Annotated in this window: 99 protein-coding genes and 1 pseudogene (2 of these 100 running past the window's edge); 27 read left to right on the forward strand and 73 right to left on the reverse strand. The window is 65.4% G+C overall.

Annotation, left to right across the window (positions count from 1 at the left end; all coding sequences use genetic code 11):
* The 10 genes from nadC to queE all read right to left on the reverse strand — a co-directional run.
* Positions 1–820: the 5' portion of a carboxylating nicotinate-nucleotide diphosphorylase gene (gene nadC, locus ACN9M3_RS17210; protein ID WP_426318060.1), read on the reverse strand. Its footprint begins 47 nt before the window's first position; the window shows 820 of its 867 coding nt (coding positions 1–820); it begins with the start codon at positions 818–820; its stop codon lies off the left edge, out of view.
* Positions 817–1950, reverse strand: coding sequence for a quinolinate synthase NadA (gene nadA / locus ACN9M3_RS17215; RefSeq protein WP_426318062.1), 1134 nt, complete (start codon positions 1948–1950; stop codon positions 817–819). Before nadA ends, nadC begins: the two co-directional genes overlap by 4 nt.
* Complete coding sequence (locus tag ACN9M3_RS17220; protein ID WP_426161696.1) at positions 1950–3551, reverse strand: ABC-F family ATPase; 1602 nt, start codon at positions 3549–3551, stop codon at positions 1950–1952. The genes nadA and ACN9M3_RS17220 overlap by 1 nt, the downstream gene beginning before the upstream one ends.
* A gap of 197 nt (positions 3552–3748) precedes the next feature.
* The gene (locus tag ACN9M3_RS17225) at positions 3749–4216 is read right to left on the reverse strand and encodes a hypothetical protein (protein WP_426318063.1); all 468 of its coding nucleotides are present in this window, start codon (positions 4214–4216) and stop codon (positions 3749–3751) included.
* A 128-nt stretch (positions 4217–4344) separates the two neighbouring features.
* Positions 4345–5616: an NAD(P)/FAD-dependent oxidoreductase gene (locus tag ACN9M3_RS17230; protein WP_426318064.1), complete on the reverse strand. Its 1272-nt coding sequence runs from the start codon at positions 5614–5616 to the stop codon at positions 4345–4347.
* Positions 5613–6518 (reverse strand): muramoyltetrapeptide carboxypeptidase, encoded by a 906-nt coding sequence (ldcA, locus tag ACN9M3_RS17235; protein ID WP_426161699.1) that lies wholly within the window; start codon positions 6516–6518, stop codon positions 5613–5615. Before ldcA ends, ACN9M3_RS17230 begins: the two co-directional genes overlap by 4 nt.
* Positions 6515–7411 (reverse strand): alpha/beta fold hydrolase, encoded by an 897-nt coding sequence (locus ACN9M3_RS17240; protein ID WP_426318065.1) that lies wholly within the window; start codon positions 7409–7411, stop codon positions 6515–6517. Before ACN9M3_RS17240 ends, ldcA begins: the two co-directional genes overlap by 4 nt.
* Positions 7412–7451: 40 nt before the next feature.
* Positions 7452–7949 (reverse strand): tRNA adenosine(34) deaminase TadA, encoded by a 498-nt coding sequence (gene tadA / locus ACN9M3_RS17245; protein WP_426318066.1) that lies wholly within the window; start codon positions 7947–7949, stop codon positions 7452–7454.
* Positions 7912–8355 (reverse strand): 6-carboxytetrahydropterin synthase QueD, encoded by a 444-nt coding sequence (gene queD / locus ACN9M3_RS17250; protein WP_130312395.1) that lies wholly within the window; start codon positions 8353–8355, stop codon positions 7912–7914. The genes tadA and queD overlap by 38 nt, the downstream gene beginning before the upstream one ends.
* A 3-nt stretch (positions 8356–8358) precedes the next feature.
* Positions 8359–8991 carry a 7-carboxy-7-deazaguanine synthase gene (gene queE, locus ACN9M3_RS17255; RefSeq protein ID WP_426318068.1) on the reverse strand — a complete coding sequence of 211 codons (633 nt, stop codon included), beginning with the start codon at positions 8989–8991 and terminating at the stop codon, positions 8359–8361.
* A 143-nt stretch (positions 8992–9134) separates the two neighbouring features.
* Here queE and ACN9M3_RS17260 point away from each other — a divergent pair, with 143 nt between their 5' ends.
* Complete coding sequence (locus ACN9M3_RS17260; RefSeq protein ID WP_426318069.1) at positions 9135–10124, forward strand: diguanylate cyclase; 990 nt, start codon at positions 9135–9137, stop codon at positions 10122–10124.
* Here the strand turns inward: ACN9M3_RS17260 and ACN9M3_RS17265 are convergent.
* The 3 genes from ACN9M3_RS17265 to ACN9M3_RS17275 all read right to left on the reverse strand — a co-directional run bounded on the left by ACN9M3_RS17265 (position 10105) and on the right by ACN9M3_RS17275 (position 15392).
* Positions 10105–11028, reverse strand: coding sequence for a diguanylate cyclase domain-containing protein (locus ACN9M3_RS17265; protein WP_426161704.1), 924 nt, complete (start codon positions 11026–11028; stop codon positions 10105–10107). The two genes, ACN9M3_RS17260 and ACN9M3_RS17265, sit on opposite strands and share 20 nt — an antisense overlap.
* Positions 11010–15125 (reverse strand): ATP-binding protein, encoded by a 4116-nt coding sequence (locus ACN9M3_RS17270; protein WP_426318070.1) that lies wholly within the window; start codon positions 15123–15125, stop codon positions 11010–11012. Before ACN9M3_RS17270 ends, ACN9M3_RS17265 begins: the two co-directional genes overlap by 19 nt.
* An 84-nt stretch (positions 15126–15209) precedes the next feature.
* Positions 15210–15392 (reverse strand): hypothetical protein, encoded by a 183-nt coding sequence (locus tag ACN9M3_RS17275; RefSeq protein ID WP_426161706.1) that lies wholly within the window; start codon positions 15390–15392, stop codon positions 15210–15212.
* 688 nt (positions 15393–16080) lie between these two features.
* Between ACN9M3_RS17275 and ACN9M3_RS17280 the strand changes: the two are divergent.
* Positions 16081–16578: pseudogene (locus ACN9M3_RS17280) on the forward strand (methyl-accepting chemotaxis protein); the annotation flags it as partial.
* On the opposite strand, the gene ACN9M3_RS17285 reads toward ACN9M3_RS17280, so the two are convergent.
* From ACN9M3_RS17285 to ACN9M3_RS17300, 4 genes are read right to left on the reverse strand one after another with little or no spacing between them, the layout of a single operon-like run.
* Positions 16579–17571, reverse strand: coding sequence for a response regulator (locus tag ACN9M3_RS17285; protein ID WP_426161708.1), 993 nt, complete (start codon positions 17569–17571; stop codon positions 16579–16581).
* Entirely contained in the window at positions 17568–18695 is a 1128-nt protein-coding gene (locus ACN9M3_RS17290; RefSeq protein WP_426318072.1) for a hybrid sensor histidine kinase/response regulator, read from the reverse strand. The genes ACN9M3_RS17285 and ACN9M3_RS17290 overlap by 4 nt, the downstream gene beginning before the upstream one ends.
* On the reverse strand, positions 18692–20053 hold the full coding sequence (locus ACN9M3_RS17295) for a sensor histidine kinase (RefSeq protein WP_426161710.1): 1362 nt from the start codon (positions 20051–20053) through the stop codon (positions 18692–18694). Before ACN9M3_RS17295 ends, ACN9M3_RS17290 begins: the two co-directional genes overlap by 4 nt.
* Entirely contained in the window at positions 20050–21438 is a 1389-nt protein-coding gene (locus tag ACN9M3_RS17300; protein WP_426318073.1) for a class I SAM-dependent methyltransferase, read from the reverse strand. Before ACN9M3_RS17300 ends, ACN9M3_RS17295 begins: the two co-directional genes overlap by 4 nt.
* A gap of 191 nt (positions 21439–21629) precedes the next feature.
* On the opposite strand from ACN9M3_RS17300, the gene ACN9M3_RS17305 reads away from it, so the two are divergent.
* Positions 21630–21818 (forward strand): hypothetical protein, encoded by a 189-nt coding sequence (locus ACN9M3_RS17305; protein WP_426161713.1) that lies wholly within the window; start codon positions 21630–21632, stop codon positions 21816–21818.
* On the opposite strand, the gene ACN9M3_RS17310 is transcribed toward ACN9M3_RS17305, so the two are convergent.
* Complete coding sequence (locus tag ACN9M3_RS17310; protein ID WP_426161714.1) at positions 21815–23008, reverse strand: hypothetical protein; 1194 nt, start codon at positions 23006–23008, stop codon at positions 21815–21817. The genes ACN9M3_RS17305 and ACN9M3_RS17310 overlap by 4 nt on opposite strands.
* Positions 23009–23115: 107 nt before the next feature.
* On the opposite strand from ACN9M3_RS17310, the gene ACN9M3_RS17315 reads away from it, so the two are divergent.
* Positions 23116–25491, forward strand: coding sequence for a diguanylate cyclase domain-containing protein (locus ACN9M3_RS17315; RefSeq protein ID WP_426318074.1), 2376 nt, complete (start codon positions 23116–23118; stop codon positions 25489–25491).
* Here the strand turns inward: ACN9M3_RS17315 and ACN9M3_RS17320 are convergent.
* Entirely contained in the window at positions 25488–26378 is an 891-nt protein-coding gene (locus ACN9M3_RS17320; protein ID WP_426318076.1) for a LysR family transcriptional regulator, read from the reverse strand. The two genes, ACN9M3_RS17315 and ACN9M3_RS17320, sit on opposite strands and share 4 nt — an antisense overlap.
* 120 nt (positions 26379–26498) lie before the next feature.
* Between ACN9M3_RS17320 and ACN9M3_RS17325 the strand changes: the two genes are divergently transcribed.
* Positions 26499–27632, forward strand: a complete 1134-nt coding sequence (locus ACN9M3_RS17325) for a hypothetical protein (RefSeq protein ID WP_426318078.1) — start codon at positions 26499–26501, stop codon at positions 27630–27632.
* Here the strand turns inward: ACN9M3_RS17325 and ACN9M3_RS17330 are convergent.
* A complete protein-coding gene (locus ACN9M3_RS17330; protein WP_426318079.1) occupies positions 27629–28642 on the reverse strand; it encodes an AraC family transcriptional regulator ligand-binding domain-containing protein in 1014 nt (337 codons plus the stop codon). The genes ACN9M3_RS17325 and ACN9M3_RS17330 overlap by 4 nt on opposite strands.
* Positions 28642–29538, reverse strand: a complete 897-nt coding sequence (locus ACN9M3_RS17335) for a GGDEF domain-containing protein (RefSeq protein ID WP_426318081.1) — start codon at positions 29536–29538, stop codon at positions 28642–28644. Before ACN9M3_RS17335 ends, ACN9M3_RS17330 begins: the two co-directional genes overlap by 1 nt.
* A gap of 133 nt (positions 29539–29671) precedes the next feature.
* Here ACN9M3_RS17335 and ACN9M3_RS17340 point away from each other — a divergent pair, with 133 nt between their 5' ends.
* Genes ACN9M3_RS17340 through ACN9M3_RS17350 form a run of 3 tightly spaced genes read left to right on the forward strand, consistent with a single transcriptional unit; the run spans position 29672 to position 35166 of the window.
* A complete protein-coding gene (locus ACN9M3_RS17340) occupies positions 29672–32164 on the forward strand; it encodes a TonB-dependent receptor (RefSeq protein WP_426318082.1) in 2493 nt (830 codons plus the stop codon).
* Positions 32164–33828, forward strand: a complete 1665-nt coding sequence (locus ACN9M3_RS17345; RefSeq protein ID WP_426318083.1) for a phytase — start codon at positions 32164–32166, stop codon at positions 33826–33828. The genes ACN9M3_RS17340 and ACN9M3_RS17345 overlap by 1 nt, the downstream gene beginning before the upstream one ends.
* 39 nt (positions 33829–33867) lie before the next feature.
* The gene (locus ACN9M3_RS17350; protein WP_426318084.1) at positions 33868–35166 is read left to right on the forward strand and encodes an NCS2 family permease; all 1299 of its coding nucleotides are present in this window, start codon (positions 33868–33870) and stop codon (positions 35164–35166) included.
* Here the strand turns inward: ACN9M3_RS17350 and ACN9M3_RS17355 are convergent.
* Positions 35151–35414, reverse strand: a complete 264-nt coding sequence (locus tag ACN9M3_RS17355) for a hypothetical protein (protein WP_156401456.1) — start codon at positions 35412–35414, stop codon at positions 35151–35153. The genes ACN9M3_RS17350 and ACN9M3_RS17355 overlap by 16 nt on opposite strands.
* A 96-nt stretch (positions 35415–35510) precedes the next feature.
* Here ACN9M3_RS17355 and ACN9M3_RS17360 point away from each other — a divergent pair, with 96 nt between their 5' ends.
* Together ACN9M3_RS17360 and ACN9M3_RS17365 are read left to right on the forward strand one after the other, a co-directional pair.
* Positions 35511–35972 (forward strand): Lrp/AsnC family transcriptional regulator, encoded by a 462-nt coding sequence (locus ACN9M3_RS17360; RefSeq protein WP_426161724.1) that lies wholly within the window; start codon positions 35511–35513, stop codon positions 35970–35972.
* Positions 35973–35984: 12 nt separating this feature from the next.
* Positions 35985–36734: a DUF481 domain-containing protein gene (locus tag ACN9M3_RS17365; RefSeq protein WP_426318086.1), complete on the forward strand. Its 750-nt coding sequence runs from the start codon at positions 35985–35987 to the stop codon at positions 36732–36734.
* On the opposite strand, the gene ACN9M3_RS17370 is transcribed toward ACN9M3_RS17365, so the two are convergent.
* From ACN9M3_RS17370 to ACN9M3_RS17380, 3 genes are read right to left on the reverse strand one after another with little or no spacing between them, the layout of a single operon-like run.
* Positions 36731–39202, reverse strand: coding sequence for a cbb3-type cytochrome c oxidase subunit I (locus ACN9M3_RS17370; protein WP_426318088.1), 2472 nt, complete (start codon positions 39200–39202; stop codon positions 36731–36733). The two genes, ACN9M3_RS17365 and ACN9M3_RS17370, sit on opposite strands and share 4 nt — an antisense overlap.
* Positions 39199–40152 carry a cytochrome c oxidase subunit II gene (locus tag ACN9M3_RS17375; protein ID WP_426161727.1) on the reverse strand — a complete coding sequence of 318 codons (954 nt, stop codon included), beginning with the start codon at positions 40150–40152 and terminating at the stop codon, positions 39199–39201. The genes ACN9M3_RS17370 and ACN9M3_RS17375 overlap by 4 nt, the downstream gene beginning before the upstream one ends.
* A complete protein-coding gene (locus ACN9M3_RS17380) occupies positions 40149–40502 on the reverse strand; it encodes a c-type cytochrome (RefSeq protein WP_426318089.1) in 354 nt (117 codons plus the stop codon). Before ACN9M3_RS17380 ends, ACN9M3_RS17375 begins: the two co-directional genes overlap by 4 nt.
* Before the next feature lie 150 nt (positions 40503–40652).
* Here ACN9M3_RS17380 and ACN9M3_RS17385 point away from each other — a divergent pair, with 150 nt between their 5' ends.
* A complete protein-coding gene (locus tag ACN9M3_RS17385) occupies positions 40653–41468 on the forward strand; it encodes a c-type cytochrome (RefSeq protein WP_426318091.1) in 816 nt (271 codons plus the stop codon).
* On the opposite strand, the gene msbA is transcribed toward ACN9M3_RS17385, so the two are convergent.
* Entirely contained in the window at positions 41469–43289 is a 1821-nt protein-coding gene (msbA, locus tag ACN9M3_RS17390; RefSeq protein WP_426318093.1) for a lipid A export permease/ATP-binding protein MsbA, read from the reverse strand.
* A 99-nt stretch (positions 43290–43388) separates the two neighbouring features.
* Here msbA and ACN9M3_RS17395 point away from each other — a divergent pair, with 99 nt between their 5' ends.
* On the forward strand, positions 43389–44186 hold the full coding sequence (locus ACN9M3_RS17395; RefSeq protein WP_426318095.1) for an isocitrate lyase/PEP mutase family protein: 798 nt from the start codon (positions 43389–43391) through the stop codon (positions 44184–44186).
* On the opposite strand, the gene ACN9M3_RS17400 is transcribed toward ACN9M3_RS17395, so the two are convergent.
* Positions 44173–44580, reverse strand: coding sequence for a carboxypeptidase regulatory-like domain-containing protein (locus tag ACN9M3_RS17400; RefSeq protein ID WP_426161732.1), 408 nt, complete (start codon positions 44578–44580; stop codon positions 44173–44175). The genes ACN9M3_RS17395 and ACN9M3_RS17400 overlap by 14 nt on opposite strands.
* A gap of 211 nt (positions 44581–44791) precedes the next feature.
* Between ACN9M3_RS17400 and ACN9M3_RS17405 the strand changes: the two genes are divergently transcribed.
* Genes ACN9M3_RS17405 through ACN9M3_RS17430 form a run of 6 tightly spaced genes read left to right on the forward strand, consistent with a single transcriptional unit; the run spans position 44792 to position 53831 of the window.
* On the forward strand, positions 44792–47029 hold the full coding sequence (locus tag ACN9M3_RS17405; RefSeq protein WP_426318098.1) for a TonB-dependent receptor: 2238 nt from the start codon (positions 44792–44794) through the stop codon (positions 47027–47029).
* An 11-nt stretch (positions 47030–47040) separates the two neighbouring features.
* A complete protein-coding gene (locus ACN9M3_RS17410) occupies positions 47041–47841 on the forward strand; it encodes a carotenoid biosynthesis protein (protein WP_426318099.1) in 801 nt (266 codons plus the stop codon).
* Positions 47838–49202: an oxygenase MpaB family protein gene (locus ACN9M3_RS17415; RefSeq protein ID WP_426318101.1), complete on the forward strand. Its 1365-nt coding sequence runs from the start codon at positions 47838–47840 to the stop codon at positions 49200–49202. The genes ACN9M3_RS17410 and ACN9M3_RS17415 overlap by 4 nt, the downstream gene beginning before the upstream one ends.
* Positions 49196–52660 carry a response regulator gene (locus ACN9M3_RS17420; protein WP_426318102.1) on the forward strand — a complete coding sequence of 1155 codons (3465 nt, stop codon included), beginning with the start codon at positions 49196–49198 and terminating at the stop codon, positions 52658–52660. Before ACN9M3_RS17415 ends, ACN9M3_RS17420 begins: the two co-directional genes overlap by 7 nt.
* Entirely contained in the window at positions 52657–53553 is an 897-nt protein-coding gene (locus ACN9M3_RS17425) for a diguanylate cyclase (RefSeq protein WP_426318104.1), read from the forward strand. The genes ACN9M3_RS17420 and ACN9M3_RS17425 overlap by 4 nt, the downstream gene beginning before the upstream one ends.
* Entirely contained in the window at positions 53553–53831 is a 279-nt protein-coding gene (locus ACN9M3_RS17430) for an acylphosphatase (RefSeq protein WP_426318106.1), read from the forward strand. The genes ACN9M3_RS17425 and ACN9M3_RS17430 overlap by 1 nt, the downstream gene beginning before the upstream one ends.
* A 6-nt stretch (positions 53832–53837) precedes the next feature.
* Here the strand turns inward: ACN9M3_RS17430 and lnt are convergent, their stop codons facing one another.
* The 3 genes from lnt to ACN9M3_RS17445 are packed head-to-tail and all read right to left on the reverse strand — an operon-like array spanning position 53838 to position 57951.
* Positions 53838–56249, reverse strand: coding sequence for an apolipoprotein N-acyltransferase (gene lnt, locus ACN9M3_RS17435; RefSeq protein ID WP_426318108.1), 2412 nt, complete (start codon positions 56247–56249; stop codon positions 53838–53840).
* Complete coding sequence (locus tag ACN9M3_RS17440) at positions 56246–56875, reverse strand: hypothetical protein (protein WP_426161740.1); 630 nt, start codon at positions 56873–56875, stop codon at positions 56246–56248. Before ACN9M3_RS17440 ends, lnt begins: the two co-directional genes overlap by 4 nt.
* Entirely contained in the window at positions 56872–57951 is a 1080-nt protein-coding gene (locus ACN9M3_RS17445) for an SGNH/GDSL hydrolase family protein (protein WP_426318110.1), read from the reverse strand. The genes ACN9M3_RS17440 and ACN9M3_RS17445 overlap by 4 nt, the downstream gene beginning before the upstream one ends.
* Positions 57952–58125: 174 nt before the next feature.
* Here ACN9M3_RS17445 and ACN9M3_RS17450 point away from each other — a divergent pair, with 174 nt between their 5' ends.
* The 3 genes from ACN9M3_RS17450 to ACN9M3_RS17460 are packed head-to-tail and all read left to right on the forward strand — an operon-like array spanning position 58126 to position 60121.
* On the forward strand, positions 58126–59094 hold the full coding sequence (locus tag ACN9M3_RS17450) for a ribonuclease Z (protein WP_426318112.1): 969 nt from the start codon (positions 58126–58128) through the stop codon (positions 59092–59094).
* Between the two features lie 7 nt (positions 59095–59101).
* The gene (locus ACN9M3_RS17455) at positions 59102–59476 is read left to right on the forward strand and encodes a cupin domain-containing protein (protein ID WP_426161743.1); all 375 of its coding nucleotides are present in this window, start codon (positions 59102–59104) and stop codon (positions 59474–59476) included.
* Between the two features lie 45 nt (positions 59477–59521).
* Entirely contained in the window at positions 59522–60121 is a 600-nt protein-coding gene (locus ACN9M3_RS17460; RefSeq protein ID WP_426161744.1) for a DUF3617 family protein, read from the forward strand.
* Here ACN9M3_RS17460 and ACN9M3_RS17465 read toward each other — a convergent pair.
* Positions 60118–60840, reverse strand: coding sequence for a class I SAM-dependent methyltransferase (locus ACN9M3_RS17465; RefSeq protein WP_426318115.1), 723 nt, complete (start codon positions 60838–60840; stop codon positions 60118–60120). The genes ACN9M3_RS17460 and ACN9M3_RS17465 overlap by 4 nt on opposite strands.
* A gap of 96 nt (positions 60841–60936) precedes the next feature.
* On the opposite strand from ACN9M3_RS17465, the gene ACN9M3_RS17470 reads away from it, so the two are divergent.
* Entirely contained in the window at positions 60937–61791 is an 855-nt protein-coding gene (locus tag ACN9M3_RS17470; protein ID WP_426318117.1) for a polysaccharide deacetylase family protein, read from the forward strand.
* On the opposite strand, the gene ACN9M3_RS17475 is transcribed toward ACN9M3_RS17470, so the two are convergent.
* Genes ACN9M3_RS17475 through ACN9M3_RS17565 form a run of 19 tightly spaced genes read right to left on the reverse strand, consistent with a single transcriptional unit; the run spans position 61792 to position 77963 of the window.
* On the reverse strand, positions 61792–62412 hold the full coding sequence (locus ACN9M3_RS17475; RefSeq protein WP_426318119.1) for a 4'-phosphopantetheinyl transferase family protein: 621 nt from the start codon (positions 62410–62412) through the stop codon (positions 61792–61794). It lies immediately after the preceding gene.
* 13 nt (positions 62413–62425) lie between these two features.
* Positions 62426–62869, reverse strand: coding sequence for an excinuclease ATPase subunit (locus ACN9M3_RS17480; protein ID WP_426161748.1), 444 nt, complete (start codon positions 62867–62869; stop codon positions 62426–62428).
* Positions 62870–62881: 12 nt separating this feature from the next.
* Positions 62882–64114 (reverse strand): beta-ketoacyl-ACP synthase, encoded by a 1233-nt coding sequence (locus ACN9M3_RS17485; protein ID WP_426161749.1) that lies wholly within the window; start codon positions 64112–64114, stop codon positions 62882–62884.
* A complete protein-coding gene (gene fabG / locus ACN9M3_RS17490; RefSeq protein WP_426318122.1) occupies positions 64111–64848 on the reverse strand; it encodes a 3-oxoacyl-ACP reductase FabG in 738 nt (245 codons plus the stop codon). The genes ACN9M3_RS17485 and fabG overlap by 4 nt, the downstream gene beginning before the upstream one ends.
* A complete protein-coding gene (locus ACN9M3_RS17495; protein WP_426318124.1) occupies positions 64845–65306 on the reverse strand; it encodes a 3-hydroxylacyl-ACP dehydratase in 462 nt (153 codons plus the stop codon). Before ACN9M3_RS17495 ends, fabG begins: the two co-directional genes overlap by 4 nt.
* Positions 65303–66496, reverse strand: a complete 1194-nt coding sequence (locus ACN9M3_RS17500; RefSeq protein WP_426318126.1) for a beta-ketoacyl-ACP synthase — start codon at positions 66494–66496, stop codon at positions 65303–65305. Before ACN9M3_RS17500 ends, ACN9M3_RS17495 begins: the two co-directional genes overlap by 4 nt.
* Before the next feature lie 15 nt (positions 66497–66511).
* Positions 66512–67072 (reverse strand): DUF3261 domain-containing protein, encoded by a 561-nt coding sequence (locus ACN9M3_RS17505; RefSeq protein ID WP_426161754.1) that lies wholly within the window; start codon positions 67070–67072, stop codon positions 66512–66514.
* The gene (locus ACN9M3_RS17510; RefSeq protein ID WP_426161756.1) at positions 67065–69416 is read right to left on the reverse strand and encodes an MMPL family transporter; all 2352 of its coding nucleotides are present in this window, start codon (positions 69414–69416) and stop codon (positions 67065–67067) included. The genes ACN9M3_RS17505 and ACN9M3_RS17510 overlap by 8 nt, the downstream gene beginning before the upstream one ends.
* Positions 69413–70015 carry an outer membrane lipoprotein carrier protein LolA gene (locus tag ACN9M3_RS17515; protein ID WP_426318127.1) on the reverse strand — a complete coding sequence of 201 codons (603 nt, stop codon included), beginning with the start codon at positions 70013–70015 and terminating at the stop codon, positions 69413–69415. Before ACN9M3_RS17515 ends, ACN9M3_RS17510 begins: the two co-directional genes overlap by 4 nt.
* Positions 70012–70443 carry an acyl-CoA thioesterase gene (locus ACN9M3_RS17520; protein WP_426318128.1) on the reverse strand — a complete coding sequence of 144 codons (432 nt, stop codon included), beginning with the start codon at positions 70441–70443 and terminating at the stop codon, positions 70012–70014. Before ACN9M3_RS17520 ends, ACN9M3_RS17515 begins: the two co-directional genes overlap by 4 nt.
* Positions 70436–72001 carry an HAL/PAL/TAL family ammonia-lyase gene (locus tag ACN9M3_RS17525; RefSeq protein ID WP_426161759.1) on the reverse strand — a complete coding sequence of 522 codons (1566 nt, stop codon included), beginning with the start codon at positions 71999–72001 and terminating at the stop codon, positions 70436–70438. The genes ACN9M3_RS17520 and ACN9M3_RS17525 overlap by 8 nt, the downstream gene beginning before the upstream one ends.
* A complete protein-coding gene (locus ACN9M3_RS17530) occupies positions 71988–72941 on the reverse strand; it encodes an acyltransferase (protein ID WP_426318129.1) in 954 nt (317 codons plus the stop codon). Before ACN9M3_RS17530 ends, ACN9M3_RS17525 begins: the two co-directional genes overlap by 14 nt.
* The gene (locus tag ACN9M3_RS17535; protein WP_426318130.1) at positions 72926–73675 is read right to left on the reverse strand and encodes a glycosyltransferase family 2 protein; all 750 of its coding nucleotides are present in this window, start codon (positions 73673–73675) and stop codon (positions 72926–72928) included. Before ACN9M3_RS17535 ends, ACN9M3_RS17530 begins: the two co-directional genes overlap by 16 nt.
* Positions 73668–75398: an AMP-binding protein gene (locus ACN9M3_RS17540; RefSeq protein ID WP_426318131.1), complete on the reverse strand. Its 1731-nt coding sequence runs from the start codon at positions 75396–75398 to the stop codon at positions 73668–73670. Before ACN9M3_RS17540 ends, ACN9M3_RS17535 begins: the two co-directional genes overlap by 8 nt.
* A complete protein-coding gene (locus ACN9M3_RS17545) occupies positions 75391–75936 on the reverse strand; it encodes a hypothetical protein (protein ID WP_426318132.1) in 546 nt (181 codons plus the stop codon). Before ACN9M3_RS17545 ends, ACN9M3_RS17540 begins: the two co-directional genes overlap by 8 nt.
* Before the next feature lie 5 nt (positions 75937–75941).
* Complete coding sequence (locus ACN9M3_RS17550; protein ID WP_426161764.1) at positions 75942–76193, reverse strand: acyl carrier protein; 252 nt, start codon at positions 76191–76193, stop codon at positions 75942–75944.
* A 37-nt stretch (positions 76194–76230) separates the two neighbouring features.
* Entirely contained in the window at positions 76231–76485 is a 255-nt protein-coding gene (locus ACN9M3_RS17555) for a phosphopantetheine-binding protein (protein ID WP_057263891.1), read from the reverse strand.
* Positions 76478–77239: a lysophospholipid acyltransferase family protein gene (locus ACN9M3_RS17560; protein ID WP_426161765.1), complete on the reverse strand. Its 762-nt coding sequence runs from the start codon at positions 77237–77239 to the stop codon at positions 76478–76480. Before ACN9M3_RS17560 ends, ACN9M3_RS17555 begins: the two co-directional genes overlap by 8 nt.
* Entirely contained in the window at positions 77232–77963 is a 732-nt protein-coding gene (locus tag ACN9M3_RS17565) for a beta-ketoacyl synthase chain length factor (protein ID WP_426161766.1), read from the reverse strand. Before ACN9M3_RS17565 ends, ACN9M3_RS17560 begins: the two co-directional genes overlap by 8 nt.
* A 221-nt stretch (positions 77964–78184) precedes the next feature.
* Here ACN9M3_RS17565 and ACN9M3_RS17570 point away from each other — a divergent pair, with 221 nt between their 5' ends.
* Positions 78185–80662 carry a DNA translocase FtsK gene (locus tag ACN9M3_RS17570; RefSeq protein ID WP_426318133.1) on the forward strand — a complete coding sequence of 826 codons (2478 nt, stop codon included), beginning with the start codon at positions 78185–78187 and terminating at the stop codon, positions 80660–80662.
* Positions 80663–80744: 82 nt separating this feature from the next.
* Positions 80745–81050: a hypothetical protein gene (locus tag ACN9M3_RS17575; protein WP_426161767.1), complete on the forward strand. Its 306-nt coding sequence runs from the start codon at positions 80745–80747 to the stop codon at positions 81048–81050.
* A 15-nt stretch (positions 81051–81065) separates the two neighbouring features.
* Here the strand turns inward: ACN9M3_RS17575 and tssA are convergent, their stop codons facing one another.
* The 21 genes from tssA to tssB form a co-directional block, all read right to left on the reverse strand.
* The gene (tssA, locus tag ACN9M3_RS17580) at positions 81066–82163 is read right to left on the reverse strand and encodes a type VI secretion system protein TssA (protein ID WP_426318134.1); all 1098 of its coding nucleotides are present in this window, start codon (positions 82161–82163) and stop codon (positions 81066–81068) included.
* A 2-nt stretch (positions 82164–82165) separates the two neighbouring features.
* Positions 82166–82816 carry a formyltransferase family protein gene (locus ACN9M3_RS17585; protein WP_426161769.1) on the reverse strand — a complete coding sequence of 217 codons (651 nt, stop codon included), beginning with the start codon at positions 82814–82816 and terminating at the stop codon, positions 82166–82168.
* Positions 82817–82823: 7 nt separating this feature from the next.
* On the reverse strand, positions 82824–86936 hold the full coding sequence (locus ACN9M3_RS17590; protein WP_426318135.1) for a type VI secretion protein IcmF/TssM N-terminal domain-containing protein: 4113 nt from the start codon (positions 86934–86936) through the stop codon (positions 82824–82826).
* Entirely contained in the window at positions 86858–87634 is a 777-nt protein-coding gene (locus ACN9M3_RS17595; protein ID WP_426161771.1) for a DotU family type IV/VI secretion system protein, read from the reverse strand. Before ACN9M3_RS17595 ends, ACN9M3_RS17590 begins: the two co-directional genes overlap by 79 nt.
* A gap of 2 nt (positions 87635–87636) precedes the next feature.
* Positions 87637–88962: a type VI secretion system baseplate subunit TssK gene (gene tssK, locus ACN9M3_RS17600; RefSeq protein WP_426318136.1), complete on the reverse strand. Its 1326-nt coding sequence runs from the start codon at positions 88960–88962 to the stop codon at positions 87637–87639.
* Between the two features lie 14 nt (positions 88963–88976).
* Complete coding sequence (locus ACN9M3_RS17605; protein ID WP_426161773.1) at positions 88977–89480, reverse strand: hypothetical protein; 504 nt, start codon at positions 89478–89480, stop codon at positions 88977–88979.
* Positions 89481–89488: 8 nt separating this feature from the next.
* Positions 89489–90895: a cation:dicarboxylate symporter family transporter gene (locus ACN9M3_RS17610; RefSeq protein WP_426318137.1), complete on the reverse strand. Its 1407-nt coding sequence runs from the start codon at positions 90893–90895 to the stop codon at positions 89489–89491.
* A 10-nt stretch (positions 90896–90905) separates the two neighbouring features.
* Positions 90906–92219 (reverse strand): dicarboxylate/amino acid:cation symporter, encoded by a 1314-nt coding sequence (locus ACN9M3_RS17615; protein WP_426318138.1) that lies wholly within the window; start codon positions 92217–92219, stop codon positions 90906–90908.
* Positions 92216–93085, reverse strand: a complete 870-nt coding sequence (locus ACN9M3_RS17620) for a substrate-binding periplasmic protein (protein ID WP_426318139.1) — start codon at positions 93083–93085, stop codon at positions 92216–92218. Before ACN9M3_RS17620 ends, ACN9M3_RS17615 begins: the two co-directional genes overlap by 4 nt.
* Entirely contained in the window at positions 93082–93285 is a 204-nt protein-coding gene (locus tag ACN9M3_RS17625) for a hypothetical protein (protein ID WP_426161777.1), read from the reverse strand. Before ACN9M3_RS17625 ends, ACN9M3_RS17620 begins: the two co-directional genes overlap by 4 nt.
* 40 nt (positions 93286–93325) lie before the next feature.
* Positions 93326–93712, reverse strand: coding sequence for a DUF4280 domain-containing protein (locus tag ACN9M3_RS17630; protein ID WP_426161778.1), 387 nt, complete (start codon positions 93710–93712; stop codon positions 93326–93328).
* Complete coding sequence (locus ACN9M3_RS17635; RefSeq protein ID WP_426161779.1) at positions 93712–94425, reverse strand: toxin-antitoxin system YwqK family antitoxin; 714 nt, start codon at positions 94423–94425, stop codon at positions 93712–93714. The genes ACN9M3_RS17630 and ACN9M3_RS17635 overlap by 1 nt, the downstream gene beginning before the upstream one ends.
* A complete protein-coding gene (locus ACN9M3_RS17640) occupies positions 94426–96411 on the reverse strand; it encodes a type VI secretion system Vgr family protein (RefSeq protein WP_426318140.1) in 1986 nt (661 codons plus the stop codon). It lies immediately after the preceding gene.
* A complete protein-coding gene (gene tssH, locus ACN9M3_RS17645; protein WP_426318141.1) occupies positions 96408–99041 on the reverse strand; it encodes a type VI secretion system ATPase TssH in 2634 nt (877 codons plus the stop codon). Before tssH ends, ACN9M3_RS17640 begins: the two co-directional genes overlap by 4 nt.
* A gap of 3 nt (positions 99042–99044) precedes the next feature.
* Positions 99045–100070 carry a type VI secretion system baseplate subunit TssG gene (gene tssG, locus ACN9M3_RS17650; protein ID WP_426318142.1) on the reverse strand — a complete coding sequence of 342 codons (1026 nt, stop codon included), beginning with the start codon at positions 100068–100070 and terminating at the stop codon, positions 99045–99047.
* Entirely contained in the window at positions 100058–101812 is a 1755-nt protein-coding gene (gene tssF / locus ACN9M3_RS17655; protein ID WP_426323779.1) for a type VI secretion system baseplate subunit TssF, read from the reverse strand. The genes tssG and tssF overlap by 13 nt, the downstream gene beginning before the upstream one ends.
* A gap of 20 nt (positions 101813–101832) precedes the next feature.
* Positions 101833–102291, reverse strand: coding sequence for a type VI secretion system baseplate subunit TssE (tssE, locus tag ACN9M3_RS17660; RefSeq protein ID WP_426318143.1), 459 nt, complete (start codon positions 102289–102291; stop codon positions 101833–101835).
* Between the two features lie 484 nt (positions 102292–102775).
* Entirely contained in the window at positions 102776–104704 is a 1929-nt protein-coding gene (locus ACN9M3_RS17665; protein WP_426318144.1) for a GNAT family N-acetyltransferase, read from the reverse strand.
* Between the two features lie 9 nt (positions 104705–104713).
* Complete coding sequence (locus ACN9M3_RS17670) at positions 104714–105205, reverse strand: Hcp family type VI secretion system effector (protein WP_426161786.1); 492 nt, start codon at positions 105203–105205, stop codon at positions 104714–104716.
* An 80-nt stretch (positions 105206–105285) separates the two neighbouring features.
* Positions 105286–106776 (reverse strand): type VI secretion system contractile sheath large subunit, encoded by a 1491-nt coding sequence (gene tssC / locus ACN9M3_RS17675; protein WP_426318145.1) that lies wholly within the window; start codon positions 106774–106776, stop codon positions 105286–105288.
* A 45-nt stretch (positions 106777–106821) separates the two neighbouring features.
* Positions 106822–107361 carry a type VI secretion system contractile sheath small subunit gene (gene tssB / locus ACN9M3_RS17680; RefSeq protein ID WP_426318146.1) on the reverse strand — a complete coding sequence of 180 codons (540 nt, stop codon included), beginning with the start codon at positions 107359–107361 and terminating at the stop codon, positions 106822–106824.
* Between the two features lie 212 nt (positions 107362–107573).
* On the opposite strand from tssB, the gene ACN9M3_RS17685 reads away from it, so the two are divergent.
* Both ACN9M3_RS17685 and ACN9M3_RS17690 read left to right on the forward strand, forming a co-directional pair.
* A complete protein-coding gene (locus tag ACN9M3_RS17685; protein WP_426318147.1) occupies positions 107574–110849 on the forward strand; it encodes a winged helix-turn-helix domain-containing protein in 3276 nt (1091 codons plus the stop codon).
* A gap of 11 nt (positions 110850–110860) precedes the next feature.
* Positions 110861–111268: a hypothetical protein gene (locus tag ACN9M3_RS17690; RefSeq protein WP_426161790.1), complete on the forward strand. Its 408-nt coding sequence runs from the start codon at positions 110861–110863 to the stop codon at positions 111266–111268.
* Here ACN9M3_RS17690 and ACN9M3_RS17695 read toward each other — a convergent pair.
* Positions 111238–112005: a hypothetical protein gene (locus ACN9M3_RS17695; protein ID WP_426318148.1), complete on the reverse strand. Its 768-nt coding sequence runs from the start codon at positions 112003–112005 to the stop codon at positions 111238–111240. The genes ACN9M3_RS17690 and ACN9M3_RS17695 overlap by 31 nt on opposite strands.
* A 272-nt stretch (positions 112006–112277) precedes the next feature.
* Here ACN9M3_RS17695 and ACN9M3_RS17700 point away from each other — a divergent pair, with 272 nt between their 5' ends.
* Positions 112278–113375, forward strand: a complete 1098-nt coding sequence (locus ACN9M3_RS17700; protein ID WP_426318149.1) for a hypothetical protein — start codon at positions 112278–112280, stop codon at positions 113373–113375.
* A gap of 1 nt (position 113376) precedes the next feature.
* Here the strand turns inward: ACN9M3_RS17700 and ACN9M3_RS17705 are convergent, their stop codons facing one another.
* Positions 113377–113815: the end of a family 43 glycosylhydrolase gene (locus tag ACN9M3_RS17705; RefSeq protein ID WP_426318150.1), read on the reverse strand. 1901 nt of this gene lie beyond the right edge of the window; 439 of the gene's 2340 nt are visible here — the last part of the coding sequence; its start codon lies beyond the right edge, outside the window; its stop codon occupies positions 113377–113379.

Raw genomic sequence — 113815 nt, forward strand, 5'->3', positions numbered from 1 at the left:
TCAAGGCGCCGATGGAAATGCGGTGCACGCCGGTTTCGGCGATGGCGCGCACCGTGTCGAAATTAACACCGCCGGAAGCTTCCAGCAGCGCCCGCCCGCCGTTCAGTTGCACGGCTGCGCGCATCATGTCGAGGTTGAAGTTGTCGAGCAAGATGGAGGCCGCGCCGGCAGACAGGGCTTCTTCCAGTTGCTCCAGCGTTTCCACTTCAACCTGGATGCTGACTTTCGCGTCCAGGCGCTTGGCCGCCGCCAGTGCAGCCGTGATGCCGCCTGCCGCCGCGATATGGTTCTCCTTGATCAGGATGCCGTCGTACAACGCCAGGCGCTGGTTCTGGCCGCCGCCCACGCGCACCGCGTATTTCTGCGCCAGGCGCATGCCCGGAATCGTCTTGCGGGTATCGAGGATGGCCGCGGTGGTGCCTGCGATCACGTCGACATAGCGACGGGTCGCAGTGGCAACGCCGGACATCAGCTGCATGAAATTCAGCGCCGAGCGCTCGGCAGTCAGGATGGCGCGGGCCGGGCCGACGATGGTGCAGACAGGCGTGTCAGCGGCCATCAGGTCGCCTTCAGCGTAATGCCAGTCGATGCCGATGGACGGATCCAGCGCTTCCATCACGCCTTCGAACCAGGGTGCGCCGCACAGGACCGCCTCTTCGCGCACGATCACGCGCGCGGTAGCACGGCCATCTTCCGGCACCAGCTTGCCGGTCAGGTCGCCAGTGCCGATATCTTCCATCAGGGCCGCCAGCAGGTTGCGCTCGTACGCGCCCGCCAAGGCATCGTCAAACGGTGCGAATGTATTTTTCAGGGTACTCATGCCGGACCGATACCTTGGAACAGTTGCGCTTCTTTCGCCAGGTCGGCGCCTGGCGCGACCTTGGCTTTCCTGGCCGCCGCGAAATCGAGCATGCGGTTGATCGAACGCTGGGCCAGCTTGCCGACTTCGGGATCGACGTGGATCTCGTTATTCATGTTCTCCAGCACGTCGGCCAGGTTGCGCAAGCCGTTCATCGCCATCCATGGGCAGTGCGCACAGCTCTTGCAGGTCGCGCTGTTGCCGGCGGTAGGCGCTTCGATGAAGGTCTTGCCCGGGGCCGCCATGCGCATCTTGTGCAGGATACCGTTGTCGGTCGCGACGATGAATTCGGTGTTCGGCAGGCTGACAGCAGCGGCGATCAGCTGCGAAGTCGAGCCCACCACGTCGGCTTGCTCAACCACGCCGGCCGGCGACTCCGGGTGCACCAGCACTTTGGCGTTCGGGTGCTCGGCCTTCAGCAGGTCCAGCTCCGCGCCTTTGAATTCGTCGTGCACCAGGCAGGAGCCCTGCCACAGCAACATGTCGGCGCCAGTCTGCTTCTGGATGTAGGAACCAAGGTGCTTGTCCGGTGCCCACAGGATCTTCTTGCCCTGCTCGTGCAGGTGCTTGACGATGTCCAGGCCGATCGAGGACGTGACCATCCAGTCTGCGCGCGCCTTCACCGCGGCACTGGTGTTGGCGTACACCACCACGGTGCGGTCCGGATGCTGGTCGCAGAAGGCGATGAAGTCTTCCGGCGGGCAGCCCAGGTCCAGCGAACAGGTGGCGTCCAGGTCCGGCATCAGCACGGTTTTCTCCGGACTCAGGATCTTGGAGGTCTCGCCCATGAACTTGACGCCGGCCACCACCAGGGTCTTGGCCGGATGGTCGCGCCCGAAGCGCGCCATTTCCAGCGAATCGGAGACGCAGCCGCCGGTTTCCTCGGCCAGGTCCTGCAGGTCGGCGTCCACGTAGTAGTGGGCCACCAGCACGGCGTTGCGCTCGCGCAGCAGGGTCTTGATGCGTTCCTTCAGCAGGATCTTTTCATTGGCCGGCACGGGTGCCGGGGTGCGGGCCCACGCGTGGGCCACGCAGCTGCCGCCTTCGACCGGCTTCTCGAATTCGACAGTCTTGATCGGAGTTTCAATCATTACTCGATGCCTTGGCTCTTCAGATATTCCTCATAGCCGCCGCGGAAGTCCACGACTTCGTTTTCCTTGATCTCGATGATGCGGGTGGCCAGCGAGGAAACGAACTCGCGGTCATGCGACACGAAGATCAGGGTGCCGGCGTACTTTTCCAGGGCGATGTTGAGCGACTCAATCGATTCCATGTCCATGTGGTTGGTCGGCTCGTCCAGCAGCAGGACATTGTGACGGCCCAGCATCAGCTTGCCATACATCATACGACCTTTTTCGCCACCCGACAGGACCTTGACCGATTTCTTGACTTCGTCGCCGCCAAACAGCAGGCGGCCCAGCGAGGAGCGCACCGCCTGGTCGTCGTCGCCTTCCTTGGTCCACTGGCCCATCCAGTCGGTCAGGTTGATGTCCGCAGCGAATTCCTCGGTCGGATCCTGCGGCATGTAGCCGACGTTGGCGTTTTCCGCCCACTTCACAAGGCCGGTATCGCTGTCCAGGCCCGTGATGTCCTTGCCGCCGATGCAGCGCAGCATGGTGGTCTTGCCGGCGCCGTTGGCGCCAATGATGGCAATGCGCTCGCCCGCTTCGATCATCAGGTCGACGTTCTTGAACAGGGTGCGGTCGTAGGTCTTCGAGATGCCCTGGGTTTCCACGGCCAGGCGGTGCAGCTTTTTCTCGCCGTCGAAGCGCACGAACGGATAGGCACGCGACGATGGCTTGATGTCCTCGATCTTGATCTTGTCGATCATCTTGGCGCGCGAAGTAGCCTGGCGGGCCTTGGACTTGTTGGCCGAGAAGCGGCGAACGAAGTCCTGCAGTTCGGCGACCTTCTCTTTCGCCTTGGCGTTGTTGGCCAGCTGCTGGTTGCGGGCCTGGGTCGAGGCCAGCATGTATTCGTCGTAGTTGCCCGGATAGATCTTCAGGGTGCCGTAGTCCATGTCGGCGACGTGGGTGCAGACCTGGTTCAGGAAGTGACGATCGTGGGAAATGATGATCATCGTCGAATCGCGCTGGTTCAGGGTGTCTTCCAGCCAGCGGATGGTGTTGATGTCCAGGTTGTTGGTCGGTTCGTCCAGCAGCAGGATGTGCGGATTGGAGAACAGGGCCTGCGCGAGCAGCACGCGCAGCTTCCAGCCCGGCGCCACGGCGCTCATCGGGCCCTGGTGCAGGCTGATGTCGATGCCGGCGCCCATCAGCAGCTCGCCGGCGCGCGCTTCGGCGGTGTAGCCGTCATATTCGGCGACCTTGCCTTCCAGTTCGGCCGCTTCCATGTAGTCGTCGTCGGTGGCTTCCGGGTTGGCGTAGATGGCGTCGCGCTTGGTCATCGCTTCCCACATCTCGGTGTGGCCCATCATGACCACGTCCAGCACGCGCATTTCTTCGTAGGCAAACTGGTCCTGGCGCAGCTTACCGAGGCGCTCGTTGGCGTCCAGGCTGACGTTGCCGGCAGACGGTTCCAGGTCGCCGCCCAGGATTTTCATGAAGGTCGACTTGCCGCAGCCGTTCGCTCCGATCAGGCCGTAGCGGTTACCGTCGCCAAACTTGACGGAGATGTTCTCGAACAGCGGCTTGGCGCCGAACTGCATGGTGATGTTTGCGGTAGAAAGCATGCTGGGAAAATGGTGAGAAAAAGCGAATCGGGCATTATACCCCGTCGACCACAGGGGCGCATAGGAGCGGCCATGATTGAATGCATCAGAAAGTTGCCTTATTGATCACAGATCATGACGCTTTTACGGCAGAGCGCCGTCAACCAACAGCAGCAATACGAGGCCGTTGTCGATTTCGGGAAAAGTCCTGTGCGGTCCTAAACGGTCTTTTTTGGTCTGGCGCGGTCTGGTTTGGTCTGGAATTCCATCATTTTATTGCGTAGCGCCATTGCGGGTTGCCATTCGTCTTCATTGGGAAAACGTAACCACAGGATACGCCAGGCATTGCGCTCGCACCTGGCGACCTGATTCACAAACTGACCAGGTGAGACGCCTTGGCCTTCGTACAGCACCTCGCTGCCCTCCACATGAGCCAGGTAGTTCGTGCGCTTATAGACGGTACGCAACGTCGTGCAACTTGGCAAAAACAAGCATTTCCATTGGTACCCATCAAGGGTTGATGCTGAACGCCGGTGTTGCTGGTCCTGGAATTTCGCCATCCATTCATTGATCGCGATATCGACCAACTCAAACATTTCCTGTTTGATTCCGTGGTTGTACATAAAATTCCCCAGGCCCTGGTACGTTTCCAAAGACGCGGGCAGGCTGAACAAGATCGGATGCATGGCATTCTCCAGTTTTTTGAAAAGGACATGCCGATTTCGACCCAAACCAGACCAAAAAAGTTCAATCCAGACCAAAAAAGCTCGATCCAGATCATTCCAGACTTTTCCTGAAAATCGCGAACACCCCTCTATTGCCGCATCCAGTCCCGCAGTTCGTAGTACCAATACGTCAACTGTGCAGCGAGCAGGCCGGCCGGACCGCCAGTAGTCGGCAGCCCCCATGCCGCAAACTGTTCGACCTTGCTGAGTTCGCCCATCAAGGCGGCCGACAGCACGTCGCCGGCCAGCGAAGTCGGGCCGACGCCATGGCCACCGAACCCCATGCCATACCAGACCCCATTGGGCAGTTTGCCAAGCTGCGGCATTTTGTGGCGGCCATAGCTCATCAATCCGCTCCAGGCGTAATCGACCCTGGTACCTTCCAGTTGCGGATAGACCTTCAGCATGTCGGCATACAGCAAGCGCGCCACATCTTCCGAACTCCGCGAGCGCACCGAGATCCGTCCGCCCCACAGCATGCGGCTGTCCTGCAGTGGGCGGTAATAATCGAAGGCAAAACGCGTATCGTAGATGGCAGCATCGGTGGCAAGCACTTGCAGCATGCGCGCGCCAAGCGGCTCGGTCACCATGACGTAAGTAGCAATTGGCAGGATCGCGCCGGCCAACGCCGGATAAAGACGTTCGATATAACCACCGCAACAGACAACCACTTCATCTGCCAGCACTTCACCGGCATCGGTGGCGACGCGCCAGCCACCGTTGCTGCGTGCTTCAATTGCGGCGGCGCGGCTGCCTTCATGCAGCCGAACACCGCCAGCATGCAGCGCCCTTGCCAGGCCCTGTGCATACTTCAAAGGATGGAAATGGAAGGCATTTTCTTCGTACAGGGCGCCGAAATAGCGCTCGCTGCGGGCGCGTTCGGAAAATTCGTTGCGCGAGATGCGCTGCCATTCCACGCCAAGTTGTTCCTGCATGAAGCGCTGGCGTTCGTCCAGCACGCGCGGGTCGTCAAACCAGTTTGCAAGGTAAATGCCGCCGTGCGTGGCATCGCAATCGATACCGTATTGCAAGATGCGGCGGCGGATCTGGTCGACCGCGCCCAACGTCAACTGGTACAGCCGCCTGCCCTGCTCCGCGCCGACCGTCGCTAGCAAGGCTTGCTCGTCGAGCGAATAGCCGCCAAAAACAAACCCGCCATTGCGGCCCGATGCGCCATGGCCGACACTTTCCGCTTCGAGCAGCACGACATCCCGCTCGCCGTGCTCCATCAGCGACATTGCGGTGGCCAGGCCGGCGAAACCTGCGCCGATGATGCAGATGCGCGCGCGTTGGCTGCCTGACAGAGATGCGTAGCGTTCTCCCCGCGTGGTGGCGCGGTAGTAGCTCTCCGCACCGTTCATGGCAGGGTGGGATATCCGCTTACAGTCAGGTCGAAGCCTTCGATATCGCTTACAAGGCGAGCTTGCGCACCAAACGGCAAGGTGCAGCGCTCCTTCACATGACCAAACGGCAGCCCGGTCAGCACCGGTATCGGCAGCAGGCCACGAATGAAGGCCAGCATCGCTTCGAAATCATAGCCATTATCGTGTGCGCCCAACTTGTACCCGGAAAAGTCGCCCAGCACGATCGCCTTCTGGCGCTCCAGCACGCCCGCGTAATGCAACTGCAGCAGCATGCGCTCTACGCGATACGGATGTTCGGCGATATCTTCCAGGAACAGGATGCCGCCCTCGATCTGCGGCCAGAATGGCGTGCCGACCAGATGGTTGACCATGGCCAGGTTGCCGCCCCACAGCGTGCCCTGCACGTCGACCTGTGGATTGCCGGCTGCCGTGCCGCGCACCTGGTGGGTCGGCCCCCGCAGGCAGTCCCAGAACTGCCGCAGCGTGTATTCGACAGGCTCTTCGCGGATGAAGTCATCGCACATCATCGGCCCGGCAAAACTGATCCGGCCGGTGGCCTGGTACAAACCCATATGGAAGGCCGTGAGATCGCTGTAGCCGCTAAACAGCTTGCCACAGTCGGCCATCTTGCGGAAATCGATGCGCGGCAAGATGCGGCTGATGCCGTATTGGCCGCGCAGCATGATCACGACCTGGCAATCCGGATCCGCCGCAGCGGCATTGAGCTGCGCCAGGCGGCCGTCGTCGGTGCCGGCAAAACGCTGGAATTTGCGCTCGGCGTCGTAATAGTTGTGGACGATGCAGCCCTGCGCTTCAAGGCGGGCGATGCCGCGTGCCAGCGCGGCGTCATCGAGGGCGTAGCCGCCGGGTGCGGCGATGGCAATTCCGATATTTTTCACCCGGCCATATTACTCCGCAGGTGTTGATCGAGCAAGGTTAGCAGCCTGCCAACCAGGGCGGGCGGCATGTCGTGCCCCATGCCTTCGATCAGTTCCAGCCGCGCGCCCGGAATCTGGCGCGCCGTGTCGATGCCGCAGGCGCACGGCACCAGCGGATCGGCGTCGCCGTGGATCACCAGCGCCGGGCAGCGGATCTTGCGCAGCAGCGCGCTGCGGTCGCCGGAGGCGGCAATCGCCACCAGTTGCCGCGCCACCCCGTCGCCGCTCACATTGCGCGCCACCGCCTCGCCGGCCATCTGGCGCAGCAGGCCCTCCGGCATGGGAAACGCCGGACTGCCGATGGTGCGGAAGGTATCGACCATCTGCTCCACCACGCGCGCCCGGTGGTGGGCGCTTGGCGTGCGCCGCAGCAGGATGCGCCGGGCCGCCGGCGTCGGGCCCGGCAAGCCGGGGCGGCCGCTGCTCGACATGATGGAGGTCAGGCTCAGCGTGCGCGCCGGATAGCGCGCCGCCATGATCTGCGACACCATGCCGCCCATCGACACCCCAACAACATGCGCGGCCGCGACGCCCAGTGCATCGAGCAGCCCCACCGCATCGCCGGCCATGTCGTTCAGGGTATAGGGTGCGCGTTGGCGCCAGCCGAACAGGTGGCGCAGGTAGGCCAGCCAGAGGTTGGGCGCGCCCAAATGGTCAAAGTGGGAAGACAGGCCGGCATCGCGGTTGTCGTAGCGGATCACGTGGAAGCCGCGCTGCACCAGCCCATCGACAAATTCACCGGGCCAGGAAATCAGTTGCAGCGCGAGCCCCATGTTCAACAGCACAGCCGGCCCGGCCGGGTCGCCGCTCGACTCGTAGGTAATCGTAATACCGTTTATATCAACGCAGGCCATGGCTCAGCATAGCACCGCAGCAGCGGCGCGTGGCGCGCGCTCAGGCGACGTTGTTTTTGCGCACGGCGCGCCGTTCGACGAAGAAATCTTTCAGCACCTGGCCACAATCCTCGGCCAGCATGCCGCCCTCCACCTCGGCATGGTGATTCAGCTGGTCGCTCTCGAAAACATTGACAACCGAGCCACAGGCGCCGGTCTTGGGATCGGCGGCGCCATAGACAATGCGCGACAGGCGCGCATGCATCATGGCGCCGGAGCACATCACGCAAGGCTCCAGCGTCACATACAGTTCACAGCCGGGCAGCCGATAGTTGCCCAGCGCGTCGGCAGCCGCGCGCATCGCCATGATTTCTGCATGGGCAGTCGGATCGTGGCGGCCGATCGGCTGGTTATAGCCGCGCCCGATCACCACCCCATCCTTGACCACGACAGCGCCTACCGGCACCTCGCCTTCCGCCCAGGCGCGACGCGCTTCCAGCAGCGCCTCGCGCATGTACAGCTCATTCGACAATTTCAGCCCAGCAGTTAGGGGTTTCATGCAGCACCAGCTTGTGCAGGTGCAGGCCGGTGCCGTAGCGGTCCTTGAAGGCGGCCTTCAGGATGTCCCAGGCCACCGCAGCCAGGTTTTCCACCGTCGGGATACGGTCGATCACCACGGTCTTGTGGTTGGGCAGCGAGGACAGGAAATCCTTCACCGCGGCATCCTTCTCGTACACCAGGAAGGCGTGGTCCCACACATCGACCAGGTGTTCCTTGGCGATGGTCTTGACGTCGGAGAAGTCCATGATCATGCCGTTGTCGGAATTGCCCTCGGCGTCGATCACCTTGCCGGTCAGGGTGATTTCCAGGGTATAGCGGTGGCCGTGCAGGTTGCGGCACTGGCTCTTGTGGTCCGGGATGCGATGGCCAGCATCGAATTCCAGCTTGCGGGTGATAGTCAGCATTGCTTAAGGGATGTTCAACAGTTTATGGGTTTGCAGGCTCAGCTTCCACTTCGGGTTGCGCTTGCAGGTCTCGATCGCCAGCGTGGTATTGAAGGCCGCCAGCGGGCCGTCCATCGGCTGCACGAAGAAATTCTCGAAATCCAGGCCTTCATAGGCGGCCAGGTCCTGGTCCTTCTGCGGGATCACGACCTTGATTTCATTGCCTTTGCTAACCACCAGCTTCGAGCCCATTTTCGGGCTGACGCAGATCCAGTCCACGCCGGCCGGCACTTCGACGGTGCCGTTGGTCTCGATGGCGATGGTAAAGCCCGCCGCGTGCATCGCATCGATCAGCGGCGCATCCAGCTGCAGCAACGGTTCGCCGCCAGTAAACACCACGTACTTGTGCCCATGGCCGGGCGGCCACAGGCTGTCGATTTCCTGCGCCAGCGCCTGCGGCGTGGCAAATTTGCCACCGCGCTCGCCATCAGTGCCCACGAAGTCGGTATCGCAGAACTGGCAAACGGCGCTGGCGCGGTCCTGCTCGCGGCCCGTCCACAGGTTGCAGCCGGAAAAACGGCAGAATACGGCGGGCCGCCCGGCATGGGCGCCTTCGCCCTGCAGGGTGTAGAAAATTTCCTTGATGCTATATGTCACGGGTGAATCCAGTGGTCGGCAACCCTACATTATAGCGCGTTTCACGAAACGAAACGGCTTTGCGCTTCGTCAACGTTTACCCCTTGCGGCAGCGGCACAATCAAATTCCCGACGCAGTGAACAACAAACAGGGCCGCCGCCAAATGAATAGTCTCCTCAAGATCTCCCATCTGATGGAAGCACCCTCCCCCGACCAGCCGCAGGGCTTTGCGCTGAAGCTGATGGAACTGCTGGTCATTCCCACTTTCGTGCTCGACGCCCAGGGCCGGGTCGTCATCTGGAACCGGGCCTGCGAACGCCTGACCGGCGTGCCGGCGCACGAGCTGCTCGGCACCAGCGGGCACTGGTGCGCCTTTTACGCCCATCAGCGCCCGACACTGGCCGACCTGGTGATCGCCGGCCGCACCGGCGAGATCCTGGACCTGTACGACGGCCAGTCGCGCGGGCCGGCCGGCGCCAAGGACAACCTGTGCGCCGAAAACTGGTGTGAAATGCCGCGCACCGCCGGCCGCCGCTACCTGGCCGCCGACGCCAGTCCGATCTACGACAGCGACGGCCAACTGGTGGCCGTGGTGGAAACCCTGCGCGACCTGACCGAGGAAAAACAGGCCCAGATCGCGCTGGAGCAGCTGGCAACGCGCGACGGCCTGACCGGGCTAGCCAACCGGCGCTGCTTCGACCACACCCTGCTGGCCGAATGGCAGCGCGCCTTGCGCCAGGCGCAACCGCTGTCGTTGCTGATGGTCGACGTCGACAACTTCAAGCAGTACAACGACGCCTACGGCCACGTCGGCGGCGACGACTGCCTGAAGCGCATCGCCGCCGCCGTGGCGAGCGAAATGCGCGCCAACGACCTGGTGGCGCGCTACGGCGGCGAGGAATTTTCCGTGATCCTGCCCAACCAGTCGCTCAAAGGCGCTGCCATCGTGGCGGAACGGATACGCTGCCGCGTCGAAGCGCTGCGCCTGCCGAATATCGGCGCTGCCCAGCACTATGTCACGGTCAGCATCGGCGCGGCCACCGCGATTGCCTCCCACGAGCACCAGCCGGCGCAGCTGGTGGCGACGGCCGATGCGGCGCTGTACCGCGCCAAGCACATGGGGCGCAACCGTATCAGCTTGCCCGGCACTTAGCGCTTGCCGCGCCGTCCAGCACGGCGCGGTTGCGGCCGGCCCGCTTGGCTTCATACAAGGCCTTGTCGGCCGCTTCCAGCACGCTGGCCGGCGTGTCGTCGACATCGGGCGACAGTGAGCACAGGCCGGCGCTGATGGTGACATGCGGCGCCACCGGCGAGGCGGCATGCGGCATGCGCAGCCCGGCCACATGCTCGCAGATCCATGCGCCGTAGCGCTGCACCTCGTCTTCGCAGCTGTTTGGCAGCAGCACCACGAACTCCTCGCCGCCGTAGCGGGCCACCAGTTCGCCAGGCCGGCGCGTGCACTGCGCCAGCGCTTGCGCCACGGCGCGCAGGCATTCGTCGCCCGTCTGGTGGCCGTAGTGGTCGTTATACAGCTTGAAGTGATCGACATCGACCAGCGCCACCCCCAGGGCCGCGTCCTGGCGCCGGTGCCGCGCCAGTTCCACCGCGAACTGCTCGTCGAAATAGCGCCGGTTGTGCAGCCCGGTCAGGCCATCCTTGTGGGCCAGTGTGTCGAGGCTGGCCAGCGCCGCCTGCAGGCGCAGGTGGGTGCGCACCCGCGCCTGCACGACCGGTCCGCTCAGCGGCTTGGTGATGAAATCGACGGCGCCGGCATCGAGGCAGGCAATCTCGCTCTCCACGCCGCTGCTGGCCGTGACGAATATCACCGGGCAATGGCGCAGGTCGGGGTCGGCCATGATGCGCTCGCAAACGGCAAAGCCGTCCATGCTCTTCATCTGCAGGTCAAGCAGGATCAGTTGCGGGCGCTGGGCGCGCGCAATCTCCAGGCCCGCCAGGCCATTGGTGGCAAACAGCACCCTTGCCTGCTCGCGCAACATGGCGCTCATGAGGCGGATGGTGTCGGGGTTGTCATCGATGATCAGGATGGTGCTTTCCATGCTTCCTCACTCAGGACGTCGAGCGCGGTACCGAAGTCCAACGCTTCTATTGCTGTTTCCAGTTGGGCCGCCGCATCGTCGCCGCGCTGGCTGGCCAGTTGCGGCCGCAGCTGGCGAAACTGTTCGAGCGCATCCAGGTCCTGGCGGCGCAGCATGTCGACCAGTGTCTGCATCGCGCCCTGCAAATCCTGCTGCACCCTGGCGGCGGGCGCCGGCTGCTCCAACTGCAGCCAGCGCGCGCCGGCCTGCAGCGTTGCCGACAGTGCCTCCTGCACCAGCGCGAACTGGCGGCCGATGGCTGCCGCGTCGCCTTCGCGCAAGGCCTGCTCGGCCGCCACCGTGGCTTCCGAAAAATTGCGCGCCCCCAGGCTGCCGACGCCGCCACGCAAGGCGTGCAGCGCGGCGGCCGCGCCGGATGCGTCGCCCGCTTGCCAGCGCGCCTGCGCGGCGTCGAATTCGGCTTGCGACTGGCGCACCACGCGCTCTACCAGCGCAACGATATTCTGCCGCTGCGGCCCATGGCCGATCACGGACAGCAGCTTGCGGATGGCGAATACGCCGGGCTGCTGGTCGGCGTCGGCGCCGGCCGCCGGCTCCGCGGTCGCCGTGGCCGCCGTTGGCGCCGGCGCCGGCCGCTGCGCCGCGCCGCCCAGGTGGGCCGCGATGGTGGCCAGCATCTGGGTGTAATCGACAGGCTTGGGAATGAAGCCGTCCATGCCGCACTCGAGGCACTTGGCTTGCTCGGTATCGAGCACGCCCGCGCTCATCGCCAGGATCGGCAGCCGCAAGCCCATTTGGCCGCGCAGGATGCGGGTCGCTTCGAAACCATCCATCACCGGCATCTGCACGTCCATCAGCACCAGGTCGAAGGCCGCCGCGTCGTCGCGCAGCAAGTCCACGGCCTGCTGCCCATGCTCGGCCACCGTCAGCTGCGCGCCGGCCGGCTCGAGCACGCCGCGCGCCACCACCTGGTTGGTCGGGTTGTCCTCCACCAGCAGAATGCGCGCGCCGCGCAGCACGCTGGCATAGGCAGCCTGCGCGGCTTCCTGCGCCGCTTGCGGCGCGCCGCCCTGCTGGCGCAACCCCTGCAACAGCAGGCGCAGGGCGGCAGGCAGCACCGGCTTGGCCAGCGCCGCCGCCTCGCCCGGCAAGGAATTGCGGTCCAGGCTGCGGTTCAGCGCCACCAGGCACATGTCCTCGAACGCTGCCGTGCCATGCGCGTCAAGCAGCACCGAGTCGACCAGGGCCACGTCCCAGCTTCCTGTGCCGGCAGCCGGCGCCGCCGCATGCGCTTCCACCACGCAGCCCCATTGCCGCAGCTGGCCTTCCAGGTAATGCAGGGTCGGCACATGGTCGTCCACCAGCAGCACGCGCAGGCCGGCCAGCGAGCTGCCGGCCGGATCGCCGGCGCGCTGGCGCCGCGCCACCTGCAGCGGCAGGGACACCACGAACTCGCTGCCGCGTCCCGCTTCGCTGCTGACCGTGATGGTGCCGCCCATGAGCTGGACCAGCTGCTGCGAAATCGACAGGCCCAGCCCGGTGCCGCCGAAACGGCGCGCGGTCGATGTGTCGGCCTGCTCGAAGGGATTGAACAGCCGCCCCAATTGTTCGCCGCTCATGCCGATCCCGCTATCGCTGACCACCAGTTGCAGGATCTCCATCGAGCTGCCGGGCGCACTGCTGCCGATGTGTACCCGCACCTCGCCTTCGGCCGTGAACTTGATCGCGTTGCCGACCAGGTTGAGCGCCACCTGGCGCAGGCGCTGCAAGTCGCCCACCAGGCTTTGCGGCATGTCCTGGTCGAGCGTGAGCAGCAGGTCGAGCCGCTTGCCGACGCTGGCCGACTGCATCGCCGCCGCCACCGCCTCGGCCAGCTCGTCGACCTGGAATGGCGCCGCCGCCACGGCCAGCTTGCCGGCCTCGATCTTCGACAGGTCGAGAATGTCGTTGACCAGGGCCAGCAGCGCGCTGCCGGAGGCGCGGATCAGGCGCACATATTCCTTCTGCTCGGCGCTCAGGGGCGTGCGCTCCAGCAACTGGCCGATGCCGAGCACGGCGTTCATCGGCGTGCGGATTTCATGGCTCATATTGGCCAGGAACGCGCTCTTGGCGCGGCTCGCCTCCAGTTGCTGCAATTCGGCTTTCTTGCGCGCCGTGATGTCCAGCGCCACGATGTGGAAGCCGCACACTTCGCCCTGCACGTCGGTGTCGGGAATGTAGTCGGTCATGAAATGGCGCTGCCAGCCGGCGCGCTCGGTGTCGGTCTCGAAGTGCACCCGCTCGCCGCGCAGCGCCGCCGCCGCGTGCGGCTCGATTTGCCGGTACAGGGCCTCGCCCAGCACTTCCTTCATGCTGCGCCCGATCATCGAGGCCGGGTCGATGCCGAGCAAGGTCTGGTAGCTGCGGTTGGCAAAGCGGAACACCTCGTCCTGGTCGACATAGCCGATGGCGGCCGGGTTGTGGTCGGCCACCGTGCGCAGGAAGCGCTCCTTGTCCGCCAGTTCCAGCTGGGCGCTGGCCAGGGCCGATAGCTGCTCGGCCGCCGCCTCTTCGCTGCGCCGGCCCTGCGTGGCGTCGGTGACGAATACCGCATAGGCCTGCGCCCCATCGGCCGCGTGGCGCCGCAGCGTCAGCTCGGCGTCGAAGCGCGCGCCGTCGCGGCGCCAGCCGGTCAGCGCCACCGGCTGCCCGACGCTGCCGTCGCCCAGGCGCGCCAGCAGGCCGGCGCCGGCCTGCAGGAACTGGTCGACCGGCTTGCCCAGCACCTCGCCGCGCTGCCAGCCGAAGATTTCGCTGGCGCGCCCGTTCCAGTCCGTGACGTTGCCGTTTTCGCTCAGGCCGATAAAGGCTTCCTGGGTCGCATCGAGCATGGCGCACATGCGCGCTGCCAGGGCCCGGCCCTCGCCTTGCGCGCGCGCCAGGTCCGCCACGGCTTGTTCGAGTTGCTGTTGCAGTCCCGTCTTGTCGTGCGCCAGTTGCCGCGCCTCGCCGCCCTGGCGCTGCAGCACGGCGTTGCAGGCCGTGCGCAAGGCCTCGAGTTCGCTGAAGCTGCCCGCCAAGGGCGGCACCTCGCTGGCGCCGCCCTGCTCCACCCGGCGCAGCGCCGCCTGCGCCTGCTGCATCGGCTGCAGCACTGCGCGTCCGGTGCGCCAGCCGATCAAGGCGAACAATACCGCCAGCGCCATCCCGCCCAGTACCACGCCTGCCTGCAGCCGGCGTACCGGCGCCAGGGCGCTGTCGACGTCCTGCCGCACCAGCACGGTCCAGCCCAGGCCGGGATAGCCGTCGTAGCCGCGCGTGCGTCCGTAGCCGACCAGGTAGTTGCGCCCATCGGCCCAGCGCCCTTCCACGTAACCGGCGTGCTGCAGCCGCGCCTGCGCCAGGGCGCCGCCTTGCAAAGGCTGTCCGAGCAAGGCGTCCGGGCCTGCCAGCACCTTGCCGGCGCGCGAGACCACCATCACGCTTTCGCCCAGCAGTTCGCGGGCCCAGTTCCAGTGCAGGTGCACGCCCAGCACGCCGGCAGGGCGGCTGGCGCCGTCGTAGTACGGGAAAGCCAGGTCCAGCACGCGCAGCGCGCGCCCGGCGCTGGACGGCAGCAACTGCCCAAGCTGCGGGTCGGCGTGCACGTCGTGCACGTACACCCCGCTTGGCGCATCGGCCCACCACGGCTGTTGCGACACGTCGGCGCCCTCCAGCACGGCGCCGGTGGCCACCGTGACCTTGCCGGCCGCGTTGGCCAGTCCGATCCAGGCATACAGGGGATAAGTGCGCTGCAGGTCTTCCAGCAGGTGGCGCCGCTGCGCCACACCCAGCTCGCCCGCCGCGGCGCCGGCGCGCCGCGCCAGCAGTTGCACTTCGCGATAGCGTTCGAACATGGCGGCATCGAGCTGGTCGGCGCTATCGCCGGCGCGCTGCGCCAGGCCATTGCCGATGCTGCGTTTGAGTTCGTCGGCAGTGCGCCAGCCCAGCAATGCTGCGCACAGCAAGGTCAGCAACAGCACCGCGATCGCCAGCAATCCGGCCAGCACCGTCCCCAGGCCCGCCGGGCCAATCCTGTGTCGCAGGGAAGGACGTTCGGGCAAGGCTTCGTCTGGCATGGCGGACTCCGGTGATCCGAAGTCCCGAGTATAACCGACTCTCCAGCGAAAAGTTGCCAGAAAGTCTTGCCCCAAGCGCCTTCCCTAATGCACTTTACGTCCCGAGCGCGCTTTCTGCGCCTTGGTCTCGCCGTGTTCGCGGCGCTGCTTGTTGACGATGCGCGCCGCCACTTCCTCTTCGCGCCCGGGGTAGCGGTGTTCCTGCTTGAACTCCTGTTTGAGCTCCTTGTATTCGCGCTCCCGTTTCTGGCTGGCTCCTCTTGGCATGATAGGCCTCCGTGTTTCAGATGCTGCCCCCATGCTAGCCAAGCTTTGGCAGGCACAGCGCACGTAATGGCTGGTCACTTTCACTATTTTATCGACACGCAACTGTTTGACTGGGGAGACACCGATGCAAGACCATTACGCCAAGGCCCACAAGCTGTTCATCCCGACCCTGTGGCTGCTGCTGGCGCTTTCGCTTGGCCAGGCGCCGTGGTACGGCACCTGGCAGCCCGCGTTGCTGGCGGGCCTGCCGGCGGCCTTGCTGCCAAGCCTGCTCGCCTGGAAGGCGCCGCAGGCGCTGGCCAGCCGCATGGCTGTCGGCATCGCGTGCATGGGGTTCTGCGCCCTGCACATCCACCAGGCCATGGGCATGATCGAACTGCACTTCGGCATCTTCGTCTTGCTGACCCTGCTGGTCGTCTACCAGGACTGGCGCGTGATCGTGGCCGCGGCAGCCTTTGTCGCGGTGCACCACCTGCTGTTCAATTTCCTGCAGCAAGCCGGCTTCGGCACCATGTGCCTGAGCCGCCCTTCGCTGCCCGTCATCATCGTGCACGCGCTGTACGTGGTGGTGGAAACCGCGGCGCTTTGCCATTTCGCGCTCAGCTTCGCGCGCCAGCGCCGGCAGACCGAGGCCGACCGCCGCAGCCTGCAGGCCGGCTTCAACCGCATGCACCGCACCGTGACCGACATCATCGGCGTGATCGACGGCATCGCCTTCCAGACCAATATCCTGGCGCTCAATGCGGCAGTGGAAGCGGCGCGCGCCGGCGAGCAGGGGCGCGGCTTTGCCGTGGTGGCGGGCGAGGTGCGCAGCCTGGCCCAGCGCAGCGCCGCGGCCTCGCAGGAAATCCGCCAGCTGATCGGCGACTCGGTCGGCAAGGCCGAACAGGCCAACCAGTTGGCCGGTGCTAGCGGGCAGGTGATGGAAAAACTGGTGGGATCGGTCCAGCAGGTGGCAGCACTGATGCAGGGCATTACCGCCGGCAGCCGCGCCCAGTCGGACGGCATCGAACAGCTCAGCGGCGCCGTCAGCGGCATGGACCGGGTCACGCAGCAAAACGCCGCGCTGGTGCAGCAGGCAGCCAGCGCCTCGGCCAGCATGCTGGAACATGCGCGCCGCCTGGTTCAGCTCATGGGCAGCCAGGACGACGGCGCGCCGCAGCAGCGCGCACCGGCGCTGCGCTGATCAGAACTGCTCGACCCAGGCCGCCAGCTGCGACGGGGTCAGGGCGGCGTCGGCCTGCACCAGCCGGCATTCCACGCCTTGCGCGCCGCTGGCCATTTGCAGCGAAGCGCCGCGCTTGCCCATCCACAGCAGGCAGGCCAGCCAGAACGCGTGCTGCGACGAGACCGGCGCGCTGGTCGGCGTTTCCAGGAATTCGGTGAGCTGGGACGCCTGCAGGAACAGGGCGTGGCCGGCATCCACCGCGCGGAACGTCGGGCCGAACGCTTCCGCCAGCAGCGCAAAAGCGTGCGCCGGGTCGGCATCGGCATAGCGCTGCTCCAGGTCCTGCAGGTGGTCGCGCACGGCGCAGCCGAAAGCGGCGCTGCGGAAGGCTTCCGAACTGATCAGATCGGAGTGGTCCAGCATCAGCCAGTCCGGTTCCGGCGGCGTCATGCCGGCGCTGAGAGCGCCCGCCAGGTAGCTCTCCACTGGCACGAAGGACGGGCCGGCCGACAGGCTGGCTGCCAGGGTGTACAGGGTGCCGATGCGGGTGGCCACGGCCTGCTTCTGGCGCACCAGCAGCTTTTCGCGCAGCAGTTGCGAATGTTCCTTTTGCAGCTTGGCCAGGGCCAGGGCCTGCTTCAGTTCCATGCGCAGCGCCGCGATGTCCCACGGCTTCTGGATGTAGCGGTGGATCTGGCCCTGGTTGACCGCGTCGACCGTGTGCTCCAGTTCCGAATAGGCGGTGGTCAGGATGCGCACGATGTGCGGGTAGCGGTCCCACGCATAGAACAGCAACTCGTTGCCGTAGGCGCCGGGCATGCGCTGGTCGGACACCAGCACTGCGATTTCGTCGGCGTGCTCGTCGAGCATGCGCTTGCCCTCCTCCACCGACTCGGCCACGTACACTGGCGCCAGCGAACCCAGGGCGCGCTGGAAATATTTGAGGGCGGTCGCCTCGTCGTCGACGTAGAGGATCGCCGGCGCTTGTCTGGTCGGTTGTTGTTCGTTCATGCTCGTTCCTTCTCTAACTCCGGGAAATTCATGGTGACGGTGGTGGAGCAACCCTGTTCCGACTGCACCCGCAGGTGGCCGCCGAACGATTGCATCACGCGGTTGCAGAAGATCAGTCCCCAGCCGCTGCCGCCTTCGTCGCCGTGCATGGACACCGGGTCCAGCAGCAGGCGGTTCAGCAGCGCCGGCGCGATGCCCGGGCCGTTGTCTTCCACGACGATATAGGGGCGCTCTGCCACGCCCACGGTGATCCTGATCCGGGGACCAGGCAGTCCTTGCAGCGCGCGCAGCGCATTGCTCAGCAACGAGGACAGCACCAGCGCCACGCAGTTGGGCGAGGCCCGCACAGTGAAGTCGGCTTGCACGTCCACTTCGATGATGTCGCGCTGGCCTGGCGCCAGCGGGTACATGCCCAGCAAGGCCGCGACCATCTGCTGCGCGCTGCCGCTGGCCAGGCGCGCCGCCGGCACGACGCTGGCGCGCTTGGCCGATTCGACAAACGTGGCCAGCACCGACAGGCAGTAGCGCGCATTGTCGTGCATGTGCGCCGCAGCGTTGCCGATGTCGGCCCGCGGCGGCAAGCCGCTCTCTTCCTGCTGGGCGTTGTGGGCGTTGACGCGGCGCTGGATATTGCGCGCGAAATTGGCGATCGTGGCCAGCGGCGTGTTCAATTCGTGCGCCAGGAAAGCGACGGTTTCTTCGATTGCGAGCAGGCTCTGGCGGCGCAGCGCGCGTTCGCGCGCGTTCTCGCTGGCCAGGCGCAGCGCATCGCGCACGGTATGGGCATCGAGCGGCTTTTCCAGGATGCGGAAGATATCGCCGCCGTTGATGGTCTCGAGCAGCACTTCCTTGTCGGCGTAGGCCGTGACCAGGATGCGCACCAGGTGCGGGTAATCGCGCTCGACCTGGCGCAGCAGCTCGCCGCCGACGCGGCCCGGCATGCGGTAGTCGGTCACCAGCACGTCGACATCGCTGTCGGGCTTGGCCAGGATCTCCAGCGCTTCGTCCACGCCGGGCGCGGTCAGGACCGTGAAGTCGTTTTCCACCGCGCGGGCGAAGTACTTGCGCGCCAGTTCCTCATCGTCCACGTACAGCACGGTCGCCGGCTGGCTGCGATCGCTCATTTCTCGCCTCCGGTCACGCGCGGCAAGTCAAAGGTGAACCTGGTCCATTCGCCCGGCATGCTCTCGGCGGCCAGCAGGCCGCCGTGGCGCTGGATCACGCTGTAGCAGATCGACAGCCCAAGGCCCAGGCCCTGCCCGACTTCGCGCGTGGTGAAGAAAGGTTCGAACACGCGGCCGATATTCTCCGGCGCGATGCCCGGGCCGTTGTCGCGCACCGTGATCTTCAGCCGTTCGCCGCGCGCTTCGGCATACACGTCGATGGCCGGCGCCTGGGTGGCGCCCTTGCGCATGGCCAGCGCCGCATTGCTCAACAGGTTGATCAATACGCCGATGATGGCCGCTTCATCGCCGCGCACCAGGGTGTCCGGCTGCAGGTGGCGATTGACCTTGATGCCCTTGATCTCGTGGCCCACCAGGCGCACCGACGATTCCAGCGCGCGCTCGAACAGGAATTGCGCACTTTCGTGGTCGGTGCCGGACTTGCGGTACGCGAAGGTCTTCAGGTCGGACACGATGTACTGCACGCGCTGCATGCCCGACTTGGCATCGGTCAGGCATTCCAGCAGCACTTCGCTGCCCTTGGCAGCCGGCTCCTCCATCGCGATGTCGATCGCCATCATGCAGAAATTGACCGGATTGTTCACCTCGTGCAGCAGGCCTGCCGCCAGGGTGCCCAGGGCCGCCATTTTCTCCTGCTGCAGCATCTGGCCCTTGATCTCGGCCAGGCTGCGGTTGTTCGCCTCGAGCTGGGCGTTCTTGTCGGCCAGCTCCGCCTTGAGCTGGAACAGGTTGAAGCGCGCCTGCTCGTTGTAATAGGTGCAGACCGCACTGGCCACGGCGCTGAACGCCAGCAGCAGCGAATTGACGGCAAACGCGCCGCCCACCGGCGGCTGGCCGTCATGCACCCAGCAGGCGGCCGCGTACAGCAGGTAGGTCAACAGGCCAAGCGTCAGGTTCTGCCACATGCGGAAGGCAAACGCGATGGCCGAGGCAAACACGCCCAGGTTCAAGCCTGCGTAATAAATCGACGAGGCGCCTTCGGTGACGGCAATCATCCAGGCGATCATGATCTGCGGCAGCATCAGCCAGGTGAAGCTCATCGCCTCCACATTGCGCGCTCCCCATGGCTGGCGCATCACGCCGATGATGGCGAGGATGGCCAGCGACACCAGCACGCGCGCCAGGGTAAATGCGCCGAGGTGGTCCGGATAGAGGCTGAAATCGAGCCCGATCCCCAGCAGCACCAGGCCGATCGCGGTCCACGCGCCGCCGCGGCTGAAGCGCAGGCGGTAGGCGCGCAGGTCCGACTCATAGGCCGAATGCAGGTGCGGGCTCACGTAGGGTGCCGGTCCAGTCATGGCAGCGACGCTTCGGCAAACACATTGACGCCGGTCGCATCGACATAGGTGAGGCGCTCGCGCGCCTGCGGCGGCAGGAGCTGCTCCATCTTGGCCTCGTCACGATAGATCAGGTACCACTCCAGCAGGTGCTCCATGCCAGGGCGCTCCGGATTGCTGCTGTGGACGTTGGTCACCAGCAGGCGCCCGCCGCGCTTCATGCAGGAGGCGAAGTAGCTCAGCAGGCGGCTGCACACCTTGTCCGACAGGTAGTCGAACAGGCCGGCGCAGTACACCACGTCGAAATCAGCGCCCACTTGCGGCCCGTCCACGCGGCGTTTCAGCAGGTTGTGCACGGAATCCTGCACGAAGCGGATGTCCGGCTGGCGCGCCAGGCCGGCGCTGATGCCGCCCAGCTGGCCGCGCGTCCAGGCCAGCGTCTCTTCGCTGAAGTCGACCAGTTCAAACGAGAGCCAGTGCGGCTCATCGTACTCGCGCAGGAAGCGCTGGATCTCCTGCGCTGGCCCGCAGCCCACGTTCAGCACGCGGTACGGGCGCCCCACGCGCCGCGCCGCGTCGGCCTGGCGCTTCAGGAACTCGACCAGGATATCGATGCGGTTGCGGTGCGCCACGGCGACCGCGGTCTGCAGGAAGGCCGCATTGACGATCTGGAAGTAAGTGCTCGGTCCCTGGCGCGGGTCGCCCAGGATCTGGTTCACCATTTCATAGTCGCCGGCATAGCCGAGCGGCTTGCTGAAGGTGCGGAAGACGAACGGCGCGCGCAGGATCAGCGGGTGCAGCGCCGCCTGCGCAAAAGCGCGGTGGGCGGCGGCAGCATCGGCCTCGACCATTCCCGCTTCCTTGTTCAAGTCGTCGAAGTAGCGGCGCACGCGCATGATCAGCGGCTCGGCCAGTTCGGCAAACACGTCGGCGCGCAGGCGCCCGCCTTCCTTGGGCAGCGAATCGGACAGGTCGACCTGCTCGACCCAGCGCGCCACCTCGGCCAGGTAGGCCCGCGATTCGTTGACGGCAATCTGGTAGTCGCGCCGGATGCGGAAGCGCTCATCCCAGTCCAGCACGAACTTGCTCGCTTCGCGGCCCACCGCACCCGGCAGCATCACCACCTCGCTCAGTTCGCGCCATTCGTCGATCAGGGTCACCGACACCACGGCGGTCAGGCCGGTGTTGACCATGCTGATCACCACGGCCTTGCCGATGTAGGCGCTGGCCGTGCCCATGCGCACCGTCAGCTCGCTGAGCACCTCGCTGACCTGCACGATGGAATACGGGTTATACACTTCCATGACCAGCGACTTGCGCTGGAGTGTCACGATGGTGCCGCGCACTGCCTCACCCTGCGTGTTCAGGAAACTGACGACCGGATCGATTTGGGCCTGTGAATACACTTTTTGTCGGAACTAAATGGTTGCCGTGAATTAAATCGAGTGTACTGACTTGTGGCGCAAATCGCAACGTTTCCCCAAGAAGAATTGCCAGGAAGATAGTAGGGCTTATTCAAATAACAAGCGCGGCCGGATGTCAAAGTTCGCTGCCGCACAGACGCGACCATTGCCTGATGCCAAACTGGACGCAAGTCATGGAGATCACGATGGAGCAGTTACGCAAACAGAGCGCCGCTGAACTGGAGCGGGCAGAATTCCACGAACGGTTTGCCCGCAGTTTTACCGATGCCCGCTTCGACGGCCTGCGCGACGCCGTTGCAGCCCTGGAAGAACTGGCCTGGCGCCAGTATTGCGAACAGCGCCGGCCGCCTACAAGCCATTAGCCGTTCGTTGCCAGCAACTCCAGGCGGGCAGCGAGGCGGTCGGCCATCTGCGCCGGCGTAAAGCCGGCGTAGCGGTTGGCCACGCCGCGCGCCGCCATCAGGGTACGCCCATCCATCAGCAAGCTGCGCACCACGCCGCGCCAGTCTACCGTGCCCGGCAAGCGCCCACCATTGACCGCCACCCCGGCCTGCTCCAGGCGCGCCGCCAGCAGGTAGCGTTCGAGCTGGGTCGGCAGCAGCAGCATGGGCACCGCCGCCAGCACGGAATGGGCAATGGTGCCCTCGCCTGCCTGGCTGACGCAGATGCGCGCCTCGGCCAGCGCTGCCGCCAGGTCGACCGGCCCGCGCGCATACGCCAGGCTGGTGGCATGCACTGGCGGCACCGCGCCGGCAGCGACTTCCGGCTGGTAGCACAGCACCCGGCAACCTTCCATGACCAGCGCGTGCAGCACGGCGGCGTGGGCCGGATGTTCCTGGCGCAGGTAGACGAACACCTTGTGCCCGTGGCCGGGCGGCCACTGCGGCGCTTCGCCGCTGGGCGCCACGAAGGCCGGACCGTACCATTGCTCGCGCTCCGCCGGGCGGCCGTAGTGGTCCAGCTCGGGCCAGGCGCACAGGAAATGCTGGCGCCCCAGCAGCGCGTCGGCCGCCTGCACATAAGGCACGCCGCCGTGGTGCACCAGCACGGTGTTCATGATCTTGAGGGTATGCAGTTCGGCCGCGGCCAGGCGCTGCAAGTCCATCGCTTCCCATGGGCGAAAGTTGGGCAAGGGCTGGCCGGGCGGCGGCAGGGTAAAGCCGGCGCCGATCGCGGCCGACGGAATATCCAGCGTGCGCGCCGCCAGCAAGGCGGTGGGGGCGAATTCCGCCACCACCACGTCCGGCTTCAGCAACTGCAGTGCGGAGCGCCAGCCGCGCACCAGTGCGTCGAGCGACTGCGCCTCGCGATAGCCGGAAGCGAGCATGATTTCAGCCAGGCTGGCCGCATGCTGCCCGGCGCCGTGCAGCCACAGGGGCGCCTGCAGCATCGTCACGTTGAGCGCACCCAGCAGGCGGCGCGCCTGGCCCAGGTCGCGTACCGACAGGCTGACGGCATGGCCGCGTGCCAGCAGGGCTTGCGCAATGACCCGCAAGCGTCCCGCATGGGCGGGATCCCCGCCTAATTCCCAAGCCAGGTGGAAGTGAGCCATTCTCAGTTCACCCAGCCAAGTGTCATTGTATTTTTCACATTATTTCCAATCAAGGCCGTGCCTTGGATTTTAGAACACACTCGCAAACAGGTGTGCAATACTAAGCCATGGCCCTCCACCGACTGCTACCACAGAGCTTGCGCGCGCGCATGACCTGCGTGGTCATCTTGTTCGTGCTTGCGGCGACGACCATCGTGACCTGGCTGGCCCTGTCGCTGTCGGAACGGGACATGAAAAGCGTGATCGGCCAGCAACAGTTCAGCCTCCTGTCGGTGGCCGCCGCGCACATCGACGAACAACTGACCACCAAGCGCTTGCTGCTGGCCTCGATTGCCGACGCCATCCCGGCCGCCCAGCGCACGCCGGCCGCCATCCAAGCCGCGATCGAACGCCACGCAGCGGCCTCGGCCGAATTTGCCAACGTGGCTGCCTTCGACAGCAGCGGCCGGTTCCTGACCAGCCTGCGGGCGCCGCAGCAAGACAATCCCAATGTTGCCGACCGCTCCTACTTCACCCAGACCCTGGCGCAAAAGCGGGCCATCATATCACCGCCCCTGCGCGGACGCGTGTCCAGCTTGCCAGTGGTCGTGCTGACCCATCCCATCGTCGATAGCGGCGGCGACGTGCAGGTGGTCCTGGTGGGCAGCATCGACTTGCTGAACTCCGACTTCTTCCATCATTTCAATGCCATGAAGCCGGGCAAGACCGGCTTCATGTTCATCATGACCACCGAAGGGCTGCTGGTCAACCATCCCAACAAGGCGCGCCTGCTCGAGCATATCAATGCACGGCCCGGCCTCAACCTTGGCACCCAGCGCGCCCTCGACGGCTTCGAAGGCTGGATGGAAGCGACCAACAAGGACGGCGTCGACGGCATCTATTCGTACAAGCGCCTGAACTCTACCAACTGGATCGTGGCGGCGCGCTATCCGACTGCCGAAGCGTTCGCCCCCATGATCAGCATGCGGCAACAGGCCGCGCTGGCGGCAAGCGCCTTTGCCGCCGTGGCCGGGGTCCTGAGCTGGCTGATGATCAAGGGACTGCTGTCGCCGCTGCAAAGGCTGCGCGCCAACCTGCATGCCATCCGCCACCGCGGCGGCGATATCAGCCTGCTGCGCAGCGGCGGCAAGGATGAGATCGGGGAGCTCAGCGAAGCGCTGTATGAATTGACGGCCGAACGCCAGGCGGCGCAGGAGCGGCTGGCTGAAAGCGAAAAGCGCGCGCGCGTGATCGCCGACAATATCCCGGCCCTGGTGGCCTACATCGATCGCGAGCTGCGCTTCCGCTTCACCAACGAACATTATCAGTTCCTGCTCGGTATCGATCCGCGCGCCATGGTCGGCAAGCGTTTCGACGAAGTATTCGGGGCCGAACCCTTCGAGCGCTGGAAGGACTGCTTCGAGATCGTGCTGGCCGGCCGCCGCATCCACGTCGAGCGCCCCGGCGAGGAACTGGAACGCCACCTGCACCTGATGACCGAGCTGGTGCCGGACCTGGCGCCCGATGGCAGCGTGCCCGGCTTCTATATGATGTGCACCGACATTACGGAACGCAAGACTGCCGAACTGGCGCAGGCCGCCAGCGAAAAGCGCCTGCGCCTGATCGCCGACCACTTGCCGGTGATGATCAGCGCCATCGACCGCGAGCATGTCCTGCAATTCGGCAACGCCACTTATCGGCGCTGGCTGGACACCGATCCCGATACCCTGCCCGGCCGCCCCATGTCCAGCGTGAGCGGCGAAGCGGCTTATCAGCAAGCCCGTCCCTGGCTGGACCGCGCCTTCGGCGGCGAAGTGACGGAATACGAATCGACTGCCCGCCTGCACGGCGAACCGCGCGTGCTGGAAACCACTTTCGTGCCCGATGTGCGCAAGGATGGCAGCGTGCCCTTCGTCTACGCCCTGACCACCGACGTCACCCGCAGCCGCGAGGTCGAAGCGGAACTGCTGCGCCAGGCGCGGCGCGACCCGCTGACCGGCATTCCCAACCGGCGCCAGTTCGAAGACGTGCTGGACCAGGCCATCGAACGCGTGCGCCGCCAGGACAGCCAGATGGCGCTGGCCTATCTCGACATCGACAATTTCAAGCACATCAACGACAGCCTGGGGCATGCCGGCGGCGACGAAGTGTTGAAGGAGTTCGCGCTGCGCCTGTCGGGCAGCGTGCGCACCACCGATACCGCCGCCCGCCTGGCGGGCGACGAATTCGTGATCGTATTCGAAAATATCCGCCATGCGGACGAAGTGCGGCTGCTGGCCGAGAAAGTCATGGCGGCAGTGGCGCCCGACTTCACCGTGCTGGGCGCCCCGTTGCGCGTAACCACCAGCATCGGCATCGCGCTGTATGCCGGCGGCACCGAAACCGCGGGTGGCCTGATCGGGCGAGCCGACATGGCCCTGTACGACACCAAGCGGCGCGGCCGCAACGGCTTCACCATCGACAACGGCCGCGGGCTGCCCGAAGCCGCAGTTTCCCCGCCTTAGGCTTCGCGCAGCAGCGCGATGAAGCGGCGCCCCGCCGGACCTGGCGGCGCATCCTTGCGCCAGCACGCATACATCGAAAAGGCATGGCCCAGCACCGGGCTCGCTTCCAGCGACAATTCGACCAGCGCGCCGCTGGCCAGCTCGTCTTCCACCATATGGCGCGGCATGCCGCCCCAGCCCAGGCCCGCGCGCAGGAAGGCATGCTTGGCGCCGAGGTCGGCCAGGCGCCAACCCTGCGGGTTGACAACGCCGAACTGGCGCCCCGCGGTCAGCGCCGAGCGGTCGCTCAGGATCAATTGCACATGGCGCGCCGCCTCGCTGCGCGCAACCGGCGCCGGCAAGGCGGCCAGCGGATGGCCGGCCGCGGCCACTACCACCACCGGCACCTCGAACAGGAAATCCGTGTCGCACTCCGGCGGCACGTCGGGATAGGAACCGACGACTGCCAGCCGGCAGCGCCGCTCGAGCAGGGGCTGCACCACGGCACCCAGCGCTTCGACGTCCAGCCGCAGCGGCGTGCCCGGGAATTCCCGGTGAAAGCGCCCTACCGCCGCGGTCAGGCGCGCGATCGGAAACATCACGTCGACCGCGACCGACAGCTCCGCCTCCAGTCCCTCGGCCAGCGTGCGCGCCTTGGCCTTGAAGCCATCCATGCTGCTGGCGGCGGCGCGCGCCGCATCCAGCAAGGCACGGCCCTGCTCCGTCAAGCGCGGATAGCGGCCGCTGCGGTCGAACAGGGCAAAGCCCACTTGCAATTCGAGATTGGCGAGGGTCTGGCTGACCACCGATTGCGCCCGTCGCAGCTTGCGTCCTGCCGCGGAAAAACTCCCCTCTTCGGCCGCGGCGATGAATGTGCGCAGCTGGTCCATCGACATTGCGTCAAGCATGTGCGATCCTGTGTTTTGCCAATGGCGGCCGATTGTACACGACGGTGTAAGACTGGTCCGACATGGCGGCGCGCTTCTCTCTGCTAGGAAACACTGCCTTGCACTTGGATACTGGTTGACATGATGACCACACTTCCACTCAGCCGTAGCCCCCAGGCCGCAACGAGCGGTCCCTCGCAGCAGCTGTACCTGCTGCTGCGCGAAGCGCCCGACCGTGCCGCTGCGACGGCCTACCTGCAGCGCCGCCTGGCGGAGGCAGCGGCCCTGCCGCCCGCCTGGAGCGGCGGCCTGCAAGAGCTGGAAGAGTGGCTGGAGCTGCGCAGCCGCAACCGCGCGGAAGAATTCCGGCAGTACCAGCAAGGACGGCAGCAAGGCGGCCCGCGCCGCCATTTCGCCACGCTGGCCCAGGCGCGCCGGTTCCTGTGCGTGCAGGCGCCCGGCTTGCTGGTCGAAGGCGCCTGGCTGCATGGTGTGCTCGACCATTGGCGCCAGCCGGCCTATATGCCGCTGGTCAAGCTCTACCTCGATTACCTTGGCAAAGGCGTGCCGGCCGCCAACCATGTTGCGCAGGTGCGACAAGTGCTCGCAGTGCAGGCCTGCAGCACCTGGCAGGACCTGGAGGACAGTGGCTTTGTGCAAGGCGCCATCCGCCTGGCCCTCGCCAGTGCCGGCGAGCGCTGTCTTCCCGAGGTGCTGGGCTACCAGCTGGCGGTCGCCGACCAGCCCGCCGCCCAGCCGTCGATCCTGCAGGAGCTGGCAGAACTGGGCATCGCCCTGCCGTCGCCGCCGCCTTCCGACACGCTCGTCCTGAACGTGTTGCGCGCCATGCTGGGCCAGGCGCCGGAGACCGCGCCGCAATTCCTCCAGCAGGTGGAGCTGGGCTACGCCCTGGGGCGCATCGGCCTGCAAACCCTGCCTGCCACGCCCGAAGACGGCGCGCCGCAAGACCCGCCTGTGGCCAACAGCAGCGCCGCCATCTTTGCCGCGCCGGCCGCTAACGCTGGGCAAGCGGCCGAAGCGGCGCCAGCGCCAGATGAAGCACGCCCCATCCTGCGCCACCGTTTCGATGGCGATGAACACGCATGGGAAACCATCACCAGCGACCTGGGCCTGCTGGAAGCACAGATCGCAGCCTGCAGCGGGAAAGGCGAGGCAATGAACCTGCTGGCCCGCCATATGGGGCCCGCCGTCCACCACCAGCCATTGGGCCTGATGGCGGCCCGCATCTATTCCCAGCTGTTCGCACTGGCCTAGGACGCCAGCGAAGCCCGCAGCAAGGCCGGCGTCAGTCCGGTCCAGCGCTTGAACGAGCGCCGGAAATTCGCCGCATCGTGGAAGCCGAGGTAGTCCGCCACCGCTTCATTGCCGGCGTGCCGCGACTGGAACAGGTACAGCGCCACATGGGTGCGCACCTGGTCCAGCTCCGCAACGAAATGGGTTCCGTAGCGCGCAAGGTGGCGCTTCAGGGTGGCCGGGCTGACGCCGAAGGCCGCGCTGGCCCCCTCCAGCGTCGGGTTGCGGCGAATCTCTGCCAGCAGGTAATCGTACAGGGCATCGGTCAGGCTGGGTGTGGCGTCCAGCGCGCTAGCAGCGGCCAGCGAGGCGGCACAGGCACCGGGGTCCGCCTCCGGCCAAGCCTGCGCCAGCGAGGCAGCATCCAGCAGCATCGCATCCAGCTGGCAATCGAAACGCAGTTCGCCGCCAAGGTGCACCTCATGCTGCTCGACGTGGCGTGGACGGGCGCGGTTGAAACAAAACCGCCACGGCAGGCGGCGTCCGCCCAGCCAGCGCGCCAGCGAGACCACGGCCGTCATGTGCATTTCCACCAGGGCCGCGCGCAGGCCCGGTGCGCCCTGGCTGTCAACCCAGTACAGCACCATCTGGCCGCCGGCGACGTGCAGGCGTGGACGCAACAAGGGCAACAGGCGCGACGGCCACTGGCACAGGATGTCCAGCGCCTGCTGCAGCGACGCCGCGCGCCGCAAAGCGCCCGATAGCGCGGGCTCTGTACCCGGCAGCAAATGCTGGCCGAGCATGAAGCTGGTATCCGCGCTATCCAGCGCGCGCAGTACATTCGCGAGCAGTTGCAGGCATTGCTGCGGGCTGACCAGCGCTCCCGGCAAGGGCGGGCCGCCGTCTCCAGGCATTCCCGTACCGCGTGCAATCGCAGCCGGCTGTACCTCCTGTTGCAGGGCGTAGTCGAGAAAATGCCAGGGCAAGCCGCGCGCGGGAATGGTCGCCTCCCCTGGCAGCGAGTAGCGCATCACAGCGCAGGCATCGCTTGCGGCAAGGTCCGGCCAGGGCCGTCGATCGCAGCCGACAGGCGCGCCAGCAAAGCATCCGCCTCGCCCTGCGCCGGTTCGCTGGCAAAACGCAGGCTGACCTGCAGCGGGCCTTGCGGCCCATGATGGCGCATCATCGCCACCATGCCGCACAAGTGCCGCGCCACGTCTCGCGCCTCGGCATCGCCGGTGCCCGGCAACAGCAGCGCAAAGCGATCGCCTGCATAGCGGCACAACAGGTCTTCATTGCGCAGGTTAAGCAGCAGCATATGCCCGACCGCTTGCAGCACACGGTCGCCTTCGCGCGGCCCGTGTTCGCGGTTGATGCGGTGGAAGCCGTCGATATCCAGCAGGACCAGTGCGCACTGGCCGGACGGATCGCGCTCTTGTTCGAGCCGGATCTGCTGCCTCAAATAGGCCGCATCCGCCAGTTGCGTCACCCGGTCGAAGGCGCGGTGCTGGCGGAACAGGCGCTCGCGCTTGGCCAGGTGGTCGTTCAGCATGAACTGCTCGTGGCGCCAGTAGTAGATGCCAGCCGTCAGCACCAGCATGCCGAATGGCACCAGGGCTTCGAGCCAGTTATCCCAGGCCGCAGCCTTGTTGATGCGAAAGAATTCGTCAAGGCAGTCGGCCCAGGAGCCCAGCATGATCGCCGCGAGCCCGCCGGCCAGCAGGCGCGTGACCAGGCCGCCCGGCCTGCTGCTCAAGGTCATCACGAACCAGAGTCCTGCCATGGCCGCCATGCCGCCTTCGGCAATGATGTCCATCCAGCGCCAGGCGCTGAAAGGCTTGGTCTGGCCCGCGCTGGCATACAGCAGCAGGCATGCGATCACGGCCATTGCCGCGGCCAGCAGGGAATGTCGATGGAGTTTCAGCATAACCGCGCAGCTTAGCCACGCCTTGTGACAGGCGCATGACAAGCGCAGGGTCATTTCAGCTCACTGCCGCGTAACCAGCTTGTCATCCGCCCTTCACATAATCCGCTGCATTCTCCACTCCGACTGAATGCACATGAAAACCCGATTGACCGCCCTCGCCGCCGGCGTGCTTGCCCTGTCCAATGCCACCGCCTCCGATGGCGCGGACGCTTCCCTGGCCGGCGCCAGCGTTGTCATTACCGGCCAGCGCGACGTATTGGCTAAATCCATCGCCGAGCAAGACAAGGCCGACAATATCATCAACGTTTTGAGCAGCGACGACATCGGCAACCTTCCCGACAAGAACGCCGCCGAGGCACTGGCACGCCTGCCCGGCGTTTCGGTGCAGCGCGACCAGGGCGAAGGCCGCTACATCACCGTGCGCGGCCTGGGGCCGGACCTGAATGCCGTCGCCATCAACGGCGCCCTGGTGCCTTCCCCGGAAGCCGGCCGCCGTGCCGTAGCGCTCGACGTGCTGCCGTCGGGGCTTATCCGCTCACTGGAAGTCAGCAAGACCCTGACGCCCGAGCAGGACGCCAGCTCGCTTGGCGGCGCCGTCGAAGTGAGGACGCTGTCCGCCTTCGACCTGCCTGGCTCGCTCCTGACGGTGAACGCGGCATCCTCCCACGACCAGAACACCGGCAAGAACAGCCCGAGTGCCGGCATGCTGTGGGCCAGCCGCTTTGGCGATGGCAGGTTCGGCGTGGCGGTGGGCTTGAGCGGCGAAAAGCGCAAGTTCGGTTCCGACAACCTGGAAACGGGCGGCGCATGGGATGGCGAGCGCCTGTCGGGCTTCGAACTGCGCGATTACCTGCCGGTGCGCGAGCGCCGTGCCGCCGCGCTGAACCTGGACTTCCGCCCGGCGGCGGGCAACAGCTGGTTCCTGCGCAGCTTCCTGAGCCGCTTCAGCGACGACGAAGTACGCGACCGTCTCACGATCAGCAACGTCAGCGGCGGCGCCCTGACTGAAGGCGTACCTGCCAGTGCCCGGCTTGAGCGCCGCATCCGCCAGCGCAAATATACCCAGGAAATCCAGTCGGCCGTCTTCGGCACCCAGCAAAAATTCGGCGCCTGGCAGCTTGACGTGCAGGCCGGCCGCAGCACAGCCGACGAAGACACGCCGGAAGCGCTGAACGATGGCCGCTTCCGCGGCACCGCCAATTTCAAGGACATCAGCTTTACCAACAGCGAGCGCCCAACGCTGAAGGCCCCGGCAACGGCTTTCGATCCCGCCAGCTATAGCCTGAACGCGATCACCTTGCAACAACGCTACTCGAAAGACGCGGAGCATCATGTCAAGTTCGACCTCGGCCACGAATTTGCGCTGGGCGAGATGCGCTCCGCCATGAAGTTCGGCGCCAAGGCCAGCCGCCGCGAAAAAACCAACGACACGAACCAGTGGAGCTACGGCAGCAAGGCGGTACCCGGCACCCTTTCCATGGCGTCGTTCGTCCAGGACCACCAGCTTGATTATCAGTTTGGCCAGGTTGGCGCGGCGCTAAACCCGGCCGCCATCCGCGCCCGCGTCGCGGGGCTGGACCGCAACGCAGCGCGCCTCGCCACCGAGTCAGCCATCAACGACTTCACCCTGAATGAAGACATTGATTCCGCCTACTTCCAGGACACCCTGTCGCAAGGCGACTGGCGCCTGCTGGCCGGCGTGCGCGCAGAACGCACGGCCTTCGACGCCGCTGGCGTACGCACCAGCGGAAGCAGCATCACGCCACTGCAACGCAGCCGCTCCTACACCAACTGGCTGCCATCGCTGCAACTGCGCCATGACCTCGACCGCGAAACCAGCTTGCGCGCCGCCTGGACCAATTCCGTGGTCCGGGCCAACTTCAGCCAATTGGCCCCAGGGATTGCGCTGGCCAGCGCCACCGAAGCCACCATCGGCAATCCCGACCTGAATCCGCTCAAATCGCACAATCTCGACCTTGGAGTTGAACGCGTGATCGGCAACGACGGTGCGGTGTCCGCCTACCTGTTCCACAAGGACATCAAGGACTTCACTTACACGACCAATCTTGCCGGGAGCGGGCCGTGGACGGGCTACACCAGCGCCACCACCTATGCCAACGGCGACACGGCCAAGGTAAAGGGCATCGAATTGTCCTGGCAGCAGCCGCTGCGCATGCTGCCGGCGCCCTTCAACGGCTTGCTGGTCGGCGTCAACGGCGCCTTGACCGATTCACGCGCCCATATCGCACGTTTTGACCCCAAGGCCAGCGGCATGGCCGGCCGCCGCATCCCCATGCCGGGCCAGTCCGATCGCGTCATGAACCTGATGCTCGGCTACGAGGCCGGACCAGTCAGTACCCGCATCGCCTTGAACTACAAGTCGCCCTACCTGCTGGAACTGGGCTCGGATATCCTTAACAGCAGCCAGGACCGCATTGTCGATACGCAGAAGCAGGTCGACTTTTCCCTGTCCTGGCAGTTGTCCAAAGGCGTCCAGCTGAGCTTTGACATCGCCAACCTGAACAACGAGAAGTACTACGTCTACCAGGGGGTGAAGGCACATAACGCGCAATTCGAGCAATATGGCCGTACCTATAAACTGGGCCTGAAAGCGAGCGTGTTCTGATGCGCCGCCTGTCCTTGATCCCTTTCCTGCTGGCCTGCGCCTTGCCGGCAACGGCAGCCGAAACGGTCGCACTGCCCGGCGGAGCTGCACTCGCGCTCGACAAACAAGGCCTGCACCTGCGCGCCGCGGACGGCGCCGAACGTGCCACGATCGCGCTGCGCGGCCGCCATCTGGACTATCGCAACGGCACCGCCCTGGTCGTCGACGCCAACACCGAACGCGCCATGGCGGTATCAGTCGATACGGCCGCGGGGACCCTGACCACTGCCGCCATCCTCGACGGCGCCGCGATCGCGCCGGAAGCAGCCTGCCTCTACCGCGATGCCCAAGGCCTGCTCTACGCCTTCCTCGCCGGCAAGGACGGCCAGGCGGAGCAATGGCTGCTGCACGGCCGTCCACAGCTGGTGCGCAAGCTCGCGCTGCCGCCGCACAGCGAGCAATGCCTGGTTCACGACGCCAGCGCCAGCCTGGTAGTCGCCGAGAAAGGCCTCGGCGCCTGGTCCTACAACGCCGACGCCGAAGCCCCGCCAGGCCGCCGCGCGCTCGCCATCGACATACCGCCAGGCGACAGCACGCGCAACGCTGCCAAGGCCACCGAGCCTGCGACATATCGTCTGGCCGCATCCCCTGGAGGCATCACCCTCCTCGACCGAAACGGCAAGCCCCGCCGCACAATCGCGCTGCAGGGCGGCATGCCACCAGCCCTTATCGTGCAACCGCAGGTGGAGACAGAAAGCATGCCGCGCCTTGGCGACGCCGCCGACGACCCGGCAATCTGGATCAACCACCAGCATCCGGGCATCGTCCGCGTGCTGGGCACGAACAAGAAGCAGGGCCTGCACGTCTACGACCTTCACGGCCGCCAGTTGCAGCTGCTCGAATCGGGCCGCCTGAACAACGTCGACCTGCGCCAGGACGTCACGCTCGACGGTCAACGCTACGATCTCGCCGCCGCCACGCAGCGCGATGAAAACGCGCTGGTCCTGTACACCATCGACAGCGCCGGCACGGTGGCGGAAGCGGCCCGCTTCCCGACGCCGCTGGAGCGCATTTACGGCATCTGCCTGTATCAGCCGGCAAGCGGCGGCCTGGAAGCGTTCGTCAACGACAAAGACGGCAGCTACCTGCAATACCGTATCGGGCGGCGAGGCGGCGCGTTTTCAGCCACTGAGATGCGCCGATTCAAACTGCTTACCCAGCCGGAAGGCTGCGTGGCCGACGACCGCAATGGCCGCCTGTTTGCAGGCGAAGAGAAACGGGGCGTGTGGTCCATCGACGCCCGCGCCGATGCCAGGGCCGAACCCAGGCTGATCCTGCCTGTTGGCGGTCCGCTGCGCGCCGACGTCGAAGGCATGGCCATCTATCACGGGGCCAACGCCAGCTACCTGGTGGTTTCCAGCCAGGGCAGCAACAGCTATGTGGTGGCCGATGCCGCCGCTCCGCACCGCATCCGCGGCAGCTTCCGCATCGGCATCAACCCCGAAGCCGGCATTGACGGGGCTTCCGAGACGGACGGCCTGGACGTCACCTCCGCCAACCTGGGCGGCCGCTTTACGCGCGGCATGCTGGTGGTACAGGACGGTTACAAGCGCCTGCCGGACGGTGCCCAGAACTTCAAGTATGTTGCATGGGACGATATCGCCCGCGCGCTGGACTTGCCGTAGTGGTATGCTCCCCGATAGTCAAAACCGGGGAGCAGCGTTGTGTCGATCGTAGAAAAACTATTCAAACTCAAGGAAGCCGGCAGCGATGTGCGAACGGAAGTGGTGGCAGGGATCACCACCTTCCTGACCATGGCGTACATCATCTTCGTCAACCCCGCCATCCTCGGCGACGCCGGCCTGCCGAAAGAAGCAGTCTTCGTCGCCACCTGCCTCGCCGCAGCCCTGGGCACGGCGATCATGGCCTTGTACGCCAACTACCCGATCGGCATGGCGCCCGGCATGGGCCTGAACGCCTACTTCGCCTACGCCGTGGTGCTGGGCATGGGCATCAAATGGCCGGTCGCATTGGGCGCAGTCTTCATTTCCGGCTGCCTGTTCCTGATTGTCAGCCTGCTTGGGCTGCGGGAAGCCATTGTCAACGGCATTCCCCGCTCGCTGCGCATTGCGATCACCGTGGGCCTGGGCCTGTTCCTCGGCCTGATCGCGCTGAAGAGCGCCGGCATCGTCATGGCCAACCCTAACACGATGGTTACGGTGGGTGACCTGCACAAACCGCCAGCACTGCTGGCCGTCGTCGGCTTCCTGCTGATCGTCACGCTGGACCGGCTGAAAGTCAAAGGGGCAATCCTGATCGGCATCATGACCGTCACCGTGTTGAGCTTCTTCTTTGCCGGGAACCAGTTCCATGGCGTTTTCTCGGCGCCGCCATCGCTGGACGCGACTTTCCTCAAGCTGGACGTTCCCGGCGCGCTGGGCGTGGGCGTGTTGAACGTGGTCCTGGTGTTCTTCCTGGTCGAACTGTTCGATGCCACCGGCACCCTGATGGGTGTCGCCAGCCGCGCCGGCCTGCTGGTCAGCGGCAAGATGGAGCGCCTGAACAAGGCCCTGCTGGCCGACAGCACCGCCATTGTGGCGGGCTCCATGCTCGGCACTTCCAGCACCACCGCCTACCTGGAAAGCGCCTCTGGCGTGCAGGCGGGCGGCCGCACGGGGCTGACTGCGCTGGTGGTCGCGCTGCTGTTCCTGGCAGCGTTGTTCATTGCCCCGCTGGCTGGCGTGGTGCCGCCTTATGCAACCGCGCCCGCGCTGCTGTTCGTTGCCTGCCTGATGCTGCGCGACCTCGGCGACTTCGACTGGAACGAAACCACCGAGTGCATACCGGCAGCGATTACCGCCTTGCTGATCCCCTTCACTTATTCGATCGCGCACGGCATCGCCTTCGGCTTCATCACCTATGCAGCCCTCAAGCTGCTGACCGGCCGCTTCCGCGAAGTGAAGCCGATCGTGTGGGTGATCGCCATCGTCTTCAGTTTCAAGTACGCCTATATCGGGGCGTAAGCGCGCGACTGCACGCGAATCTTCAACACGCCGATCAGGTTACACAGGCGCATCCGGGCCAGCACGAGGGCATCTTCGCCCTCGGCTGCCACATCCAGGTCAAGGTTCATGCCGTGCACGCCCGGCGCCATGCGCATTGCATGGAGCTGGACGCCGCCGCGGCGCAGGGTCGCCAGCACCGCCTCCGCAGCATCCATGGCGGAGCAACGGTCGAGGCGCAAGCGGAAAGTTCTCTGTTCAGTATTCATGTGGAAGATTATCCGGCTGGCTCGCCGGAATAGGCATCTGAAGTTTGCCTCGTTTTCCATGTAAAATAGAAGAATCTTCTTCATTTCAACAAATTCATGGAACACCTTGACGAGATGGACCGAAAAATCCTGCGAGAACTTCGGCGGGATGGACGTCTAAGCAATACCAGGCTGGCCGAAACCGTGGGCCTGTCCACCACGCCTTGCTGGAACCGGGTCAAGGCGATGGAAGAGCGCGGCGTCATTGAAGGGTATACTGCGCTGCTCAACCAGCAGGCACTCGGCCTGCCGGACACCGTCATCATCGAGGTCACCCTGGACCGCCATGACGACGACATGCTGCACAAATTCGGCCTGGCGCTGGCCGACCTACCGGAAGTGATGGAAGCCTACCTGCTGACGGGCGAATACGACTACCTGATCAAGGTCGCGGTGGCCGGCACGGCGGGCTACGAAGAATTCCTGCGCCGGAAATTGTATAAACTGCCCGGCATCCGCCACAGCCGCTCGACTTTCGTGTTGCGCTGCCTGAAGCGGGCACATTCCGTAGAGCCCTGATAGAATTCAGTCATGAAATACCTGATACCCCTGATTTTCGCCTCCGGCATGGCCGCAGGCAACGCACTGGCAGAAGATAACGAAGTTGACCACACTGGCAATATCATGCTGTCCGCCGAAATCGGCGCCATCAGCACCAGTGGCAATACCGCCGGTACTTCCGTCACCGGCAGGTTCGAAATCCTGCAAGACACCCTCCGCTGGAGCAACGAGTACACCGGGAACGGCTACTTCAAGGAGGACCGCGCCCGCGTCAACGGCGAAGAAACCAAGCAACGCTCGGCTGAACGCTACCAGTTCGGCGCCAAGGCCGGCTACAAGCTGCTGGAAGAAAATTCCACCCTGTTTGTGCTGGCAGGCTTCTCGGAAGACCGGTTCGGCGCCTATACCCGCAGCGCCAGCGTCGGCGTCGGTCACGGATTCCGTGTTTACCAGAGCGATGACAAGACCCTCGACATGGAAGCCGGTCCGGGCTTCTTCAGGGCTACGCGCGCGAATGGCGAAGAGGATCGCGGCCTCGTTCTGCGCGGCCGCGCCGCCTTCCGCTGGAAACTCAGCGACAATGCCACGTTCGCGCAAATGCTGACGGTGGAACGCGCTTCGTGGAACACTCACTCCACTTCCGAGACTTCGCTCAGCGCCCGCATCAACGGGTCGATGCACATGAAAGCCGCCTTCAGTGCCATCAACGACTCCACCGTGCCGATCGACAAGCAGAACACCGACACCCAGACTTCGGTCACGCTGGTCTACTCGTTCTAAACCAGCCGAAGCAGAACCAGGCCCGCCAGCGCCTGCAACACGGCGCAGTGCCACAGCAGGACAGTGTTGTCCAGCGTGGCACGGCTGGCTGCCCGCAGTTTTCCCCTCGCCGCAACGTAGAGCGCCGCCGGCGCCAGCACGGCAACGTGCAGGCCCTGGTAAGCCAGAAGCGCGGCAACCGCTGCACTCCACGCATCGCGCGACGGGGCAAGTCCCGCATGCCGGTGCGCATCCAGATCGTATGCAAACGCCGCGACCAGGCATGCGCCTGCCGCCAACATCGGCCAACCTTGGGCCGGGCGGCGTGAACTCCACCAGGCCAGGAGGGAACTGGCCGCCAGGAAGGCAGCCTGCAGCCACGGCCAGGGCGCAGCCGGCAAGTGCGCGCCAGGCGGCGGGCAAACCTCCAGGCGCATCGACAAGTGCAAGAAAGTAAAGGCCAGCGAGGCGAAAATTGCCGCATCCACGACCACCAACACCCAGGTAGCCCACCAGGAATGCGATGCCCGTCCTTCGGCGCCGATCGGCAACTCGACCCCTTCCGCGACAGTGGCCTGCGGTGGCAGCGGCCGGTCTGCCTGCCACAACCAGGCCACCAGCGCGACAATGGCCAGTGCGCCGAACAGCCACGCAGCGATGGCTTGCTGCACCGTCATCAAGAGGAAGAAGCCCGCCGTCCCAAGCGCACAAAGGAATGGCAGCCAGCTGTCGCCCGGCAGCACCAGCAAATACCGGGGCCGCGCGTCGCGCCAGCCGGTCACCAGCGTCTCGCGCATGCCGGTCACGCTGCCGGGTAGCCAATGCATGCCCGTTTCCACTTCCTGCACGAGCAGCGGCTGCCGCCACAACGGCTCCGCCGAGCGAACGTCCGGCTGGCTGCGGGTCGCATATTCGTCCTGTGGCAGCCACTCCAGCGAGCTCGCTCGCCAGGGATCTCCGTGCGCCCGTTGAGGTCGGCGCAGCGTCCGGATCAGATCGATGGTGAACAGCGCGACGCCGCAGGCCAGCAGCAAGGCGCCGACCGTGCTGGCCATGTTCAAGTCTGCCCAGCCCGTTTCCGAACCATAGGTGTAAACCCGGCGCGGCATGCCAAGCAAACCCGATACGTGCATCGGGAAGAACGCCACATTGGTTCCCGCGAACACCAGGCCAAACACCCAGCGTGCCCAGGCCTCTGACATGCGGTGCCCGTTGAACAAGGGAACCCAGAAATACGCGCCTGCCAACATCGGGAATACCAGTCCGCCTACCAGCACGTAATGAAGGTGGGCGACAATGAAGTAACTGTCATGCGCCTGCCAGTCGAATGGCACGGCGGCCACCATCACGCCTGTCAGGCCGCCCAGTACAAAGACCAGCAGGAAACCAAGGACGAATAGCGTCGGCGCGTTCAACTGCACCCTGCCCCGCCAGAGGGTTGCGATCCAGGCGAACACCTGCACCGCCGTAGGGACTGCGATGGCCATGCTCGCGGCCGACACCAGCGTGGTCTCCAGCTGCCCAAGGCCGGCGGTGAACATATGGTGCATCCACAAGGCGAAACTCAGCGCTCCCACGGCCGCCAGCGAGAAAATCACCGCCCGGCGCCCCACCAGCGGGGTTTGCACCAGCGCCGGCAACATGGACGACACCATACCCGCAGCAGGAAGGAAAATGATGTACACCTCCGGATGCCCGAAGAACCAGAACAGGTGCTGCCACAAGACCGGGTCGCCGCCGCGCGCAGGGATGAAGAATGGCCAGTCGTAGGCCCGTTCCAGTTCCAGCAGGGCCGTTCCCGCAATCAACGGAGGAAAGGCGAAGACCACCATCGCAGCCACCACCAGCATCGACCAGGCAAACACGGGGATGCGCGCCAGCGTCATGCCGGGCGTGCGGGTGAACAGGATGCCGATAATGAGCTCGATGGCGCCGGCGATCGCCGAAATTTCGATGAATCCGATGCCGAGCAGCCAGAAGTCAGCGTTCAGTCCGGGCGAATATTCCTTGCCGGTCAGGGGCGGATACATGAACCAGCCGCCATCGGGAGCGAGCCCGAAGGCCAGCGTCACGATAAAGCCTGCGCCGCCGAAAGCATACGCCCAATAGGCGTAGGCGGACAGGCGCGGGAACGGCAGGTCCCGGGCCCCCAGCATGCCTGGCAGCAGGAAGACGGCAATGGCTTCCACCATGGGAATGGCGAACAGGAACATCATTACCGTGCCGTGCATGGTGAAGAACTGGTTATAGGTCCCCGGCTGCAGCAAGTCATTGCCTGGGACTGCCAGTTGCAGCCGCATTGCCAGCGCAAGGACGCCTGCGAACAGGAACAAGGCAAACGCGGTCGCCAGGTACAGGCGGCCAATGCGTGTGTTGTTGACGGCGGTCAGGGCGCGCCAGCCACCCGGTTTGCGCCATGCGCGCTCCAGCGCTTCGTACTCGCCCGGCGGGCGCGGCAGGCTGTTGGGGGGACGTCGAGGAGCGCTCATTCCAGCGTCTCCAGCCAGCTTGCCAGGGCTTGCAGGTCGTCGGGTGACAGGCTGCTGGGCGGCATGCGGGCACCGGGTTTGGCAGACTGGGGGTTGACGATCCATCCAAGCAGCCCGGCACGGCTCATTGGCAGCGCCCCGGCTGCAAGATGGCGGCGGCCAGCGAGGTGCGTCAAGTCCGGGCCCGACTTTCCACCTTCCGCGATGCCTCGCACCGTATGGCACGCGTTGCAGCGCGCGGCCAGGAACACCTCGCGCCCGCGGTGTGCGATTTCGCCCTCGCCCGCCTGCATCGTTGCCGCACGCGGCGAGCTGGCCGCTGGCGCGGCCTGGTGCGCCAGCCAGGCTTCGAATTGCTGCGGCGTGACTGCCACCACATCCAGCGCCATGGCTGCGTGCTGGGTGCCGCAATACTCAGCGCACTGGCCCCGGTAGCGGCCAACTGTCCCGGCACGCAGTGTGAGGCCATGGACGCGGCCCGGCACCATATCCACCTTGCCCGCCAGCGCCGGCACCCAGAACGCATGCAGTACATCCGCCGACGCCAGCGCGAGGTAAACCCGCTCGCCCACCGGAAGCCGCAGCTCGTTCGCCAGCACCGCCTCCCTCCCGCTCACCGTGTCGCGATAGCGCACTTCCCACCACCACATATGCGCCGTGACGGTGACCTGGATACGGGTCCCCGAAAAGGGCCACGCCAGGAGCGAAGCTTGCCACCCCGACCACCCCATGAGCGCAACCAGCAAGGGTACCGGCAAGAGCAATCCCCCGCCCACCACCAGCCTGCTCGACCAGGACTTTCCGCGCTTGCGTGCAACACTGGCGAGAACGAGGGCCGCGACCAACAGGAATATCACGGCCCCCGAGCCGAACAACAGCCAGCTGAATCGGCTAAGCAGCGCCGCATCCGGCCCCGCAGGCGACAGGACCGATTGCAGCGCCGGCGTCATTGGAGCGAATAAAGATAAGCCGCCATGTGGCGTGCATCTTCGGGGGAAACACCCATGTCCGGCATCAGGGTCGCGGGGTCCATGCTGCGCGGGGCCGAAATCCAGCGCACCAGGTCGGCCTGCCGGTTCGGCCAGCGCCCTGCAATATAGCTGCGCAGCCCGAACTCCGCGAGCGACGGCGCCGCCTTGCCGCGTGCAGATTCCACGCCTGGAATGTGATGGCAGCTGCCGCACTGGAATTGCGCCAGCAGCGCCTTGCCGCGCCGGGCGTCGCCGCCCTCGCCGGCCGGTGGAGTGGGCTTGCGCGGCTGGCAAGCGCACAAAGCTAGCGGCAAGAGCAAGGCTGCCACGCATGCGCGATGCGTGCTCCCATTTTTCCGCAAACGCACAGTGATTGCTTGCACGAATCGTCCCTGCCTTCCCGCTGCCGATCCCTATAATTTGCTCAAGACATCATCGCCCTTTTCCCGATTGTGCGTCGCCTTATTGCTACCGCCGCTATGAGCTTGTGCCTGGCCGGACTGGCCGGAATACTGGCGGCTACCGTGGTGCTGCAGGCGGGCTGGTATGACGCTTCCGCGCTGCGCCCGCATTTCCAGTTAGTGCACACGCTGATCGAGCGCGGCATGCAGCAATCGGTACGCTTTCACGCGCGCGAAATCGCGCCCCCTTCGGCGACGGCGGGCGCCTCGACGCGCGGCGGCGTCCTGTTTCGCCAGCACTGCGAACAATGCCATGGCGGACCGGGCGTGCCGATGGGCGTGATCGGCTTGAGCATGCAACCGGTCCCCGGCCCGCTGGCCGACGCGGCACGGCGCTGGAAAGCGCGTGAAATGTACTGGATAACCGCAAACGGGATCAAGATGAGCGGGATGCCCGCATGGCGCTTCCACCTGAGCGAGCGCGAAATCTGGGATCTCGTTGCCTTCCTCGGCGCGCTGCCTGCAATGACGCCCGCGGACTATGCCGCTATTGAAAGGCCGCCTGCGCTGCCCCCGCTGGACGCCCAGGTCGAGCGCGCGGTGGGCCACGTACCCGACCGCGAGCGCGGCAGGCTGGCGCTGACCCAGTTTGCCTGCCAATCCTGCCACCATGTCCCGGGCGTGACCGGCCCGCTGACCTTCGTTGGACCCAATCTGGACGGACTGGCACAACGCGGCTTCATCGCCGGCAAGCTGCCGACAAGCGAAGAAAACCTGGTGAAATGGATTCGCGCACCGCAGCAGGTCAAACCCGGTACCGCCATGCCGCAGCTCGGCGTGCCGGAGCGCGATGCGCGCGACATGGCAGCCTACTTGCTGCAGGCCACCCGCTGATTATTGGTCCAGCTGCTTCTGCGTCTGGTACAGGCGGGCGTAAATGCCGCCCTTCGCCAACAGCGCTTCGTGGCTGCCCTGCTCCGCAATCGATCCCGCCGACATGACCACAATGCGGTCGGCGTTTTCGATGGTGGACAGGCGGTGTGCGATGACGACCGTGGTGCGGCCTTCCATCAGCTTTTCCAACGCCGCCTGCACCTGGCGTTCGGACTCTGTGTCCAGGGCACTGGTTGCCTCGTCCAGGATCAGGATAGGCGCATCCTTGTACAAGGCGCGCGCGATGGCCAGCCGCTGGCGTTGGCCGCCCGACAGTCGCATGCCGTTTTCGCCGACCTCGGTCTGGTAGCCCTGAGGCTGGCGCATGATGAAGTCATGCGCATAGGCCGCACGCGATGCCGCTTCGACCCGTGCCATATCCGGCGCCGGATCGCCGTACGCGATATTGGCAGCCAGCGTATCGTTGAACAGGACCACGTCCTGGCTCACCAGGGCGATCTTGCTGCGCAGTTCAGGCAGGCGGTATTCGCGCAAGTCCACGCCATCCAGCAGGATCCGGCCGCTGCTGACGTCATAGAAGCGCGGCAGCAGGCTGGCCAGCGTGGTCTTGCCGCTGCCCGAGCCGCCCACCAGCGCCACCGTCTCGCCGGCCGCGATGTCGAGCGACAGCGAGCGCAAGGCCGGCGCCGCTTCCGGGTCGTCCGCGTTGTAGCGGAAGCCGACATCCACCAATTCGATGCGGCCTTTCACATTATCCGCCGGGCGCGTACCGGTATCGGCTTCCATCGGCGCATCGATCAGGCCGAACACCGATTCCGCGGCAGCCAGGCCGCGCTGCAGGGGTTCATTCAGCTTGGTCAGGTTCTTGATCGGGCCTTGCAGCGACATCAGGCAGGTGATGAAGGCGACGAAAGCACCGGGCGTCAATGCGCCCGCCTGCGCGCGCAGCAAGGCGTAATAGATCACGGCCGACAAGGTGGCGCCGACCATCAACATGATCAGGCCGGAATTCATCGCAGCAGTCGAAGCGTGCTTGACGGCCAGTTGGCGATTCAGCTTCACCACTTCGTCGAAGCGCTTTTGCTCATAGGCCTGGCCGCCGAAAATCTTCACTACCCGCTGGCCGCCGATGCTCTCGTCCAGCACGCGGGTCAGCTCGCCCATAGCATGCTGGGCGCTGGAACTGAGGCGGCGCATGCGGCGGGCCGCGATGGTCACGACCAGCGCCACCAGCGGCAGCAGCACGAGGCAGAACAGGGCCAGCTTCCAGTCGATATCGAACAGCGAACCAAGGAAACCGATCACCGCCACCGTGTCGCGCACGGCGATGGTGAGCACGCTGAGGCCGGCCTGGGTCACCTGCGTGGCATCGAAGGCAATGCGCGACAACGTGGTGCCGGTCGAAGACTGGTCGAAATAGCGGTTCGGAAGACGCAGCACGCGGGCAAACATCTGCTCCCGCACATTGGCCTGGACGCGCTGGGTCAGCCATGCGGAGCCGTAGTCGCCGGTAAATGTGCTGACCATGCGCAGCAGCGCCAGGGCCATGATCAGGGCCGGGATCGCCCACAGTGCAGCGGCGCCGGGATCGGTAGGCAGGATGCTGTCGAGCCAGGCGTGCACCGTCGCCAGGGCCCCGCTCTGCGGCGCCGCGCCGGCGACCGCGTTCGGCTGCACCGCATCGACCACATTCTGCAGCTGGCGTATCAGCAGCACGTCGGTCATCGACGCCACGCCCACGCCGGCCAGGGTCACCAGGGCGGCCCACTTATAGGGGAGGAATTCCTTGATCAGGCGGACGTAGAGTTGGCGGCTTTGCACTATGGTTGGGGATTGATTGGCAACCCCGAATTGTACCAAAGCAGGAATGTGGGAACCGTGGCAGAATGGCCAGCTCCTCAATGTTAAGGAAAAAACCACATGCGCAATGACACCCAATTCCATGCCCTGCACCAGGATGGCATCCTGCTGCTGGCCAATTGCTGGGACGGTGGTACCGCCCGCATCGCCGCCCTGGCTGGCGCCAAGGCACTCGCCACCAGCAGCGCGGCAGTCGCCTGGGGCCACGGCTACGCCGACGGTTCGCAGCTGCCGACCGCCCTGTTACTGGAAACAGTGCGCGACATCGTGCGCGCCAGCGCCTTGCCGCTGACGGTCGATATCGAGGACGGCTATTCTTCCGATCCGGAAGTCGTTGGCCAGTTTGTCGGGCAACTGGTCCAGGCCGGCGTGGTCGGCATCAATATTGAAGATGGCGGTGCGCCGCCGGAGCTGCTGGCGCGCAAGATCGGCGCAGCGCGCGCTGCGGCCGCTGCGGCCGGCATCGACCTGTATATCAACGCCCGTTGCGACGTCTACCTGCGCGGCCTGGCCGAGCCGGGCGCCCGCGTGGCGGAAACCCTGCGCCGTGCGGCGCTGTACCAGGAGGCTGGAGCCAGCGGCCTGTTTGCACCGGGCGTCACGGACGAGGGCGAAATTGCCGAGCTTGCAAAAGGCACAACAATGCCGCTCAATGTGTTGGCCCGTCCCAACCTGGCCGCGCCATCACGCCTGGCCCAGCTGGGCGTGCGCCGCCTGAGCGCAGGATCGTCGCCGGCAGAGGTAATGATGGGCCGGCTGAGGGTGTATATGGAACGCTTCCACCAGACCGGCGCCATCGACGATGAGCAGACCTTCCACTACGGTCCGCTCAACCAACTGATGTCTACTGCACGATAGTGGCAGGTTCGCTCCAGTAGAAGTACAGGTCCTTTGTCCGTCCAGGCTGCACTTGCACCTCGCGGCGTTGGACCTGGCCATCGGCCGCCGTAGCGGTCACGCGGTAGCGGCCAGGCTCCAGGTTAACGAACATCAATGGCCCGGCATCGCGCGCGTTGACGTTGGTATGGCCTTTCGCATCAGAGATCTCGACCTGGACGTCCGAGCGGTACTCGCCGGTGCCGCGGGTCGCGAAGGTCATGCGCACGTTGTAATCCGGCTTGCTGGCGAGCATTTGGCCACGCTCTTCAAGGCCGACGCCGCCGGTCACGAATTGCGGCTCATCGGCCGCCACTGCTGCGCCGATGGCGCTGCAAGCCAGGGTGAAGGCGAAAGTAATGTTTCGTACAAACATGATGCACTCCTTTCCTTTTTCAGGCTTGCCGCCAGTATTCTCCCCTCGCGCCCGGCACGCTATCAGCCATCGTGTCGTTTCTATGTCGGGGAAAGCCTACATACCCCCTATTTCCTACGTTGCCAAACTGTTAGACTCTTGAACTTTGCTAGCAACACTTTTAAGTAACGTTGCAAAAATAATCATATAAAGCAAGGCACTAGGGGTAATCATGTCGAATTGCGGGGCGCATCTGCGCCCGACCATGTTGGCGGCCGCGGTCTCCAGCATTCTTTGCGCGCCTGTCATCGCGCAAGGTCAAACTGAAGAGCAAATTCCGGAAGTCCTCGTGACGGCCCAGCGCATCGCTGCGCCCGAATCGCGGACACCGGTCGCCATGTCGGTCCTCACTGCCGAGCAACTGGACAAACTCGGCATCGACAACGCGGCAGCCATCGGCAAGCGCCTGCCCAATGTGCACCTGGACGGCGCCCCGGACGGGCTGCGCATCACGATCCGCGGCGTGTCCAATTCGGACGTGACGGAAAAGGGAGATCCTTCCGCCGCGTTCATGATGGACGGGATCTATATCGCCCGCCCCCAAGCCCAGACCCTGGGCTTCCTGGACGTGGACCGCATCGAAGTGCTGCGCGGTCCGCAAGGCACCTTGTATGGCCGCAATACCACGGCCGGCGTGGTGAACGTCATCAGCAACACGCCAATCCAGCGCTGGGAAGGCGCCGCCAGCCTTGCGCTGGGCAATTTCCATTCGCGCGTAGCGAACGGCATGCTCAACCTGCCGGTCAATGACATGCTCGCCCTGCGCGCTGCAGTAGCGCTCAGCAAGCATGACAGCACCCTGCGCAATGGCCAGGGCACCGGCTATGAACTGGGCCAGGACCGCGACGACCGCGCTGCGCGCCTGTCCGCCAAACTGGCCCTGGGGAAATCGGCCTCGCTGCTGCTGCGCTACGAACACGCTACGCAGAACGGCAATATCGACAACATCGTCCCGGACACCAATTTCTACAAGGGTGTCGAGACAGGCAGGCCCACCTGGTATGACGCCGGCACCAATGAGCGCCTGACCAACAATTTCAAGCCATTCAATACAAAGCTCGAGCAAGGCTACAACCACAAATCGACCGACAGCCTGGGCGCCGAACTCTCGTGGAACCTCGGCCCCGTCACCCTGGACTACCTTGGCTCGCACCGCAAGAACGAACACGACTTCCTGGCCAACTTCTACTACCGTGTGCAACCAACGCTGGCAATTGGCGTGCACGAGAATTTCTGGGGCGACCAGCGCCAGGATTCCCATGAACTGCGCCTGTCCACCTCCGGCAGCGGCCCGCTGAAGGCGCAGGGCGGCTTGTATTACTTCCGAGAAGAATCGCACCAGCTCTATGTGTTCCGCGACCTGCAGCTGGTCAAGCTGCCGCCTTACTACGTATTCCCGCATGGACCGACGATCTCGCGCAGCAAGGCAGCCTTCGGCCAGCTGACGTACGGCGTAACGCCGGTCCTGCGCGCCACTGCGGGCCTGCGCTATACGGAGGATGACAAGTCGCGCGTGGGCTCGACCAACTTCCAGCAGGCGCGCGAATTCAACGCCGCGACCGATCTCAAGATGCTGAACGACGCCACCCTGGCCACCCACAAGACGACGTGGAAGCTGGGTGCCGAGGTCGACCTGGCGCCGGCAGCCATGGCTTATGCCAGCATCGCCACGGGCTACAAGTCGGGCGGCTTCAATGACGGCTGCCTGGCCGGTTCCAGCGCGCTGGGCATCGCCTGCCCGGCCGTGATTGCCGTGCCGGCTGAAACCCTGTTCTACCGGCCCGAAACGCTGAAATCCTGGGAAGCCGGGCTGAAAACGCGGTTCTGGAACAAGCGGGCCAGCATGAACCTGGCCATCTTCCACTACGACTACACCAACCTGCAGCTCTCCGGCGTTGCGATCGTGGCCGGCGCGCCGCGCTTCGTCACCCAGAATGCCGGCGCCGCCAGCGTCAAGGGCCTCGAGCTCGATGGGCAGGTACGCGCCACCCCTGCCGACAGCTTCACCTACGGCCTGACGCTGCTGGATGCCCATTACGTCAGCTACCGGCCGAACGGCCTGGTTTCCTGGGCCGGCGAGCCGCTGGACCGGGCGCCGCATTCGGTGCTGAGCCTGGGCTGGGACCATCGCTTCCGCCTGCCTGGCGCAGCACTCACCGCCGGCATCAGCGCGCGCCGCAGCGCGGCCTACAACATCAGCGCTTCCAGCCAGTTGCTGCAATACCGCATCCCGCCGCGCACCGCCAGCGACCTCTCGCTGGCGTATCGCCCCGACGGCGCCAATTGGAGCCTGATGGCCCATGTGAAGAACCTGGAAAACAAGGTGCAGCCTGTCACCATCGACAGCTTCGGCATGGCTGCGCCGAGCGATCCACGGACCTTTGACATCCGTTTCGACTACCACTTCTAACCCGGAGACGTATGAAGTCGCTGCTGAACCAACTGCCCCGCATCACCCTCGTCCTGCTCGCCGGATTCCTGATCGCGCTCGCATCCCGCAGCTGGAGCGAAACGACGACCCTGTTGATCGTCAGTTCGATCCTGATGTTTGCCTGCTGCTGGGCCAGTGCCAGCCACTTCCTCGGGCACGCACCGGCGCTGCGCTTCGTCGTCATCGGCGTCGTCGTCGGCTGGTTCGCCGAGGAGATGGGCGCGCGTTATGGCTGGTTCTTCGGCTCGTACACCTATACCGACGTGCTGGGCCCGCGCATCGGCTCCGTGCCCTTCATCATCCCGCTGATGTGGTTTGCGCTGTGCTATGTAGCCTATGTGATCGCCAACCTGATCGTCTGGCAAACCCCGACCGACGGCGTGCCGTCGACGCTGATGACCTTCATCATGGCCTTCCTTGGCGCGATGATCGTGACCGCCTACGACCTGGGCGCCGACCCTTACATGGTCTTCACGCTCAAGGCCTGGATCATGACCAAGACCGATGGCGGCTGGTTCGGCGAAACGCTGCAAGGTTTTGTTGGCTGGATGACGATTTCCTTCGCCATCATTTACGGCTTCCGCCTCACGCTGCGCAAAAAGCCGCCGGTTCCAAGCAGCAGGGTCACGCCCCTCTACGCTTTGGTACCCTTGTTGATCTACGGCGGCAGCATGGTGTTCCAGGCCCTGAAAGGCAATCCGATCGAGACCCGTACCATCGCCCTGTTCGCCATGGGAATTCCCGTCCTGGCGGGCCTTTGCGGCTGGATGCGCTGGAAGGAAGCGCAATGAACGCGCCCATCGCAGTGGCGCCGACCCTGCGTGCCGACCCGCTCGCCGACGACGCCATCGCAGCCATCCTCCACGGCCACGAGGGCAGCCAGTGGGAAGCCATCGCCATTGTGAACCGCCTGCTTGGCGAGTGGCAAAGCAACGCCATCATCGCCGGCTGGCGCGCCCCCGAAGGCACCCCCGCGCCAATCGCGGCCGCGCTGGAAGCCTACCTTGCCGCAGGCTCGCGGCTGCCCGAATGGGCCGATGCCGCCCGCATTGCGCGCTCGGAGGAGCTGTTCTTTGACATGAGCATGCTGTCCTGCAGCCTGCTGTTCTGCGCCAGCCTGCCCGAATGCTATGTCGTGCCCGACCTGGCGGGCGTGCTGCACGTCGCCGGCCAGCTCGAAGCCCATACCGACTACCGCGTGCGCTCCACGGCCGCCATGATCTTCCCGGTCATGATGCACGGCGGCCTGACCAGCCCGGATGGCGGAGGCGTCGCACAGATCCTCAAGGTTCGGCTGATCCACGCCACCATCCGCCACCTGATCTTGCGCGGCAACCCTTCCGACGCGATCCTTGAAGGCGGCAGCGCCGTGGCGCCGATGGATGCGCCCTGCCGCAATGTGCACGATACCCTGTACAACCATGGGTGGGACGTCGCCGCGAACGGCCTGCCCTGCAACCAGGAAGAGCTGGCCTACACCCTGCTCACCTTCCACTATATTTTCCTGCGCGGCCTGCGCAAGCTTGGCCTCGGCCTGCCGCAGCAGGACGAACAGGCCTACCTGCATACCTGGAACGTGGTTGGGCACGTCCTCGGCATCGAATCCAGCCTGATGCCGCAAACCATGAAGCAGGCCGAGGCCAGCTTCAACGACATCCAGGCACGCGCCCGGCTGTCGCCCTACCTGCCCGACCCGCGCCCGGAGCTTGGCGCGGCACTGATGAAAGCAATGCAGGACCAGATCCCGCTGCGCATCCTGAAGCCGTTCCCGGTCCTGCTTACGCGCTACCTGTGCGGCAAGTCCGCCCGCCTCGACCTGGCGCTCAATCAGCGCGTCAACCTGCTGTCGCGCGCACTGTTCATCAGCGGCATGGTCGTCGTGCGCGGCGTCGACGCCCTGGTGCGCCTGGCTTTCCCCAATTTTTCGATCTGCCGCATGATCACCCGCATTTTCGGCTACCAGTTCACCGTGAAGTTCCTGATGGACCAGACCCGCCCGCTGAAGCTTCCGCCTGCGGTGCTGAACCAGGTTGACAGCGCCGTGCGCGGCTGGGGCAAGGATCCCAAGGCGCCAGCCTGGATGAACGCACTGGAAGCGCGCCTCGCCGGCCGTGCCCCGGCCAAGCCGGCAGGAGACCAGCAGCCATGCTGAAGCGCGTCCCCTTCGTTTTCTTCGCCCTCATGCTGGCGCTGGCCTCGAGCCTGTGCCTGGCCAGCGCCGCGGGAAGCGCAGCGCCGACCCCGCTGGTGCTGGACGAACGTTCCGGTTCGCACGACGCCTGGCCCGCCGTCACGATCCTGAAGGACCCGGGCGGCACCCTCAGCGCAGCCGAGGTCCTGGCCGCTGCCGCCGGGTTCCAGAAGCCGCAATCGGCTTATGCCACGCTGGGAGTGAACAAAGGCACCGTGGTCTGGGTCCGCATCCCGGTCTTCGTGCCGGCCGACGCCACCGGCGAATGGACCCTGAACATCGATTATTCGCAGATCAACCGGGTCGACGTGTTCGCCGCCACCGATGGTGCGCTCCACAGCCACACCGTGACCGGCAACCTGCAGCCGGTGGTGGCTCCGGGCGGCGGCGGCCGCACGCCTGCGGCAGCCTTGCGCCTGACGCCCGGCGCAGACCATGTGGTCCTGCTGCGGGTCGAGAATGTCGGCTCGATGATCCTGCCGATTCACTTCTCCAAGGCCGCGGTCTACCACGCCTCCGCGCTGGCCGAGCAAATGCTGCAAGGGATGCTGATGGGCCTCAGCCTGTGCCTGCTGCTGTATAGCCTGGCGCAATGGGCCAATTTGCGCGAGCCGCTGTTCGCCAAGTATGCGCTGCTGATTGCCGGCACCACCCTGTTCTCCTTCGAATTCTTCGGCCTGGGCAGCCAGTACATCTGGCGCGACAATGTGTGGATGACGCTGCACGCCGGCGGCCTGTTCGCCCTGATGGCGTCCTGCGGCGGCTACCTGTTCGTCGAGCAGTCCCTGGCGCGCCCCGGCGTCGACCGTACTTTCTCGGTCCTGATGAAGGCCGGTGCGGCGCTGGCCGCCCTGTTTGCCGTGGCCTATTGCCTCGATGTGATCAGCGTCGAAGGCCTGGTGGTCATCGTCAGCACCCTCGGTTTGCTGCCCATGCTGCTTGGCTTGCCGGGCGCCTACAAGCGCGCGCGCCGCGGCGATTCGGTCGGCATCTACTTCATGCTGGGCTGGGCGGTCAGCTTCTTGTCGTCGGTGGTCCTGAGCCAGGTCATCAGCGGCAAGATGGCGGCCAACTTCTGGACCATGCACGCCCTGCAGTTCGGCAATGCCTTCGACATGCTGGTGTTCATGCGCATCCTCGGCCTGCGCACCAAGGCCATGCAGAACGCCATGCTGCGCGCCGAAGCGGCCACCCGCCTGAAGTCCGATTTCCTGGCCAATATGAGCCACGAGATCCGCACCCCGATGAATGCCATCATCGGCATGAGCCGCCTGGCGCTGATGACCGATCCCAGTCCGAAGCAGCGCAACTACCTGGCCAAGATCCTCGGCGCAGGCGAACACCTGCTCGGCATCATCAACGACATCCTCGATTTCTCCAAGATCGAAGCCGGCAAGCTGGCCCTGGAAGCCGTGCCGTTCAGCCTGGACGAGATGCTGGACCACCTGTCCACCCTGACCGCCGTCAAGACCGATGCGCGCAAGGTGGAGCTGGTGTTCCGCGTCGAACGCGGCGTACCGCAAAAGCTGGTCGGCGACCCCTTGCGCCTCGGCCAGGTGCTGATCAACCTGACCAACAATGCCGTCAAGTTCACCGAACGCGGCGAGATCGTAGTGGCCGTCAAGGCCGTCGAGCGCTCTGCCGACGGCGTGGTGCTGCAGTTCAGCGTCAGCGATACCGGCATCGGCATGAGCGAAGAGCAGCTCGCCCGGCTGTTCCAGTCCTTCAGCCAGGCCGACAGCTCGATCACGCGCAAATACGGCGGCACCGGCCTGGGCCTGAGCATCTCGCGCCAGCTGGTGGAACTGATGGGCGGCAGCATCAAGGTGACCAGTACGCCTGGCGTCGGCAGCCGTTTCAGCTTCACCGTCAGGCTCGGCCTCGGCGATGCCAGCGAGGAGCCTCTGTCCTCGCCGACCGGCGGGCTGCAGCAGGCCCGCGTGCTGGTGGTGGACGATAGCGCCACGGCGCGTGAAGCGCTGGTGGAAATGCTTGGCACCTTCGGCGTGGCTGCCCACAGCGCGAGCTCCGGCGAACAGTCGCTCAACATGCTGCTGCGCGGCGTGGAAACCGGCATGCCCTACCAGGTGGTGCTGATGGATTACATGATGCCGGGCTGGGATGGCGTGGAAACCATCCACCGCATCCACGCCGACCCGCGCTTCGCTGCCCCGCCGTCGATCCTCATGGTCAGCGCCTGCACCCGCGAAACGGTGCTGCAGGAGGAAGGCGAACTTCCGCTGCAAGGCTTCCTGACCAAGCCGGTCGGCCCTGCGCTGCTCTATCACAGCCTGCTGCAAGTGCTGCGCCCCGAGATCGCCCAGCCGGCATCGCTGCAGGCGGAACAGCGCGGCGTGCCGGCCGAGGAGCTGGCGCGGCTGCACGGCGCCCGCGTGCTGCTGGTGGAAGACAATGCCAACAACCGGGAGGTGGCAGTCGACTTCCTGGAAACGGTGCGGGTGCACGTCGATGTCGCTGTTCACGGCGGCGAGGCGGTGCGGATGGTGCAGCAAGGCGATTACGACCTGGTGCTGATGGACGTGCAGATGCAGGTGGTCGATGGCCTGAGCGCCGCGCGCCAGATCCGCGCCATTGAAGCGCTGCGCGGCCTGCCTATCCTGGCCATGACCGCCCACGCCATGCCGGAAGACCAGGCCAGGAGCCTGGAAGCGGGCATGAACGACCATATCACCAAGCCGATCGATCCGGACGTGCTGTTCCGCGCCATGCTGAAGTGGATCGATCCTGCACGCCTGGTCGGGCGCGCCATTCCCGGCGCGCCTGCCGCAGAAATCCCCGCCGCGCCGGTCGCCGCAGCCTACCCGCCGCTGGCAGGCGTCGACTGGCAATATGCGTTGGCGCGCGCCGAACGCGATCCGGCCATCCTCGCCAAGCGCATGCGCAGCTTCTGCACCGAATACGGCGGCGGCCCGGCCTTGCTCACTGCCGCACTGGCCGACGGCGACTGGGCCCAGGTCGAGCGCCTGGCCCACAACCTGAAATCCAGCGCCACCTACCTCGGCGCCATCGGGCTTGCCCAACTGTCCGACATCGTCGAAGCCGGCATCCGCGATGGACGCCCCGAGCGCTGCGCACGGGAGGCTGCGGACATGGCCAAGTCGCTCGGGATCATCCTGGCCGGCTTTGCGAATGCCTTGCAGGCGCCGGCCGGCGCCAGCGAAAGCCAGGTGGCCGATTTTGGCCGCCTGCTGCGTGAACTGGACCGCTACCTGCGGGCCGACGACGCCCGTTCCGAAGATTTGCTGACCGAACTGAGCGCCCTTCTGGCCGCTTCAGCCCACGCTGCGCTGCTGGCGCGCATCCAGCGTGCTGTGGACGAAATCGAATATCATGATGCCTTGAAACCGCTGGCCGAACTTGCGCAAGCACTCGGCGTCGATATGGAATTGAGTGCATGAGTCAAAAGGTCTTAGTCGCGGACGATGACGGCATCAACCGTCAGGTTCTCGCGACCTTGCTGAAACCAGAGTATGTGGTACTGCTGGCCAAGACCGGCGAGCAGGCCATCGAGCGCGCCCAGCGCCACTTGCCCGACTTGCTGATGCTGGACGTGATGTTGCCCGACATGGACGGCTATGAAGTGCTGCGCCGCCTGCGCGCCGACGCCGCCACTGCCCACATTGAAGTCATCTTCATCACCGGCATGGGCCGGCCCGAGGACGAGGCGCGCGGCCTCAAGCTGGGCGCAGCCGATTACATCACCAAGCCCTTCAACACCACGGTCGTGATGGCGCGCGTGGCCACCCACCTGGAAGTGGTACGCCAGCGCCGCATGCTCGAGCACCTGGCGCATATGGACGGCCTGACCGAACTGGCCAACCGCCGCCGCTTCGATGAAGTCTACGCAAGCGAATGGCAGCGCGCCGCCCGCCACGCGCACGCGATTTCAGTGGCGCTGCTGGACATCGACTGCTTCAAACAGTACAACGACCATTACGGGCATCCGGCCGGCGACCGTGCCCTGCGCGCCGTGGCCCGCGTGGCGCGCAATGCCATGCGCCGGCCCTGCGACGTCGCCGCCCGCTATGGCGGCGAGGAACTGGTGATCCTGATGCCCGAAACCGACGCGGCGCAAGCCTTGTATGTAGCGGAGGGAATTCGCGAGGCGGTGGCCCAGCTGCTGATTCCGCATGAGCAGTCCATTGCCAGCCCGATGCTGACGGTCAGCATCGGCGGTGCAACCCTGGCGCCGGGCAGCCAGGAAAGCGCCCCCGCGCTGTTCGATGCCGCCGACGCGGCCCTGTACCGCGCCAAGGAAGCAGGCCGCAACCGCGTCAACTGGAGGATGTGATGGCCAAGCGATTGATGATCGAAGGTCTGGTGCAAGGCGTTGGCTATCGCTACGCGCTTGCAGAACGCGCAACAGCGCTCGGCCTGGCGGGCTGGGTGCGCAACCGCGCCAACGGAGCGGTCGAAGCCAGCGTGCACGGCCCAGCCGACGCGGTGAAAGCCATCATCGAATGGGCGCACAAGGGTCCCAGCGCCGCGCGGGTCAACAGCGTCCACGTTGCGGACGATCCGGAACCCGCACCGCTGGCCGCCACCTTCGACATCCGCCCGACGCTCTAGGCGTAGTCACGCGCCAAATACGCGCAGGAGCAGCCAGCCGGGCAAGGCGAGGTAAAGCGCAACATGTCCGGCACGCTCCAGGCCCAGGCGGATGCCGGCCGCATGGCCCGGGCGCAGCGCTGCCGCCATCATGCTTGCCGATTCAATCAAGGCGCGCACCAGTGCCGCCCCCAGCACCACGCCGATTGTCCACGCCGCCCACCACAGTCCGAAAGCACTCAGGTAGGCCGCCAGCCCGAAGCTGTAGTATTCGCCCAATGCGCTGCCATAGGCGATGTGCTGATGCAGGTGGAAGGCGGGAAGCGCCAGTACCAGCGGCAACAGGACAAACTTCGCAAGCGGATGGTCAAGCCGCGTCGCCGGCGCCACCAGCATGCGCCACCCCGGCATATCCACCATAGGGGGGCCGCCGGCAGCGGCCAGGCCCGCGGCGAACGCTGCCGGGTCCGGCAAGGCGAGTCCAACATCCCAGTAATTCCCGGAGCGCAGGCGCAACGCCGCGCCGCGGCCCGGCACCGGCAGGCGCCAGGGTTCGACGGCAGCCACCTGGTCCAGGGCCAGCGCCAGTTCCTGCGCACCACGCGCCAGCAGCAGCCGGCCCTCGCTCAACGTCGCCCGGGCCGAAAACGCCATCAGCAAGCACCAGGCGATGGCCTCCGGCAGCAGGAATACCAGGGAGAAGATGCGCAACTGCCCAAGAGTATTGCTGCGCAGCGCTTCGTTCAGCAGCAAGGCCGCTCCCATGCCCAGCAAACCCGCACGAGAAATGACGCGCAGCAGTCCGGCAACGACGCGTGCCGCCGGCGGCAGCACCGCCACGCGCATCGGGAATGCCGGCCTGGACCTGCGCGCCCTGGCGCCATCGTAGTGCGGCCGCCACGCCTGGCTAAGCGGCCTTACCGTCAGCACCAGCAATACCGCGCAGCATGCCAGGCCAAGCCAGTCGCCCCACAGCACCATCAGGGTGGGTGCGGGCGAGCGCACCGGGAGGTCCGCGATGACCAGCGCAGGTTCGCCGACGCTGGTTCCGGCGAGGATGTCGCCGCTCGCATCGATCGCTGCGCTGTAGCCGTTTGGCGTCACGCGAAATTGCGGCAGGCGCGTTTCGATGCTGCGGAAGGCCGCCGCCGCCTGGTGCAGCCGCGCACCCGGCCCCTCCCCGCTGAACCAGGAATCGTTGGACATCGTCAGGATCACCTGCCCTCCAAGCCGCGCGCCGGCGATGGCCAGGGCCGGGTCGACGTCATCGCGGCAGATCAAGGGCAGCACCGCAATCTCGCGCCCGTCCGCCAGGCGCAAAGGGAACACCCGCGCGCCGCCGCCGGCCTGCCAGTTGCCAGCCCAGGGCAGAAGCCTCCGCAAGGCCGGTACGTCAAGCCAGGCCGGCAGGTATTCGGTGAACAGGAACAAATGCGACTTGCGATAGAACCCCAGCAAGCCCCGGCCCGGCTGCACAAAGGCCGCGGCGTTATATTCGCCCTGTTCATCCCGGTCATAGGTGCCGAACACCAGGGGGACCGCGGCCGCGTTCACGTATTCAATGATCTCCCGGTCGAGTTCCGCGCCGGCCTCGCTCTTTGGCTTGCCGAACGTGGTCGGATACGCTGTCTCGGACCAGAGCAAGGCTTCCGCACGCTGGCGCGTCACCGCGTCATAACCCATCGAGAAATGCCGGTCCAGCACCTCGCGCACGACCGCAAAAGCGCCCTTCTCCAGGCGCTGCCTTTCATAATCAACCATGTTTGCCTGGATTAGCCCCATGCGCAGCGGCTTCCCTGCCGGTGCAGCGCTGCCCGAAAGCGCCAGCGCACCGTACGCCGCCAGCACGGCAGGGACCAAGGCCGCCAGTGCCGAGGGCTTCGCGATTGCCCGCCAGCCTTGCCCATGCCGGGCGACGGCCGCCGCCACGCCCTCGTTGGCCAGCAGGAGCAAGAGAGTCAGTCCTGCGCTCCCGCCCACATCGGCCGCCTGCCGCAGCAGGCGCGAAGGGTACAGGCCGTAACCGAGCGTATCGCCAAGCATGCGCGGCACCAGCCATTCCACCGCCACCCATGCCGCAGCCGCCGCCAGCGCGCATACGCCCCGCCCGTACCAGCGCCCGGCGGCGAGGCGGACCAGCCCATAAGCAAGGAACTGCGGCTGGAACAAGGGCGCGGCAAGCAGCAGCAAGGCAATTCCACTGGCCTCCCCGGCCTGCGTATAGCGCCCAAGCGCAGCGCCAAACCACGCAAAGCCGGCCGCCGTGTAAGCGAGCGACATGGACCAGGCAAGCAGCAGCGTTCCGGCAAGGGAGCGGCGGCCGTCAAGCGCCAGGAGCCAGGGCACAAGTAGCAGGAATCCGAGCACCCAGGCCGCGCCGCCCTGTGCATACAAGGCAGTCATCGCAGCGCTGGCGAAAATGCAGGCAAGCGGCTTCATTGTCCGGAGGCGTCAAGTGGAGGCGGGATCACGATACGCCGCAACGGCAGCCCCGGCGGCGCCATTTCAGGTGGAACGACGCGGTCCTTCGGCATCTCGATGGGCCGGTTCGACGCATCGTAGAGCTGGAAGTCCGGCGCAAACATCAGGACAGGTTCGATGGACTGGCCATCGTCGGTGACCTGGTGATGCCGCACATACCCCGCAGGCAGCGGGAAATCCTTGGGCACGGCCAGGCCGACCAGGGGCGGACTGGTGCCGGGCGGATTGAACGCGCCCAGGCCGGTGTGCACACCTTGCTCGTGCAAGCGCTTGATCACTTCATTCATGGTCGGCTTCTCGCCCCGCATGACGTAACTGCGCAAGTCGCGCGTCGGATCGGCGTCGCCTTCCGGCGCTGGCGGCGTCTGGCGCTGGGGCCCTTCGCGCGCAACTGCCGGCCCGGCAATGGCGGCCGAGGCTGGTCGTCCGGCAGCCGCCACGCTTGCCGGGGGCGGCGTCTGGCCAGCCCCGGCTGCGGCGTCGCCGCGCGCAAAATACCAAAGAAAGAAAGCCAGGCTGGCCGCGCCAACGGCCAGCAGCAGCGCCGCCGCCAGGTAACCCGGGCTGGGGCGCCAGGAACTCACGGCGTTGGCGAGTTGAAGACCGAAACCGCCCACCCCATGCGTTCATGCCCGAACTGGTTCCAGATCGGGTTCTTGCCCGAGCTGAAGGAGGTGTAGCGTGGCGCCCCGGTGCCGGTGGTGCCGCCGAACAGCCCTGCCGTGACCGTGCTGCCGGTATAAGTCGGGTGCGTATCGTCCGACTGGATGTAGTCGTAGCTGCTGCCGGCAGACACGAAGTGCGTGTTGGCGTCGCGGATGGTGGAGCGCAGCGTCGAGGTGATGCGGGTCACATAGCTGGCCTGGCTCTCGCCGGCCACGTAGCGCAGCGCATCGGAATCGGCAATGCCGTCGCCGTTGCTGTCGTAATCGGCCCCCATGTACTGCGCGAAGTTGTCGGCGCATTGGAAGCCTTTCTGGCGCGCGGTATCGCACATCATGAAGTTCATGCGCGCCAGGGCCGGCAGGAACTTCTGCTGCATGTTAACGGTGGCGCCGGTATTCGGATCCTTGCAGGAGCTCTGCACATTGTCGGCCGCATAGCCGGGATAGTGCAGGTTCGAGATGACCTTCACCTTCACGCCCGAATAGGCGTTGGCGTTGATGTAGTCCATGGCCGCCGCGACGTAGGTCTTGCAGCTGTTCTCGGCGGCGGTCAGCACCGAGTCGTCGCAAGTGCCGGTCTGGCCCTTGAAGGCGGAGCGGGCCTGCAGCCCGTCGTTGCCGCACATTTCGAAGGTGACCACGCGCGTGTTGCTGGCCTGCATGTAGGATCGCTCGGCGACAATTTTGTTGTTGTAGACATCAGAGGCCACGGCGCCGGACTTGGCGCGGCGCACGCTTTCAATGTCGGCATTCCAGGCCGCGGACAGGTATTCCGCGTCCACCGTCGGCGCCGAATACTTGGCCGCGCTGGTAATCGAACCGTTATAGCCCGCATAGATCGAATCGCCATAGGCCACGGCGCGGTACTTGGTGCTGGTGCCGGCGCGGTCGATGGTCCAGGATACGTTTTGGGTCAGGGTGTTTGCTGCTGCCTGTCCCCCGAGGGTGAAGAAGACTACTGCGGCCAGAAGCGTGCTGCGAATGCGAGTTTGCATAGAGTGTCTCCGATCATTGAAGTAATTGTTCGAATCGACCAGCCAACAACTCATCTTAACGCCGCCCTGCGCGGCCTTCACGGCCTGGCTCGCCAGGACACGCAAATGGCCGCCAAGGCACTGGCGCCTGTCGCGCGCGGGCCACGAACCGGCCCTGATGCGGCATAATATGGCATGCTGAAACTGACCTTCCTTGGCACCTCATCCGGCGTGCCGACCATCCGGCGCAACGTCACCGCGCTGGCCTTGCACTCAACAATGAACCGCGACTGGTGGCTGGTCGATTGCGGCGAAGCCACCCAGCACCAGCTGCAGCGCATTCCGCTCACCGTGCATGACCTGGCCGGCATCTGCATCACCCACGTCCATGGCGACCATAGTTATGGCCTGCCTGGGCTGCTCGCAAGCGCCTCCATGACCGGCCGCAAGAAGCCGCTGATCCTGATTGCGCCGGCCGCCGTCAAGGCCTGGCTCGATGCCACCATGCTGCACACGGAGCTCTTCCTCACGTTCGAGATCATCCATGTCGACGTCGCGAACCAGCGCCTGGTGCACCACCAGGATGGGCTGAAGATCGAACGCTTCCCGCTGTCGCACCGCGCGCCAAGCTTCGGCTTTAAGTTTAGCTTCGAAAAGACTACATGGAAGGTTGATAGCGACGCCTTGCGCGCACGCGGCGTGTCGCCCGGCCCGGCCTGGGGCCAGCTCCAGCACGGCAAGGACGTCCGGCTGGACGATGGCACGCTGCTGGCCGCTGCCGGGTTCCGCTCGGAGCACGTCGAACGCGTGAATGCGGTCATCGGCGGCGACAACGACACCCCTTCGCTGCTGGCCGAAGCCTGCCAGGGCGCCGACCTGCTGGTCCATGAAGCGACCTACACGGAAGCCGTGCTGCAGAAAGTCGGCCCGGGGCCGCAGCACAGCTCAGTGCAGCGCACTGCCCATTTCGCTGCCCAAGCCGAGGTGCCGAACCTGGTCCTGACGCACTTCAGCCCCCGCTATGACAGTAAGGAAGGCATGGCAGAGGTGGAGGCGGAAGCGCGCCAGCATTACAGCGGCCGGCTTTTCCTGGCCAGCGACTTCGATACCTATGAACTCGACGATGGCGTACTGGCCAAGATGGTGCCGGCGCCGCGCGTATAATGACGCCATGACTGCAATCACAGAATTCCGCGCTCAGGCTCCAGCCCCCGAATACGACCATCCGCGCGAAGACCGCCGGCTCGACGGGAACCCGCTGCGCACCACATGGAACCATTTCAGCAACGCCAGCGGCGAAGTCCATGCCGGCATCTGGGCCTGCGAGAAAGGCAGCTGGCGTATCGCCTTCGCGCCCAACAAGGATGAGTATTTCTGCGTCCTCGAAGGCCGCTGCCGCGTGATCGATGAACAGGGACACGCAGCCGAAGCCGGGCCGGGCGACGCCCTGGTCATCCCGGCCGGGTTCAAGGGCGTGTTTGAAGTCCTGGAACCGGTCCGCAAGCACTATGTCATCGTTGAGCGCAAAACGAACGGCCCATCCTGATGTTTTTTTGCTACCATTCGCTCCTTTTCCCCACAGGAGCCTCGAATGAAGTTCACCATCCACGCACTTGCCGCCAGCCTTGCCACCGTTTGCCTGGCCAGCCACGCTGAAGTCATCCCCCTCAAACTGGCACCGGGCCTGTGGGAAGAAAACCGTGTCACCATGATCAACGGCCAGAATGTAGAGGAAACGATGCGCAAAGGGCGCGAACGCATGATGGCGCGCCTGACGCCTGAACAGCGCAAGCAGATGCAGGACCAGATGGGACAAGGCGGCAACGCCGGCGGGACCCGGACCTGCCTAACGGCGGCCCAGGTGGCCAAAGGCGTCGACACCGAAGACATCAAGCGCAAGATGGAGCAGTCGGCGCAAGGCTGCAAGCTGGACATCATCTCGGCCAGCAGTTCGGGCGCCAAGTTCAAGGCGGCCTGCATTGGCCCGCAAGGGACCACCTACAATGGCAGCGGCGAGTACATCGTCGCCAACAGCAAGGAATGGCGCTTCAAGATGGTCGGCGACGGCAAGGTCACCGGCCCTGATGGCGCCCCGGTCCCGCAAGCGGGCGACTTCCACGCCACCCAGGAAGTGACCGCCCGCTGGAAAGGCAGCGACTGCGGCAGCGTAGCGCCGCAGCAGGAAGGCTAAGGCTTGACCGCCACCAGGTTGATCAGGGTTTCCTCGCGTTCGGCCGGCGGATTGATGCGCAGCACGCGCTCCATCAATCCCAGGTCCTCGCGGCTCCACCACAGGAAGGGGTAGGAAACCGCACTGTCAGGCACGCTGAAGCCGGCGTTACGCACCATCGCCAGGTATTCAGGCGCGGTTTTCTGCACGTCCATCGGATGGCGGAACAGCAGGCGGATGATCCAGGAATGGATGTAACGCCTGGTCGATTCGGCGAACAGCAGGACGCCGCCCGGCTTGAGCACGCGGAAGAACTCGCGGATCGCGTTTTCCTGGTCCACCAGGTGGTGGAAGGTCTGGTGGCAGAACAGCAGGTCCACCGAATTGTCTTCCAGCTTGATATTAGAGCTCGAACAGCAGATGAATTCGGCCTTGATGTCATGCGCGGCCACTTCCTTCGCCGCGTGCTGCAGCATCTCCGGGTCGATGTCCATGCCGATCAGGCGCTGCGGCACGAAGCGCTGGTGCAGTTTCGGCAGGGAGCGGCCAAAGCCGCAGCCGACATCGGCCACCACGCCGAAACTGGCCGGCGCATCCGGCATCAGGCGCTGCAGATCCTTCAGCGCACGCTCCAGCACGTGCACGGTCCACGTCTCGGTACGCAAAAACCATTTGCCAAATGCCGTCTCTTCAACGTGAACCTCACCGGACGACTGGATGCCTTCTAAACTAGCGCTCATATTCTTTTCTGTTTAAGTTGATACAAACGGCCTGCGAGAGACGCTTGGTCAAATCACGTACAATATCGGGCCGACCTGTCCTGACGACCTTTTGCCGTGCTTTTCCTGCGCCTGCTGCTTGCTGCCTTAACAATACTGCTACTTCCCCCGGGAGCGGCAGCGCAGGCCGACCAGGCCCCTGTGCGCTTCCTGCTCACGTTCGATGACGGCCCGGCCTGGGCCCCCTACTTCAATCCCACGGTGCGCATCCTTGAAACCCTGGAGAAGAATCCTTACCAGGACAACATCAAGGCCGTGTTCTTCACGCAGACGCGTGCCTGGAGCGGCGGCGGCACCGACAGGGGCCGCGCGCTGATCCGGCGCGAGCATGCCGAAGGCCACGTGGTCGCGCTGCACTCTGCCACGACCTTCCATTCCAACCACCGCCTCATGAGCCGTGAAAAGCTCGATGCGACCCTGCAGCTTGGCGTCGCCGACCTGCTGGCAGAAACCGGCGTCGTGCCCAAGCTGGTGCGCCCGCCGTTCTGGGCCTATGACGCCGATACGCTGGCGTCCTACCATGCCTATGGCCTGCACATGCTGCTGACCGACCTGAGCGCCAAGGACGGCGTGGTCTACGTCTTCAACATGAGCTTCCACAAGCGCTCCAACATGCTCAACATGCTGGCCGAAACCCGCAAGCGCTGGGCCGCCGGCGCCATGCCGGCCGTCGACGGCGCCACGCCCGTCGTCGTCACCTTCCACGACGTCAACAGCCATACCGCCCGCCATTTCGAGGAATACCTCGGAATCCTGCTCGACGTTGCGCGCGAGCTGGAGATCCCGCTGGCCGACAAGCCTTTCTACGACAACCGCGACGAGCTTGAGCGCGCAGCCCTGGCCTCATCCGTCGACACCCCGGAAAACGCCCCGCCCCTGCCCGGCCTCTGGCACTGGCTGTGGGAGCATTGATCAGGGCAAGGCGACCAGCACCGGCTGCGGCACGCTCGCCAGCTGCACGGCACTGCATAACACCACCGACAGCTCCCGGTGCGGCACGACGACGCAATGGCCGCCCACCGCCAAGCCGAGCTTGATGCGCGCTTCCTTTTCGCTCCAGAGCCGATAAAAGCCTTCAATTCTTGCTGCGTCATCCCAGCGCTGCATCTGCTGCCAGCGCGCCATTTCATCGGCGTCGAAGGCCTGCTTTGCCAAGGCAGCGAGGTCGCGGGAGGCATCGCGCATTTCAATGTCCAGACCCACCGCATGGTCGCCGACGGCACAGGCCACCCAGCGGCCGCTGTGGGAAATGCTGAAGCCTGGCGTCGCGCCGCCCGGCGCCGGCGTCAGCAGCCGCGGCGCCTGCCCGTTGCGTTCCTCCAGCAGCACCTGCTGCGGCTGAACACCCAGCAGCGGCGCCAGCGCCATCCGCAGCAACACCCGCCCGGCGACAAACTGGCGCTTGCGCAGTTCGCGTACAAAGCGCCCATGGCGCGCCAGTTCGCCCGGCGTCAGCCATGCGAGGTAGCGCTGCAGGCTTGCCTCGGGCAGTGCACCCGCATCGGCCAGCCAAAGCAGCATCCCGCGCGCCATGCGCCGCTTCTCCTTACCTGGCCAGCTTGACGAAATCGCCCTTCAGCGCCACGCCGGCCATCAGTGCGCCGTCGGCGCATTGGAACTCGGTAGCGCTGGCGAACTCAACGTTATTGAAATTGCTGACGATATTGACCACGGCATCAGCGCCAACGTCCTGCGCGCGCTTCTGCAACTGCAGCATGGCGGACAGGAAGACGTAATTGCATGCCTTTTCAGCCGACTTGCCAAAACCGTTGGTGCGCTGGCTGGTCTTGTCGCTAATGATCTTGGAAGCGATGGCCGGCGTTGGCTGGCCGGCGAAGTAGAACTTGACCGAATCGCCCAGGCGTGCCTGCGCGTCGTTAGCGGCCATGGCGCCCTCGATCGGAAACTTCAGCATGTCGTTGCCAGCCGAAGCTGCCGACGATGCCATGGCGGCGGCGGCCATCACTACTACAGAAATCATCTTTTTCATCTGGTCTTCCTTCTATTTGTTGTAGCGTTTAAAAATCAGCGAGGTATTGATGCCGCCGAAAGCAAAATTATTCGACATCACGTATTCGCAATCGAGTTCTCGGCCGGTGCCGGCGATGTAATCCAGCGCCGCGCACTCGGGATCGGTTTCCTCCAGGTTGATGGTCGGCGCGAACCAGCCCTCGCGCATCATCTCGATGCTGATCCATGCTTCCAGCGCACCGCAGGCACCCAGCGTATGGCCCATATAGCTCTTCAACGAACTGATCGGAATGGCGCCGCCGAACACCGCCAGCGTGGCATGCGATTCGGCGATGTCGCCCTGGGCGGTGGCGGTGCCGTGGGCATTGATGTAGCCGATGTCCGATGCCTCCAGGCCTGCGTCCTGCAGGGCCAGCTCCATGGCGCGCTGCATGGTGGCCGCATTGGGCTGCGTGACGTGGCAGCCGTCGCTATTGGTGCCAAAGCCGACCACTTCCGCATAGATCGTGGCGCCGCGCGCCTCCGCATGCTCCAGGTCTTCCAGGATCAGGCAGCCGGCGCCTTCGCCGATCACCAGGCCATCGCGGGCGCGGTCGAACGGACGCGGCGTCGCTTGCGCCTGGTCGTTGCGCACGCTGGTGGCGAACAGGGTGTCGAACACCGCGGCTTCCGTGGCGCACAGTTCCTCGGCGCCGCCGGCGACCATGGCGACCTGCTTGCCGCTCCTGATCGCCTCGTAGGCGTAGCCAATGCCCTGGCTGCCCGAGGTACAGGCGCTGGAGGTGGTGATCACTCGCCCGGTCAGGCCGAAGAACACGCCGATATTCACCGGCGCCGTGTGCGACATCATCTTGATGTAGGTGGTGGCGTTGATGCCCTTGGTGGTGCGCTCTTCCATCATGCGGCCGAAATCGCCGATGGCGCTTGGGGTGCCGGCGGACGAACCGAACGACACGCCCATGTCGCCGCTCCTGGTCAAAGGGTGTTCGAGCAGGCCCGCGTCTTCCAGCGCCAGTTCGGTCGCGCGGGTTGCCATCAGGGCTACGCGGCCCATGCTGCGGGTGGTCTTGCGGTTATAGCGTGCGGACAGTTCGAACGGCGCAGCCGGTGCGCCCAGGCGGGTATTCAGGCCCTCGTAGTCTTCCCACTCCTCCATGCGTACCACGGCATTGCGGAACTGGCCAAGCCGCTCTCGCACCGCTGCCCAGTCGTTGCCCAGCGGGCTGATGCCGGCCATGCCGGTGATGGCGACACGGCGGCTCATGCCAGGCCTCCGTTGACGGAAATGACCTGGCGGGTGATATAGCCCGCATCTTCGCCGACCAGGAAGCTGACCGCGGCCGCCACCTCTTCCGGCTTGCCGACGCGGCGCGCCGGGATCATCTTCAGCGCTTCTTCCATCGGCACTTCCTCGATCATGTCGGTTTCGATCAGGCCGGGCGCCACGCAATTGACGGTGATCGAACGCTTGGCCAGTTCCAGCGCCAGGGCCTTGGTGGCGCCGATGATGCCGGCCTTGGCGGCGCTGTAGTTGACCTGGCCCCGGTTGCCGATCAGGCCCGAGACGGACGCCAGGGTGACAATGCGGCCCGGCTTGCGGCGCTGTACCAGCGGCATGATCAGCGGGTTCAGGACGTTGTAGAAGCCATCCAGGTTGGTTTGCAGGACAATGTCCCAGTCCTCGCCCGACATGGCCGGGAAGGCGTTGTCGCGCGCCACGCCGGCGTTGCAGACCACGCCGTAGTAGCAGCCGTGTTGCGCGATGTCCGCTTCCAGCGCAGCGGCCGTGGCGGCGCGGTCGCTGATGTCGAACTGCAGCACGCGCGCGACGCGGCCCAGTTGCACGATCTCCTGCGCGACCGCTTCGGCTTCGGCGCGCTGGCTGCGGCAGTGCAGCACCACGTCGTAACCGTCGCGCGCCAGGCGCAGCGCAATCGCCTTGCCGATACCGCGCGACGATCCGGTCACCAGCACGCTCATGGACTTGTTCTGATTCATCCTACGTTTCCATCTTTGAGAAATTGATTGACATTATCTGGCTGGAATACCGTGACCGTTGCGGCGGCGGCATTGGCCGGCCCGCCCGCGATGTCGATGCGGCATTCGAAGGCGCCCAGCCCGTTTTCGGACTGCAGCACGCGGCGCACATGCACCCGCAGCACGCTTCCCAGCGCAAAGCTGGCGACATTGGCTTCGTACTTGCGCGAGCCGAGCAGGAAGCCAACCTTGACTTCCTCGCCCCGCTGCAGCGCGAGCCAGCCGGCGTGCGCGGCAATCGCCTGCGCCATGTATTCGATGCCCACCCAGGAGCCGACGCCGTCGGCGCCCGCCAGGATGCTGGCTTCGTGGATGCACACTTCGGCGCACAGGCGCTCAGCGTCGGCTTCCAGCACCCGGTCGAGCAATACCATCTGGCCGGAATGGGGCACCAGCTGGCGGATGTCCGGCATGTTCATCCAGGCCTCCCCAGCAGCAGCACGGCATTCGAACCGCCGAACGCGAAAGAGCTGCTCAGCACCCGGCGCAGCGGCCGGCCCAGCGCAGCGCCCGGCGGCGCCAGGTTCAGTGCCGGCAATGCAGGATCGGCGGCGCCGTCCCACAAATGCGGCGGCAGCCGCCCCTGCGCGTTATCGTCCTGCATGGCCAGCCAGCACAGCGCTGCTTCAACGGCGGCGGCCGCGCCCAGGGTATGGCCGGTGAACGGCTTGGTCGAGCTGACCGGCACTTCTTCGCCGAACAGGGTCGCGATCACGCGCGACTCCATGGCATCGTTCTGCGGCGTGGCGGTACCGTGCATATTGATGTAGTCCACCTCGGCCGCACCCACGCCCGCTCGGCGCAATGCCTGTTCGAACGCCAACCGGGCGCCGGCGCCTTCCGGATCGGGCGCGGAGATGTGGTGGCCGTCGGACGATTCGCCCCAGCCCATCAGCTCAACGGCTTGCGGGCCGCCAGGTATGGCTTCCATCAGGAACAGGGCCGCGCCTTCGCCGATATTGATCCCCTTCCGGTTGGCGCTCATCGGGTTGCACTGGCCGGGGCTGACCGATTCCAGCGCCGAGAAGCCCGCCACGGTAAAGGCGCACAGCGAGTCGGCGCCGCCGGTCACCACCGCATCGCACAGGCCCATGCGGATCATGCGCGCGGCACTTGCCATCGCCTTGGCGGCCGACGAGCAGGCTGTTGAATGCACGTAGGCCGGGCCTTCCAGGCCCAGCTCCAAGGCCAGCAGTTCGGCCGGCGAGCCCATTTCCTGCGCACGGTAGCTGAATTCTGGAGGCAGTGCGCCGTGCGCCACGTGGTGCGCCAGCGCCTGTTCGGTCTCGCCGATGCCGGAAGTGCTGGTGCCGAGCACCACGCCGACGCGTCCCGCACCATAACGGTTGACGGCCGCCTGCACCGCCTCGCGGATTTGCGCCAGGGCCGCCAGGGCCAGTGCGTTGTTGCGGCTGCGAAGGTGGGCAGGCAAATGCGCCACCGATGGCAGCTCGCCCGGCACTTCGCCCAGCGCCAGTTCGCGGCCTTTCGACCAGCGGCCGGTTGTGGACACGCCGGCCTGTCCCGCAAACAGGCGCGCCTTCACCTGCGCCTGGCCTTCGCCCAGCGCACAGATGATGCCGCATTCATTCAGGTAGATCTTCGACATTGCTCGCCCTCGCACTCAGTCCGCATTCGCCGCGAACTGGATCGTCAGCTTATAGCGATAGCGCAGGTTTTCCAATACTACGGTGCCACTCCAGCGCTGCGCGTCGCTGTAAGTGATCTGCATCACAGGCGCATCGTCCAGGTACAGGGTGCGCAAGCGCCCCTGCTCGGCCACCCGCCAGCCGGCAGGCAAGGCTGCCGCCACGGCATCGGCCGGCCACAGGGTGAGCTGGATATCTTCCAGCACATCCTCGGCCCGCACCTGCGCCGGCAGCATCACATGGCGCCAGGAAGTGAGTTCCCTGCCGTCGTAGTGCAGCGACAGCACGCGCTGGCCGAATGCCAGCCCGACCACGTCCACCGCTTCCGGCTCCACCTGCAAGGCCACGTCCAGGTCATCGGTGCGGCCGTTGCGCTCGACCTTCAGGTGCTGCTGCACGCTCAGCGAAGTGCCCAGAGCAGCGGGCGCCAGCTTCAGGCCAAGGCGAGCCTGCGGTTGCGGCGGCGTGGCGGCACAGGCGGCCAGCAGCAAGGTGCCGGCGACGGCGGCAAGGCGGCGCGGAAGCGCGTTAAACATTCCTGATTTCCTTCACAATAGCAAAACACGGAACCAGCAGCCAGACCAGCGTGGTCCCCAGCAGCATCGTCAGGCCGAAGGCCTGCAAGGCCGGCGTCGCGCTCAGTCCCAGCAAGCCAAACGACAGGATGGTGTTGGCGGCCGACATGCCGACTGCCAGCCACGGCGTGCGGTCGCTGCGCTCCGGGTGTTCCTGCATGAAGATGCCATAATCCACGCCCACGCCAAGCAGCAGCATCAGGGCCAGTACATGGAATAGCTGCAGGTTCTGCGATGCAAAGCCAAGCATGGCCAGCGTCGCGATGCTGGCCAGCGCAGTCGGCGCCAGCACACGCCAGGTACGGCTGCGATAGCGGTGCAGCAACAGCACGAACACCACGGCGTAGGCGCCCAGCACCACCCAGCCCATGTAGGCGCGGTAGCGGCCCAGGACCGAGGAAATCTCGGCCACCTTGTCGACCCATTGCACGCCCTGCAGGCCATCGGCAGCCAGCATGACCTGTTGGGCGGCCTTGTTGTCCATGCCGCGCAAGGCAACGATGCTGGCGTACGCGCCTTGCCGCTCGCCCAGCCACAAGTGGCGCCAGGGCTCGCTGGCAGGGGAAGCAAGGAATTCGTCGAGCAGCAGCGGCTGGCCGGCTGCCAGCAGCGCCTTGCGGGTGGCGGCAATCCATTGCTCGTCCTCGCCGGCCTGGCCGGCGATGCCTTGCAGCGGGCCGTCGTCGGCCAGCAGCTTCTGTTCGACCAGCGTGCGGCGCGCCGCCTGCGTACGTGCCGACGGCACCCAGTTCGACATGGCCTGGTAGCCCGTCAGGCGCCGGGCCGCCACGTGCCGGTCCAGGCGCGCTTTCAATTCTTCTTCGCGCTGCAGCACCTGTTCGGCCGAATCGCCGCGCACCAGGAAATACTGTACCGGCGTCGGCGCATCCAGCAGCTTGCCCAGCTTGAGCTGGTCCGCCACCAGGTGCTTGGGGGGATTCTGCAGCAGGCGGATGTCGTCGTTTGCGCCCAAGCGGCTGATGCCCCAGGCGGCCAGTACGGCGAAGAGAACGGCAGCTGCCAGCGTGCCCCGGCTGCCACGCCACACCGGCCAGCGCGCGAGCGCCGCGCCATAATGCTTCACCAGCCAGCCACTGCGCAGGGTACGGCCGTTGATCAGTGCCGGGAACCAGCACACCACCGTCAACCACGCAAACACCAGGCCCAGCGCCGAGAACACCGCCATCTGGCGCAGGCCAGGGAAAGGCGTCAACGCCAGGCCGGTGTAGCCGATCACCGCCGCCAGCAAGGTCAGGCCAAGGCCCGGCAGCAGCCGCTTGAGCAGCGTCACGGAATCGAGCTTTTCATCGGCTGCGAGGCGGTTGCACAGGAAGTAGATCCCGTAGTCCTGCGCCACGCCAATCAGGCTGGCGCCAAATACCAGGGTCAGGAGGTGGATGCGGCCGAACAGCAGCCAGCATACCGACAATGCGCCCAGGCAGCCGATACCGATCGACAGCAGGATCAGCGCGATCGGCTTGAGGGAGCGGAAGGTAAACCAGGTCAGCACGATAATGCCGACCAGGGAGCCGATGCCGATGGTCGACATCTCGCCGCTGGCCTGGGCGCTGGCGCTGGCGGCGTGCAGGATGACGCCGGCCTGGATCAGCTCCACTTGCGGGGCTGCCTTGCGCGCCGCCGCTTCGGCCTGCCGCAGCACGGGCAGCACGGTTTCCTGCGCGGTCATCGACAGCGCGGGAACCTTCAGGGTCAGCGGCAACAGCACGTACTGGCGCTGCGCGTCGGCGACGAACAGGTGGCCGTCGCGCGGACGCACCGGCGTTTCCTGGGCGCGCTCCTGTACCCAGCCGGCAAACAGGCCGTAGGGATCATCCTGCCACGAGCCGAGCTTCGGGCCGCCGAAAGGCGCATACAGCCTGGCCAGCGCCGATTCCAGCCAGAATTGGGACGGCTGCTCGCGCAGCTGCTGCTCCTGCTGCGCCGTCAGCAGCGCCAGGCGATGGCGCTGGAACAGGCCAAGCCAGTCGTTCTGCGTCTGCTCGTTGATCGGGGTGGCTTCGAACAGATCCTTGCGCGCCGCCAGCACGCCCTGGTAGGCGTCGGCGGCACGGCGCGCATCATCCCATTCGGCGGCGCCGGCCAGGACCAGCACGCGCTGCTGCGCCGCGTCGACCATATGGCCGAACGAAGCCTGCAGCACCGGGTCGCGCTCCTGGACCGGCAGCAGCGCCATGATGTCCGTGTCCGGCACGATGCGCTGGACCAGCCACAGGGTGGCGTTATGGCCCAGCAGCAGGCAGGCCACCAGGGCCCACAGCCACGCGATTTTTCGGGTTTGCCTCAAAACAGCGCCGCCTCTTCCTTGTTCATCGCGCCGTCCCCGGTCTGGATGCCGGAGAACACGATGGTGGTGCGGTCGCCGCTGGCCTCGTTCATCACGATCTGCCTGACGTAGGCGCCGCCTTCGAGCTTGATGGTGCCGATGGCCTTTTCCAGTGCAGCCTGGCGCGGCTTGAGCGCCACGTTCCAGCTGTTGGCGTCCACGCTGCCCTCGCCGTCGAACAGCGTGTCGAGCTGGCCCAGGTCGCCCGACAGCAACGAGAACAGCACATTGTTAATCATGCGCACGGTCGGCTCGGTCTTGGCGTCCAGCCGCATGGCCACGCGTTCGCCCTGGTAGTTCACGATCTCTTCGCGCGTCAGGCGCAGCGTGTTGGGGAAAGGCTTCAGGGTGCGCCATAGCACGCCCTTGCCGGCGACGACGCAGAAGCGCCCTTCCGACGCCAGCGGCTTTTTCATGCCCGCCAGTTGCTTGGTCTGGTCGAAGCGGCCGCACATGACGCCCGGCTTGGCCAGCATTGCCTGAATTTTAGCGCTTGGCACGGCGGCCTGCGCGCTGCCTGCGGCGGCCAGCGCCAGGACGGTTGCAAGGTATTTTTTCATGCTGGTTCAATCCCCAGTTTCTCAAATAGTACCGGCGGCGAGGCAAAGCACATCTCCTTCGTCGCGATATCGACGGCAACCATGGTGGTGCTGGCGCGGTTCAGGCGCTGGCCGCTGGCCGCATCGGTGATCAGGTAATCGATCTTCATGCGGTTTTCCCACTCGACCAGGTCGGCGCGCAGCTTCAGCTTCTGGCCGAACACCGCCGGACTGACGTAGCGCAGTTGCATGTCGATGACCGGCCAGGCGTAGCCCGATGCCTTCATTTGCGGATAGTTGTAGCCGATCTTGTCGAGCAAGGCGCAGCGCACGATTTCCAGGTACTTCACGTAGTTGCCGTGCCAGACGATCTCCATCGGGTCCAGGTCGAAGAACTGGACATCGATCTCGACTTCCGCGAACCAGCGGCTTTGCTTGTGCTTACGCATACAGCGCCCATGCCTTGCTGCGGATGCGCTCCAGCATCAGGCGCAGGTCCGGTTCCAGGCGGCGGTCTTCTTCCACCGGGGCGATGTCGGCGGCCAAGGCCTGCTGCATTGCAGCCAGCGGGCTTTCCGGAAGCACGCCCTGGTGGTCGCGGCAGCGCAGCCACACGGCCTGGCGCACGGTCACCAGCAAGGCCGCCACCACCTGCTCGGTGAGTTCCAGCACGCGCAGGCAGTCGCGCGCCGCGATGGTGCCCATGCTGACCTTGTCCTGGTTGTGGCATTCGGTGGAACGCGAGAACACCGAGGCGGGCATGGTCGCTTTCAACGCTTCCGCCGTCCATGCCGAGGCACTGATCTGCAGCGCCTTCAGGCCGTGGTTGATCGGCGCCCGGGCACCCACCGCACCGGACAGGTTGGCCGGCAAGCCATGGTTGTAGCGTGCATCGACCAGCAGCGCCATCTGGCGGTCCAGCAGGTCGGCCAGGTTGGCCACCGCATTTTTCATGCCGTCCATGGCGAAGGCGATGTGGCCGCCATAGAAGTGGCCGCCGTGCAGGATGCGTTCGTTTTCGACGTCCACCAGCGGGTTGTCGTTGGCGCTGTTCAGTTCATTCTCGATCAGTTGGCGGAACATCGGCATGGTATCGGCCAGCACCCCGATCACGTGCGGCGCGCAGCGGATCGAGTAGCGGTCCTGCAGGCGCTTGCCGTTGCGTTCCCATTGGTCGGTCGGCAAGTCGCTGCGCAGCCAGGCGGCTACCCGCTGCATGCCCGGATGCGGCTTGGCCGAGAACAGCACTTCGTCGAAATGGTGGGCATTGCCGTCCATCGCGAACGACGCCATGGCGGTGATGCGCGTGCACAGCCTGGCCAGGTAATCGGCCCGGTCGTAGGCCAGGCAGGCCAGCGCCGTCATGACAGCGGTGCCGTTCATGATGGCCAGGCCCTCCTTTGGACGCAGGCGCAGCGGGGTGATGCCCGCCTCCTGCAGCGCCTGGGCGGCAGGCACCTGCTCGCCGTTGCGCCAGACTTCACGCTCACCGCACAGCACGGCAGCGAGGTAGGACAGCGGGGTCAGGTCGCCGGAGGCGCCGACCGAGCCTTCGGAAGGGATCAGCGGCAGCAGGCCGGCGTCCAGCAGGCGGGTAATCTGCAGCAGCAGTTCGACGCTGACGCCGGAAAATCCCTTGCTCAGCGAGGCCAGGCGCGAAGCCAGGATGGCGCGGCTCTGGGCCGGCGTGAAGTACTCGCCCAGCCCCACGCCGTGATAGGTGTACAGGTGGTGCGGCAGGTCCGGCACCAGGTCCGCCGGCACCGTCACGGTGCAGGAATCGCCGTAGCCGGTGGTCACGCCATAGATGGTGCCGTCTTCGCGCAGCAGGCGGTCGAGGAAGCCGGCGCCGCGTTCAATGGCGGCGCGGAACTCCGGATCGTCCGACAGCACGGCGGCGGCGCGCCCTTGCGCGATGTCCACGATGTCTTCGATCGTCAGGTTGTTGCGGTCGAAGCGCACGCTGCGCTGCGGGTTATTCAGTTGGGCGATGTCAGCGAGATGCATCGTTGTGTTCCAGTCCAGGTAAATGCCAGAAATCGTAGAAATTGAACCACTGCAGCGGCGCGCGCAGGGTATGGTGTTCGAGCCGGCGGGCATAGTCGGCGGCCAGCACTTGTAGTGCGGCTTCGCGCCCCTGGCGCGGGATGCGCACCTGGTCGCGGAAGTGCTCGAAATGCACTTCCGAACGGCTGCCCCGGCACACCGAGAACAACAGGTACACCGGGCATTGAAGAATGCTGGCCAGCATATGCGGGCCGATAGGGAACGCCGCGGGGGCGCCGATGAAGTCGGCTACTGCCACGCGCGGATTGAGCGAGACGGGAACGCGGTCGCCGGCAATCACCACAAACTCGCCGCGCGCAACGCGCTCCGACAGCAGCATCGCCGTGGCGGGCGACATCTCGGTCACCTGCAGCAGGTTAAGCTGGCTCTCCGGGTTCAGGCGGCCCAGCATGGCGTTGAAGGCTTGCGCGTGCTTTGTATGCACCAGTACCGTCAGCTTGATGTCCTGGCGCTGGCGCGACAGCACGCGGCACAGTTCCAGGTTGCCCAGGTGGGCGCAGACCAGCAGGCCGCCGCGTCCCGCCGCCACCGCATCGGTCATCAACTCGCCGCCGTGCAGGTCGACAGAGCTGAAGTCGAACAGGCCGCCCCACAGCAGCATCTTGTCGAGGATGCTCTCGCCGAAAGCGCCGAAATGGCGCATCACGCCCGCCGGCTCGGTGGACGTGTGGCCCGCGACACGGCGCAGGTATTCCCGGGAGGCGCGGCGCGGCAGCGGCTTGGCCATGACGTACCAGGCGAGCACCGGATACAGCACCAGGCGGAACGGCCAGCGGCCGAACACGCGGAAAATCCAGAACATCAGGCGCATGCCTGCAACGAAGCTCACTTCGTTGATGGATGCCCAGTGCAAGCCGCGCGCGCTCAATTTGCCCGCCATTTCCGCGCCAGCAGCTTGGGAATGCGCGGCAGCATGCCGAAGAACAGCACGGTGTGCATGCGCGTGATCAGCACGTTGTCGCGCCAGACGCGGAAGTGCGACACGCCGTCGACCGGATAGGACACGCGCGTCCCAACGTTCACTACGCGCAGCCCGTCCCAGAACAGGCGCACGATGATGTCGGTGTCGAAATTCATGCGCGAACCGATTGCCTGGCGCGCTGCCAGGGCATTGACTGCCGCCACCGGATAGACGCGGAAGCCGCACATGGAGTCCCTGATTTCCAGCGAGATGGTGTTAATCCAGACCCAGACATGCGTGGCGTAACGACCGTACAGGCGCGCTTTCGGCACCGACTCGTCGTAGATCGGGTAGCCCGACACCACGGCTTGCGGGTGGGCAGCCGCCTGCGCCAGGAACTTCGGCACATCGGCAGTCTGGTGCTGGCCGTCGGCGTCGATCTGCACCGCATGGCTGTAGCCGAGTTGCCCGGCACGGCGGAACCCGGCCAGCACTGCCGCGCCCTTGCCCTGGTTGCGCGGCAGGCGTTCCAGCACCACGCGTTCGCCATGGCGGGCCGCCAGCGCATCGAGCACCGCCGCACAGGCGGCTGAACTGCCGTCGTCGACCAGGATCACGGGCACGCCGTGCACCAGCAGGCCTTCCAGCACGGTGCCAATGGCGTGTTCGTGGTTATATACCGGCACCACGACGCAAGGCTTGAAATCAGCCATCGCAACCTCCCAGCGCCACGCGCCCGCCCGAATGCTGGCCGGCTGCGGAGCTGTAGCTGAAACGCAGGCTATGCTTGGCAGCGTCATACGCCAGTTCCAGCTGCACCGGTTTTTCTGGCCCGATCACCTGCTGGAACTTGAGCTGGCTCATGCTCTTGAACTGCGCCGGCAGATCGAAATACTGGCGGCCATAGTGGATCGCCCAATCGACCTGCACCACACCCGGAAGGATAGGCGCCACGTCGAAGTGACCGTCGAAATACCGCAGGCGCGCCGGGGCCGTAATTTCCAGCAGCACGCGCCCGTCTTCGTTCGCCAGCTCGCGCACCAGGGGGAAGCGCGGGCGCTCGTCGCCCAGCAATGCCAGCAAGGCGGCCACGGTGACCTTGCCCTGCGCATTGACCGGCATCTGTTCCAGGTAGCGCCAGCGGCGCGGCAACGCCACCGCGTCCACCACGCCGGCCAGCACTGCGCGCAGGCGGGCGTTCAGGGCCTGCTTGCCCTGCTGTTCCAGCAAGGCGCGGCCACTGTCAGCAGGCACCACGAAAGCGGCCAGGCGCTGGCGCTCGCCCGGCACCGGTTCGCACAGCGCCACGCGGGCTTCGGCAGCCAGGCCGGACGCCAGCAGTGCAGCTTCCATCGCGCCGAGCGATACGCGCTTTTCCTCGATCTTGACGATGCGGTCGCTGCGGCCCAGCAGGCGGAAGCCGCCGCCGGTCGCCGCCACGCGGTCGGCCAGCGCGAACCAGTCGTCGTCGGGAAGGTGTGGCGAACGTACCGCCAGCGTGCCGTCTTCTTCGTTGATGCGCCATGCCACCGTCGGGAACAGCTGCCATGCGTCATCGCCGACGTCGCGGCGGCGGCGCCAGGCGATGCCGCCGGTCTCGGAACTGCCGTAGACTTCCGTCGGCACCTGGCCAAGCAGTGCGCCGGTGGCCAGCGCCGCATCGGCCGCCAACGGGCCGCCGGAGGAGAACACGCCGCGCAGCATGGCTGCGGCAGGGCTCCAGTCCAGGTGCGCCGGCAGGCGTTTCAGGTGCGCCGGGCTGGCCACCAGCATGCACGGTCCGGCTGCCATGGCAGGCAGCAGTTCTTCCGGATAGACGATGCTGGCGGCATGGATGGCGCGCCCGCTGGCCAGGGGCCACAGCACCTTGAACAGCAGGCCGTAAATATGCTGGTGCGAGACCGTCGCCAGCACGTCGGCGGCGCCGATGCGTGCGCCGAACAGCTCTTCCAGGGTCGCCACTTCGCTGGCGACCTGCGACAGCTTCTTTGGAATGGCCTGTGCCGCGCCGGTGCTGCCGGAGGTGAACACCACGAGTGCCGGCATGTCCGGGTCGAGCGCGGCAAGCGCCGCTGCAGCCGCTGCAGTTGCCGCGCCAGGCGCGGCTTGCAACGGAGCCAGCTCCGCCGGAAACTCGCCGAGGAAGCCATCCACGGCGCCGCGCAACGCCGCGCAGCTGACGGGCAGCGTATCCGCGCTCAGCCAGATGGTCTTGCCCGCGTGCCAGGCGCCCAGCAGTGCGGCGCCGAATTCAATGCTGTCCTCCAGGAACAGGGCGAAATTCCTGCCGGCCTGCGCGCTCAGTAGCGCGTGCCAGCTGCGAACACTGGCCAGGAAATGCGCGTTGTCGACGCCCTCGCCCGCGCGCCAGCCGGCCAGTGCATTGCCGGAGCGCGCCGCAATGGCGGCGTAAAGATTTTCAATACGGTCAGACATTATGCAAGCGCTTGAAACGCAGGCGCACCAGGTACTCTGCGCCGAACAACAGCGCCATCAGCGCATAGGAAATCACACCGGTGTACAGCGACCAGACGGCTTCCGGCGCCCACAGTGCGGTGCCAAGGGCAAGCGCGCCATTGACCACAAAAAAGCCGCACCAGACTTGCGTCACCTTGCGCATATAGGCTTGTGCCACCGGAGGAAAGTCCTCGCCGCGCAGGCGGGCCATGCGCTCGACGGCGGACATCGGCGTGCCCAGGCTATAGGCGAAACCGGCCAGCAGCGCGGCGTTCACCAGCACCGGGTAGAGCTTCAATGGCAGCAGCAGGTTGCTCCAGATCGCCGCAGCTACCAGCAGCAGCGCACCGGCAACGGACCAGCGCGCAACACCGCTCAGCTTCAGCGCGGGCAGCCGCGACATGGCGGCAAGCAGCAGCAGGCCGGCCAGCCAGCGCGGATCGATGCGGCCGTGGCCAAACCAGATCGCCAATGGATACAGCAGGGTAATCGCTGCCGCCAGGACACTCATCCTCATCTTGCTTACGCAACCTGCTCCGTCTTGCCGGCCAGTGCTTCCACCACGTCGCCGATGGTGCGGATGGTCTTGAACACTTCCGGCTGCAGGCGCTGGCCGGTAAGCTGCTTCAGTTTCACCGCCAGGTCGACCGCATCGATGCTGTCGATATCCAGGTCGGCATACAGGTTGGAATCGGCGGACAGTTCCGACTTATCCAGTTCAAACATTTCAGCGAGCAGGTCGACCACCCAGGCTTGCAATTGGTCTTTGCTCATTTCTTTCAGATTAACCATCTTCTACCCCTACGTTGTTTTATTTCTGTCGGTGGCTCTCGATCATCGCGGCCAGCGCCTGCACCGAGGCGAAATGACGGCGCGTCTCTTCCGAATCGGCCGAGAGCGAGATCCCGTACTTCTTTTGCAAAGCGACGCCCAGTTCGAGCGCGTCGATCGAGTCCAGGCCCAGGCCTTCGATGAACAGCGGCGCTGCGCTGTCGATATCATCCGGTGTGATGTCTTCCAGCTGGAGGGCATCGATGATCAGTTGTTTCACTTCGAGTTCAAGCATTGCTTTGGCACTTTCCGGCAAAATAATTTTGTAAGAAGTCGGTCAATTGGCGCGCGGCCATCACGTCGCTGGCGCCCTCCGTGAATCGTGCGACCGCCAGGTCGTCCTGCACGTCGATCTGGATCAGGAAGCGGCGCGACGGCACGCGCCACCATTTTTCGCCCTTGTGCAGCGTGGGCGGATCGCATTGCAGCAGCACAGGCGTGATGTCGCGCCCGCCGCGCACCGCAATATTGGCGGCCCCGCGCTTCATGCTGATCACGCCGTTCTTCGGCGTGCGCGTCCCTTCCGGGAAGATGATCAGGTTGTTGCCGCGCTCCAGGGAAGCGATGCAGTCGTCCACCAGTTCCGCGCCGCCCTCGTTATTGATATAGCCCGCGCCGCGCACCGGGCCGCGCGTGAACGGGTTGTTCCACAGCGCGCCCTTGACGATGCAGTCGGCGTTCTTCACGAAGGCCATCAGGAACACGGTATCGAGCAGCGTCGGGTGGTTGGCCAGGATCAGCATGCCGCCCCGCTCCAGCTTTTCCAGCCCGCGCACCTCGTAGCGCAGCACGCCGATCACCCGCATCATGTCGATATAGACGCGGAAGGCGCAGCGGATCACGGTGCGGGCGGCACTGATGCGGCGCTGCCTGTCGCGGATCAGCAGGTTCATCACCGGGAACACCAGGAGGCCCAGTACGATTCCGCCGACGCCGAAGACCACGAAGCTCAGGCCCGTCACGAAAATGCGCCAGTAACGGTCAAGCATCGCGGCTCCATGTCCAGCGCAGGCGGCCGTCGCAGCGTTCGAGCTTGCGGGCGCCGCTGGCGTAAAAGGCTGCCACTTCCAGGCTGCCCGGCATCTTGGCAGACGGCGACTCGGCGCAAGCCTGCCATTCGAGCCGCACTGCATTGGCGCCGGCCGGCGCGATCAGCCATGCCCAAGCGTGCGGCTGTTCTTCATATTCCTCGAATGGCCTAAATAATTCCGGCAGCGGGCAATCGCAGGCAAGCAGCAGTACGCTAGTCGCACCGTCGGCCAGCAGGCCGCATGCTTCGATGAGCGCATGTTCGACCGACGCCGCGCCGGAAGCCAGCGCAGTGTAATTGGCGCGATCGCTGCGGGCGATGCTGAACAGGCCGGGGATGGCATTGTGCACGGCCATGCCGAACGCCATCGGCGACAACGGTTCGCTGCGCGCCAGGTCCGATAGCAATTCAACTGCGCGCGCCACGTCGCCATGGCGCGAACAGAACACGGTGGGCACGCCGCTGCGGCCTTCGAGGCAGTCATAGGCCACTTCCAGCGCCATCTTGCCGAGGAAGCCCGCGCGGCGGCGCAGCATGGCCGGCATCGCTTTCACGCCCGGCTCTTCGCCGGCACGGATCGCAAACGGCGCTTGCGCCCAGGCTTGCCAGGCTTCAGGCGTGCTGATGCCTGGCGCCCATGCGGAATGCCTGAGAATTGAAAAACTAATGCCCTGGGTGCGCACTTTGCTGAACTATCGGAAATCTGGAGGAAGCCGGCGATTATAAACGATCAGCCCGCCCGAACGATAGAAACATTATCCCAGCAGCAACACTTTTTTGCATATTAGCACCTAAAAACCGCAAAACTTCGCGCAAATTCTCACCAAAACTCACATTTCACTTCTCTTATTGGCATCATTGCTCGTGATAAACTCCGGGCGAGCGATTTTCAGGAAAGATTTGAATGGCAGTAATGTCGTGGTTTGGCTGGTCTGTGCTGTGGACACTCCCCCTGCTCTGGCGCCTTGTGAAGGTGTTCCTGCTGAAGAGGACCACCTTGCTCGGGCAGGGCTTCATTAGGTTAGTGCTGGGCACCGTGCTGATGTTGCTGGCCAACTCGATTGGCGCTGCAACCGGCGGTCTTGCCGGCATCTTGCTCATCCTTGCCATCGGTACCGTCGCCGTCCCGTGGATGTTTGGCCATCGCGCCCTGGCATTCATGGCCTGGTGCGGCCGTGCCGCGCGCCTGCTCAAACGCCCGGACCAGGGGGAGCGGCGCGCGCCGCCGCGAACCGCTTCCCACGCCGCGGCGCCGGCCAGCCCGGCCCGCGGCGGCGAGCGCTTCTCCGAAAAGCGGCCGGCCTGGGACCACGCTGCGGCAGCATCGCCTGCCCGCTTCTTCGGCGCGGAGGCACTTGAAAAGGCGCGCGCCCCGGCGGCGCGTCCGGCAACCGAATGGGCCGAAGTCGAAAGCCTGCGCCCTACTCCGGCCATGCTGGCCCGGGCCAGGGCCAGGGAAGAAGCCGATGCCCTGGCCCGCCAGGCGCGGCCCGCCAGGATCGTGAAATTGCCGCAGCCGGCCGCGCCGGTACCGGCTGCACACACGCCTGCTCCGCTGCCGGTCCAGGTCCAGGTGCCGCTGCCGGCAATCGTGGAAGTGCAGGTGATCCACGCAGCGGTCGAAGTGCGCACCATCACGAGCCCTGTGCCGGAAGCAAGGTGGGTCAACGAGACGCCCGGCCTGCCGCAACAGCCGCCTGCGCTGGAAACGACGCCGGTTGAGGTGGAATACACGCCATTCCGGGCTGCTCCGGAACCGGCGCCGGCGCTGCCTTGGCAGGAACCAGTTCCTGCTGTTTACGCCGAGCCGCCGCCGGCTCCTGCGAGCGCGCCGCCGGCAGTGCCGCCAGCCCCGCCAGTTCCGGCAGCGGTGCCGATCACGCTCATGTCCCAACCGGAAGCCGACGTCGAACTTCCCGGCCTGGACTTGCTGGACGCCTATACGGAGGCGAAGTTCGAAGTCTCCGGCGCCGAGCTGGAAGAAACCGCTCGCCTGATCGAGCAGCGCCTCAAGGAATTCAAGGTCCCGGTCACCGTGCTTGGCGCTTCCGCCGGTCCGGTGATCACCCGTTTCGAAATCGAGCCGGCCATCGGCGTGCGCGGCGCCCAGATTGTGGCGCTGGTGAAGGACTTGTCGCGCGCACTGGCCGTGACTTCGGTGCGGGTGGTCGAGACCATTCCGGGCAAGACCTGCATGGGCCTCGAGTTGCCCAATACGCGGCGGCACATGATCCAGCTGTCGGAGATACTGGCAGCGGACGCCTACCGCGCCTCGCGCTCGCAATTGACGCTGGCAATGGGCAAGGACATTACAGGCGCCCCGGTCGTGACGGACCTGGCGCGTGCGCCGCACATGCTGGTTGCGGGCACCACCGGTTCCGGCAAGTCGGTGGCGATCAATGCCATGATCGTCTCTCTGCTGTACAAGGCCACGCCGACCGACGTGCGCCTGATCATGATCGACCCGAAGATGCTGGAACTGTCCGTCTATGACGGCATCCCGCACCTGCTGGCGCCCGTGGTCACCGACATGAAGCTGGCAGCCAACGCGCTGACCTGGTGCGTCGCCGAAATGGAAAAACGCTACCGGCTGATGTCCGCGCTGGGCGTGCGCAACCTGGCCGGGTTCAATCAGAAAATCCGCGACGGCAAGGCCGCCGAAAAATACATTACGAACCCGTTCTCGCTCACGCCGGATGCGCCGGAACCGTTGTCGACGCTGCCCACCATTGTCGTCATCATCGACGAACTGGCCGACCTGATGATGGTGGCCGGGAAAAAGATCGAAGAACTGATCGCGCGCCTGGCGCAGAAAGCCCGCGCCGCAGGCATCCACCTGATCCTCGCCACGCAGCGTCCTTCCGTCGACGTCATCACGGGCCTGATCAAGGCCAACATCCCGACCCGCGTCGCCTTCCAGGTGTCGTCCAAGATCGATTCGCGCACCGTGCTTGACCAGATGGGCGCCGAAACCCTGCTCGGACACGGCGACATGCTGTTCCTGCCGCCCGGCAGCGGCTACCCGCAGCGCGTGCACGGCGCCTTCGTGTCCGACGAAGAAGTGCACCGCGTGGTCGACTACCTGAAACAGTTTGGCGAACCCGAATACGAAGAAGCGATCCTGGCCGGCACGCCGAGCGAAGAACCGGCGCCGGATCTCCTGGGCGACGTCAGCGCCGGCGAAACCGACCCGCTGTACGACGAAGCAGTGGCTTTTGTCATCCGCACGCGGCGCGCGTCGATCTCGTCCATCCAGCGCCAACTCCGGATCGGGTACAACCGCGCCGCGCGCATGGTGGAAGACATGGAGGCGGCCGGCATCCTGTCTTCGATGTCGACCAATGGCAGCCGCGAGATCCTGGTCCCTGTCTCATCCGATTGAGCGCCCCGTCAACGGTGCGGCCCTCAAGCAAGGCAATTGCTAAGATTTGGCATCGAAGCTTTGTTTGGATCAAGGAGGCACTATGGAGCGATTCCTGCTCGTCTATCGCGGCGCGCCGGACGGATCGGCCGAGGCCTGGCAGCATGCGCCGCAACGCTGGGCAAGCTGGTTCGATTCGCTGGGCGCCCGCTTGCTCGACCGCGGCAGCCTGACCCACGCCAGCGTCGACATCGACACCCGTCTCGCCGGCCCCAAATCGTCCAGCAGTTCACTGGCCGGTTACTCGGTGCTGGCGGCCGCCGATTTCAACGAGGCCGTTGCCCTGGCCGAACAGTGCCCGATCTTCGACGAACACGGCTCGCTCGAGATTGCGCACCTGGCAAATTGAGCGCCTGGGCCAAGGCTAGAACTTGATGCCGATCACGTTCATCAGCCGGTTCAGGTCTCCTTCTTCCTGCATGACTTCAGCCAGCACTTCCGGCAACGGCATGCGGCCCCAGCGTGCGGCACGACGCAACAGGAATGGCGTCGGGCTATGCGGCTCCACCGCCACCAGGTAGTCGGCCAGTGCATCGAGCGTGACATAGGCTTCGTTGCGATCGCGCCATTGGCCGACGACGATCGGGTCCAGCTTTGGCGGCGGCGCCGGCGCTGCTTCCGCTTGCACTGCTAGCGCCGATTCCTCTGCAGCCGGCGCCGCGCCCTCTTCCTCCTCTTTGCCGGGCTGGATCTGTTGCAGCACGCGCTGGACCGCTTCCAGCACGCTTTGCAGCTTGCCCAGCTTGGGCGCCTGGTCTTGCAGATGCGCGTGCAGCATGGCCGACAGCGAATGCAGGTAATCAAGGCTATGCGTTACAGCGGCAAGCGTGACGGCCAGCTCCGCCGCCCGCGCTGCGCCGGCGGCCAGGATATCGCCGCGCGTGGCCGCAGGCAGGCCGTCGCGTCCTGCGCTGGGCGTTTCTCGCGGCGCCGCAAGGCACTCCCACTCCGCCAGGGTGACCCACGGCGGCTTGAAGCCATCGAGCGACAGCAATGGGGCCTGGACGCGGATGCTCACGCTCAGCGACTCGTTCAGCCATTCCAGGGGCGCCAGCCGTGCATCGCAATCTCCGTCGTCCTCGACCAGCGGATGCAATGCCGGCCAATATACGCGCAACAGCGCGTCGAGCAGGCGCAAGCCGTGCAACAGGCCGACGAAACCTCGCTGGCGCATCCAGGCCTCGGCCAGCCATGCGGCGAGCTGCAAGTCTTTCGAGCGCGTGGCCAACATGGCGCTGCAGCGCTGGGCAACCTGCTGCCACTGCGCGACCTTCAACGGACGCTCCCATTGGCCCATCGGCAGGCTCGGGTCGTCTTCTTCGCGCAGCAGGCGGATCTCGGTGAAGGCGGCATCGTCGCGCGCCGGCGGCCCGCACGGCGCGTCCTGCGACACAGGCGCCAGCAATTCGTCCAGCAATTGCTGTTCGGCGGCGCTGACCAGGAAATCGGGAATCGCTTTCATTGCTATGCCTTTTCTGAAGTGCCGGCAAGGAGCTTGCCAAGCTGTTGTACCAGGAACTTGGCCGCCAGCGGCGAGGTGCTCTTGTGCAGGTCGACCACGGAGGCGCCAGGAGGAAAATAGATGCGCTCCGACAGCGCGACGAGGCGACCGGTGTCGAAGCCTTCGTCCACCTCATGCAAGGCGATGACGACGTGGTCGGAACCGTCATCCAGCAGTGCCTGGAAGGGGTTCGGCCCCGCATAGCCGGACGGCCAGCCATCGTCGATGCAGGGATGCAGGTTATAGAAGCCATGGCGGGGATAGCTGCGCAGCCGCGCATCGATGCGCTGGCCGAACGTGGCGGCAATGCACAGGTCCGGCCGCCATTCGTCTTCATACAGGCGGTAGAAGGCCTCGCATTTCACCCGCCCCTTGTAGACCGGCAGCCCGTGTGCGCCGGCCAGTTGCTCCACCATCGCTTCCTCGCAAGCGCCATGCGGGTAAGCCCACACCCGCCGCGCTGGATTGACGAAGCTGGCCGCGGCGTCATCGGTCGCGACGCCTGCAACCAGCACCTGGCGGCCCAGCGGGCCTTTGAGCAGCTCGCTCAGCACATGGAAGCCGCGGTAGAAACTGCCGAATACCGCGATCCGGACCGGGGTGGTCATGTCCATGGCACGCTCACTCGCCCAGCGCCGCCTGCGCCGTGCGGCGCGCCGGCTCGGTGGTCCGCGCTGGGTCTTCCCACGCCGGCGCATGCGTCGGCCACGCCAGCGGCCAGGCCAGGGGCGCGCGCTTGCCGGGGGCGCTGACCAGCAGGCGCACGAACACGCGGGCGCGCGTGTCAGGTGCGGCCGGCTCGCTGTGCGCCAGCGGAAATTCGAAGCGCAGCAAGGGCACGCGCCCGTCGCCGGCACTGGTGTCGGCGTCGCGGTAGGCGCCGATAAAGCTGAACAGTGCCCACGGATCGTCGAAGCGATAGCTGACGGTGCGCGCCTCGACCGTCATGTTCGGATGGCCGCCTTCCGCCTTCGGCTGCACCATGCCGTCGCGCGCGAAGCGCAAGGACAGCAGCACCGGCATGCCCGGCTCCCAGCGCAAGGCGCGCGGCGTTTCGCCCTGGCGCACCGTGCTGGCGCCAATGGCCAGGCTCCATTCGATGATCTTGTTGGCCTCCGCTTCCGCCGCGACGTTGACGCGGAACTGCGCCGTTACGTCAAGGCCGCCGGCCTGGCCTTCCTCGGCCGGGAACAGCGGCGCCAGCACGTCGCGCACGCGGCGCCATTGCAGGTCGGCCTGCCGCACGGCGGCGCTGGCGACCGGCCGCCCGGGCTCGCGCTCGGCCCGCGCAGCGGCGGCACGCACCCGTTCATACTGCCGCAGCGCAGCCCCCACCTCGTCGACGGCGGCAGCCGCCGTATCGCCGCCGCTGCCGGGCCAGGCCACGAACGGCAGTCGCCTGCCGAGGTCGCGGTTGTAGCCCTCGGCAAAACGCTCCCATTCCGCCCTGTACTGATTGGCCGACAGCTCGCGGCAGCGGGCCAGCAGGCTGTCCTGCAGGCTGGCCAGGCGCTCGGCAAACAGGTCGGCGCCGCGCCGCGGCGTGCCGCGCCCTGCCAGCTTGTCCTGGCAATTGCCGGCGTCGATCTCGCTCGCGCCCAGCAGGATGAACTGTTCCAGCGCGATCAGGGAACTGGTCGGGCTCTTCAGGCGGTAGCGCCGCAGGTCGGCCGCGATGCCCTGCCAGCGCGCAACCGCCGGCGCGCCCGCCGCCGTGGCGCCGGCCAGAGGCAGCACGCCCTCCACCTGCTTGCCCGCCACCTCGATGAATTCAAGCTGTTGCGCCACGTAGTCCGGCAGCGCGCCGGCGTCGCCGCCGGCAAAGGCATCGGCCAGCGCCCCCTTGCCGCCCTTCCACGACTGGAAATTGCGCTCGCGCGGCTGGAACACCTCGGCTGCGCTGAAATAGTCGTCCATGCGCTGCAGGCGGGTCAGCGCGTCGCGCGCCAGCGCCGCATCCAGTTCGGCCAGCGCAGGGCGCGCGCCCAGTTCTTCGAGGAAGGCCCGCACGCGCAGTGCCGCGGCGCGTTCGGCGTCACTGGCGGCGCTGGGCAAGGCGGCCGGCGCAATGCTGGCCGCCTGCGCCAGGGCATGGTGGGTACTGTCGGCCAGCGCGAGGTCGACCAGCGCCGCGGCGGGCAGCTGCAAGGGGGCCGGCAAGTGCAGGTAGCTGCCGGCCTGGAAGGCCTTGCGTGCCTCAGCCATGCTGGCTGCGCGTTCGAGCTGGCCCTTGTCCCAGGCCAGGGTGGCGCCGGGCGGGACGTCGGGCAAGCGGGCCGGCGCGCCCTCTTTCATGTAAGGCTGCGCCAGCAGCGCCGTCACCGTCTCGTGCAGCAGTTTGCGCTCGGGCGTGAAGGCCCAGTGTCCCTCGGTCCAGGCCAGGCCGGTGCTACCGCCGTCGATCGCCAGCGGCGTTGCCAGCAGCCCGTCCCAGGCGGCCTTGAAGCGGGTGAAGCCCTGCGCCGCGCGCTCCTTGCTGTCGCGCGCGAGCGCAGGGCCCAGCAGCCCGTTGGCGGCAATGCGCGCCAGCAGCGCCTCGTGCGCGGCGCCCAGGTTGACCGTGCCTTCACGCATCCAGCCGCCCTTGGCTGTGGCCAGCATCGCCTTCTCGTCATCGAGCGCGCCGCGCAGGGCTGTCCATAGCTGCAGCTGACCCGCCAGTTCGGGCGAGCGCGGCGCGGTGTCGAGCAGGCCAGCCGTGCTGGCAGCAACGGCCTGTTCGGCGCGCAGCAAGCCATTGCCATCGAACAGGCGGCGATACAGCGCATGGCTGGCCAGTTGCAGCGTGCAGCGTGCGGCCTGCTGCATCGGCGCCAGGTCCAGGGCCGGCAACTGCTGCGCCGTGGCGCGGAACATGGCCGCCGTGCGTGGCGGCAGGCCTTGCAGTTGCACGCCCAGCAGCACGCGCACCGCCAGCGCCAGGTCGTCTCCCGTGGCCGGCGCCGCCCCGGGATCCTGCAGGCGCCGCAAGGCTTGCAGCGCCCCGTCGAGCCGGTCGAGCTGGTCCAGGTATTGCAGCATGCCGAGGTATTGCGGCAAGTCTTCCAGGTTCAGTGCGCGCGCCGATCCCGCAGCCTCGCTCCAGCGCGCCGGCAGGCTGCATTGCGCACCGGGGATCAACTGCCCCGCCGGGTCGCGCGGCACCCCGGTCAGGGCCGAGGCCTGCGCCAGCGCGGCGCGGCGCAGGGGCTCGAAAGCGTGCTGCGCAAAGTCCTGCGCCAGGCGCTGTTGCAGGCGACCATGCAGCTTGTCGAACAGCGCCCAAGAACCTGGCATGAAGACCGAGGAGAAACGGCGCGCTCCCAGTTGTTCCAGGCTGCGCAAGGCGTCTACCGTGCGCTGCTGGCCTGCCTGGGGACTGGCGGCGTCGGCCGCGCTGTCCGCCAGCGACTGCCGCAGCAGGTAGTCGTGCGCAGCGCCGCCTTGCTGCGCCAGCTGCACGGTGGCGACGACCAGCCCGACGCCCCACATGGCCGGCACCGCCCACAGCGCAAGCCGGCCGGCATGGCTCAATGCCGGGCGCCGCGGCCGGGAAGCGCCGCGCAGCAAGCCCATTTCCGCGAAGATCTTGCGCTCGAAAATATCGCGCAGGAAGGCCGGCATGCCGTGGCCTGCCGGCGCTGCGCCTTGCTGCACCGCCGGCTCGGCCTGGCCCGCCGGCAAGGCGGCGCTGCAATCGCCGCTCAGGTAGATGCCGCGCAGCAGGAACGGCTCGTGGTAGGCGCTGGGGCGCATCAGCTCCCCGCAAAACAGCTTCAGGCCACTGCGCAGGCGTTCCAGCTGCGCCGGCAGCAGGAAATAGGCGGAACTGCCGCCATCGCTGCCTTCCAGCGCGCACAGTTCGGCGCAGGCATCGGCCACGCTGCCCGTCACCTGGTCCATCGCCGCGTCGACCCAGGCTTCGCGGAACGGTGCCACCACTTCATACGGCGCCGCCCATCCCAGCATGGAACGGCGCAGCGCCTCGGGCAAGGCGGCGGCGAAGGCGGCGAAACCGGGTACCTGCTCGCATTCGGTGATCACGATGTGCAACGGAAAACGCAGGGCCAGGCGGTTCTGCGCCAGCCACAGGCGGCGATGGATGGCCTTGGCGCGCGCCGCCAGTTCCTGCTGGCCTTGCGCATCCGAGGCCAGCAGGGCCGAGCAAGGCAGGGCCAGCACGATGGCGTCGAACGGCCGTTGCGGGCGGTACTTGCGGCACAGGGCGATGAAGTCGTCCCAGATGCCGGTATTGGCCGCGCTGTCCGGGTCGGGCGAGCCAAGCTGGCTGGCCTGCAGCTGCGCCACCACGCCCTGGTCGAAAAAGTGCCAGCCCACGCCGAGCGCCGCGGCGCTCTGGCTGCTGTCGGCGCTCAGGGCGCTGGGCAGGCCCGATTGCGCCAGCGGCAGGCCGGCGCCGCTGCCTTCGTCCAGCACCAGGGTCCAGCACAGCTTGTACCGTTCAGCGCGCGTGGCGAGATTGGCTTCGATCAGCTCCAGCGCGGTGCGGAACGACTGGCGCAGCGAATCGCTGGCCAGTTTCGGCGCCGCGGCAGCGGCGGCCGCGTCCTGGCCGGGGGCACGCAAGGCCGCGCTGACGACCACGGCCAGCAAGGCCAGCACCAGCAGCGTCACCAGGAGCAGGCTGACGATGGCCAGGTTATCGGAGAGGAAGTTCAGCATGGCAGCCCCTTTGCCGGCGGAGGGCCCGACCACGCCATGGCCGGCGCCGCCAGCGCCTCGCGCACTGGCCACGATTGCCACAGCCAGAGCACTTCGGATAGACCCAGCAGGATCAACAGGACCAGCCCGAGCGCCAGGTAGCGCCGGCTCAGGCTTGCCAGGCGCCGCGTGCCGAGGTGGGCCAGCGTGCTGGCATATGGCTGGTCGCTCAGCACCGCGTCGCGCCCGCCCAGTCCCGGCGCGCGCTGGTAGGCAAACTGGAACAGCTCGCGGCGGTAGGCGGCCAGCGGCGCCAGGCTTGGTCCATCGCGATAGCTGCCCTGGAAGCCCAGCGCCAGGACATGCAGGAACATGCGCGCCTGGCTGCGCTGGGCCGGCTCCCGTTCGCGCAGCAGCTGGTCGATGTCGGCAAACACCCGTTGGCCGGCCTGGCTGGTCTGGAACAGCACCGCCTCCAGCAGCACATGTTGCCAATGCTGGCGTCCGGCCCAGTCGGTATGCAGCAGGATCTCGTCGGCCAGTGCCGCCTTCAGGTAGCGCGCCTGCGCCGCGGCGTCGGCCCCGCTGCGGCCGGCCACGCGCCCCGCTTCGCGCGCCTGCTCCTCGATCAGCGCGCACAGGCGCTGGCTCAGGGCGTCGGCCCCGCTGCGGCCCTCGCCTTCACCCAGGCGCACGGCGGCCGCCACCTCCTGCTGCAGCACGCCGAAGAAGGCGCGCATCTGGGCCGAGGCAAAGTCGTCGCCGCCGGCACTGGTGTCGTAGCTGGTCATGATCAGTCTTTCACAAAGAGCACCACTTCGCGCGGGCGGCCGGCTTGCGAGTGCTCCAGCTGGTTGCTAAGCAGCAGGTCCTGTCCCGCCACGATGAACTGCGGCGCCGCTTCGATGGCAAACAGGCTCCAGCCGGCGCCGCCGCGCAGGCCCAGTTCGGGCGCGCCGTCGATCAGCCAGCGCGCCGCGCCGGGCACCCTGCGTTCGGCCAGCGACGTCGATACCGTGCGCGAACCGATCACTGCGCGTTCCATCCAGTCCTGCAAGCCGCGCTCGTCCTGGCCGCGCAAGCCCACCACCAGGCGCGCACCCAGCCATGCTTCCTCGATCGGCAAGGCAAATACCCGCCCCTCGTCGCGGAAGGTGTGGCTGCGCCATTCCTGGCTCACTTCCCCGGCCAGGTCTTCCAGGTTGTCCAGCACCTGTTCGAAAGCGCCATGGCTGTCCGCATGCAGGTACACCGGCGGCGCCAGCGGCACCGCCCCGGGACGCAGCGCAGCCAGCGGCCCCAGTTGCGCGCACAGCGCCAGGTAGAGCGGCAGGGGCTGCACCTGCGGTGCGAAGACAGCTGCTTCCAACAGCGGCAGGTGCAGCGTCAGGCTGGCCAGGCGCGAGCGCAGTTCCAGCAAGGCCAGCCTCTCTTCCGGCAACGAAGAACCGGCTGCGCTCTGGCGTGCCAGGAACAGCGCCTTGCTGCGCATCTGCGCCGCAAGCGCCTTGGCACGCTCCAGCAGCGGCGCCTGCGGCGCCACCGTCAGTTGCGCCGGCCAGAACGGCGCGCGCCGCACCGCCTCGTTCTCGCGCATCAATTGCATCAGCTGCAGCGAGACGTAGGCGGCGCCCGGCGTCGTGCCGGCCATCAGCGCCAGGTTGGCCGCCATGCGCGGCACTTCTTCGGCCAGCGCCTCCGACACTTCGTCCTCGACCAGGCTGCCCGCGATGCGGCGGAACCGGGCCGGCTGGCCCACCAGCCGCAGCGAGCGCGCGCTGCCGACCGCCAGGTAGACCGGCAATGGCTGCTGTTCCATGCTGTTGCGGTATTGAGCCAGGTCCAGCTGCAGCGCATGGCCCTGGGCCAGCGCCGCGTCGTAGTGCACCGCCATGCCGTCCGGCAGGATGGCCTCGATGGCGGTAATGCGCAGCAGGCCGTTGCCTAGCAGCGCTTCGTCGACTTCCAGCCGCCGCACGCCCCAGGCGGCCGGCTGGCCGGCCAGGGTTTGCCAGCCCACCAGCGCGTCGACGCGCGCACTCTCCTGCTGGAAATGCTGGGGCGCCAGGAGCATTCCTTCATGCCACTGGATATGTTCGGACAAGCGTGCTTCGGCCATGGCGGCTCCTTCTTTCAGTGGGCGGCGCCGGGCCGGATGTCGCTCGCGACAAAGCCCTGGGCGTTCAGTTGCAGGACATAGCCGCCGCGTTCGAGCAGCAGCCGTGCGCGGTGTTCGCCCGGCGCCGCGTAGTTGGCGAAGGCCAGCGCGGCCCAGGCCCGTTCCGCGCCGAAGCGCTTCGGCTCGAGCTGGATGACCTGGCCCGGCGTGATTTCCACCGCCAGCACGGTCAGCGCTTCGGGAAAGGTGCGCTGCAGGTCGGCGCGCGTTGCGAAGTAGCGCGCGGCCGGCATGGCGGCCAGTGTATCGAGCACGCCCTTGTCCTTGACCAGCACCACGTCGACCGCCAGCGCGCTATTGCCATTGGCATTGTCGGCGGCGGCCAGGGCCAGCGTCTGCCAGCGCGGCGCTTGCGGACGCGGGCCGCCGGCCAGGCTGGCCAGCGTGCCGCAGGCGGCCAGCACGCCGGCCGCCAATAACGCCGCCAGCAGGTGGGCGGCAGGCTTCGCGTATCTCATGGCATCTCCTAAAAAGTGGCCAGCAGATGCTTGCGCAGGCCGGCCCCGAGCCCGGCGCAAAAGACCAGCAGCAAGGTGCCGCCCAACAGCAGCAGGCTCAGTACCGCCTGCCGCCGCCCCAGCACCAGCACCACGGACGCCCCTTGCACGCTGTCGCGCGCCGTTGCCGCCGGCAAGCGTCCCGGCTCGGCAGCCAGGGCCACCAGGGCTGCCGCGGCAAGGTAGGACACCAGGCTGCGGGTGCCTTCGCACAGCACTTCAACTGCCACCAGGACGGGCAACAGGGCATCCAGCGGCAGCCCGAAGCGCGCCTGCAGCACGCCGGACCACAGCGCGGCCTTGGCGCCCGGCAGGCCGCTGGTGGCCAGCGTGAACCAACAGGACAACAGGGCCAATAGCACAAGGTCCTGCAAGGCCAGGGCATGGCCGTAGATATTGGCCGCGTAGACAGCCAGCACCGCATGGAACAGCGCTTCGCCGCTGCGCGCGAACACCGGAAATGCGGAAGCCAGCAATTCCACCGTGCCGCGCGGGAAGCCGAGCCGTACGCTGAGCGCTTCGATGAATTCCGGCAGCGCGGCCGTGCCTACCGGCGAGAACAGGCACACTGTCAGCGGCATGCGCAATGCCGTCAGCACCGGCGCCGGCGCCGACTTGAGCCGCCAGCACAGGGCCGCCAGCGCCAGGCCCGATGCCAGCAGCGCCGCCACGGCCCAGCTTCCAAGGAAGCCGCCCAGCAGGCTGATTTCCGTGCCGGCGGCGCCAACTGCGGCCGCCGCCAGCACGAAGGCGATCAGCGGCAGGCCGGTATTGACTAGTCCGATCACCCCTTCCAGGCCGCGGTAGACTGCCTCAAGGATGCTGCCAAGTTGCGCCGCCCTCTCCATTTTCTGTGCGGCGACCGCGGCGCCGAACAGGATCACGCCCACCAGCACCGAAGGCACGGCGCCCGCCGCCAGGGCGGCATACAGGTTGGCCGGCACCAGGTCGGGCGCCGCCGGCATGGCCGCCGGCGGCGCATCGCCGCGCAGGCTGATCGGCGCCCCGATCTCAGCGCGCGCTGTCAGGCGGCCCAGCGCCGCCGCCTTGTCCGGGGCCATGCCGGCGCCACCGGCCGCGGCGCTGGTCAGCAGGGCCCCCGCCAGCGCACAGGCGAGCATGCCGGCCAGCCCCGCCGCCAGCAGCCAGGCAAGGCGCCCCCAAGGCGCCCCGCCGGCGACGCTGCGCTGCAGGCCGAAATACACGGCCAAGACCAGGAACGGCAGCGTGGCAGCCTGCACCAGTGACAGGTAGAGTGCCGCCAGCGCCGCAAACAGCGGACTGGCGGCAGGCCAGGCCAGCCCGCACCACGCTCCCAGCAGCATGGCTGCCAGCAAGGCCGCTGGCTGGTGCAGGATGGCGTGCAGCGCTTTCATGGCATGTCCCTCACAGGCCGAGCGGCCGAGCGCAGATCAACGACACCGCAGCGCAGCCCACCAGCACGCTCACTGCGGTACGCGCCATCGCGCACAGCGGATCGACCGCAACAAAAAGCACGAAGGCTGCTTCGAACGGCAGCGAGAAGTACGCGCAGACCGTGCCCATCAGCGCTACCGTCGCCACTCCGCCCATGCCGGACGAAGCGAAGCCGGTCAGCGCCGCCACCGCTGCCAGCAGCACCAGTTCTCCCGGCCCCAGCGTACGCCCGTACAGGGCCGCGATGAACATGGTGCCGCTGACGAAATAGACGACCGGGCCGGCGCGCAGCAGGGCCGTGCACAGCGGCACCAGCAATTCCACGCGGGCCCGCGCAAAGCCCAGGCGGCCCGCCAGCGCCTCCACCATGGCCGGCATGCAGGCGGCGCTGTTGTTGGTTGCCACGCCAAGCGCAAACGGTTCGCGCATGGCCTTCAACACCGGTTTCAGCTCACCGCCTGCGCGCTGGCGAAGCAACAGCACGGCCAGGCAGATCACCAGGGCGCTGACGAACAGGAAGCCCAGCACATAGCCGGCCATTGCCGCCATCGCAACGACGCCGGTATGCGCCACCTGGCCGGCTGTCATGCATACCACGACCAGCGGCAGCGGCAGGTTGATCCAGCGCGTCAAGGTCTGGCAGGCTTCGTACACGGATTGCAGCGCCTGTTGCAGGCCGCCGGCGATGCGTTCCGGAACCTGTCCGACCGATACCCCGAACAACAACGCAAAAACCAGCACTTTCAGGGTTTCGCCTTCGGCCAGGGCCGCGAAGATATTCGAAGGCACCAGCCGCCGTACGATGTCCTGCGCCGTCGCCGCCGGCGGCGCGACATCCGCCTGGTGCAAGGCCATGGCGGTATTGGTCTGGTCGGCATCGCCGCCAACCAGCTGGCCCAGCTCCTGCCTTGTGGCGTTCGACAGGTTCTCGCCCGGGTGCAGCACCAGCGTGCCGGCAGTAGCCAGCACGGCGGCCGCCAGTGCCAGCAGCACGAACACCAGCACCACGCGCCGCGCAATCTTGCCGGTGCCGCCTTCGCGGTACAGGGTCTGCAGGCTCAGCACCACGGCCGACATCATGAACGGCAGCACCACCATGGTCAGCAGGTTGACGTAGACGCTGCCGACTACCGCCAGGCGCAGGCCGGCCGCCGGAGCGGCCCAGCCGATCGCCCCTCCCAGCAGCACGCAGGCCAGGACCACCAAAGGATTGATGGCCAGGGACCGCACGCGCCGCCAGGCAGCTGCGGGCAGCGGGCCGGCAAGCTGGGCCAGTGCGCTCATGGCTTGATCCTCCTGTCGCCGGGAGGGCGCCTGCCGGCGCGCGATGCAATCACCTCATTGACGAACGCCAGCAAGGTGCCGTCGCGCACGCCCACCATCACGCTCAGCGCCGTTTGCGCATCGGTGAATGTCACCGTGCGCAGGCTGAGCGCCAGGCGCGGGTCCTGCTCCAGCACCTCGCGCACTGCCAGCTCGTCGCGATAGGCGGCCAGCACTTCGCCGCGGCGCACCGCATCGACCAGCGCCTGCCAGGTGGGATACGGTTGCAAGCGGGCCGCCGGGAAGTCGCGCCGGGCGAACTCCACCCACGATGTGTTGGCCATCACGCCCAACGGTCCTTCGAAGTTGCGCATGGCTTCCTTCAACGGCTGCTTGCCGTATCTTTCGGCGAAGCGTACACGGTGGATCAGCATGGCGTGGCCCAGCACCAGGTAGGGCGTCGAAAACAGCACCATCTGGCTGCGCCGCAAGGTGCGCCCGAGGCGGCTGATGCCCAGGTCGGCCTGGCCGTTGCCGACCATTTCCACCACTGCATCGACGCTGCTGGAACTGCGGTCGAAGCGTAGCTTCACGCCCAGTTCCCCGGCAATCGCCTGCGCCAGCTCGATGTCGAACCCGCTCATCACGCCGTCCTTCTGCGCGTAGAACGGCGGGCTGTCGACCTGGTACATGGCGATCACCAGCTCGCCACGCTCGACAATGCGGGCGATATCGGGCGCCAGCAGGCGGCCATCGGCGGTGCGTACCAGCGGCGAGGCCGGCGGCAGCGCAGCACTGGCTGTTGCCGCCGCCGACGTTGCGGGCGCGGACATCAGGCCCATGGCCAGCAGCACCGGGGATGCCAGGCGGGCCAGGCGGGCGTTCATGGCGCCTCCTGCGCGACCGGGGCCGGCGGCGCGGCCACGGCCGGGGCGGCCGATTGCGGCGCCGCTGCCAGGACTTGCGGCGCATGTACGGCCGCCTCCGACATGCGCACGCCGAACTGGAAGCCCAGCGCAAACATCAGCACCAGCAAGGCCACCACGCCGCATGATCCCACTGCCAGCAGGCGGGGTGTCAGGCTCAATCGGTATTCCATCATCGCACCTGTCTGTCCGGATCCGGGTTCAGGGCACGGACACCGTGGCCTGACCCGGCACGCATACTTCGATCACCCCGCCGGCCATGCACATCAGCTTGGAGGCATTGTTCAGCGCCGGCAGCTTGCCCAGCAGGACTGTCGGCGAACCGGGCATCCAGGGAGCACTGGTCATCGGCACGCAAGGCATCGGCGTCAACACGCCCAGTGCCGCAGCAGTCGCCGCCGCCACTTGCGGATTGCCCAGCGAAGTGCACATGCCGAACGGCAGGATGTTCACCATCGGCTTGCAATCCATGACATTCGCATCGGGCATCGTCGATACGACCTGGCTGGCCGGCGGCACCATCAGAGTGCCGGGCGCCAGCCCGAACGAGCATTTGAGCATCGCTCCAGCGCATACTTGTTGTCCCATCAGTCGCCCCTCAGTAGTCGTTTGATGCGTTCCATCAGGGCCGGCGCCGCTTCGGCATTGCCCAGCCGTCCCCCCTGCGCATTGAAGCGCACCGGCGGCCCCACCGGAACGCCGTCGCGATACAGCACTTCCTCCATCAGCGCCCCGTTGGGCCAGTAGCGGCGCAGCGAACCATGCAGCAGGTTGGCGCGGTAGCTGCAGCGCTGCACCACTTGCCCTTCCGCGTCCAGGTCGACCGACTCGCCCTCCAGCAAGCCGCTGCGGTACACCGAGTTGCGCACCTGCCGGCCTTCGTGGAAGAAGGCAGCCGGCCCTTCGATCTGGCCCGACTCCAGCGACAGGCGCGCCGTAACCTGGCCTGCCTCGTCATAGGACAGCGCAGGCCCGCTGGCGACGCCTTCGGCCATGGTCTGCGCCATCACCCGCCGGCCGTGCACATAGGTCTCCACCAGGCCATGCGCCAGCCCGCGCTGGAAGGCACTGCGTTGCACCAGGGCGCCGTCGGCGTCGTACAGCGTCATCGGCCCATGCAGCTTGCCGTGCTCGAAATGGGCCTGCATCGCCAGCTGGCCGCCTGGCCAGAACTGCTCCAGCGGGCCATGCAGGACGCCGCTGGCCATGGCGCTGCGCAGCAGTATGTTGCCGTCGGCGTCGCGCTCTTCGACCACCGTCGGCACTGCGCTATTGCTGGCGGTTTGCAGTGGGGATTCCATTCAATTCACCTTCGCCATGGCGCCCTTGAGCGTCAACACCGCCCCCGCCTCCACCGTCTGGGTGGCATCGGCCTTGCTGTTGATGATGGGGGCCTTGTGGTCGATCTGCAGGCCGGCCTGCAACTGCAGCGCCTTGCCTGCCTTGCACCCCAGGTCGGTGCCTGCCTCGCATTGCAGCGCGGTACCGGCCTTGTTGCTCAACTCCGTGCCAGCCTTGGCCGACAGCGCTTTTGCCGCCTCGAGCGCCAGGCTGTCGTCCGACACCAGCTTGATGCCGCCTTTGACGGAAATGGTCAGGCTGCCGTCGATCGTCAGCTGGTAGTCGCCCTTGACCGTATGTGTGAACGCGGCCTCGTTGGCGTGGGTCTCGGCTCCCGTCACTGCCAGTTCGCGGCTGCCGGCCACCTGGTGCACTTCCTTGCCCTTTTTCAGGACGATGGTGCGGTCGCCCTCTTCCAGCGTGTGCAGTTCCACGCCCTTCTTTACCGTCGTGGCCAGGGCATTCTCGATCTCCACCGCCATATCCTTCTGCGCATGCATGTAGAGCTGCTCGGCGTCCTTCTTGTCTTCGAAGCGCAGTTCGTTGCCGGCCTTGCCCTGCTTCGACGACAAGGTGCGCAAGATCGACTGGGTCTGGTTTGCCGGCAGTGTTGCCGGCGGCACGTTGTTGCCGTTGTAGACGCTGCCCGTCACCAGCGGCCGGTCCGGGTCGCCGTTCACGTAGCTGATCACTACTTCATGCCCGATGCGGGGCAGGAAGAATGCGCCAACGCCCTTGCCCGCCGCGGCTTGCGCCACGCGGATCCATGGCGCCCGCTTGTCGTCGGCGGCCGCGCGGTCCCACGGGAAGCGCACTTTCACGCGCCCGTGCTTGTCGGTCCAGATCTCTTCCCCGGAAGGCCCCACCACCATGGCCGTTTCGCAGCCGGCCATGCGGGGAAGCGGCGCCCGGCGCGGAGGACGGAACGGCACGGCGCCGGGAAACGCTTCGAAAGCGTTGCTGTATACGTCGTCACGCACCGTATGCCGGACCCGGCGCAGCACGAAGTCGGCATTCAGCGCGGAGACGAAATGCCCGGCCAGCGTGAAGCGCGTTCCAGCACAGAAGGGATAGCAGAAGCTGTCTCCGTGCAGCACTTCCGACGCGCACTGGCTCTCCTCCACCTGCAACTGGGCCAGCGCCCGGCCGGCCTCCACCGTGCCATGGCCTGTGGCGAATTCATAACTCGCGCCGATGCCCGCCGTTGCCTGGAAACTGCCCTCGAGCGAGGTGTCAGGGGTGACGAAGTCATAATCGCTGACGGTCGCCTGCTGCAGCACGATCCGGTGCTCATGTGCGAAACGCGAGACGGCATCGACCGGTCGCAGCATACCCGTTTCGGGCCAGAAGCGAACCTTCGCAGCGCCGGCGCAGTCGGCAAACTGGCTCGATGCATCGGCCAGCACCATGGTGTGCCCGCTGGCGGCAAAGGTAAAGAAGTAGCAGATGCCTGCCTGTTCCATCAGCCGTGAAATGAAGTCGAAGGCGGTTTCGTCGTATTGCACGCAGTATTCGCGGCTGGCATAGCTCTTGCCGAGCCGGGACTCGAAGGCCACGCCGAATCCACCCAGTACATCCTTGATGATCGCGTCCACGCCCAGGTTGGAAAAGATCTTGCGGTCCCGCGAGAGGGTCAGCTTCCACAGTGCCGGCACCAGCTCCGCTTCGTAGAGCGCAAAATCCTTATCCTCGCCGCTTTGCACGAAACGCATCACCATCCCGCTGATGTAGCGTGTGCCGCCAGGGCCGCCGATACTGACCGTCATTTCCTTGCCGACGGCGGCGGCCGCGCGCAGGCTGGTGCTGGCGGAACGCATATGCAGGGTAAACCCGAACAGCTCGGACAAGCCTTCGCTACCAGCCAGGCTATCGAGCAGCAGGTCGTCGGCGCCGAAGGGCGAAGTCAGTTGCATCAGGCCGCCGGCCTGTTTGAAGCCGGTTTTCATGCCGCCCTCCCGATCGGACTGTCACGGAAACTATAGGAAAACTGCGTGCCCGCCACCGACATGTGCACGGCCGAGAATGCCGAAGCGGTGGCGATCCGTTCCAGCACCTGGCTGGCCAATTGCGGCAGCACGGTCTGGGTCAGGATGAAGTCGATATTGCGCGCGCCGCTGTCGACTTCCGTGCAGCGCGCCGCAATCGCGGTCGTCACCGCATCGTCCCAGCTGAAACGGGCGCGATGGTGGGCGGTAAAGCGTTCGGCCAGCCTGGCCAGCTTCATGTCGACGATCATGCCGATACCGGCGTCGTCCAGCGGATAGTACGGCACCAGCACGACGCGGCCAAGGAAGGCAGGGCTGAACTGGCGCAGCAGGGCTGGCCGCAGCAACTCCACCAGGGCGGCTGGATCCGGCACTGCACCGTTGTGGCAGGCACGGGTAATCACATCCTGCGCGGCATTCGAGGTGAGCAGGATCATGCAGTGCCTGAAATCGATCGCGACGCCCTCGCCGTCCTCCATAGTGCCCTTGTCGAAAACCTGGAAGAACAGCTCCAGCACATCCGGATGGGCCTTTTCCATCTCGTCCAGCAGGACCACGCTGTAGGGCCGGCGCCGCACGGCTTCGGTCAGCACGCCTCCCTTGCCGTAGCCCACATAGCCGGGTGGCGCTCCCTTCAGGCTGGAGATGGTGTGGGCCTCCTGGAATTCAGACATGTTGATCGTGATCATATTGCGCTCGCCGCCATACAGGATGTCGGCCAGTGCGCAGGCGGTTTCAGTCTTGCCCACCCCGCTCGGGCCTACCAGCATGAACACGCCGGCCGGCTTGCCCGGATCGTCAAGTTCGGCGCGCAGGGTACGCACCCGGCGGGCGATGGTGTCCAGCGCCTGGTCCTGCCCGACGATGCGCTCGCACAGGCGCTCGTTCAGCTCCAGTACCGCATGCACCTCGTCGGCCAGCATTTTCCCGACCGGGACGCCGGTCCAGCCGGCGATCACTCCCGCCACCATGGCCGAATCGACGCACACGGGCACCAGCGGTTCATCGTCGCGTATCGCTTCCAGGCCTTTCTGCAGGCGCTGCAACCGGGCGGCCTGGGCCTGCTGTTCTTCGTCACCGGCGTTGCCGGCATCGGCGCGAGCCGCGATCTCGCGCCGCAACGCCAGGATTTCCTCCACGGCGCGGCGCTCCTCCGCCACCTTGGCCACCAGGCTTGCGCGACGGGCAGCCAGGCGTTCCAGGGCGCCCGCCAGCTGCGCCGCTTCGGCGGCATCACCCTCGCCGCGCCCAAGCTGATGGCGCGCCAGGCGCAGCCCCTCCTGCGCCAGCACCATCTCGTGCTCAAGCGCCTCCAGCGCGGGCGGCGTCCCGGCCTGCGCAATGGCGACACGGGCGCAGGCCGTGTCCAGCACGCTGATCGCCTTGTCCGGCAGTTGGCGCCCTGCGATATAGCGCTGCGACAGGCGCACCGCATCGCGCACAGCCTCGTCCAGGATCTCCACCTGGTGGTGCCGCTGCAACGTTCCTACCATGCCGCGCAACATGCCGATTGCCGCCTCCGGCGCCGGTTCATCCACCTTCACTACCTGGAAGCGCCGCGCCAGCGCAGGGTCGCGCTCGACGTGTTTCTTGTATTCGGCCCAGGTAGTTGCCGCAATCGTGCGCAACTCCCCTCGCGCCAGGGCCGGCTTGAGCAGGTTGGCGGCATCGCCCTGCCCTTCGCTGCCGCCGGCGCCGATCAGCTGGTGCGCCTCGTCGATGAACAGGATCACCGGAACGGCAGCGGCACGCACCTCGGCAATCACCGATTTCAAGCGCTGCTCGAATTCGCCGCGCACCCCGGCGCCGGCCTGCAACAGCGCCAGGTCCAGCGCGCACACGCGCACGTCCGCCAGCGCGGCCGGCACGTTGCCGTCGGCGACGCGCTGGGCAAAACCTTCCACCACGGCCGTCTTGCCGACGCCGGCCTCGCCGATGAGGATGGGATTATTCTGGCGCCGGCGCAGCAGTACATCGATAATCTGGCGGATTTCCTCGTTACGGCCGCGCACCGGGTCGATGCGCCCGGCGCGCGCCAACGCCGTCATGTCGACCGTGTACTGCTCCAGGGCCGGCGTCGAGCCGCCCGCCTGCGCTCCTCCGCGCCGCACTTCGGCGCCGGCGCTGCCGCCCAGCAGCGAAGCCAGCTCGTTTTTCAGCCGCTCACGCGGGATCTCGAGCAGGGCCGGAGCGGTCTCGATCAGCATGCCGCGCATGCTGTCCAGATCCAGCATGGCAAGCAGCACAGCACCGGAGCGGATTTGCTGCGCCCCCAGCAGCATTGAACCGGTCAGCCAGGCTTCGCGGAACAGGGCAGCGAAATGGGGCGACAATGCTGGCGTGCGACCGTTGCCGCGCTTGAAGCCATCCAGGCAATCCTGCACCTGTCGCCGCACTGCATCGGCGTTCACGCCATAGTGATTCAGCAGCAGCATCAGGTCGGAGGCGGCGCCATCGATCAGCGCTATCAGGAAGTGCTCCACCTCGACGTTGAAATGGGTTTGCTGGACACACAGTTCAGCGCCCGCGTCCATGGCCCGCCGGCATTCGCGGTCAAGGCGCGACAACAGGCTGCGGATATCGACTTCCATGCCTTAGCTCCCTTGTCCCGGCAGCACGAAGCGCACCGCCCGGTATTCGCATCCCGGCCCAGACGGCGCCGCGCGGCCGCACAGCCATGCGCTGCGTCCCAGGCGTGGCGCAAGTCCGCCCCCGTGCTGCGCGCCCAAGCGGGACTCCGGCCTGCCCGCCAGCTTCAGTTCCAGCGTCACCTTGACATCGCGCTGCAGGTGACGCGCTACGAGCCAGCCCAGCAAACCGCATTGCCGGCCGTCCGGCAGCAGCGCCGCGAAACGGTCAGGCGCCAGGGATGGCGCGCGAAGCGCAATGCCCGCAGCCTGGTCCCAGGCACGCGCGCCCAGGCTGGCGCCGCCGCCAAGCCGTTGCGCCGCCTGGCCGCCGCCAAGTCCCCTCAGGCGCGCCCGGTCGCAGTCAGCCAGCGGATGCCAGTGGCCGACGAACTGCCTTCCCTCGAATGCGACGCCAAGGCGATCGCGCAAAAGCGTCAGCAAAGTCGCCAGCGAGCGAGGCGCTGCTCCTTGCAATCCCGCGTGGCGCAACCAGGCCAGTTCACCGCCTGGCCCAAGGGCGCCCTCCGCCAGGCCAAGTCCCGACAGGGCGTCCAGGCTGCGCGGAAGCGGCGCCCGCGCAGCGGTCCCTTGCAATGCCAGGTGGTGCTTGCAACGGGCGCGATACCAGAACCCGATCAGGCGCTGGTTGAAGATGTCGAGGAAATCCAGCCCTGCGCCATCGCGCGCCCTGCGGCGTGCCAGCAGCAACTCGGTGAACGGCGCCGCCAGCGGGCCTTGCGCGCCGGCCAGCGTCAGCGCCGCAGTGCGCAAGGTCAGCGGTGGTCCAGGGCGCGCGCTCTCGCCCAGGCTGGCGATATCGCTCGGTGCAAACGCCATGTCCACCTGCGCTGCCAGCCGCAGCGCCTCGTTGGCGCCGACGCCACATCCCACCGGGCTGCGCGCCGGCTCGCTGCGCTCCACCAGGCTGATGGCCTGGAACAGGTTGAAATCCTGCGGTGCAGCCCGCAGTTGTGCGATCAGGTCAGGCATTGCCGCCCCGCCATTGCAGGCCACTGCTTCCAGGTTTCCCCGGCACGCCGTACCGACAGGCGCACGAAGGAATTGGCTGTGGTGTACAGCGCAAAGAATCTCGCCAGGACGCCCGCCAGCACCAACGGCGAGGTTCCGTCAAAGGCGGCGGCATCGAATTCCAGCGTGACGTCGGTGCCGCGGCAATGGCCACGCCACGAATCGCCGCCCAGGCGAGCCGTTCCCGGCTGGGCATGCAGCCGCTTGATGCCCCGCACCTGGAGCTGGTCGCGCGCGCTGCTCCCGGCAAACAGCGACAGCATGTCGCGCAGCGTCGCCGCACCGTTCGTGCCATCGGCCAATGAACGGTGGTTCAGCCGCAGCAGCGCAACCAGGGCCCAAAGCGCATCGTTGCCCAGGGCCGGCTGGCGCGGTGCACTCGGCTGGTAGACCGCGCGCACCGTAGTCGACTTGGCCACGCCATCGCCCCAGAAGCGCGTGCCTGGCAAGACCTGCTCAGCCAACAACCGGTTGGTGCACAGCAGGCTGGCGTAGACCACATGCTCGGCCAGCGCCGCCCGCACATCGCTGCGGTCGACAAATCCGAGGTAGACGTCGCTGCCGCTGATCCCTTTGCGCAGGCTAGCCTCTCGCCGCATCGTCCAGCGCACTTTCGCCCCGCTGGAACCACCTTCCGTCACTGCGAACGCGCTCGGAATCTCCACGCCACGTTCGCCACGCGGGTCCGCCGCACTGACTGAGACGATCGAATGCACTTCCAGCACCGCATCGCGGCGGCGGTCCGGAATCAACAGGTATTCATAATGGCGCCGGTCCAGCACGATCGGCTCGCTGGTGACCGGGAAAAGGTTCAAGGCCGGAAGACAGCCCAGCAGCACATTTTCCGGTCGTAGCTGCGACAAGACCGCCGAACTGTGGGTGAACACCAGGCGTATTGAAAAGCCGGCGCCGCGCCCCAAGCGGCCGCGCAGTCCGGACAAGTCAAAGAACTGGAATTTGCGCGGAAACGCGAAATACTCCTGTAGCAGGCAGTATGCGGGGTGGACGTGCCCCGGCCGCGCCAGCATTGCCTGATCCTCTGCGAAGCCCACGTCCACCAGGTGGTGCGCAGACATGCGATAGACGCCAGCACTGCCTACTACCTCTATATATTCCAGTGCGCTGATCAACAGCTCGTGCAAGGGCATCGTGGTCAGCAAATCGCCCGACAAATGGAGGCGCAGCGTATCGAGCTCCAGTTCCGCCACATCGATACCACCATCGCACCGCAGGTCGAGGCGCAAGATCCTTGGATCTTCCTGCACGACGGCGCCGACCCTCAGTGGCCACAAAGTCGTGTCCCATCCCACCTGGAAACGGCATTGTTCGCCCGTCGCGGCTGTGGTGGACAGCATGGTGCCGCGCTTCACCGGCATCCCGGCCGTGACCTTGCCCTCACTTGGGTCGAGCGTCATCTGCATGACAGTCATGGCGGGCACGGGCTGCGTCAGGCTTGGGCACAGGTTGTCGAGCATCGCAGCGGCCACGGTCGGAAAATCGCGCTCGAGTTCACGGTGCACGCGGGCATTCAGGAATGCCACCGACTGGATCAGGTGCTCGGTATGCGGATCGGCCGCCTCGTCTCCCGTCAACACCAGCCGATGCGCGACCTTCGGGTAGCGCGCCGCAAAGTCGGCAGACTGCGTGCGCAGGTAGGCCAGTTCGCGGCGGTAGTATTCGAGCAGTTCATCCTGAGCACGGATCACAGGTTTCTCCCTCGGGTTCACGCCGCCGGCTCCAGGGCTGCCACATGGCCGTCCAGCACACAATTGAAATGCATCCGTCGCTGCTGTCGCCCCAGTGTCACCGCGCCGCTAATCCTGATGCGCGCCGAAATGGGCTTGCCTGGCTCTGGCTCCACCTTTACCCCCACGTGCATCAGGCGCGGCTCATATAACGCGAGAGCGCGCGTCACCACCTGTTCCCATTGGGCGAGGTCGGCGGCAGACTGGGGCGACAGACGCAGGGTATCCGGCAGGCCGTAATGTAGAGAATTTGGCTTATCGCCCAGGAATTGTTCTATCGTCAGGCCGTTTCGCGAATTGAAAAGCCTGGATAAGTCGGTCAACACCGACTGCTGCACACCGTCGGCATCCAGCAAGCGGCTACCTCCTGCGGCATCAGCTATCCCCGTGAGGCGGTCGAACAACGGTGATACGGAATTCGATGACATGAACTTCATGTGAGCACCATTTCAAGGCTAGTCGACAAAAGGGCTTGAATTGATATTAGGGTTTCCCGCCAGCGTTACACAAGTATCAGCCGCGTAACAACTGAGCGCAATTCAAAGGGGGCCAGAGCCCCCTTTTTGAAAAATGCCGGATCAGACAGGCAGTCCGATCCTATCCACACTCGTTCATTGCCCTGGATTGCGTGGCGCCATCCAATTCACCACTCCCGGTGCCTGAGTGGTCACCATCCTGATAGCAGTTACCGCCCTGGGAACCTGCCCAGCAACCGCTATCATTCCGCCCATCCCGGAAGTGACGACGCCCACGGCATGTACCGCTCCCTCGCGAGAGTTGCCGTTGCTAAATGCCTGAACACTCTTATAGCCGTGATATCCGGCCATACCTATCGGTATCAAGAATGGAAACATAACTGAAAATCTCCTGTAATAGTTGCCAGACCTAAATTAGTTCAAACGTATTTACCCCGCTTTCCCATTAAGCACTCATATCTTCTTCCTTTCTAGCAGACTCGAATCGCCCCGAGGCGCAAGACGATTGCAATACAGCCGGCGCGCTAGCAAAACGAAAAGGCGCCGCAATCTCCCTGCACAGTGTTTGTAACTGCCACTCGGCGACTTCTTCACGCGTTACACCTGGGACCAGGGATTTGTGCATAAAAAGCAGCCGCTGATCTTCTTCGATGCAGACTTCCATTGCAGTGAAACCCAAACTATCCAACGCGCGACGAGACCTATAATTGCCTTCTTGTACCGAGGTGTACACGGAATGGACTCCCGCTTCCTTTGCCATTTCGAAGAGCAAACGAGCGGCATTGCTAGCGTATCCGCACCCCTGGAAATCACAACCGGCCCAGAAGTAGAAATAGGCATTGCGCCCGCTACGGCGGAGAAAGACCATACCTACCAAGCCCCAGCGCCGGTGAATGATTGCCTGTGCTGCAAGTCCTCCCGTAAGCCGCTGCGAGCGAATCCATTGCCTGACCTGGGCCAGCGTCTGCAGTTCCGGCAGCCCGGCCATGGCCGCAATGCCTCGGTCCCGATATTGACGCAAGAGTGCCGGTGCATGGTCCATGTGCAGTGCTTCCAATACAAGAACCCCGGATGGATCGCGGCGTCCGGGATCAACTGGCAGTCGGCCCACGTCCGCCAAGCGCCGCTTGATCGCTTCCAGTTCGCTTAGTGTATTTGTATCGGATGGGGCAAGGGCGACCGCCTGGAGTAATAGATCGTGGGCGCGATTCAAATTTCCACTTGCGCTTTCACAGCGCGCAAGGAAAACCAGATCTACTGGATTGTCGCCGTGAAGTTGAAGACCAGACTCGATGCATTGCTTTGCCAACCCCCAGTCGCCAACCGATGCGGAATATTCGGCCACGCACCGATAAAAGCGGTCGAAAGCACTTTGAGTGCGATAGTTGTTCCATGTCTGCTCGAGAACAGCACGCCACTGTTGCGCTACACCAGAATGGAGAGCGCTGAAATCTATGTGGCGGGGGCAAACCTGCAGCAGCGCAGGAAAGTAAGACGTGGACGCCAACATGGCAGGAATAAGTTTCGCCGCCGCTGGCGCCGTCAGATAGGATGCCGCTTCCATTATGGCCAAGCTTCGGTAGGCTTGCCCTTGTTCGAGAATCTTGCCAATCACCTCGACAGCCGCGAGTGGTACCACGCTCCCCGCGACAAGATAGGTCGCCAGTTCTGCGTCGCCGGGCTGGCAGCACCATGTACGTGCCCCATGCCATGTCCGGTCGAGAAGGAGGGCGTGCAGGTTCAGGTACTCCCTGCCGATCACCTGCTCCCGTAACGCCGGTTCGTTGACAATCCCGAGGTCCGCGCCTAAGAAAAGATAACGCTCCCCACTCTGGCTAGCCAGTGCTGAAACACATTCAATCGCCGCCAGCGGCAACACTACGGGCGATCTGCCGCAGCAGATGGCGTAGTACGCAAGCAGCGCATCCGCATGCCCGCTACTGGGCGGTTCCTGCATTTCCGCAATGTAGACATTGCCGCGGTCAAGCGCATAGTGCGCTGAAGCAAGCGATCCCATGCACTTCCAGCCAACGCAAACCAGGGGATTGCCCCCGACATCAAGTCCTTTGACTCCGTCTGCAGGGCAATGTTTATAGGATATGGCCATTCCGGCGCGAGATGAACGCTCCAGGCGTTCTGCCAACAGGCGGGGCAACGCCCACGCAATGAGCCCACTGGGCGCCCCCAGGTCGAGGATTATTAATGGCTGAGAGGCGTCGATCGCGCCCAGCGCCCACATTGCCTCCCAAAACAGCACGGCCGCATCTGCCCAGGCATGTTGAAGGACTGGCGGAGGTTCGTCCCTGGCCCTTTCAAACGCTTCAGAGCATTGCGATTCCTCGAAGGTATCGATCAGTTGGCGGTTCAGGGACATACTTGCCTCTCAATCAGCTTTCATCGTCTCGAGATTCCAGTTCCAGGTACCAGTGCCTTTTGCAGTAGAGTCAGTTTTCTGCTGGGTGAAATCGGCTTTAATTTTGGTGAAGTTGATCGAGAAGGCATCGGCCGGAATTCCGGTTGCGCCGCCACCGCTTGAATTCATCTGCGAGATCATGGCGTTGTCAAGGGTGTAGGTCATGAAATTCATGTACACGCCATTTTCCACGCGTCCAACATGCAGTTTGGCGGTTCCAAGTTTGGTTCCCCGCGTACAGGCTTTGAACAGCTCCGTGGTGGACAGATCGGAGAGTTTGACGAGCCCCATTTCAGAGAGTACGGGCCGACCGGCCGTGCGCTCGGTATTCGCGGCGTCGTTCGCCATTGGAATATATGCGCCATGGCTGAATGAGTTAATGATGATCTTATTGGCGTAGCCATCTATAGCGCAGTTCCCCTTGATGCTATCGCCCAGGTCCAGAATGAATACGTCAGACATCGTAGACTCCATTGAAAGTTTTGCCGCATGGGCAGCATCGCAGGACTGCCCTCCATACGGCGTGCATTGAAGAGGATCGATCAGGCCCCTGCCGCTGGCAGTTGTGCCACCAGGCGGATCGAAGTTGTCAACTCTTCCATCTGGAAGTGCGGACGCAGAAATACGGTGGCAGAATACGCGCCGGGCTTGCCTGGCACTTCGGTGACGTCAACCCGTCCCTCCGACAACGGGAAGCGCGCCTTCTCGCCCTGCGAAGCATTGGGACTTAGCAGCACATAATCGCTCAGCCAGTTGTTGAGGAAGTTCTCCACACTGTCGCGGGTCTGGAAACTGCCGATCTTGTCGCGCATGATCACCTTGATATAGTGGGCGAAGCGCGAAGCCGCCAGCACGTATGGCAAGCGCGACGACAGCGCAGCATTGGCATTCGCCTCGTCCTTGTTGTACAGCTTCGGCTTGCTGACCGTCTGTCCGCCGAAGAAGGCGGCCATGTCCGAACCTTTCGAGTTGACTACGGCGATGAAGCCAAGGTCGTTCAACTCCTTTTCGCGGCGGTCGGTGATCGACACCTCGGTCGGGCACTTCAGGGCGATATCGCCTTCGTCGGTCTTGAAAGTGTGCGCTGTCAGGCCGGTGATCTTGCCGCCGCCTTCCACGCCGCGGATCGCGGTGGTCCAGCTATGCTTGGCGAAGGCATCAGTGATGCGCAGGCCGAGCTGGTAGGCCGAATTCGCCCACAGGTATTTGTTGTGGTCCTTGCCGTTCACGTCTTCCTCAAACGCGAACTGCTCCACAGGATTGGTCTTGGCGCCATACGGCAGGCGGGCGGCGTAGCGCGGCAACACCAGGCCGACATATCGCGAGTCTTCCGAATCGCGGAAGCCGCGCCAGGACACCAGTTCATCGCTTTCGAAGATCTTCGCCATGTCGCGCGGCACGCCCAGCTCGGTGAACGATCCCATGTCGAACAGCGATGGCGCAGCGGCCGCGATGAACGGCGCATGCGCAGCCGCGGCGACCTTGGACAGGCGCTCGAGCAGCGCGATGTCCTGCGGATGACGGCCGAAGTAGTAATCGCCGATGAACAGCGAGTACGGGTTGCCGCCGAAGGTGCCGTATTCCTCTTCGTAGACTTTTTTGAACAGCACGCTCATGTCGTGGTCGACCGCGCCTTCCAGGTCCTTCAACAATTCCTTTTTCGAGACATTCAGCAGGCGCAGCTTGAGCATCGTACCAGTCTCGGTGCCGAACACCATGTCATGCAGCCCGCGCCACGATGCCTCCAGGGCCTGGAAACGCTCGTCGTGCAGGATCGCGTTGACCTGGTCGCTCAGGATCTTGTCGATCTGCGCCACGCGCTCGTTGATCATGGCAACCACGCCCACGTCGGGCGCCTTCTTCATGCCTTCGTCCAGCACCTGGGTGGCGAACTGTCCCAGGAGCTGGCGCGCATATTGGCTTTGCGATGGCTCGACTGCCATTTTTCCTTCTTGGACGATGCGATCCAACAGGCTCAATTCCTGGTTGGTCGTGCTGGCACCGGCCTGGACTTCCTCTTGATTACTGGCCATTTTGGACTCTCTCTGATGAGTGGAGAAGACAGCGCGTTGGCGCTATCAGGACTGGACTTCCTCGGCTTTCTCTTCCGCGGCCTCGCCGCCGGCATCGGCCCCGCTTTCAGCCTTCAGCGTTTTCAGCTCTTCGGTGTTTTCGACGATCTTCTCGAGCAGCGTGTCGAGTTCATCGTTGCCATCGAGTTTGCCGAGCAAGTCGCGCAATTGCTGGCGGACGAGCAGCAGCTTGGCCAGGCGCGGCACCTGCTGCGCGATGGATTCGGGATGGAAGTCGTCGATCTCATTGAACTTCAACTCGATCTTCAGGTTGCCGTCTTTCTTGTAGGTGTCCGGCACCGACAGGTCAAGGCGCGGCGCAATCTTCGCCATCACTTCCTTGAAGTTGTCGCGGTCGATTTCCACAAGGCGGCGCTGCTTCAGCTTGGGCAGCGGCACCAGCGGCTGGCCCGACAGGTCGGCCAGCAGGCCCACCACCAAAGGTAGTTCCTTCTTCTCGACGGCGCCGCCGACTTCTACATCGTAGGTAATTTGTACGCGTGGGGGACGGTTCCGTCCCACCCATTTTTGCAAGCTGTCTGACATCACGCCCTCACTGGAAATGTTATATGGGACAGACCGGGTGTTTCGGATTTGAGATTAGGACTGCGCTTCCGCGTAACACAAGTATCAGCGCCGTATCAAGCGATATCGTGCCAATTCTGCGTCGCAACTTTTCGCGGCAATCGTGTTAGCATGCGCCATCGTCTCTCCAGCGCACGTCCGACATGCCCGACTCGAATGCCGCAGCAGCAGGATTGAAAGGAACAAGGAGCCCCTTCCGCTTTGGTGCATGGCTGATCGACCCATCTACCAACTCGATCGAGGGCGAGCAAGGCAGGCGCCAGATGGAGCCGCGCACGATGGATGTGTTGCTTGCCTTGTGCAATGCGCATGGTGCCGTGGTCAGCGCAGACGAATTGCTGCAGCAGTGCTGGGGCAACATCGTCAACAGCGACAGCTCGCTGCACAAGAACGTTGCGCAACTGCGCCGCCTGCTCGGGGACGACGCGAAATCACCGGAATACATCGAGACCATCCGCATGCGCGGCTACCGCGCCGTGGCTCCGATTGATTTCGAATCGCACGGCACGCGCAACTGGCAGGCTGGTTCTCCGTTCCGCGGCTTGATGGCCTTTGACGAGGCGCACGCGGATGTTTTCTTTGGCCGCGACGAAGCAACCCGCAACCTGGTCGAAACGGTGACAGAGCAAGCCAGGCATGGCTTCGCCCTGACGATGGTGCTCGGCCCTAGCGGCGTCGGCAAGACATCGCTGGTCCAGGCCGGCCTGTTTCCCGCGTTGTCGGCGCGGGGCCCGGATTGCGAAGTCGCGGTGCTGGATTCCACAGCCTTCGACCTGGTGGAACTTGGCGAGCAAACCCTGTTCACCGGCCTCGCCGGGTCCCTGATCGACCTGCAATGCGGCGAGCAATGCGCCTTCCCGGGGGAGAGCGCAATCTCCCTTGGCATACGCCTGCAGCAATCCTGCGCCTCCGTGATTGCGGTGATGGAGGCGGCGCTCGATAGCTATGCGCCGTCGCGCAGCGGCCTTCGCTTCGCGGTTTTCATTGACCGCTTCGAGGCCTTCTTCAACGATGGCCGCATCGCCGAAACCGAACGCCAAGCCTTCCTGAGAACGTTGGAGCAATTGGCGCGCAGCCGCGCCGCGCTCCTGGTAATTGCCTGCCGCAACGACTTCTACCCCAGCATAGCGAAGTACCCCCTGCTCACTGAGGGCAAGCGGCATGGCGGCCACTTCGACCTTGGCGCTCCCGGCTTCAGCGACATCGCTCAGATCATACGCCGGCCGGCGGCTGCGGCCGGACTCAGTTTCGACACCGATCCCGCGACCGATGCCAGGCTGGACGACGTACTGTGCGAAAGCGCGACAGACAGCCCGGATGCGCTGCCGCTTCTACAGTACTGCTTGCAGGAGTTGTACCGCCTGCGCACGGAACAGGGAGTCCTCAGCTTCGAGGCCTTCCACCAACTGGGCGACCTGGAAGGCGCGATCGGCCAGCGCGCGGAGCAAGTGGTGCTGGAGCTGAGCGACGCCCAACGCGCCACCATTCCCCACATCATGTCCCTGCTGATCGTGCTGTCCCTCGACGGAGACACCGCCACCAGCCAACGCGCGCCATGGTCGGCGCTGCGGGGCGTTGCCGCGCACGAGGCAGTGCAGGCGCTGGTCGAAGCGCGCCTGTTCGTCAGCGACCTGGCCGACGGCAATCCGGTTTTCGGCATCGCGCACGACGCCATCCTGCGCCGCTGGCCGCGCATGACCGACTGGATCGCGGCGCATCGGGTGGCGCTGCGCACGCGCGGCCGCCTGGCGCAGCAGGCAACGCGATGGCGCGACGAGGGACGTCCGGCCGACTTGCTCCTCCCGCGCGGCAAACTGCTGGACGAAGCGCGCGAGCTGCAGCATGCGGGCGTGCTCTCGCTTTCGGACAATGAATCCGAGCTGATCCGCGCCTCGCACCAGCGCGCCCGCCAGCGCGACCGCCTGCAAATCCTGGCTCTCTCCGCAATCATCACCCTGGCCCTGCTGGCCACCGGCCTGGGATTGAGCGCTGTCGCTGCCAAACGTTCCGCCGAACAGCGGCGCAACGAAGCGGAAAGCATGATGGACTTCATGCTCGGCGACTTCGCCGACAAGCTGCGCCCGCTGGGCCGCCTCGACCTGCTCGAAAGCGTCAGCGGCAAGGCAATGCAATTCCTGCGCGGCTCCGATGACGACGACTTGAGCGCAACCGCCCTCACCTTGCGCGCCAAAGGCTTGCAGGTGATCGGCGAGGTCGCACGTTCACGGGGAGATTCCAAGGTAGCGATTGATGCACTGAACCAGGCCAACGCGATCCTGACTCGCCGGCACCAGGCTGCGCCTACAGACATCCAGGTGCTCAAGAGTCTCGGCGCCAATGCATACTGGGTCGGCCAGATGCACAAGGACCGCAACGACTGGGAGGCCGCCGGCGCCGCATGGCGCGACTACCTCGCCTATTCGGACCGGCTGCACAGCCTCGAACCGGAAAATGACGAATGGCTGATCGAACAATCGTACGCCCACAATAATCTCGGTAGCCTGGCCTTCCAGCGCGGAATGCCGGAACTGGCGGTTCCGGAGTTCCAGCACTCGATAGGATTGAAACAGCGCGTCCTGGCCAGCAAGCCCGATGCCCGTTCAGTCAAGAGCGACCTTGCAAGCAGCTATTCGTGGCTGGCCTCGGCCAAGGAGGCTTTGGGTGAGTTGCAGGAAGCGCAGCAGTTGTATGCGCAGGAGATGCAATTGATCCTGGAACTCCGTAAGCAATTCCCGGACGAGTCAACGCTGGCACGCCGCCATGCACTCGCCCTGCAGCATCGGGCAACGCTTGGCGTAGCGCTCGGCCTGGATGCCATCGCACTACGCGATTACGACGAAGCAAAACTGCTGTATATCCAGTTGACCTCGCACGATCCGGAAAACCGTGCCTGGCAAGTTGAAATGGCCGGCCTCGATGTGGATCGACTGAGGATCATTGCCCGCCATTCACCGCCTGCCGACCTGCTGCCAAGAACGCGGGATGTGCACCGGCGCCTGCAAACCATCCTCGCCTTCGACCCAATGAACTCGGACTGGAAGTTGCGCGAGGCGGGTGCGCGCACGCAAGTAGCGGCAGCCATGCGGGCGAACGGTGAAGTGCAGGCGGCGGAGCAGGAAGTTAATGGCGCAGTCGCCAGCCTTGAACCATTCTACAAGAGCAACCTGTCCAACTTGAACGGAAGACTGGTGTTGATCGAAGCACTGCAGCTCCAGGCCGTGCTGCAGCTACAAGCGAAAAACGCGAGCGCGGCGGCCCAGGTCTGCAGGAAGATCCACGCCTTGATCGAGAGCGATGCCGGCCGGTCCATGAATTATCAGATCCTGGACCCGTGGGTTCGGGTAAACGCTTGCCTGCAAAATCAAGAAGTCTTTACGAAAGGAGCCAAACTACTCAGCCAGATCGGTTATCGTGACAGTTCGTACTTCCAATTTATTTCTAGCCATTAGAAGGGAAATACATGCACCCACTCGACAGACCTACTGTTCAACGCCGCATCGTTGTCAGTATCTTCGGCATCGAAAGCGATGCCAATGCCACCTACACCTACATCGAGCCGGTCACCGGCGAATCGTTCGTCCAGTCCGACACTTGCAATATGAAGATCAACCGTCCATCGGTCTGCCTTTTTGTGCTGGACGACGACGCCTCGATCAGTGGCTGGACCATCAAGGAAATCACGGCCAAGCCGGCAGGGGCGCCGCTGCTGCCCAGCGCAAAGGGTCCCTTCGGCCTGTCGCTCGCCACCTATAACGACCACAGTGACGATACGGCAGTGTTCAACTACTACATCCACTTCTACAACACGGTCACCGAGGCCACGTTCAAGGAAGATCCTCAGGAAGAGAACATTCCGCGGCCACGATGATCTACCAGGTAGAACTGTAAAGCGTCGCAAATCGCCCCGGCCAGCTCTTCCTGCAATGACATGCAGAGTTCGCCGCGGCGATCGAATTGCGAGAGCCAGGCGATGCTTCCTGCTCCCGGGTCGACCAAACGAATGGAAGCGCGCACATGGTCATCCTCCACCCGCACGCTGCCTTCCAGCCGCGGCGATTGATTGGCATCCGATACAGCGCTGACTTGCAAGCCCTTGCCCAAAGTCTGGAATAGCCTTGAGCCCAGCTCTTCGTCCAGCCCGCAGACAAAGGTATTGCTGGCGCCAGCGCCGGTCAGGTTACGCAAGGGGGTCAGGAGAATTCGCTTGTAGCGCAGGAGCTTTGGCGACGTACCAGGGCAGGCAATGACGGGTACATAGCTTCCCATCGGGATCGAGACATGAATCGCAGGCGTGATTTCCAGCGCAGCATAGTAAGCCGAAAGCCGCTGGCGCAAACGCCCAATCTGTACCCGGACCTGTGGGTCGAGACTGGTATCGTACGTACTCGCATCGCGACCAAAAAGATCCAAACCGATCGCATATTCGTTGATCTCTTGCTCATTGCCGCTCAATTTTTTTTCGAGCAGGAAGGTCAGCAAGCGGCACATCCGGGGCGCCTTCGCGAAGGTTGGGCTGGCCAGCAACTGGTCGACTTCGCGCCAGAGCTCTTCGTTTGACAGGGAAATGCCATTCTCTTCCAAGGGCTGCATCAATCGTGCGTTCATTTCCGTTTCCAGTTAGAAGTGATCGAATTGCACTTGCGACGTGCTGCAGCTACTCTAATTTCCCTCCCGGCTTCTTGCCTTACGGCGATCTTACGGCTGAAAATTGTTGCGTTATCCGCCTTTCACGCATGGTTTGAGAAAGATCAAAACGACCCAGACAGGCCGGAGAGGTTGCGCATTTGTTGTATTTGCAGGCGACGTGAGTATCGGAGAGGATTGAGCGCAGCCGTTGCCCGCAAAATTCGAGACTCGCCAACAAGGGAGCAACAAAGATGAAGAGCGCCGTCGCGACACTGTTGATGCTTGCCGCTTACGCGCTGATCGCCGGCGAAGCTGCGGCCCAGCATCCCGCCTTCACCGATGGTGTCCGAAGCGAGCCCGATGCCAACTCATCGCTTGTCGAGATCGTCAAGGCCCTAGCGTGGCCAGTAGTGGCGCTCGCGATGGGTATCGTCTTTTATCGGCCGATTACACTCTTCGTCGCAGCCCTTGGAAGCCGCATCACCAGGCTTTCGCTCTTCAAGGTCGAACTCGAGCTGGTGCCTGCCGCTCCCGCCACCACCATGCCACTTCTCGACAACATCCGTTCGGCGACCCTGGCGGCGGAAATTGCCGACTCTTCGTCGGCCATGCTGGATCAGGTTCAAATTCAGACACCCGCAGATTATGTGCTGGTCATGCTTGGCGATGGCACTGAATGGCTGACCTCCCGCCTCTTCATCGCGATTGTCATGGTGGAGCGGATGCGAGGGGTCAAGGCATGTGTCTTCGTAGAGCGCTCAGCAAACTCTGAGCGCAGTTTCCTCGCCGTTGCGACAATCAGGGAGTTGCGCCAAGCGCTATCCCGCCGCTATCCCTGGCTCGAAGTCGCCTGGTTACAGAGCCTGCTTTCAATTTACCCTGGACTTCCGCCCATCGCTCCCAATACTGAGTGGCATCCCGACCCAAAAAGAATCAGTGCAGGCGGTCCGCCACAATTAAACGAATCTGGAAGCTTTACCCCATATGACGCGCGATCGATAGTTGCCAGATTCATCGAATCGCTGCAGCGAAATGAGATGAATCCCGATCCAGGCCAGGTGTACATAGAGACCGAATGGGTATCCCTGCGGTCAAGCAAGGAACGCGCCCAATGGGTCTCCAGGGAGCTGCTCGCGACCTTATTGCCCAATGCCGCATTCGAAGCCTGGGCGCCAAACCTGCGAGATGCGCCCAGGGCTCAATTGACCCGTGCGGTGCTGCGCCGGCCCGGCCCCTTCGTCGCGCTGGTAGACGGCAACCGGGAATTCTCGCGGCTGACAAACCGCGGCGCCTTATTGGAGGAAACCGCAGCGAAGCTAGGTGAAGAGCCGGACGACAAGCCACACTGATTCAGCGCGCAATGCTCGCGACTTCCCCATCGCTCAGGGCCGAACCATAGATGCGCAAGTCATCCATCGAACCCTTGTAAGGCGCATCCCACCAATTGACCCCCAGCGCGAACACGCCGTTGGTCGTTGTGAAGACATTCGGGAAGTTCACGCCGCTGAAACGCTTCGCGCCGTTGACGTACACATTGACCGCGCCGTTCTTGACCGTGAACGCCACGTGCGACCATTGCCCGGCCGGGATGTTCATGCCCAAGCCGGCGTCATACCATGCCGTTCCCGACCACAGCATGCTGGCGCCGCCAACAAAGTCGTGTCCCTTGGGCAGGAAGCTGATCCACGAATCGCCGTTGCGCGCGCCAAAGAAAGTGGTCGAGAACGCGGTCAGCTGGGCAGGCTTGAGCCACATGGCGACCGTGTAGCTAGTGCCCGTGATGAGCCCA

The sequence above is a fragment of the Pseudoduganella sp. R-43 genome (assembly GCF_049913255.1).
Lineage (GTDB): Bacteria > Pseudomonadota > Gammaproteobacteria > Burkholderiales > Burkholderiaceae_D > Rugamonas.

Excerpts from the sequence above, each read along its gene's own strand:
- nadA (WP_426318062.1), bottom strand. The coding sequence starts at position 1,950 with ATGATTGAAACTCCGATCAAGACTGTCGAATTCGAGAAGCCGGTCGAA.
- ACN9M3_RS17220 (WP_426161696.1), bottom strand. The coding sequence starts at position 3,551 with ATGCTTTCTACCGCAAACATCACCATGCAGTTCGGCGCCAAGCCGCTG.
- ACN9M3_RS17225 (WP_426318063.1), bottom strand. The coding sequence starts at position 4,216 with ATGCATCCGATCTTGTTCAGCCTGCCCGCGTCTTTGGAAACGTACCAG.
- ACN9M3_RS17230 (WP_426318064.1), bottom strand. The coding sequence starts at position 5,616 with ATGAACGGTGCGGAGAGCTACTACCGCGCCACCACGCGGGGAGAACGC.
- ACN9M3_RS17240 (WP_426318065.1), bottom strand. The coding sequence starts at position 7,411 with ATGGCCTGCGTTGATATAAACGGTATTACGATTACCTACGAGTCGAGC.
- tadA (WP_426318066.1), bottom strand. The coding sequence starts at position 7,949 with ATGAAACCCCTAACTGCTGGGCTGAAATTGTCGAATGAGCTGTACATG.
- queD (WP_130312395.1), bottom strand. The coding sequence starts at position 8,355 with ATGCTGACTATCACCCGCAAGCTGGAATTCGATGCTGGCCATCGCATC.
- ACN9M3_RS17260 (WP_426318069.1), top strand. The coding sequence starts at position 9,135 with ATGAATAGTCTCCTCAAGATCTCCCATCTGATGGAAGCACCCTCCCCC.
- ACN9M3_RS17265 (WP_426161704.1), bottom strand. The coding sequence starts at position 11,028 with ATGGAAAGCACCATCCTGATCATCGATGACAACCCCGACACCATCCGC.
- ACN9M3_RS17270 (WP_426318070.1), bottom strand. The coding sequence starts at position 15,125 with ATGCCAGACGAAGCCTTGCCCGAACGTCCTTCCCTGCGACACAGGATT.
- ACN9M3_RS17275 (WP_426161706.1), bottom strand. The coding sequence starts at position 15,392 with ATGCCAAGAGGAGCCAGCCAGAAACGGGAGCGCGAATACAAGGAGCTC.
- ACN9M3_RS17285 (WP_426161708.1), bottom strand. The coding sequence starts at position 17,571 with ATGAACGAACAACAACCGACCAGACAAGCGCCGGCGATCCTCTACGTC.
- ACN9M3_RS17290 (WP_426318072.1), bottom strand. The coding sequence starts at position 18,695 with ATGAGCGATCGCAGCCAGCCGGCGACCGTGCTGTACGTGGACGATGAG.
- ACN9M3_RS17295 (WP_426161710.1), bottom strand. The coding sequence starts at position 20,053 with ATGACTGGACCGGCACCCTACGTGAGCCCGCACCTGCATTCGGCCTAT.
- ACN9M3_RS17305 (WP_426161713.1), top strand. The coding sequence starts at position 21,630 with ATGGAGATCACGATGGAGCAGTTACGCAAACAGAGCGCCGCTGAACTG.
- ACN9M3_RS17310 (WP_426161714.1), bottom strand. The coding sequence starts at position 23,008 with ATGGCTCACTTCCACCTGGCTTGGGAATTAGGCGGGGATCCCGCCCAT.
- ACN9M3_RS17315 (WP_426318074.1), top strand. The coding sequence starts at position 23,116 with ATGGCCCTCCACCGACTGCTACCACAGAGCTTGCGCGCGCGCATGACC.
- ACN9M3_RS17320 (WP_426318076.1), bottom strand. The coding sequence starts at position 26,378 with ATGCTTGACGCAATGTCGATGGACCAGCTGCGCACATTCATCGCCGCG.
- ACN9M3_RS17325 (WP_426318078.1), top strand. The coding sequence starts at position 26,499 with ATGATGACCACACTTCCACTCAGCCGTAGCCCCCAGGCCGCAACGAGC.
- ACN9M3_RS17330 (WP_426318079.1), bottom strand. The coding sequence starts at position 28,642 with ATGCGCTACTCGCTGCCAGGGGAGGCGACCATTCCCGCGCGCGGCTTG.
- ACN9M3_RS17335 (WP_426318081.1), bottom strand. The coding sequence starts at position 29,538 with ATGCTGAAACTCCATCGACATTCCCTGCTGGCCGCGGCAATGGCCGTG.
- ACN9M3_RS17340 (WP_426318082.1), top strand. The coding sequence starts at position 29,672 with ATGAAAACCCGATTGACCGCCCTCGCCGCCGGCGTGCTTGCCCTGTCC.
- ACN9M3_RS17345 (WP_426318083.1), top strand. The coding sequence starts at position 32,164 with ATGCGCCGCCTGTCCTTGATCCCTTTCCTGCTGGCCTGCGCCTTGCCG.
- ACN9M3_RS17355 (WP_156401456.1), bottom strand. The coding sequence starts at position 35,414 with ATGAATACTGAACAGAGAACTTTCCGCTTGCGCCTCGACCGTTGCTCC.
- ACN9M3_RS17360 (WP_426161724.1), top strand. The coding sequence starts at position 35,511 with ATGGAACACCTTGACGAGATGGACCGAAAAATCCTGCGAGAACTTCGG.
- ACN9M3_RS17365 (WP_426318086.1), top strand. The coding sequence starts at position 35,985 with ATGAAATACCTGATACCCCTGATTTTCGCCTCCGGCATGGCCGCAGGC.
- ACN9M3_RS17370 (WP_426318088.1), bottom strand. The coding sequence starts at position 39,202 with ATGAGCGCTCCTCGACGTCCCCCCAACAGCCTGCCGCGCCCGCCGGGC.
- ACN9M3_RS17375 (WP_426161727.1), bottom strand. The coding sequence starts at position 40,152 with ATGACGCCGGCGCTGCAATCGGTCCTGTCGCCTGCGGGGCCGGATGCG.
- ACN9M3_RS17385 (WP_426318091.1), top strand. The coding sequence starts at position 40,653 with ATGAGCTTGTGCCTGGCCGGACTGGCCGGAATACTGGCGGCTACCGTG.
- ACN9M3_RS17395 (WP_426318095.1), top strand. The coding sequence starts at position 43,389 with ATGCGCAATGACACCCAATTCCATGCCCTGCACCAGGATGGCATCCTG.
- ACN9M3_RS17400 (WP_426161732.1), bottom strand. The coding sequence starts at position 44,580 with ATGTTTGTACGAAACATTACTTTCGCCTTCACCCTGGCTTGCAGCGCC.
- ACN9M3_RS17405 (WP_426318098.1), top strand. The coding sequence starts at position 44,792 with ATGTCGAATTGCGGGGCGCATCTGCGCCCGACCATGTTGGCGGCCGCG.
- ACN9M3_RS17410 (WP_426318099.1), top strand. The coding sequence starts at position 47,041 with ATGAAGTCGCTGCTGAACCAACTGCCCCGCATCACCCTCGTCCTGCTC.
- ACN9M3_RS17415 (WP_426318101.1), top strand. The coding sequence starts at position 47,838 with ATGAACGCGCCCATCGCAGTGGCGCCGACCCTGCGTGCCGACCCGCTC.
- ACN9M3_RS17420 (WP_426318102.1), top strand. The coding sequence starts at position 49,196 with ATGCTGAAGCGCGTCCCCTTCGTTTTCTTCGCCCTCATGCTGGCGCTG.
- ACN9M3_RS17425 (WP_426318104.1), top strand. The coding sequence starts at position 52,657 with ATGAGTCAAAAGGTCTTAGTCGCGGACGATGACGGCATCAACCGTCAG.
- ACN9M3_RS17430 (WP_426318106.1), top strand. The coding sequence starts at position 53,553 with ATGGCCAAGCGATTGATGATCGAAGGTCTGGTGCAAGGCGTTGGCTAT.
- lnt (WP_426318108.1), bottom strand. The coding sequence starts at position 56,249 with ATGAAGCCGCTTGCCTGCATTTTCGCCAGCGCTGCGATGACTGCCTTG.
- ACN9M3_RS17445 (WP_426318110.1), bottom strand. The coding sequence starts at position 57,951 with ATGCAAACTCGCATTCGCAGCACGCTTCTGGCCGCAGTAGTCTTCTTC.
- ACN9M3_RS17450 (WP_426318112.1), top strand. The coding sequence starts at position 58,126 with ATGCTGAAACTGACCTTCCTTGGCACCTCATCCGGCGTGCCGACCATC.
- ACN9M3_RS17455 (WP_426161743.1), top strand. The coding sequence starts at position 59,102 with ATGACTGCAATCACAGAATTCCGCGCTCAGGCTCCAGCCCCCGAATAC.
- ACN9M3_RS17460 (WP_426161744.1), top strand. The coding sequence starts at position 59,522 with ATGAAGTTCACCATCCACGCACTTGCCGCCAGCCTTGCCACCGTTTGC.
- ACN9M3_RS17465 (WP_426318115.1), bottom strand. The coding sequence starts at position 60,840 with ATGAGCGCTAGTTTAGAAGGCATCCAGTCGTCCGGTGAGGTTCACGTT.
- ACN9M3_RS17475 (WP_426318119.1), bottom strand. The coding sequence starts at position 62,412 with ATGGCGCGCGGGATGCTGCTTTGGCTGGCCGATGCGGGTGCACTGCCC.
- ACN9M3_RS17480 (WP_426161748.1), bottom strand. The coding sequence starts at position 62,869 with ATGAAAAAGATGATTTCTGTAGTAGTGATGGCCGCCGCCGCCATGGCA.
- ACN9M3_RS17485 (WP_426161749.1), bottom strand. The coding sequence starts at position 64,114 with ATGAGCCGCCGTGTCGCCATCACCGGCATGGCCGGCATCAGCCCGCTG.
- fabG (WP_426318122.1), bottom strand. The coding sequence starts at position 64,848 with ATGAATCAGAACAAGTCCATGAGCGTGCTGGTGACCGGATCGTCGCGC.
- ACN9M3_RS17495 (WP_426318124.1), bottom strand. The coding sequence starts at position 65,306 with ATGAACATGCCGGACATCCGCCAGCTGGTGCCCCATTCCGGCCAGATG.
- ACN9M3_RS17500 (WP_426318126.1), bottom strand. The coding sequence starts at position 66,496 with ATGTCGAAGATCTACCTGAATGAATGCGGCATCATCTGTGCGCTGGGC.
- ACN9M3_RS17505 (WP_426161754.1), bottom strand. The coding sequence starts at position 67,072 with ATGTTTAACGCGCTTCCGCGCCGCCTTGCCGCCGTCGCCGGCACCTTG.
- ACN9M3_RS17515 (WP_426318127.1), bottom strand. The coding sequence starts at position 70,015 with ATGAAAAAATACCTTGCAACCGTCCTGGCGCTGGCCGCCGCAGGCAGC.
- ACN9M3_RS17520 (WP_426318128.1), bottom strand. The coding sequence starts at position 70,443 with ATGCGTAAGCACAAGCAAAGCCGCTGGTTCGCGGAAGTCGAGATCGAT.
- ACN9M3_RS17525 (WP_426161759.1), bottom strand. The coding sequence starts at position 72,001 with ATGCATCTCGCTGACATCGCCCAACTGAATAACCCGCAGCGCAGCGTG.
- ACN9M3_RS17530 (WP_426318129.1), bottom strand. The coding sequence starts at position 72,941 with ATGGCGGGCAAATTGAGCGCGCGCGGCTTGCACTGGGCATCCATCAAC.
- ACN9M3_RS17535 (WP_426318130.1), bottom strand. The coding sequence starts at position 73,675 with ATGGCTGATTTCAAGCCTTGCGTCGTGGTGCCGGTATATAACCACGAA.
- ACN9M3_RS17540 (WP_426318131.1), bottom strand. The coding sequence starts at position 75,398 with ATGTCTGACCGTATTGAAAATCTTTACGCCGCCATTGCGGCGCGCTCC.
- ACN9M3_RS17545 (WP_426318132.1), bottom strand. The coding sequence starts at position 75,936 with ATGAGGATGAGTGTCCTGGCGGCAGCGATTACCCTGCTGTATCCATTG.
- ACN9M3_RS17550 (WP_426161764.1), bottom strand. The coding sequence starts at position 76,193 with ATGAGCAAAGACCAATTGCAAGCCTGGGTGGTCGACCTGCTCGCTGAA.
- ACN9M3_RS17555 (WP_057263891.1), bottom strand. The coding sequence starts at position 76,485 with ATGCTTGAACTCGAAGTGAAACAACTGATCATCGATGCCCTCCAGCTG.
- ACN9M3_RS17560 (WP_426161765.1), bottom strand. The coding sequence starts at position 77,239 with ATGCTTGACCGTTACTGGCGCATTTTCGTGACGGGCCTGAGCTTCGTG.
- ACN9M3_RS17570 (WP_426318133.1), top strand. The coding sequence starts at position 78,185 with ATGGCAGTAATGTCGTGGTTTGGCTGGTCTGTGCTGTGGACACTCCCC.
- ACN9M3_RS17575 (WP_426161767.1), top strand. The coding sequence starts at position 80,745 with ATGGAGCGATTCCTGCTCGTCTATCGCGGCGCGCCGGACGGATCGGCC.
- tssA (WP_426318134.1), bottom strand. The coding sequence starts at position 82,163 with ATGAAAGCGATTCCCGATTTCCTGGTCAGCGCCGCCGAACAGCAATTG.
- ACN9M3_RS17585 (WP_426161769.1), bottom strand. The coding sequence starts at position 82,816 with ATGGACATGACCACCCCGGTCCGGATCGCGGTATTCGGCAGTTTCTAC.
- ACN9M3_RS17595 (WP_426161771.1), bottom strand. The coding sequence starts at position 87,634 with ATGACCAGCTACGACACCAGTGCCGGCGGCGACGACTTTGCCTCGGCC.
- tssK (WP_426318136.1), bottom strand. The coding sequence starts at position 88,962 with ATGGCCGAAGCACGCTTGTCCGAACATATCCAGTGGCATGAAGGAATG.
- ACN9M3_RS17605 (WP_426161773.1), bottom strand. The coding sequence starts at position 89,480 with ATGAGATACGCGAAGCCTGCCGCCCACCTGCTGGCGGCGTTATTGGCG.
- ACN9M3_RS17610 (WP_426318137.1), bottom strand. The coding sequence starts at position 90,895 with ATGAAAGCGCTGCACGCCATCCTGCACCAGCCAGCGGCCTTGCTGGCA.
- ACN9M3_RS17615 (WP_426318138.1), bottom strand. The coding sequence starts at position 92,219 with ATGAGCGCACTGGCCCAGCTTGCCGGCCCGCTGCCCGCAGCTGCCTGG.
- ACN9M3_RS17620 (WP_426318139.1), bottom strand. The coding sequence starts at position 93,085 with ATGAACGCCCGCCTGGCCCGCCTGGCATCCCCGGTGCTGCTGGCCATG.
- ACN9M3_RS17630 (WP_426161778.1), bottom strand. The coding sequence starts at position 93,712 with ATGGGACAACAAGTATGCGCTGGAGCGATGCTCAAATGCTCGTTCGGG.
- ACN9M3_RS17635 (WP_426161779.1), bottom strand. The coding sequence starts at position 94,425 with ATGGAATCCCCACTGCAAACCGCCAGCAATAGCGCAGTGCCGACGGTG.
- ACN9M3_RS17640 (WP_426318140.1), bottom strand. The coding sequence starts at position 96,411 with ATGAAAACCGGCTTCAAACAGGCCGGCGGCCTGATGCAACTGACTTCG.
- tssH (WP_426318141.1), bottom strand. The coding sequence starts at position 99,041 with ATGGAAGTCGATATCCGCAGCCTGTTGTCGCGCCTTGACCGCGAATGC.
- tssG (WP_426318142.1), bottom strand. The coding sequence starts at position 100,070 with ATGCCTGACCTGATCGCACAACTGCGGGCTGCACCGCAGGATTTCAAC.
- tssE (WP_426318143.1), bottom strand. The coding sequence starts at position 102,291 with ATGAAGTTCATGTCATCGAATTCCGTATCACCGTTGTTCGACCGCCTC.
- ACN9M3_RS17665 (WP_426318144.1), bottom strand. The coding sequence starts at position 104,704 with ATGTCCCTGAACCGCCAACTGATCGATACCTTCGAGGAATCGCAATGC.
- ACN9M3_RS17670 (WP_426161786.1), bottom strand. The coding sequence starts at position 105,205 with ATGTCTGACGTATTCATTCTGGACCTGGGCGATAGCATCAAGGGGAAC.
- tssC (WP_426318145.1), bottom strand. The coding sequence starts at position 106,776 with ATGGCCAGTAATCAAGAGGAAGTCCAGGCCGGTGCCAGCACGACCAAC.
- tssB (WP_426318146.1), bottom strand. The coding sequence starts at position 107,361 with ATGTCAGACAGCTTGCAAAAATGGGTGGGACGGAACCGTCCCCCACGC.
- ACN9M3_RS17690 (WP_426161790.1), top strand. The coding sequence starts at position 110,861 with ATGCACCCACTCGACAGACCTACTGTTCAACGCCGCATCGTTGTCAGT.
- ACN9M3_RS17695 (WP_426318148.1), bottom strand. The coding sequence starts at position 112,005 with ATGAACGCACGATTGATGCAGCCCTTGGAAGAGAATGGCATTTCCCTG.
- ACN9M3_RS17700 (WP_426318149.1), top strand. The coding sequence starts at position 112,278 with ATGAAGAGCGCCGTCGCGACACTGTTGATGCTTGCCGCTTACGCGCTG.